Annotated in this window: 72 protein-coding genes, 2 tRNA genes, 1 pseudogene and 1 riboswitch; of the genes and pseudogenes, 41 read left to right on the plus strand and 34 right to left on the minus strand. The window is 72.0% G+C overall.

Going from position 1 to position 84,022, the window contains the following annotated elements; translation table 11 throughout:
• Positions 1-141: 141 nt before the first annotated feature.
• Together ACFZBB_RS15805 and ACFZBB_RS15810 are read right to left on the minus strand one after the other, a co-directional pair.
• Complete coding sequence (locus ACFZBB_RS15805; protein ID WP_391122295.1) at positions 142-681, minus strand: NUDIX domain-containing protein; 540 nt, start codon at positions 679-681, stop codon at positions 142-144.
• Entirely contained in the window at positions 678-2,120 is a 1,443-nt protein-coding gene (locus ACFZBB_RS15810; protein ID WP_391122298.1) for a zinc-dependent metalloprotease, read from the minus strand. The genes ACFZBB_RS15805 and ACFZBB_RS15810 overlap by 4 nt, the downstream gene beginning before the upstream one ends.
• A 167-nt stretch (positions 2,121-2,287) precedes the next feature.
• On the opposite strand from ACFZBB_RS15810, the gene ACFZBB_RS15815 reads away from it, so the two are divergent.
• The 4 genes from ACFZBB_RS15815 to ACFZBB_RS15830 all read left to right on the plus strand — a co-directional run bounded on the left by ACFZBB_RS15815 (position 2,288) and on the right by ACFZBB_RS15830 (position 5,473).
• On the plus strand, positions 2,288-3,391 hold the full coding sequence (locus ACFZBB_RS15815) for an NAD-dependent epimerase/dehydratase family protein (RefSeq protein WP_391122301.1): 1,104 nt from the start codon (positions 2,288-2,290) through the stop codon (positions 3,389-3,391).
• Between the two features lie 78 nt (positions 3,392-3,469).
• Positions 3,470-3,949 carry a molybdenum cofactor biosynthesis protein MoaE gene (locus ACFZBB_RS15820; RefSeq protein ID WP_391122304.1) on the plus strand — a complete coding sequence of 160 codons (480 nt, stop codon included), beginning with the start codon at positions 3,470-3,472 and terminating at the stop codon, positions 3,947-3,949.
• Between the two features lie 169 nt (positions 3,950-4,118).
• Positions 4,119-4,298, plus strand: coding sequence for a hypothetical protein (locus tag ACFZBB_RS15825; protein ID WP_355347386.1), 180 nt, complete (start codon positions 4,119-4,121; stop codon positions 4,296-4,298).
• A 101-nt stretch (positions 4,299-4,399) separates the two neighbouring features.
• Positions 4,400-5,473: a PDZ domain-containing protein gene (locus ACFZBB_RS15830; protein WP_391122306.1), complete on the plus strand. Its 1,074-nt coding sequence runs from the start codon at positions 4,400-4,402 to the stop codon at positions 5,471-5,473.
• 72 nt (positions 5,474-5,545) lie between these two features.
• Here ACFZBB_RS15830 and ACFZBB_RS15835 read toward each other — a convergent pair whose 3' ends face one another.
• Entirely contained in the window at positions 5,546-6,103 is a 558-nt protein-coding gene (locus ACFZBB_RS15835; RefSeq protein WP_355347380.1) for a PPA1309 family protein, read from the minus strand.
• Between the two features lie 132 nt (positions 6,104-6,235).
• Between ACFZBB_RS15835 and ACFZBB_RS15840 the strand changes: the two genes are divergently transcribed.
• From ACFZBB_RS15840 to ACFZBB_RS15860, 5 genes are all read left to right on the plus strand, one after another.
• On the plus strand, positions 6,236-9,127 hold the full coding sequence (locus ACFZBB_RS15840) for a UPF0182 family protein (protein WP_391123178.1): 2,892 nt from the start codon (positions 6,236-6,238) through the stop codon (positions 9,125-9,127).
• Positions 9,128-9,209: 82 nt separating this feature from the next.
• Positions 9,210-9,283: transfer RNA gene (locus ACFZBB_RS15845), tRNA-Met, on the plus strand.
• 249 nt (positions 9,284-9,532) lie between these two features.
• Positions 9,533-11,476 carry a tetratricopeptide repeat protein gene (locus tag ACFZBB_RS15850; RefSeq protein WP_391122309.1) on the plus strand — a complete coding sequence of 648 codons (1,944 nt, stop codon included), beginning with the start codon at positions 9,533-9,535 and terminating at the stop codon, positions 11,474-11,476.
• Positions 11,477-11,651: 175 nt separating this feature from the next.
• A tRNA-Met gene (locus tag ACFZBB_RS15855) sits at positions 11,652-11,725 on the plus strand.
• A gap of 309 nt (positions 11,726-12,034) precedes the next feature.
• Complete coding sequence (locus ACFZBB_RS15860) at positions 12,035-13,363, plus strand: HEAT repeat domain-containing protein (RefSeq protein WP_391122312.1); 1,329 nt, start codon at positions 12,035-12,037, stop codon at positions 13,361-13,363.
• On the opposite strand, the gene ACFZBB_RS15865 is transcribed toward ACFZBB_RS15860, so the two are convergent.
• A complete protein-coding gene (locus ACFZBB_RS15865) occupies positions 13,329-13,739 on the minus strand; it encodes a Fur family transcriptional regulator (RefSeq protein WP_355347371.1) in 411 nt (136 codons plus the stop codon). The genes ACFZBB_RS15860 and ACFZBB_RS15865 overlap by 35 nt on opposite strands.
• A 187-nt stretch (positions 13,740-13,926) precedes the next feature.
• Here ACFZBB_RS15865 and ACFZBB_RS15870 point away from each other — a divergent pair, with 187 nt between their 5' ends.
• Positions 13,927-15,378, plus strand: a complete 1,452-nt coding sequence (locus ACFZBB_RS15870) for a catalase (RefSeq protein ID WP_391123181.1) — start codon at positions 13,927-13,929, stop codon at positions 15,376-15,378.
• A 131-nt stretch (positions 15,379-15,509) separates the two neighbouring features.
• Here the strand turns inward: ACFZBB_RS15870 and ACFZBB_RS15875 are convergent, their stop codons facing one another.
• Both ACFZBB_RS15875 and hisN read right to left on the minus strand, forming a co-directional pair.
• Positions 15,510-15,923, minus strand: coding sequence for a CBS domain-containing protein (locus tag ACFZBB_RS15875; protein WP_391122315.1), 414 nt, complete (start codon positions 15,921-15,923; stop codon positions 15,510-15,512).
• Positions 15,924-16,129: 206 nt separating this feature from the next.
• Positions 16,130-16,939, minus strand: coding sequence for a histidinol-phosphatase (hisN, locus tag ACFZBB_RS15880; RefSeq protein WP_391122318.1), 810 nt, complete (start codon positions 16,937-16,939; stop codon positions 16,130-16,132).
• Between the two features lie 145 nt (positions 16,940-17,084).
• On the opposite strand from hisN, the gene ACFZBB_RS15885 reads away from it, so the two are divergent.
• Complete coding sequence (locus ACFZBB_RS15885; RefSeq protein ID WP_391122323.1) at positions 17,085-17,633, plus strand: TetR family transcriptional regulator; 549 nt, start codon at positions 17,085-17,087, stop codon at positions 17,631-17,633.
• A gap of 36 nt (positions 17,634-17,669) precedes the next feature.
• Here ACFZBB_RS15885 and ACFZBB_RS15890 read toward each other — a convergent pair whose 3' ends face one another.
• The 4 genes from ACFZBB_RS15890 to ACFZBB_RS15905 all read right to left on the minus strand — a co-directional run bounded on the left by ACFZBB_RS15890 (position 17,670) and on the right by ACFZBB_RS15905 (position 21,531).
• Positions 17,670-17,993, minus strand: a complete 324-nt coding sequence (locus ACFZBB_RS15890; protein ID WP_355347359.1) for a multidrug efflux SMR transporter — start codon at positions 17,991-17,993, stop codon at positions 17,670-17,672.
• Between the two features lie 99 nt (positions 17,994-18,092).
• Positions 18,093-19,094, minus strand: coding sequence for a ribosome small subunit-dependent GTPase A (gene rsgA, locus ACFZBB_RS15895; RefSeq protein ID WP_391122326.1), 1,002 nt, complete (start codon positions 19,092-19,094; stop codon positions 18,093-18,095).
• An 8-nt stretch (positions 19,095-19,102) separates the two neighbouring features.
• The gene (gene aroA / locus ACFZBB_RS15900; RefSeq protein ID WP_391122329.1) at positions 19,103-20,572 is read right to left on the minus strand and encodes a 3-phosphoshikimate 1-carboxyvinyltransferase; all 1,470 of its coding nucleotides are present in this window, start codon (positions 20,570-20,572) and stop codon (positions 19,103-19,105) included.
• Between the two features lie 245 nt (positions 20,573-20,817).
• Positions 20,818-21,531: a M50 family metallopeptidase gene (locus tag ACFZBB_RS15905; protein WP_391122332.1), complete on the minus strand. Its 714-nt coding sequence runs from the start codon at positions 21,529-21,531 to the stop codon at positions 20,818-20,820.
• Between the two features lie 108 nt (positions 21,532-21,639).
• Between ACFZBB_RS15905 and ACFZBB_RS15910 the strand changes: the two genes are divergently transcribed.
• Complete coding sequence (locus ACFZBB_RS15910; protein ID WP_391122335.1) at positions 21,640-22,455, plus strand: SOS response-associated peptidase family protein; 816 nt, start codon at positions 21,640-21,642, stop codon at positions 22,453-22,455.
• Entirely contained in the window at positions 22,455-23,162 is a 708-nt protein-coding gene (locus ACFZBB_RS15915) for an alpha/beta family hydrolase (RefSeq protein ID WP_391122338.1), read from the plus strand. The genes ACFZBB_RS15910 and ACFZBB_RS15915 overlap by 1 nt, the downstream gene beginning before the upstream one ends.
• Here the strand turns inward: ACFZBB_RS15915 and ACFZBB_RS15920 are convergent.
• Complete coding sequence (locus tag ACFZBB_RS15920; protein WP_391122341.1) at positions 23,101-23,700, minus strand: helix-turn-helix domain-containing protein; 600 nt, start codon at positions 23,698-23,700, stop codon at positions 23,101-23,103. The two genes, ACFZBB_RS15915 and ACFZBB_RS15920, sit on opposite strands and share 62 nt — an antisense overlap.
• 430 nt (positions 23,701-24,130) lie before the next feature.
• Between ACFZBB_RS15920 and ACFZBB_RS15925 the strand changes: the two genes are divergently transcribed.
• The 6 genes and pseudogenes from ACFZBB_RS15925 to def all read left to right on the plus strand — a co-directional run bounded on the left by ACFZBB_RS15925 (position 24,131) and on the right by def (position 30,610).
• The gene (locus tag ACFZBB_RS15925; RefSeq protein WP_391044361.1) at positions 24,131-24,796 is read left to right on the plus strand and encodes a sigma-70 family RNA polymerase sigma factor; all 666 of its coding nucleotides are present in this window, start codon (positions 24,131-24,133) and stop codon (positions 24,794-24,796) included.
• Positions 24,793-25,116 (plus strand): mycothiol system anti-sigma-R factor, encoded by a 324-nt coding sequence (rsrA, locus tag ACFZBB_RS15930; RefSeq protein ID WP_391122344.1) that lies wholly within the window; start codon positions 24,793-24,795, stop codon positions 25,114-25,116. Before ACFZBB_RS15925 ends, rsrA begins: the two co-directional genes overlap by 4 nt.
• A gap of 315 nt (positions 25,117-25,431) precedes the next feature.
• On the plus strand, positions 25,432-26,775 hold the full coding sequence (locus ACFZBB_RS15935; RefSeq protein ID WP_391122347.1) for an HD domain-containing phosphohydrolase: 1,344 nt from the start codon (positions 25,432-25,434) through the stop codon (positions 26,773-26,775).
• 902 nt (positions 26,776-27,677) lie between these two features.
• Positions 27,678-28,604 (plus strand): annotated as a pseudogene (locus ACFZBB_RS15940) (HD-GYP domain-containing protein); the annotation flags it as partial.
• Between the two features lie 192 nt (positions 28,605-28,796).
• Entirely contained in the window at positions 28,797-29,792 is a 996-nt protein-coding gene (locus tag ACFZBB_RS15945) for a hypothetical protein (protein ID WP_188283420.1), read from the plus strand.
• Positions 29,793-29,923: 131 nt separating this feature from the next.
• Positions 29,924-30,610: a peptide deformylase gene (def, locus tag ACFZBB_RS15950; protein WP_391122350.1), complete on the plus strand. Its 687-nt coding sequence runs from the start codon at positions 29,924-29,926 to the stop codon at positions 30,608-30,610.
• Between the two features lie 97 nt (positions 30,611-30,707).
• Here def and ACFZBB_RS15955 read toward each other — a convergent pair whose 3' ends face one another.
• The 3 genes from ACFZBB_RS15955 to ACFZBB_RS15965 form a co-directional block, all read right to left on the minus strand.
• A complete protein-coding gene (locus tag ACFZBB_RS15955; protein ID WP_355347326.1) occupies positions 30,708-31,721 on the minus strand; it encodes a ribonucleotide-diphosphate reductase subunit beta in 1,014 nt (337 codons plus the stop codon).
• Positions 31,721-34,126 carry a ribonucleoside-diphosphate reductase subunit alpha gene (locus ACFZBB_RS15960; protein WP_391123184.1) on the minus strand — a complete coding sequence of 802 codons (2,406 nt, stop codon included), beginning with the start codon at positions 34,124-34,126 and terminating at the stop codon, positions 31,721-31,723. Before ACFZBB_RS15960 ends, ACFZBB_RS15955 begins: the two co-directional genes overlap by 1 nt.
• Before the next feature lie 210 nt (positions 34,127-34,336).
• A riboswitch (cobalamin riboswitch) is annotated at positions 34,337-34,479 on the minus strand.
• Positions 34,480-34,559: 80 nt separating this feature from the next.
• Positions 34,560-34,790, minus strand: coding sequence for a hypothetical protein (locus tag ACFZBB_RS15965; protein WP_391122353.1), 231 nt, complete (start codon positions 34,788-34,790; stop codon positions 34,560-34,562).
• 89 nt (positions 34,791-34,879) lie between these two features.
• On the opposite strand from ACFZBB_RS15965, the gene ACFZBB_RS15970 reads away from it, so the two are divergent.
• Positions 34,880-35,833 carry a helix-turn-helix domain-containing protein gene (locus ACFZBB_RS15970; protein ID WP_391123187.1) on the plus strand — a complete coding sequence of 318 codons (954 nt, stop codon included), beginning with the start codon at positions 34,880-34,882 and terminating at the stop codon, positions 35,831-35,833.
• 78 nt (positions 35,834-35,911) lie between these two features.
• Here ACFZBB_RS15970 and mctP read toward each other — a convergent pair whose 3' ends face one another.
• The 3 genes from mctP to ACFZBB_RS15985 form a co-directional block, all read right to left on the minus strand.
• Positions 35,912-37,534, minus strand: a complete 1,623-nt coding sequence (mctP, locus tag ACFZBB_RS15975) for a monocarboxylate uptake permease MctP (RefSeq protein ID WP_391122356.1) — start codon at positions 37,532-37,534, stop codon at positions 35,912-35,914.
• A complete protein-coding gene (locus ACFZBB_RS15980) occupies positions 37,531-37,806 on the minus strand; it encodes a DUF3311 domain-containing protein (protein ID WP_391122359.1) in 276 nt (91 codons plus the stop codon). The genes mctP and ACFZBB_RS15980 overlap by 4 nt, the downstream gene beginning before the upstream one ends.
• Positions 37,807-37,924: 118 nt before the next feature.
• On the minus strand, positions 37,925-38,701 hold the full coding sequence (locus tag ACFZBB_RS15985; RefSeq protein ID WP_355347422.1) for a GntR family transcriptional regulator: 777 nt from the start codon (positions 38,699-38,701) through the stop codon (positions 37,925-37,927).
• Between the two features lie 319 nt (positions 38,702-39,020).
• On the opposite strand from ACFZBB_RS15985, the gene ACFZBB_RS15990 reads away from it, so the two are divergent.
• The 4 genes from ACFZBB_RS15990 (at position 39,021) to ACFZBB_RS16005 (ending at position 43,846) form a co-directional block, all read left to right on the plus strand.
• Positions 39,021-40,316: an extracellular solute-binding protein gene (locus ACFZBB_RS15990; RefSeq protein ID WP_391122361.1), complete on the plus strand. Its 1,296-nt coding sequence runs from the start codon at positions 39,021-39,023 to the stop codon at positions 40,314-40,316.
• Positions 40,317-40,407: 91 nt separating this feature from the next.
• Positions 40,408-41,415, plus strand: a complete 1,008-nt coding sequence (locus ACFZBB_RS15995; protein WP_391122364.1) for an ABC transporter permease subunit — start codon at positions 40,408-40,410, stop codon at positions 41,413-41,415.
• A complete protein-coding gene (locus ACFZBB_RS16000; RefSeq protein ID WP_391044377.1) occupies positions 41,412-42,299 on the plus strand; it encodes an ABC transporter permease subunit in 888 nt (295 codons plus the stop codon). Before ACFZBB_RS15995 ends, ACFZBB_RS16000 begins: the two co-directional genes overlap by 4 nt.
• The gene (locus ACFZBB_RS16005) at positions 42,296-43,846 is read left to right on the plus strand and encodes a glycoside hydrolase family 3 N-terminal domain-containing protein (protein ID WP_391122367.1); all 1,551 of its coding nucleotides are present in this window, start codon (positions 42,296-42,298) and stop codon (positions 43,844-43,846) included. Before ACFZBB_RS16000 ends, ACFZBB_RS16005 begins: the two co-directional genes overlap by 4 nt.
• Positions 43,847-43,901: 55 nt before the next feature.
• On the opposite strand, the gene nagB is transcribed toward ACFZBB_RS16005, so the two are convergent.
• A complete protein-coding gene (gene nagB, locus ACFZBB_RS16010; protein WP_391122370.1) occupies positions 43,902-44,687 on the minus strand; it encodes a glucosamine-6-phosphate deaminase in 786 nt (261 codons plus the stop codon).
• A gap of 133 nt (positions 44,688-44,820) precedes the next feature.
• On the opposite strand from nagB, the gene ACFZBB_RS16015 reads away from it, so the two are divergent.
• Both ACFZBB_RS16015 and ACFZBB_RS16020 read left to right on the plus strand, forming a co-directional pair.
• A complete protein-coding gene (locus tag ACFZBB_RS16015) occupies positions 44,821-45,897 on the plus strand; it encodes an SIS domain-containing protein (RefSeq protein WP_391122373.1) in 1,077 nt (358 codons plus the stop codon).
• A 1,196-nt stretch (positions 45,898-47,093) separates the two neighbouring features.
• Positions 47,094-48,542, plus strand: coding sequence for a histidine kinase N-terminal domain-containing protein (locus tag ACFZBB_RS16020; protein WP_355347416.1), 1,449 nt, complete (start codon positions 47,094-47,096; stop codon positions 48,540-48,542).
• Positions 48,543-48,676: 134 nt separating this feature from the next.
• On the opposite strand, the gene ACFZBB_RS16025 is transcribed toward ACFZBB_RS16020, so the two are convergent.
• Both ACFZBB_RS16025 and ACFZBB_RS16030 read right to left on the minus strand, forming a co-directional pair.
• Positions 48,677-48,934 carry a WhiB family transcriptional regulator gene (locus tag ACFZBB_RS16025; RefSeq protein WP_031520293.1) on the minus strand — a complete coding sequence of 86 codons (258 nt, stop codon included), beginning with the start codon at positions 48,932-48,934 and terminating at the stop codon, positions 48,677-48,679.
• Between the two features lie 319 nt (positions 48,935-49,253).
• Entirely contained in the window at positions 49,254-50,222 is a 969-nt protein-coding gene (locus ACFZBB_RS16030; RefSeq protein WP_391122376.1) for a diacylglycerol kinase family protein, read from the minus strand.
• A gap of 48 nt (positions 50,223-50,270) precedes the next feature.
• Between ACFZBB_RS16030 and ACFZBB_RS16035 the strand changes: the two genes are divergently transcribed.
• A complete protein-coding gene (locus tag ACFZBB_RS16035; RefSeq protein ID WP_391122379.1) occupies positions 50,271-50,792 on the plus strand; it encodes a hypothetical protein in 522 nt (173 codons plus the stop codon).
• A 99-nt stretch (positions 50,793-50,891) separates the two neighbouring features.
• Here ACFZBB_RS16035 and ACFZBB_RS16040 read toward each other — a convergent pair whose 3' ends face one another.
• The 5 genes from ACFZBB_RS16040 to ACFZBB_RS16060 form a co-directional block, all read right to left on the minus strand.
• On the minus strand, positions 50,892-51,890 hold the full coding sequence (locus ACFZBB_RS16040; RefSeq protein WP_391122382.1) for a SigB/SigF/SigG family RNA polymerase sigma factor: 999 nt from the start codon (positions 51,888-51,890) through the stop codon (positions 50,892-50,894).
• A 228-nt stretch (positions 51,891-52,118) separates the two neighbouring features.
• Positions 52,119-52,532: an anti-sigma regulatory factor gene (locus tag ACFZBB_RS16045; RefSeq protein WP_188283433.1), complete on the minus strand. Its 414-nt coding sequence runs from the start codon at positions 52,530-52,532 to the stop codon at positions 52,119-52,121.
• A gap of 196 nt (positions 52,533-52,728) precedes the next feature.
• Complete coding sequence (locus ACFZBB_RS16050; protein ID WP_391122385.1) at positions 52,729-53,277, minus strand: GNAT family N-acetyltransferase; 549 nt, start codon at positions 53,275-53,277, stop codon at positions 52,729-52,731.
• 9 nt (positions 53,278-53,286) lie between these two features.
• Positions 53,287-54,021: an AAA family ATPase gene (locus tag ACFZBB_RS16055; RefSeq protein ID WP_391122388.1), complete on the minus strand. Its 735-nt coding sequence runs from the start codon at positions 54,019-54,021 to the stop codon at positions 53,287-53,289.
• On the minus strand, positions 54,018-54,962 hold the full coding sequence (locus tag ACFZBB_RS16060; protein ID WP_391122391.1) for a pyridoxal-phosphate dependent enzyme: 945 nt from the start codon (positions 54,960-54,962) through the stop codon (positions 54,018-54,020). The genes ACFZBB_RS16055 and ACFZBB_RS16060 overlap by 4 nt, the downstream gene beginning before the upstream one ends.
• Positions 54,963-55,088: 126 nt before the next feature.
• On the opposite strand from ACFZBB_RS16060, the gene ACFZBB_RS16065 reads away from it, so the two are divergent.
• Positions 55,089-56,006 carry an SIS domain-containing protein gene (locus ACFZBB_RS16065; RefSeq protein WP_391122395.1) on the plus strand — a complete coding sequence of 306 codons (918 nt, stop codon included), beginning with the start codon at positions 55,089-55,091 and terminating at the stop codon, positions 56,004-56,006.
• A 301-nt stretch (positions 56,007-56,307) separates the two neighbouring features.
• Here ACFZBB_RS16065 and ACFZBB_RS16070 read toward each other — a convergent pair whose 3' ends face one another.
• Entirely contained in the window at positions 56,308-58,332 is a 2,025-nt protein-coding gene (locus ACFZBB_RS16070; protein ID WP_391122398.1) for an N-acetylmuramoyl-L-alanine amidase, read from the minus strand.
• A 231-nt stretch (positions 58,333-58,563) separates the two neighbouring features.
• On the opposite strand from ACFZBB_RS16070, the gene ACFZBB_RS16075 reads away from it, so the two are divergent.
• A complete protein-coding gene (locus tag ACFZBB_RS16075; RefSeq protein ID WP_391122401.1) occupies positions 58,564-58,983 on the plus strand; it encodes a MerR family transcriptional regulator in 420 nt (139 codons plus the stop codon).
• Positions 58,980-59,315: a thioredoxin gene (gene trxA / locus ACFZBB_RS16080; RefSeq protein WP_391122405.1), complete on the plus strand. Its 336-nt coding sequence runs from the start codon at positions 58,980-58,982 to the stop codon at positions 59,313-59,315. Before ACFZBB_RS16075 ends, trxA begins: the two co-directional genes overlap by 4 nt.
• A gap of 248 nt (positions 59,316-59,563) precedes the next feature.
• Here trxA and sodN read toward each other — a convergent pair whose 3' ends face one another.
• Entirely contained in the window at positions 59,564-59,959 is a 396-nt protein-coding gene (gene sodN / locus ACFZBB_RS16085; protein WP_355347273.1) for a superoxide dismutase, Ni, read from the minus strand.
• Between the two features lie 140 nt (positions 59,960-60,099).
• Here sodN and sodX point away from each other — a divergent pair, with 140 nt between their 5' ends.
• A complete protein-coding gene (gene sodX, locus ACFZBB_RS16090) occupies positions 60,100-60,525 on the plus strand; it encodes a nickel-type superoxide dismutase maturation protease (RefSeq protein ID WP_391122408.1) in 426 nt (141 codons plus the stop codon).
• Here the strand turns inward: sodX and ACFZBB_RS16095 are convergent.
• Positions 60,429-61,061 carry a CGNR zinc finger domain-containing protein gene (locus ACFZBB_RS16095; RefSeq protein ID WP_391122411.1) on the minus strand — a complete coding sequence of 211 codons (633 nt, stop codon included), beginning with the start codon at positions 61,059-61,061 and terminating at the stop codon, positions 60,429-60,431. The genes sodX and ACFZBB_RS16095 overlap by 97 nt on opposite strands.
• A gap of 78 nt (positions 61,062-61,139) precedes the next feature.
• Between ACFZBB_RS16095 and ACFZBB_RS16100 the strand changes: the two genes are divergently transcribed.
• Positions 61,140-61,898, plus strand: coding sequence for a methyltransferase domain-containing protein (locus tag ACFZBB_RS16100; RefSeq protein ID WP_391122414.1), 759 nt, complete (start codon positions 61,140-61,142; stop codon positions 61,896-61,898).
• A gap of 146 nt (positions 61,899-62,044) precedes the next feature.
• Here ACFZBB_RS16100 and ACFZBB_RS16105 read toward each other — a convergent pair whose 3' ends face one another.
• From ACFZBB_RS16105 to ACFZBB_RS16115, 3 genes are all read right to left on the minus strand, one after another.
• On the minus strand, positions 62,045-62,812 hold the full coding sequence (locus ACFZBB_RS16105) for an ATP-binding cassette domain-containing protein (protein WP_391122417.1): 768 nt from the start codon (positions 62,810-62,812) through the stop codon (positions 62,045-62,047).
• The gene (locus ACFZBB_RS16110) at positions 62,812-63,720 is read right to left on the minus strand and encodes an amino acid ABC transporter permease (RefSeq protein ID WP_355347404.1); all 909 of its coding nucleotides are present in this window, start codon (positions 63,718-63,720) and stop codon (positions 62,812-62,814) included. The genes ACFZBB_RS16105 and ACFZBB_RS16110 overlap by 1 nt, the downstream gene beginning before the upstream one ends.
• Positions 63,721-63,814: 94 nt before the next feature.
• On the minus strand, positions 63,815-64,786 hold the full coding sequence (locus ACFZBB_RS16115; protein ID WP_391122420.1) for a transporter substrate-binding domain-containing protein: 972 nt from the start codon (positions 64,784-64,786) through the stop codon (positions 63,815-63,817).
• Positions 64,787-65,269: 483 nt separating this feature from the next.
• On the opposite strand from ACFZBB_RS16115, the gene ACFZBB_RS16120 reads away from it, so the two are divergent.
• Positions 65,270-66,445, plus strand: coding sequence for a malic enzyme-like NAD(P)-binding protein (locus tag ACFZBB_RS16120; RefSeq protein WP_391123191.1), 1,176 nt, complete (start codon positions 65,270-65,272; stop codon positions 66,443-66,445).
• A gap of 78 nt (positions 66,446-66,523) precedes the next feature.
• The gene (locus ACFZBB_RS16125; RefSeq protein WP_391122423.1) at positions 66,524-67,486 is read left to right on the plus strand and encodes a zinc-binding dehydrogenase; all 963 of its coding nucleotides are present in this window, start codon (positions 66,524-66,526) and stop codon (positions 67,484-67,486) included.
• Positions 67,487-67,496: 10 nt separating this feature from the next.
• Here the strand turns inward: ACFZBB_RS16125 and ACFZBB_RS16130 are convergent, their stop codons facing one another.
• The 3 genes from ACFZBB_RS16130 to ACFZBB_RS16140 all read right to left on the minus strand — a co-directional run bounded on the left by ACFZBB_RS16130 (position 67,497) and on the right by ACFZBB_RS16140 (position 70,644).
• Positions 67,497-68,489 (minus strand): helix-turn-helix transcriptional regulator, encoded by a 993-nt coding sequence (locus tag ACFZBB_RS16130; RefSeq protein ID WP_391122426.1) that lies wholly within the window; start codon positions 68,487-68,489, stop codon positions 67,497-67,499.
• A 1-nt stretch (position 68,490) separates the two neighbouring features.
• Positions 68,491-69,339: a DUF4097 family beta strand repeat-containing protein gene (locus ACFZBB_RS16135; protein ID WP_391122429.1), complete on the minus strand. Its 849-nt coding sequence runs from the start codon at positions 69,337-69,339 to the stop codon at positions 68,491-68,493.
• 1,131 nt (positions 69,340-70,470) lie between these two features.
• Positions 70,471-70,644 (minus strand): DUF6104 family protein, encoded by a 174-nt coding sequence (locus ACFZBB_RS16140; RefSeq protein WP_391122432.1) that lies wholly within the window; start codon positions 70,642-70,644, stop codon positions 70,471-70,473.
• A gap of 210 nt (positions 70,645-70,854) precedes the next feature.
• On the opposite strand from ACFZBB_RS16140, the gene ACFZBB_RS16145 reads away from it, so the two are divergent.
• The 7 genes from ACFZBB_RS16145 to fxsT all read left to right on the plus strand — a co-directional run bounded on the left by ACFZBB_RS16145 (position 70,855) and on the right by fxsT (position 83,943).
• Positions 70,855-73,020 (plus strand): trypsin-like peptidase domain-containing protein, encoded by a 2,166-nt coding sequence (locus ACFZBB_RS16145; RefSeq protein ID WP_391122435.1) that lies wholly within the window; start codon positions 70,855-70,857, stop codon positions 73,018-73,020.
• Between the two features lie 24 nt (positions 73,021-73,044).
• Entirely contained in the window at positions 73,045-74,058 is a 1,014-nt protein-coding gene (locus ACFZBB_RS16150; RefSeq protein WP_188283451.1) for a MoxR family ATPase, read from the plus strand.
• Between the two features lie 7 nt (positions 74,059-74,065).
• Positions 74,066-77,446, plus strand: coding sequence for an SAV_2336 N-terminal domain-related protein (locus ACFZBB_RS16155; protein WP_391122438.1), 3,381 nt, complete (start codon positions 74,066-74,068; stop codon positions 77,444-77,446).
• Between the two features lie 122 nt (positions 77,447-77,568).
• Entirely contained in the window at positions 77,569-77,943 is a 375-nt protein-coding gene (gene fxsA / locus ACFZBB_RS16160) for an FxSxx-COOH cyclophane-containing RiPP peptide (protein ID WP_391122441.1), read from the plus strand.
• 206 nt (positions 77,944-78,149) lie between these two features.
• Positions 78,150-79,367 carry an FxsB family cyclophane-forming radical SAM/SPASM peptide maturase gene (locus ACFZBB_RS16165; protein ID WP_391123194.1) on the plus strand — a complete coding sequence of 406 codons (1,218 nt, stop codon included), beginning with the start codon at positions 78,150-78,152 and terminating at the stop codon, positions 79,365-79,367.
• Complete coding sequence (locus ACFZBB_RS16170; RefSeq protein ID WP_391122444.1) at positions 79,364-80,770, plus strand: aKG-HExxH-type peptide beta-hydroxylase; 1,407 nt, start codon at positions 79,364-79,366, stop codon at positions 80,768-80,770. The genes ACFZBB_RS16165 and ACFZBB_RS16170 overlap by 4 nt, the downstream gene beginning before the upstream one ends.
• A gap of 164 nt (positions 80,771-80,934) precedes the next feature.
• Positions 80,935-83,943, plus strand: a complete 3,009-nt coding sequence (gene fxsT, locus ACFZBB_RS16175; RefSeq protein ID WP_391122447.1) for an FxSxx-COOH system tetratricopeptide repeat protein — start codon at positions 80,935-80,937, stop codon at positions 83,941-83,943.
• Positions 83,944-84,022 lie beyond the last annotated feature (79 nt).

The raw sequence follows: 84,022 nt of genomic DNA on the forward strand, positions 1-84,022 counted from the left end.
ACCACCCGGCCAACCGGGGCCCCCACGGCCCCCCCCCCCACCCCCCCGGCGCCCCCCTCGCCGCCCCGCCTCCCCCCCCCCCCCCCCCCGGGGGGGGGCCCCCCCCCGGGGCCCCCCCCCCCACCTCTTTTCCAGCCAGTGTCAGGCGCTCCGCGTCAGCGCGCGTATCCGGCCCAGCAGCGCCTGTACGGAGCTGTCGGCGACCGCCGCGACCTCGTCGTAGCCGAACCAGCGCAGATCCAGCGACTCGTCGCTGATCGCCTCGATGGCGCCCTCGGGGGCGACGACCGCGTACTGCACGTCCAGATGCCACGCGCAGGGCGTACGGTGCCGGTCCAGAGCCACCGGCTCGGGCCGCAGCAGGCCGAGACCGGCGATCCCGGACTCCTCCGCGCTCTCCCGCAGCGCCGCCCCCGCCAGGGTGGTGTCCTGCGGCTCGCAGTGGCCGCCGGTCTGGAGCCACATGCGCAGCTTGGCGTGCAGCGTCAGCAGGGCGCGCTCGCGCGGCGGGTCGACCACCAGCGCGCTCGCCGTGATGTGCCCGTCGGCGCACGCCTTCCACATGCCGTCGGGATACGCCGCCAGGTGCGCCAGATACTCCTCGCGCAGCCGCTCCTGCCCCTCGTCGGGCGCACTCCACCGCTCAAGGACGCCGACCGCGTCCGCGTGCAGAAGGCTCACTTGCCGGAGTCGCCGTCGTCGTCGGGGGTCTCGCCCTTGTCGGCCGCGTCGCCGGGCGCCTCGGGCTTGCGGTCGCCGCCGCTCGCGGCCTCGCCGAGCATCTTGTCCAGCTCGGAGAAGTCGACGCCCTCGCTGTGCACGAAGCCGTCCGGGTCGTCCAGGTCGGCGGCGGTCGGCAGCATGTCGGGGTGCGCCCACAGGCCGTCGCGGCCGTCGACACCGCGGGCGTCGGTCAGCGAGGCCCACAGCCGGGAGGCGTCCCGCAGCCTGCGGGGCCGCAGCTCAAGGCCGATCAGGGTGGCGAAGGTCTGCTCGGCGGGACCGCCGGTGGCGCGGCGGCGGCGCAGCGTCTCGCGCAGCGCGCCCGCGGACGGCAGGTGCGGGGCGGCGGCCTCGTGCACGACCGCGTCCACCCAGCCCTCGACGAGCGCGAGGGCCGTCTCCAGCCGGGCCAGCGCCGCCTTCTGCGCCGGGGTGTCCTCGGGCTGGAACATGCCCTGCTGAAGCGCTTCCTGAAGCTGCTCGGGCTGCGAGGGGTCGAGCTGGCCCACCGCCTCCTCCAGCCGCGCGGTGTCGACCTTGATCCCGCGCGCGTAACCCTCCACGGCGCCGAACAGATGCGCGCGCAGCCACGGCACGTGCGCGAAGAGCCGCTGGTGGGCGCTCTCGCGCAGCGCCAGGTAGAGCCGCACCTCCTCCTGCGGGACGCCCAGGCCCTCGCCGAAGGCGGTCACATTCGCGGGGAGCAGCGCGGCCTTGCCCGCAGGGCCCAGGGGCAGGCCGACATCGGTGGAGCCGACGACCTCACCGGCCAGGGTGCCGAGCGCCTGCCCGATCTGGGAGCCGAACATCGCGCCGCCCATCGAGCGCATCATCCCGATCAGCGGGCCGGACATGGCCTGCATCTCCTCGGGCAGCACATCGCCCATCGCCCCGGCGACGCGCTCGGCGACCGGGTCGACCAGCTCCTTCCACACCGGAAGCGTCGCCTCGACCCACTCCGCGCGGCTCCAGGCCACCGCGGAGCCGGACCCGGACGGCAGCGACGTGGCGCTGTCCAGCCACAGATCCGCCAGCCGTACGGCCTCCTCGACCCACGAGCGGTCGGCGCGGCCGACGGTCGCGTCCTTGACGCCGTCCTGGGTGCCCTGGGCGACCGTCTGGCGGGCGATGTCCTTGGCCATGTCCCAGTTCACCGGGCCGCCGTCGTAGGACAGCATCTGGCCGAGCTGCTGGAAGGCCGCGCCCAGGTCGTTGGGGTTGAGCGAGCCGAACATCGCCGCGAACGGGTTGTCGCCGGCGGCGCCGCCGCCGACGCCACCGAAGCCGAACGGGTTCGGCGCTCCGCCCTGGCCCCCTTCGCCCTTGTTCTTCCGGCCGTCGTCCCCGTCCTCGGGCTCCTCGGGAGGGACGCCGAATCCGAATGGGTTGTCACTCACGGGATTCCTCGGCTCTGTGTTGTGATGGGCTGGGGTTGTGTTGGGCTCGGTGTACGGGCAGTACCTCCAGCCTAGACACGTGTCAGGCAGGATGGCTGCGTACCGACGTCACGCCGATGGCGTGCGCCAGCCGCACCCGTACTTGAAACAACCGTGGGAGACACCCGGTGAGTTCCCCAGAAGGACACGTTCGCCCAGAGCGGAGCGCGGGCAGGGCCGCGTCGGGACCGGTGGTCGCGATCACCGGCGCCGCGTCCGGCGTGGGCCGCCAGTTGGCGCTCAGGCTCGTGGAATCCGGCCAGGTCAAGAAGGTCGTGGCGATCGACGAGCGGCGCGGTGACGTGCCCGGTGCGACCTGGCGGGTGCTCGACGTGCGGGACCCGGCCATCGCCGACAAATTGCGCGGCGCGGACGTCGTCGTCCACCTCGCGCTCGACCTCGACCTGGAATCCGACGCCAAGGCGCGGTCCGCGTTCAATGTGCGCGGTACGCAGACCGTACTGACCGCCGCCGCTGCCGCGGGCGTGCACCGCGTGGTGCTGTGCACCTCGGCGATGGTCTACGGCGCCCAGGCCGACAACGACGTGCCGCTCGCCGAGGACGCCCCGCTGCGGGCCACCTCGGAGGCCAGCTTCGTGGACGACCTGCTGGAGATCGAACGGCTCGGCCGCCGTGCCCCGCGCGCCCACCCCGGCCTCAATGTGACGGTTCTGCGCCCTGCCGTCCTGGTCGGCGGGACGGACACCGCGCTGACCCGCTACTTCGAGTCGCCGCGGCTGCTGGTGGTGGCGGGCAGCAGGCCGTGCTGGCAGTTCTGCCACGTCGAGGACCTGGTGTCGGCGCTGGAGTACGCCGTCCTGGAGAAGGTCGACGGCGAGATGGCGGTGGGCTGCGACGGCTGGCTGGAGCAGGAGGAGATCGAGGAGCTGACCGGGATCCGGCGCATGGAGCTGCCCGCGGCCATCGCCTTCGGCGCCGCCGCCCGGCTGCACCGCCTCGGCCTGACCCCGTCGCCCGCGGGGGACCTCGCGTACACGATGCACCCGTGGGTGGTCAGCGGCAGCCGCCTGCACGAGGCGGGGTGGCGCCCGCAGTGGTCCAACGAGGAGGTGCTGGCCGAGTTGCTCGCCGAGGTCGAGGGTCGCAATTCGCTCGCGGGGCGCAGGCTCGGCCGCAAGGACGCCACGACGCTGGGCGCGGCGGGTGCCACGGTCGCCCTGGTCGGTACGGCGGCGCTGGTGCGCAGGGCCCGCAAGCGGCGCGGCCTCTAGATCCGGCGGCCCGCCCGTGGCCCAGCGGTGGTGGAAGCCGCTTTCCGTATCGCGGGCACATGAGGCAGCATGTGCCGCATGGCATCCACGCACGACGAACACGCCGCCCCCGCCGACCGCGCCCAGGCCGCCGACGGTCCGATCCGGCTGCTCGCGATCCGCGACACCCCGCTGTCGCTGGACGAGGTCTTCGCCTCGGTCGGCGACGACGCGGCCGGCGGCACGGCGCTGTTCGTCGGGACGGTGCGCGACCACGACGGCGGTTCGGCCGCCGAGGTCACCGGTCTGGCGTACTCGGCGCACCCCAGCGCGGAGGCCGAACTGCGCGGGATCGCCGAGAAGATCGCCGCCGACTACCCGGTACGCGCGCTGGCCGCCGTCCACCGGGTGGGTGAACTGCGGGTCGGTGACATCGCGGTGATCGTCGCCGTCTCCTGCCCGCACCGCGGCGAGGCGTTCGAGGCCAGCCGCCGCTTCATCGACGACCTCAAGAGCGAGGTCCCGATCTGGAAGCACCAGACGTTCACCGACGGCACCGAGGAATGGGTCGGCGCCTAGGGCCTGTCGTGCCCTGGGCCTGGTCCGCGAAGCCGCGTCCTGGCACCTGTCCGGCGGATCGTGAGCGACGCGCGGGTGCGTAACCCCGTACCCCACCGGGCCGTTGGTGCACAGAGCGGTTAATCTGCTCATACGTCCGTTTTGGTGTACATGGGGTCGGGAGTTCGACGTGGCAGCACTCGCTTGGTTGCTCATTCCGTTGGTCGCCGCGGTGTTCGCCGCGGTCTGGGCGCGCTGGGCGTCGCACACCCGCACCACCGGGGACGGCGCGTCGCTCGCCGGGTACGAGCGGTTCCGGCAGGCCATGCAGGCCGAGTCGGCGGAGAAGCCGGACACCGAGACGGTCTGAGGACTGGGCACCGGGACGGCAGAACAGGCGCCGCACGGCCGCGTACCCGTCCGGACTCACCCCGCGGGCCGGTTGTCGGGCGGTTCCCGTAGGGTCGTGCCATGCCACGCCGCACCGCGACGCTGCTCGCCTCGACACTGACGCTGATAGCGCTGCTGTGCATCGCGCTGCTGGCTCCCGCACCGTACTCGGAGATGTCGCCGGGACCGACGGTGAACACGCTCGGGAGCTACGACGGCGAAATGGTCATCCAGATCGGCGGCCACAAGACGTACGCGACGTCGGGTCACCTCAACATGACCACCGTGCGGGTCACCGGCGCCGACTACTCCATGAACCTGGTGGAGTCCCTGCTCGGCTGGGCGCGGCGGGACGACAAGGTCGTGGAGCACGACACGCTGTACCCGAAGGGGCAGACGGCCCAGGAGGCCGACCAGCAGAACGCCGAGGAGTTCAGCCAGTCCCAGGACAGCGCCAAGTACGCGGCGCTGACCTCGCTGAAGATCCCGGTGCCCTCTCGGGTGATCGTGGCGGCCGTCGTCAGCGGCGGGGCGTCCGAGGGCGAACTGCACGCGGGCGATGTGATCAAGGCCGTCGACGGCACCGCGATCACCAAGGCCGACCAGGTCGCGGGCCTGGTCACCAAGCACAAGCCGGGCGAGAAGGTGGTCTTCACGATCATCCCGGCCGCCGACGCGAAGAAGAAGCTGGACACCACGCAGAAGGTGACCATCACCACCCGCACCTCGGACGACGGCGGCCCGTCGCGCGCCGTGGTCGGCATCCAGGCGGGCGTCGAGCACCTGTACCCGTTCACCATCGACATCAAGCTCGCCGACGTCGGCGGACCCAGTGCGGGCATGATGTTCGCGCTCGGCATCATCGACAAGCTGAGGCCCGACGACCTGACCGGCGGCAAATTCGTCGCGGGCACCGGCACCATCGACGACAACGGCAAGGTCGGACCGATCGGCGGCATCAGCCTGAAGACGATCGGCGCGCGCAACAAGGGCGCGCAGTTCTTCCTCACCCCGGCCGACAACTGCGAAGAGGCCGCCAAGAGCATCCCCTCGGGCCTCACCCTGGTGAAGGTGAAGACCCTCGACGACGCCTTGGCGGCGCTGAAGGACATCAAGTCGGGCAACGACGCGGCGCTGCCGAGCTGCAAGAGCTGAGACCGGCTCAGTCCCGGTCCGCTCAGACCCGGTCAGCTCAGGTCAGCTCAGCCCGGCAGCGCCACCGGGCGCTCAGACCTCGAAGGTCGCCGACAGCGCCTCCGCCAGACCCGGCACCAGATCGGAACCGGTCAGCACCTCGGTCGGCGTGTCCTTGGCCCGCAGCCGTACGGCCGACTCCCGCGCGCCGTCCCGCAGCACCGCGACTGTCATCCGCACCTCCTGGCGCTGCGGGTGCGCCGCCACCCACGTGGCCAGCGACGCGTCGTCCAGGCCCTCGGGGATGGCCGCCTCGGCGGCGGGCGGCAGCATCAGCCGCTCCACGGTCAGCGCGCAGCCCGCGATCACCTCGGGCCACGCGATCGTCGCCAGGAACTCGTCGAGCGCCGTGCCGGACGGCAGCTCGTCCTGCTCGATCGGGGTCAGCGACCCCGTCTCGTTCGTCTCGGTCAGGCCGAGTTGATCGGCGAGGCCGGGTTCCTGCGTACGGAGCTGCGCGGTGTCGACAAGGGCGAACAGCCGTGCGGGCCGGTCCCAGCCGAGGCCGGACGCGTACTCGTCGATTTCCAGTACGGCACGGGTCAGCGGGCTCGCCGCGAGCGGTGCACCATCGGTCGCATTGTTGGACATGGTCAGTATCCTGCCTCTTCCCTTGCCGGAATCGGGAACCGGCCAAAGCGTAGGTAAGTTGCACCAGTGGGAGTCCGACCCGGGACACCCTAGAAATACGGACAATTCGAGGTGCGCACCTTGGTATTCGAGATGCCGGACCGCGGCGGAGGATCGTCGGGGCCACGGATCAGAGTCGGCCGCCCATCCCGGCGGACCCGGACGTTGCTCATCACGATCGGCGTGCTCGCCGGTCTGATGATCGCGTTCGTGATCTTCGCGGGATTCTGGACCGACTGGCTCTGGTACCGATCGGTTCACTACTCGTCGGTCTTCACCACCACGCTCTGGACCAAGGTCGGTCTGTTCTTCGTCTTCGGCCTGCTGATGGCCGGAGCGGTCGGCGTGAACATCTATCTGGCACACCGGCTCCGCCCGCCGCTCAGCGCGATGTCGCTGGAGCAGCAGAGCCTCGACCGCTACCGGATGGGTCTCGCGCCGTACAAGAAGTGGGTGCTCCTCGGGGTCTGCGCGGTGGTCGGGCTCATCGCCGGCGGATCGGCCTCGGGGCAGTGGCGCCTGTGGCTGCTGTGGACGAACGCCACGAAGTTCGACGTCAAGGACCCGCAGTTCCACAAGGACGTGTCCTTCTACGCCTTCGACCTGCCCTGGTACCGCTTCCTGCTGAGCTTCGGCTTCGCGGCCGTGGTGCTCTCGCTGGTCGCCGCCGCCCTGGTGCACTACCTGTACGGCGGGCTGCGGATCACCTCGCCCGGCGGCCGGGCCACGGCCGCCGCCACCGGCCATCTGTCGGTCCTGCTGGGCATCTTCATCTCGCTCAAGGCGGTCGCCTACTGGCTGGACCGCTACGGCCTCGCGGTGAAGTCCAGCGGCTTCAAGGCCACCGACAACTGGACCGGTCTGCGGTACGTGGACGCGAACGCGTATCTGCCCGCCAAAACGATCCTGTTCTGCATCGCGGTGATCTGCGCGCTGCTGTTCTTCGCGACGCTCTGGCGCCGCACCTGGTCGCTGCCGATGATCGGCTTCGGCCTGATGGTGCTCTCGGCGATCCTGATCGGCGGCCTCTACCCGGCCATCGTGCAGAAGTTCCAGGTGCAGCCGAACGAGGCGGCCAAGGAAGCGCCGTACATCCAGAAGAACATCGATGCCACGCGGGCCGCGTACGGCATCAAGGACAGCCAGGTGAAGCCGTACAGCGGCACCAGCGAGTCCAGTACGGAAAAGCTGCGGGCCGAGGCGGACACCACGGCGAGCGTGCGCGTGCTGGACCCGAACGTGGTCTCGCCCACGTACCAGCAGTTGCAGCAGACGCGCGGCTACTACGCCTTCCCTTCCACGCTCGACGTCGACCGCTACAGCGACGCCAAGGGCAAGGAGCAGGACACGGTCGTCGGCCTGCGCGAGCTGAACATCAACGGCATCCCCGAGAACAACTGGATCAACGACCACTTCAAGTACACCCACGGCTACGGCATCGTCGCAGGCAAGGGCACCGACGTGGCCAGTGACGGCTCACCGGACTTCACCGAGAAGGACCTGCCGACCACCGGCCAGCTCGGCACGTACGAGCAGCGGGTCTACTACGGCGAGCGGACGACGCAGTACTCGATCGTCGGCGGCCCGACCCAGGAGATCGACTACACCGACGCGGGCGGCGAGAAGCCGTTCACGTACACCGGCAAGAGCGGCGTGGACCTGTCCAACCCGCTGACGCGGGCGGCGTACGCGGTGCAGTTCGGCGAGCCGCAGATCCTGTACTCGGGGGCGATCGGCAAGGGCTCGAAGATCCTCTACAACCGCACTCCCAAGGAGCGGGTGGAGTCGGTCGCGCCCTGGCTGACCATCGACGGCGACCCGTACCCGGCCGTGGTCAACGGCCAGGTGGAGTGGATCGTCGACGCGTACACCACCACCAACGGCTATCCGTACGCGTCGCGCACCACGCTCGGCGACACCACGACCGACTCGCTCACCGACGACCAGCGGTCCGTCATCGCGCAGCAGAATCAGGTCAACTACATCCGCAACTCGGTCAAGGCGACCGTGAACGCGTACACCGGTGAGGTCACGCTCTACCAGTGGGACACCCAGGACCCGGTGCTCAAGACGTGGATGAAGGCGTTCCCGCACACGGTGCAGCCGAAGGACAAGATCAGCGCCGAGCTGATGGACCACCTGCGGTACCCGCAGGACCTGTTCAAGGTGCAGCGGCAACTGCTCACCAAGTACCACGTCACCAAGGCGTCCACCTTCTACACCGGCAGTGAGGTGTGGGAGGTCCCGGACGACCCGGCCGCCCAGACGGGCAAGGCGGTGCCGCCGTACTACCTGAGCCTGAAGATGCCCGACCAGTCGGAGCAGGCGTTCTCGCTGACGTCCACCTTCACGCCGAACGACCGCTCCAACCTGAGCGCGTTCATGGCGGTGAACGCCGACGCGTCCAGCAAGGACTACGGCACGATCAGAGTGCTGCAACTGCCACCGAACACCACGGTCGACGGGCCCAAACAGGTGCAGGCCAAGCTCAACTCCGACAACAAGGTCGCGCCACAGATCAACCAGCTCAAACGGGCGGGCGCGGACACCACCGTGGAGTACGGCAATCTGCTCACCGTGCCGATGGACGGCGGGCTGATGTACGTGGAGCCGGTGTACGTGCGCGGCGCGGGCAACAACTACCCGCTGATGAAGAGCGTGGTGGTGCTCTTCGGCGACCGGATCGGCTTCCAGCCCACGCTGAAGGCCGCGCTGGACGAGGTGTTCGGCCCCGACGGCGAGTCGACGACGAAGCCGCCGCCGGGCGACACCACGGAGCCTCCGACGACGACCAGCCCGCCGACCACCAGCCCACCGGGCGACGCGACGCTGGAGCAGGCCCTGACGGACGCTCAGAAGGCGTACGACGACGGTCAGGCGGCGCTGAAGAAGGGCGACTGGCAGGCGTACGGCGAGGCGCAGAAGAAGCTCTCCGAGGCGCTGAAGCAGGCGCGGGAGGCGGAGAAGGCGGCCAAGGGGACATAAGACGGGGCCGATCGACCTGATGGGTCGACAAGCGGGCTGATCGGGTGACACTCCGCGTCGTGGTACGGTGAGGACACAACGACGCGGGGTGGAGCAGCTCGGTAGCTCGCTGGGCTCATAACCCAGAGGTCGCAGGTTCAAATCCTGTCCCCGCTACTGTACGAAGAGGGCCAAAGTCAACTGACTTTGGCCCTCTTCACTTATATGGGGGATGTTCGGTGAACGGGGTTTCGCAAGCCGCCTTGTCGGGAAGTCGACAAAACGCTGAAGTGACCAATCGGGTTGCGGTATACCAGGTGTACGGCGGTAGCGGACGGTGCGACGATGGACCTCATGGGGGATGGTGCAAGACTGCTGAACACTCGTCAGATCCACGAACAGCGTGGTTCTACGGGCGATGTCGACATGTCGACCGAAGGGTTGGCCCAGGAGTCGGCTTCGACGCCCGTGACCGCGTCTGCGACCGTGCCCGTCACCGCGTCCGCGCTGCTGCCCGCACCGCGCCCGTCGGCTGAGCAGCCCGCGTCCGCCGAACTCACCGCGTCCACCGGGACGGTGGCCACCCGGTCCCTGGGTCCCGTCGCAGCCCCGGCCCCGGCCGCCGGGCTCAACGACCTGCCCGGGCTTCCCGAACTGACCGACGAGGACGGCCTCGCGCTCCGCGAGGAGGCCGAGATCGAGGCGCGCCACCGGCACGCCGCCGACCTCGGCGACCCGTACGCCATGAGCGCGCTCGGCACGCTGCTGCTGCGCCGCGGTGACCTCGACGGCGCGGAGCCGTACCTGCGCGCCGCCGTCACGCACGGGGACCGCGCCGCCGCCAACAACCTGGCCCTGCTGCTGCACCAGCGCGGTTACGCCGACGAGGCGGCCGACTGGTGGCGGACCGCCGCCGTGGCGGGCTCCGCGCCCGCCGCGCACGCGCTGGGCCGGCACTACCGCGAGCGCGGCGACGAGCCCGCGGCCGAGTACTGGCTGCGGCAGGCCGCCGAGTCCGGCCACACGCTGGGCGCGTACGCGCTGGCCGACCTGCTCGACCACCGGCGCGAGAGCGGCGCCGAGCGCTGGTTCCGCGCCGCGGCCGAGCACGGCCACCGCGAGGCCGCGTACCGCCTCGCCCGGATCTGCGCCGCGCGCGGCCAGAGCCACGAGGCCGAGCAGTGGTACCGGCAGGCCGCCGCGCGCCGCCACCGGCGGGCCGCGCTGCGTCTCGGCACGCTCCTGGAGGAGCGCGGCGAGCAGGCGGAGGCGGGCCGCTGGTATCTGACGGCCGCCAGGGACGGCGAGGCGCGGGCCGCCTGCGCGCTGGCGTTCCTGCTGCGCGACGCGGGCGACATCGACCAGGCCGCCACCTGGTGGCGGCGCGCCGCCCAGGCGGGCGACGGCCAGGCCGCCAACGCGCTCGGCGCGCTGCACGCCCAGGAGGGCGAGACGCAGACCGCCGAGCGCTGGTACCGCACGGCCCTGGACGCGGGCGACATCAACGGCGCCTACAACCTCGGCCTGCTCTGCGCGGGCCAGAGCCGCAACGCGCAGGCCGAGCAGTGGTACCGCAAGGCCGCGTACGCCGGACACCGCGAGGCCGCCAACGCGCTGGCCGTGCTGCTGCTCCAGCGCGGCGACGCGATGGGCGCCGAGCCGTGGTTCTCCAAGGCCGCGGAGGCGGGCAGCATCGACGCCGCCTTCAACCTCGGCATCCTGCACGCCGGGCGCGAGGAGGCCGACACCGCGCGCGCCTGGTACGAGCGGGCCGCCGCCGCCGGGCACGCCGAGGCCGCCCTCCAGGTGGCCATCGCGCTCCAGCGCGACGGCGACCACCACGCCGCCGAGCGGCATCTGCGGTGCGCCGCGGGCGGCGGCAGCCCGGAGGCCGCCTTCCGGCTCGGCGCGCTCCTGGAGCGCAGGCAGCGCGAGCGGGACGAGGGCGACGCGGGCGCGGAGGCCACGGGCAGCGTCGAGGCCGAGGAGTGGTACGAGCGGGCCGCCCGGCAGGGGCACCGCCGCGCCCAGGTGCGGCTCGGCATGTGCGCCGCCAAGCGCGGGGACGTGGTGGACGCGGCGCACTGGTACCGGCAGGCCGCCGAGGCCGGTTCCCGCAACGGGGCCTTCAACCTCGGGCTGCTGCTGGCCCGCGAGGGCGCCGAGCCCGAGGCCGCCATGTGGTGGACGCGGGCCGCGGACGCCGGGCACGGCCGCGCCGCCCTGCGGATGGCGCTGCTCTCCGCCCGGCGCGGCGAGCTGGCCGAGGCGCAGCGCTGGTGCTCCCGCGCGGTCACCTGCGGGCCCGCCGAGGTCGCCGAGCGCGCGGCCCGGCTGACCGCCGCGGTCAAGCACGAGCTGACCGCGTGAGCCGACGGTCGTCAGCGGCGGTTGACCAGGTCATCCGTACGGTTCCTGACCGTTTCCGGCTGAGGGGCGCCCTGCGCGGGGCGCCCCTCAGCCGGAATGGCCACCTGCTCCGACGGCCGCCCGCCTATGGATTTGCGCTGGTCAGGAACGCTGGTCTACAGTGAGGGCACAACGACGCGGGGTGGAGCAGCTCGGTAGCTCGCTGGGCTCATAACCCAGAGGTCGCAGGTTCAAATCCTGTCCCCGCTACGGAAAGAGAAGGTCCGGAAGCCACTGGCTTCCGGACCTTCTTCTTGTGCGACACCGGTCTTCGGCCGGGCTGCGACAAAGGTCGTCGGGCGGGCTCCGGGACGGGTCGCGGGGCGGCTCACGGGCCCCAGCCGCGCGGCAGCACCGCGCGCTTTCTCTTAGTCTCCTTGTGCGGGCTTCTTATTCGGGCAAAGACCCGCCGAACCGTCTTGGGCGCGGCACCTTCGCGCGCGATCCTGGTCGGGTACGACGGGCGAGGAGGCGGGATTGCTGCGCAGGCGGCGAGGGCGATCCGAGGCGGGTGTCACCGTGGTGGACACGGGACGCTGGCAGCGCTGGTGCGAGGCCGCGCTCGGCGGGCGTCGCGAGGACGTGGTGACCTTGCTCGCGGGCCTGCGCGCGGTCGTCGAGGACGGACCGCCGTACGACAGGGCCGCCGCTCTCGACGCGCTCGGCGACGCTCCCGCAGACCTCCTCCTGCTGCTCGACCGGCACGCCAGGCCCTGGCACGGCGGCGGCGCCCACCGCTGGGCCGCCGGTGGCCACGTCGGAGTCGATCCGCTGCGTCTGCTGCTGGCCTCGCTCGACGAGGACGGCCGGGCGCGGGCCGGGGCCGTCGAGAGCCTGGCCGGGTGCGGCGGGCCGCTGGCCGTGGCCGCGCTCGCCCTGCGGACGGTCGACTGGGTGCCGGAGGTGAGCGAGCGCGCCACCGCCGCCCTGGTGGCCCGCAACGCGCCGGACGAGGTGGCCGCGGCCGTCCGCGTGCTGCTCAGGCTCGGCGGCAGGCGCCGGGCGGGCGGGCTGCTCGCCTCGTACCGCGCGGTGCTGAGCGAGCCTCCGCACCGCCGTGCCGTGCGGGCGCTGGCCGCCGACTCCGACCCGCTGGCCCGCCGCTTCGGCGTCGAACTCGCCCTGGACCTCGGCAGTTACGTCCGCGGCGACCTGCTGCGGACCGCGCTGCACGACCGCGACCAGGTCTGCCGCAGGCTCTGCGCGCAGCGGCTGCTGGAGCTGGACCCCGACCAGGCGGGCCGGTTGATGTGCGCGCGCGGCGCGGGCGTACGGGAGCTGGCGGTGGCCGCGCTGCCCGGAGATGTCCCCGCCACGCGGCTGGTCGCGCCGCTGGCCGACCGGGCCAGGATGGTACGGGCGCAGGCCCGTTGGCAGTTGTACCGGCGCGGGGAGCCGCCCGCCGACGTCTATCGCAGGCAGCTCCGCAAGGTCAGCAGGACGACCGCGCCCCGGCTCGCCGCGGGACTTGCGGCCGGTCTCGGGGAGTGCGGGGACGCCTCCGACGCGGTGCTGCTGACGCGGCTGCTCGGGCCGCGCGAGCGCGACCAGGCCGAGAACTGGCCGCCGATGGTGCGCAGGGCCGCCGCCCGCGCGATCGGGCGGCTGGCCAAGCCCGCCGAACTGGTCGGCCTGCTCGGCCCGTTGGCGACCGACCCCGATCCGGGCGTGGCACGCGAGGTGTTCGAGGCGCTGGCCCGGGTGCCGGCCGATGTCCCGGTGGAGACCTTGTGGGTCGGCAGGACCCGTACGGAACCGGCCGTACGCAGGGCCGCCGAGCGGATCGGCGGCAGGGCCTGCGAGCGGACCGTGCCTACGAGCAGTCCGGGCACAGTCCCCGGTAGGTGACCTCGGCCGCCTGGACCGCGAAGCCGAAGCGTTCGGTCGGGGGGAGGGCCGCGAGCGGGTCGCCGTGCGGGTGGACGTCGCGGATGGTGCCGCAGCGGGAGCAGACCAGGTGCTGGTGCGGCCGGTGCGCGTTGGGGTCGTAGCGCTTGGCGCGGCCGTCGGTGGCGACCTCGATGATCTCGCCGATGCTCACCATCTCGCCCAGCGTGTTGTACACGGTGGCGCGGGAGATCTCCGGCAGCCGTGCGATGGCACGCGCGTGCACCTCGTCGGCGGTGAGATGGACATGGTCGCCGTCGAGGACCTCCGCCACCACGCGCCGCTGGGCGGTCAGCCGCCAGCCGCGTTCGCGCAGTCGTTCCAGCAGGTCGCTCATGCGAGCCAGGGTAACAGCGGGGCAACCTGGATCGAAAGGGTCTGTTCCTGACTCCTATCCTCTATTGGCTCTCTTCTTGACTTAGACATTGTCCAGAGTAGGATCGGCTCCGGCGCGAGCCGATGGGCATGCCGGGGGGCCGGACGATCTGGAGGAGAAGCACGTGACGGTTCAGGAGACGGGTCCGCTGACCACGAGTGCGCTGACCACGGAGGCCGGGGCGCCGGTCGCGGACAACCAGAACAGCGAGACGGCGGGCCTCGGCGGCCCGGTGCTCGTCCAGAGCCAGCACCTGCTGGAGAAGCTCGCGCACTTCAACCGCGAGCGCATCCCGGAGCGGGTCGTGCACGCGCGCGGCGCCGGTGCGTACGGCACCTTCACGCTGACCCGTGACGTCTCGCGCTGGACGCGGGCGAAGTTCCTGTCCGAGGTCGGCAAGCGGACCGAGACGTTCCTGCGCTTCTCCACCGTCGCGGGCAATCTCGGCTCGGCCGACGCCGTCCGCGACCCGCGCGGCTTCGCGCTGAAGTTCTACACCGAGGAGGGCAACTACGACCTCGTCGGCAACAACACCCCGGTGTTCTTCATCAAGGACGCCCTGAAGTTCCCCGACTTCATCCACACCCAGAAGCGCGACCCGTACACCGGCTCCCAGGAGGCGGACAACGTCTGGGACTTCTGGGGGCTCAGCCCGGAGTCGACACACCAGGTGACCTGGCTCTTCGGCGACCGCGGCATCCCGGCCGGCTACCGGCACATGAACGGCTACGGCTCGCACACCTACCAGTGGAACAACGAGGCCGGAGAGGTCTTCTGGGTCAAGTACCACTTCAAGACCGACCAGGGGATCAGGAACCTCGCCACCGGGGAGGCCGTGCGGGTCTCGGGCATGGACCCCGACTCCCACCAGCGCGACCTGCGCGAGGCGATCGAGCGCGGCGCGTTCCCGTCCTGGACCGTGCAGGTGCAGATCATGCCCGCGGCGGACGCGGCCACGTACCGCTTCAACCCGTTCGACCTCACCAAGGTGTGGCCGCACGCGGACTACCCGCCGGTCGAGATCGGCAGGCTGGAGCTGAACCGCAACCCTGAGAACGTCTTCGCCGAGGTCGAGCAGTCGGTCTTCAGCCCCGCGCACTTCGTGCCCGGCATCGGGCCGTCCCCGGACAAGATGCTCCAGGGCCGCCTGTTCGCATACGGCGACGCGCACCGCTACCGGGTCGGCGTCAACGCGGACCACCTGCCGGTCAACCGCCCGCACGCCACCGAGGCGCGGACGCACAGCAGGGACGGCGCCCTCTACGACGGCCGTCACCAGGGCGCCAAGAACTACGAGCCGAACAGCTTCGGCGGCCCGGCCGAGACCGGCCGCCCGCTGTGGGAGCCCGTCGATGTGTCCGGCGCGACCCAGTACTCCGCCGCGCCCGTGCACGCCGAGGACGACGACTTCGGGCAGGCGGGCACCCTGTACCGGCTCATGTCCGAGGACGAGAAGACCCGGCTGATCGACAACCTGGCGGGCTTCATCGCCAAGGTCTCCCGCGAGGACGTCGTCGAGCGCGCCGTCGACAACTTCCGCCGCGCGGACCCCGACTACGGCAAGCGACTGGAGGCAGCGGTCCAGGCCCTCCGCACCTGACCCGTCGCTCGCCGTTGGCCGAAGAGGCCGGACGCCAAAGGGCTCCGGCCTCTTCTGCGCGTCCGCGTGCGGAACGGTAGGCGGGTGTGCGCCGTTCGGAAGCCGAGCGTGCCGACCGTTCCGAAAAGCGGTTACGCGCTGGTGAGGGCGGTCGCGGACGGTGTCGCGGGCCGCTGCGCGGACCAGCAGCGGATGATGTCGCGGACGGAGACCACGCCGATCGGATCGCGGCCCTCAAGGACGACGAGGTGACGGAAACCGCCGTGCAGCATGGCGGCGGCGGCCTCGTCGAGGGTCCACTGCGGGGCGGCGAAGACGACATCGGTCGTGGTGTGGGCGTGGGCGAGTTCGCGGTCGGGGCTGAGGCCGTCCCCGATCGCGTCGAGGACGTCGCGCTCGGTGAGGATGCCGAGACCGCAGGTGTCGGTGTCGAGGACTATGGCCGCGCCGACTCGGCGGGCGGACATCAACTGGGCGGCCTGGCGGAGGGTGTGGGCGGGGCCGATGGTGAGTACCACCGTGCTCATCGCGTCGCGGACCAGCATGGGCGGGCACCTCCTTGTGTGAAGCCCTCACACGGGACCGCCGTCCGGCGAGCCGGGAGACGCTCGCGTGAACGGTTTCACAAGTTCACAAGCGGGGGCACCTTCATAGTCACACGCCCTTGGAGGACCGGCAAGGGGGCGCGCGAAGCTCCCGCCGCGAGGTGACCCGCCGCCGCGCGCGGCTCGCTCCGCTCCGCTCCGACCTGCTAGGCGACGCCGTCCGTACCGCCCACGTACCCCAGCAGCTCCTCGTGCAACAGACCGTTGGAGGCCGCCGCGTTCCCCCCGAAGGGGCCCGGCTCGCCGTCGAGCGAGGTGAAGCGGCCACCGGCCTCGCGCACGATCACGTCGTTGGCCGCCATGTCCCACGTGTTCAGCTCGGGCTCCGCGCAGATGTCCACCGAACCCTCGGCGACCATCATGTACGGCCAGAAGTCGCCGTAGCCGCGGGTGCGCCAGACGTTGCGCGACAGGTGCAGGAAGCCGTCGAGCCGCCCCCGCTCCTCCCAGCCGCTCAGCGAGGAGTACGCGAACGACGCGTCCTCCAGCCGGCTCACGCCCGAGACGTGCAGCCGGGTCGCCGACGACAGGCTGCGGCCGGTGTACGCGCCGTCGCCCTTCGCCGCCCACCAGCGGCGGCCGAGCGCGGGCGCGGAGACCACGCCGACCACGCTCTCGTCGCCCTGCTCGCCGCGGACCATCAGCGCGATCAGGGTCGCCCACACCGGAACGCCGCGCACGTAGTTCTTGGTGCCGTCGATCGGGTCGATCACCCAGCGGCGCGGCCCCGCGCCCTGGCTGCCGTACTCCTCGCCGAGCACCGCGTCACGCGGGCGCGCCCGTGCCAACTGGCCCCGGATCAGCTCCTCGGCCGCCTTGTCCGCCTCGCTCACCGGCGTCAGGTCGGGCTTGGTCTCGACCTTGAGGTCGAGCGCCTTGAAGCGGGCCATGGTCGCGGCGTCGGCGGCATCGGCCAGCACGTGGGCCAGGCGCAGATCGTCGTTGAATTCGGGCATGAGCCGAACAGTAGCGATCTCGCCTGGTCCCGGTCATCTCCGCCCTGCGCGGAACCTTGACAGACCAGGACAGCGCGTCAATTCTTTCCGCACGGCCGCTGTCCGCGCCATCGCGCGGACACCTCGTGGCGCCTTGGAGGCAATGATGCCTACAGCGCGGGAATCGCTCCTGGACGCGGCGTTCGCCGCGCTCGGCGACCGGCCCTGGGAAGCCGTACGGATGGTCGAGGTCGCGGCGGCGGCCGGGGTGTCGCGGCAGACCCTCTACAACGAGTTCAGCAGCAAGGAAGGGCTCGCGCGCGCCCTCGCCCGGCGCGAGACCGAGGGCTATCTGGCCGGTGTCGACCGCGAGTTGGCCGCCGCGGGCCGGGTCGGCGCCGACGCGGGGGAGTGCTTCGCGGGCGCCGCGGGCTGGACCCTGCGGTCCGCCCGGCGCAGCCCGGTGGTCGCCGCAGCCCTCACCGGCGCCGACGGCGGCCTGGTCGAATCGCTCAAGGCCCGTACGGTCGACGCGCTCGTCCGCGGCTACCCGCGGCTGCGGCCCCAGGACATCGGATGGGCCTGCGAGGCGGCGATCCGGCTCACCCTGTCGTACGTGATCGCGCCCGCCGCCAGTGACGAGGAGGCGTGTCTGCGGGTGGCGCAGCTCGTCCGCAGCCTGCTGTCGTGGCCCGCGACGGGGGAGGAGCCGTAGCGGCGTACGGTCTGCGCGGGCGCCGCCCGTGAACCGTCAGTGCGCCGAGCCGGAGATCTGGAGGCCGATGACGCCCGCGATCACCAACGAGATGGACACGATCTTCAGCGTGGAGACGACGTCGCCGAGGAAGATCATGCCGTAGATCGCGGTGCCCGCCGCGCCGATGCCGGTCCAGACGGCGTACGCCGGGCCGACGTCCAGCTTCTTCAGCGACAGCGTCAGCAGACCGAAGGAGCCCAGCGCGAACAGGGCGAAGGCGATGGTCGGCCAGATACGGGTGAAGCCGTGCGACAGCTTGAGGCAGACCGCGAACCCCGTCTCAAGGATGCCTGCGACCACCACGAGCAGCCAGGCCATCGGGTGCCTCCCGTTCCCACTCCGTCTCCGAAACCTGTGTGCGCTGTCGATCATCACACAGCCTGCCCGGAAACCGCCCCTCCGGTCGCCGAAAGGGCGTCAGTCTCCCTCGCGCCGCTCGCGGGTGGCCAGCAGCCGCCGCAGCGAGTCCAGCCGGGCGGGCTCGGCGTGCCCCGCCGCGACCCACGCGTCCAGCGCGCACTCCGGCTCGTCGTGCGAGCAGCCGCGCGGGCACTCCTCGGTGCCCGGCTCCAGGTCGGGGAAGGCGTGGATGACCCGCGACGGATCGATGTGGTGCAGGCCGAACGACCGTACGCCCGGGGTGTCGATCACCCATCCCGTGTCGCCCGGCAGCGGCAGCGCGAGCGCCGAGGTGGTGGTGTGCCGGCCGCGCCCGGTCACCGCGTTCACCGAGCCGGTGGTGCGCTGACGCTCCACCAGCGCGTTGACCAGCGTGGTCTTTCCGACGCCGCTGTGGCCGACGAAGGCCGTCACATGCCCGGCCAGCCGCTCGCGGATCTGGTCGACCCCGCCGGTCAGGAAGTCGTCCCTGTTGGTCACCACATACGCCAGGTCCAGCGCGCCGTACGTCTCCAACAGCGGCGCGGCCGGGGCCAGATCGGACTTGGTGAGCACCAGCAGCGGCTTCAGGTCCGCGTCGAAGGCCGCGACCAGGCAGCGGTCGATCATCCGGGGGCGCGGCTCGGGGTCGGCCAGCGCCGTGACGATCGCGAGCTGGTCGGCGTTGGCGACCACCACCCGCTCGAACGGGTCGTCGTCGTCGGCCGTCCGCCGCAGCACCGACTTGCGCGGCTCGATCCGTACGATCCGGGCCAGGGTGTCCTTCGCGCCCGACAGGTCGCCGACGACCGCGACCCGGTCGCCGACCACCATCGACTTGCGGCCCAATTCGCGGGCCTTCATCGCGACCACCTCGCGGTCGTCGACCAGCACGGTCAGCCGCCCGCGGTCCACGGTCAGCACCATGCCCTCGGCGGCGTCCTCGTGCTTGGGCCTGATCGTGCTGCGCGGCCGGTTGCCCTTGGCGTTGGGGCGGACTCTGACGTCGTCCTCGTCGGGGTTCTTTCCGTAGCGGCGCACGGCGGTCCTCAGCCCCGGCCCGGTGCGGTGGTGTCCGCTGTGTCTGTCGGGTCCGCTGTGTCGGTTGTCTCCGCTGTCTCCGCTGTCTCCGCTGCCTCCGCTGTCTCCGGCGCGGCGGCGCCCGGGGTGACGGCGCCCGGCGTGGAGATCCCCGGCGCGGGCGCGCGGCCCGCGAGCATCGCCGCCCACAGCTCGGGGAATTCGGGGAGGGTCTTCGCGGTCGTCGCCACGTTCTCCACCTGGACGCCGTCCACGGTCAGGCCCAGGACGGCCGCGGCGGTCGCCAGCCGGTGGTCCTCGTAGGTGTGGAAGACCCCGCCGTGCAGGGTGGTCGGCCGGATGCGCAGGCCGTCCTCGGTCTCGGTGACGTCACCGCCCAGCTCGTTGATCTCCTTGGCCAGCGCGGCCAGCCGGTCGGTCTCGTGCAGCCGCAGATGCGCGATGCCGGTCAGCACGCTCTCGCCCTCGGCCAGCGCCGCGACCGCCGCGATCACCGGGGTCAGCTCACCGACCTCGTGCAGATCGGCGGTGATGCCGAGCACCCGGCCGGTGCCGCTGAGGGTCAGCCCCTGCTCGGTCAGCTCGTACGAGCCGCCCATCGCGGTGAACAGCGTGCGCAGCGCGTCACCCGGCTGGGTGGTGCGGCGCGGCCAGTCCGGGATGGTCACCCGGCCGCCGGTGATCAGCGCGGCGGCCAGGAACGGTGCCGCGTTGGACAGGTCGGGCTCCACCGTCAGGTCCCGGCCGAGCAGCGCGCTCGGCGCCACCCGCCACACATTGCGCGCGCCGCCGTCCTGCGGGGCGTCCACCTTGGCGCCGGCCTTCCGCAGCATGTCCACGGTCATCCGGATGTGCGGCTGGGACGGCAGGGTGCGGCCGGTGTGCCGCAGTTCGAGGCCCCGGTTGAAGCGCGGCGCGGACAGCAGCAGCGCGCTGACGAACTGCGAGGACGACGACGCGTCCACGGACACGCTCCCGCCGGACAGCGAGCCCGCGCCGTTCACGGTCAGCGGCAGCGAGCCGCGGCCCTCGTCGTCGATCCTGGCCCCCAGGGCGCGCAGCGCGTCGATCACGCCGTGCAGCGGACGCTCGTACGCCCGCGCGTCGCCCTCGAAGCGGACCGGGCCGTCGGCGAGCGCGGCGACCGGCGGCAGGAAGCGCATCACGGTGCCCGCGTTGCCGACGTCGATCCGGGCGGGACCGTGCAGCCCGGCCGGGATGATCCGCCACGCCTCGCCGCCGGACGGGTTGACCGTCTCGTCGATCTGCACGCCCATGGCGCGCAGCGCGTCGGCCATCAGGACCGTGTCGCGGCTGCGCAGCGGACGGCGCACCCATCCGGGTTCCGTGGAGTGCGCGGCGAGCACCAGAGCGCGGTTGGTCACCGACTTCGAGCCGGGCACCGTGACGGTCGCGTCCACGGCGCGGGGCGCGGTCGGGGCCGGCCAGAGGGCGGTCTGCGCGGTGCTGTCGCTCATGGGGCCCAAGCGTAGTGGCTCAGGCACAGGGAGATAGGACGGCGAATGCGGCGAAATCTGCCGGAAACAGGTGCCGTCACTCTCGGCCACATGCGCCGGGGTCGTGCGCCGGGCTCATGTGCGGGGCCAGTGCCGTGGGTCTGTGCGCCGGTCTGCCCCCGTTGCTCCGGCCGTTCTCTCCGCCGGGGTCACCACGGCCATCACGGTGGGTGTTCCCCGTCACTCACGTCACCGCGGTCACCGCGCTATCGGAGGAGCAGCCACCGGGCGCCGCCCACCAGCGAGCAGATCGCGACCGCGTAGAAGAGGAGCAGCCACAGGGCCGCCGGAGTGTGCGTGAGCCGGGCGAGCTGGTCCGCGTCCGAGGTGCCGGAGCGCTCACGGCGCCGCGTACGTTGCAGCTCGGCGACCGGCCGCGCGCCGCCGACCAGCAGGAACCACACCACCAGATACGCGAACGCCGCCTGTACCTGCGCCTTGGTCAGCCAGGACACCAGCAGGAAGACCGCGCCGGTGACCACCACGGTCAGCGCCCCGTACGCGTTGCGGATCATCACGAGCATGACCAGCAGCAGCGCCGTCGCGCCCCACAGCAGCGCGGTGATGTGGCCGGATGCCAGCAGCCCCGCGCCCGCCAGGCCCAGCAGCGGCGGCGCGGTGTACCCGGCGGCGGCCGTCAGCACCATGCCCACCCCGTGCGGCTTGCCGCGCGAGACGGTCAGGCCCGAGGTGTCCGAGTGCAGGCGTATGCCCTCCAGACGTCGCCCGGTCAGCAGCGCGAGCAGCCCGTGACCGCCCTCGTGCGCGATCGTCACCGCGTTGCGCGTGACGTGCCACACCCGCCGCAGCAGTACGGCCGCCAGCGCGAGCAGCGCCGTCGCGCCGATCAGCCAGCGCGAGGGATCGGGCTGCGTCCCCGTCAGCCGGTCCCACATCTCGGTGACGCTCGCGACGTTCATGACGTGGCCAGTCCTTGCTACTAGGGGGCTGCGGAGGGGAGTGCCGGGGGCTTGCGAAAGGGCGGACTGTGGGCCGTTCGGGTCCACGGTCGTGGCAGTCTGGCACCTATGTGCGGTCGATATGCGGCGAGCCGGAAACCAGAGGATCTCGCAGGACTCTTCGAAGTCCGTCAGTGGGACCCCACCGAGACCATCGCCCCCGATTGGAACGTCGCGCCGACGAAGGACGTCTACGCGGTGCTTGACCGTCCCGTGCGCGACTCCGGTTCCCCCGAACCGGTCAGACAGTTGCGCGTGCTGCGCTGGGGCCTGGTCCCGTCGTGGGCCAAGTCGCCGGAAGGAGCCGCCAAGCTGATCAACGCGCGGGCCGAAACGGTGCACGAGAAGCCGTCCTTCCGCCGCGCGCTCACCGCCCGGCGCTGCCTGATACCCGCCGACGGCTATTACGAGTGGGTGACCGCGCCCGAGGAGCGCGCGCTGGAGGAGCAGGGCAGGAAGAAGCGGTCCCGCAAACAGCCGTATTTCGTGACGCCCGCCGACGGCTCGGTGATGGCGATGGCCGGGCTGTACGAGTTCTGGCGCGACCGGACGCTGCCCGACGACCACCCGATGGCCTGGTGGGCCACCTGCACGGTGATCACCACGGCGGCCGAGACCGACACCCTGGCCGGATACGCGGGCGAGGGCCCGCGCTCGCTCACCGACATCCATCCCCGGATGCCGCTGATGATGACCCCCGACCGCTGGAACGCCTGGCTCGACCCGGCCACCACCGACCCCGACACGCTCGGCGCCCTGCTCGCCCCGCCGCCCGGCGGCCTCATGCGCGCCTATCCGGTCGGCACCGGTGTGAGCAGTGTGAAGAACAACGGACCGGAGCTGCTGACGGAGCTGGAGGCACCCGAGGAGGAGACGCTGTTCTGATGACAGCACGCGCAGCACACACAGCGTCCCCGTCCCCCGAGCGGTCGGTGGAAACGGTCGGCACCCCCGCGGGCGAGGCCCGCGTCACCTGGCACCGCGCCCGCGCCGCCCGCGCGGTCCTCGCGCTCGGCCACGGCGCGGGCGGCGGCATCGAGGCCCGCGACCTGGCCGCGCTCGCGGCCGCGCTGCCCGCGCACGGCGTGACCGTGGCACTGGTCGAGCAGCCCTGGCGGGTGGCCGGCAAGAAGCTGGCGCCCGCGCCCAAGGCGCTGGACACCGGGTGGACGGCGGTGTGGCCCGCGCTGGCGGAGCCGGGGCTGCCGGTGGTCGCGGGCGGACGCAGCGCCGGCGCCCGGGTGGCCTGCCGTACGGCGAAGGGGCTGGGCGCCGCGGCCGTACTCGCGCTGTCCTTCCCGCTGCACCCGCCGGGGAAGCCGGAGAAGTCCCGCGCGGCCGAGCTGGACCTGGGCGCCGCGGCCGGGCCGCTGCTGATCGTGCAGGGCGGCAACGACACCTTCGGGCGGCCCGCGGAGTTCCCCGCCGGGTACGAACCGGTCGAGGTGCCGTACGGCGATCACTCGTTCGCCGTACCCAAGCGCGCGGAGCTGACGCAGGACGCGGCGCTGGCCGTGCTGACCGGGGCCGTCAGTGACTGGCTGGCCGGGCTCGGACATGCATCCGCTCGCCCTGGCGGCCGAAAAGGCTGAGCACCTCGACGGTCTCGTCCCCTGCGGGCCCGAACCAGTGCGGCAGCCGGGTGTCGAACTCGGCTGCCTCGCCCGCCCGCAGCTCCAGATCCTTGTCGGCGAGCAGCAGCCGCAGCCGCCCGGAGAGCACGTAGATCCACTCGTAGCCCTCGTGGGTGCGCTGCTCACAGGGCTTGTTCGGCTCGATGATCATCTTGTACGCCTGAAGCGCGCCCGGGTGCCGGGTCAGCGGCAGCACTGTCATGTGGTCCATCTTGCGCGGGACCGCACGCACCCGAGGGTCGCCGACCTCGGGCGCGCCCACCAGTTCGTCCAGTGGCATCTGGTGCGCGCGGGCCAGCGGCAGCAGCAGTTCGAGGGTGGCGCGCCGCTGCCCCGACTCCAGCCGCGACAAGGTGCTCACCGAGATCCCGGTCGCCTCCGCCAGCGCGGCCAGCGTCACCCCGCGCTCCAGCCGCGCAGCCCGCAACCGCGGCCCGACCTCGGCCAGAGTGCGCTCGACGCCGTCGTCCATGCCCTTGGGCGCTTTCTCCGCCATGCGTCGATTTTGCCATACCGGCAAGCACGTTTGCCGTACGACCCCGGCGCGGACTCCGGACGACCGCCGTGCGAGCTCCGGACGACCGCCGTGCGACTTCCGCGCGATCCGCCCGCGCGCCCTCTGTGCCACCGGGAATGAGCCGCGCGATACCGGTGTTGTGCGAATCGGCAGAACGATTCGATCCCGCATTGACGAAGCAATCCGTGAGATCTGTGAGAGAGGCAGCCGCATGGTTTCAGCCGCTTGCCGGTCCCGCGCAGAGGCCGCACAGGCCACCGCGCGACCGGACGCAGCCGCGCCCTACCTGAACTGGGCCGAATGGCCGGTCAAGGACGACGGCAAGGGCGCATCCGGCACGTCGATCTCCAGCGGGATATCCTCCGGAACAGGCGTGGCCGCTTTTGGGCGCGCTGACGTTTCTGAGGAGGTGGGTGCGGTCACCGGCACCGACGACAGCACGGCGGAAAACGCGAGTGCGTCCGGTGAGGCAGCACAGGAGAGCAGCGCGGAGCGCACCGAGCGCTTCGAGCGGGACGCCCTTGGCTTCCTCGACCAGATGTACTCGGCCGCGCTGCGGATGACCCGCAATCCGGCCGACGCGGAAGACCTCGTCCAGGAGACGTACGCGAAGGCGTACGCCTCCTTCCACCAGTTCCGTGAGGGCACCAACCTCAAGGCGTGGCTCTACCGCATTCTCACCAACAGCTTCATCAACTCCTACCGCAAGAAGCAGCGCGAACCGCTGCGCAGCGGCTCGGAGGAGATCGAGGACTGGCAGCTCGCACGAGCCGAATCCCATATGTCGACCGGCCTGCGCTCCGCGGAGTCCCAGGCGCTCGACCACCTGCCCGACTCCGACGTGAAGGCGGCGTTGCAGACGATCCCGGAGGAGTTCCGCATCGCGGTCTACCTCGCGGACGTCGAGGGCTTTGCCTACAAGGAGATCGCGGACATCATGGGAACACCCATCGGCACAGTGATGTCCCGGCTGCACCGCGGCCGTCGCCAGTTGCGTGAGCTGCTGGAGGACTACGCGCGGGACCGCGGTCTTGTACCCGCGGGCGCGGCGGATGAGAAGGGCGCGGATTCATGAGTTGCGGCGACGCACATGAGACGGACTGCTCGGAGGTGCTCGACCACCTCTACGAGTACCTCGACAACGAGATGCCCGATGAGAGCTGCGCCAAGTTCAAGGAGCACTTCGACGAGTGCCACCCGTGCCTGGAGAAGTACGGCCTCGAACAGGCCGTCAAGAAGCTCGTCAAGCGGTGCTGCGGCTCCGACGACGTGCCGACCGACCTGCGTTCGAAGGTCATGATGCGGATCGAGCTGATCCGCTCCGGTGAGGTCGCCCCGGTCCCGGACCAGGCGCCCGACATCCTCGCCACCCCGACCGAGGCCGAGGCCCGCTAGGGCGTGTCCCCACCGCCGGGCGCGCCAGGGCTTCCCCGCCGCCGCCGGTCACTGCCGGACATCCCTCGGCACCCCTCCGTCGCGGCTCGTATCCCGTTGCGCTTGTGGACGGGGTTCGGGCGTTCGGACGAGGGCGCATACGCCTCACGTCACCCGTGCGGGTGAGCTCGGGTCCCACTGACGGCCCAACGCCGGTAAACGCCTCTTCCACGACGGGCGCGGCCCTATCCTCCTGACTCTCAACGGGCCGGGAGCCGATCGGGCCGCGCCCGCCGCGCGTTCGCGCACGTTCGCGTACGGAGGAGGCCGCCTCTCGTGTCCGCCATGTCGACACCCGCACGGGTCACCGTGGCCGCCGTGTGCGCCGCCGGGACGCTGTGCGCCGCGCCCGCCCTGCGGCCCGCCACCGCGTGGGGGACCGTCGCCGTACTCGCCGCCCTGTACGCGCTGTGCGAGCCCGGGGTGCTCCCCACCCGCGCCGCGGGCCGCCACCCGCCCGCCGCCGTCGGCCCGTTCCTGCCCGTCCTGCTGGCCGCCGCCCTGCTGCTGCCCCCGGCCGCCGCCGCGCTGGTGGCCGTCCCCGGCTCGCTCGCGGGCCGCGTGGAACAGGAGCCGCGCCGCGTACGGCGGCTGTGGCGCGCCGCCCACCTGGCCGTCGCCGTCTGGGCCGCCGCGCTCGCCGCCCGGCTGCTCGACGGGCCGCGCGCGCTGGCCGCCGCAGACCTGCCGTACGCGCTGCTGCCCGCGACCGTCGCCGCGCTCGTCCTCTGCGTCACCGCCACCGTGCTCACCGGCGCCGTCCTGGTCACCGCCGAGGGCCGCACACCGCGCGCGGCCTGGGGCGCCCCGCTGCTCGGCGCCCTCGCCCCGCACCTGACCTACGGCCTCGTCGCTCTCATGACCGCCGTCCTGTGGCAGGCCCGCTACGGCGCCTTCGCCGCGGTGCTCGTACCGCTGCCGATGTACGTGGCCTGCTGGGGATTCGCCCGCGCCCGCCGGGAACGCGACGCCCACCGGGCGACCGTGCGCGCGCTCGTCCAGGCCGTCGAGATCAAGGACCACTACACGCGCGGGCACAGTGAACGCGTGGGCCGCGCCTCGGTGTTCATCGCCCGCGAGCTGGGCATGCCCGAACCCCGCGTCGACGCCCTGCGGTTCGCCGGAATCCTGCACGACATCGGCAAACTCGGCGTCCCCACCCGCCTGTTGCGCAAGAACGGGCCGCTGACCCCGGCCGAGCGGCGGGTGGTCGAGCTGCACCCGGAGTACGGGCACGAGATGGTCCGCGGCATCGCCTTCCTCGGGGAGGCGCGGGACGCGATCCTGCACCACCACGAACGCCTCGACGGCAGCGGCTACCCGCACGGGCTCGCGGGCGACCAGATCCCCGAATTCGCCCGCGTGGTCGCCGTCGCGGACGCCTTCGACGCCATGACGTCCACCCGCTCCTACCGGCGCGCCCGGCCGGTTCGCGCCGCGCTCGACGAACTCCACGCCTGCGCCGGTACGCACTTCGACCCGGCGATGGTCGCCGCCCTGACGCGTGCGCTGGCGCACCACTCCTGGCCGGTGGCCGCCTCGGGGCCGGTCGGCGCCACCACCGCCGGGCGGGGCCCGCTGCTTCTTCCGGCCGCCGTCTCCGCGCCGGTGCCGCGATGAGGGCCCGGCTCGTCCGGGGCGTGCACGGCGCCGCCCTCACCCTGACGGCCGTCGCCGTCGCCCGCACCGCCCTCACCGGCCTCTCCGCGCCCGGCACCGCCCTCGCCTTCGCCGCCGTCATCGCCGTGGGCGTCACCTTCCGCCTTCCCGCCCCCCTCGCCCCCCTCGCCTTCGGCGTCGACCGCGACACCGCGCCTCTCGCCACCGCGACGGCTCTCGCCTACGCCCTCCTGGCGCCGGGCCGCCACAGCCTCGCCCAAACCGTGGCCGTCTCCGCCCTCGCGGCCGCCGTCCCGCTGACCCTGAGCTGCCCCCGCCCCCGCCACGCAGCCGCCCCGGGCGTGGGGCCCTTGCGCAGGTGGGTGCGCCGTTGGGGCGCGGGGCTGCGTCTGATGTGCGGCTGCCGCCGGGTGGGCGCGGCCGGCCGTGAGGGGGCTGTGCCCTCCGGCGGTGCGGCGGGCGTGGGGCCCTTGCGCAGGTGGGTGCGCCGTTGGGGCGCGGGGCTGCGTCTGATGTGCGGCTGCCGCCGGGTGGGCGCGGCCGGCCGCGATGGGGCTGTGCCCTCCGGGGGTGCGGCGGGCGTGGGGCCCTTGCGCAGGTGGGTGCCCCGTAGGGGCGCGGGGAACTGCGCGCTCAGCCCCGATGCTCCCGCAGGTCACCACCCGCCCCAGCGGGGCAGATCGGTGGTCTCCGGACCACCGGCCGGTGGTGGCGGGCCGCGCAGTTTCCCGCGCCCCTTCGGGGCGCGCCTTCCTGGGCAGGCGCGCCCGCGCGGCGGCAGCCGCACATCAGACGCAGCCCCGCGCCCCTTCGGGGCGCGCCCTCCTGGGCAGGCGCGCCCTCCTGGGGAGGCGGACCCTTCTGGGCAGGGGCGCCCAGGCCCGGGGCGGCATGGGGGGCTGGGGGCCAAGGGGGACGGGGAGGTGCGGCGGGTCGCGGCAGCGACCTTCGCCGGGGTGTGCGCCCAACCCTTCGCGGGAGGCGAAGGCCCCGCGTACGCCGCCGCACTCCTGGCGGTCCTCGGCCTGACGGCGCTGTGCGACGCGGCGCTTGCGGCGGCCCTGGGGGCGGCCAGGACCGGCCACCCGTACGCCCCGGCGCTGCGCGACGAGGTCCGGGCGCTGGCGGGGATGGCCAGCGCGGTGTGCGCGGGCGGTGTGGTGATGGCGCTGGCGGTCGCGGCGGCCGGGCTGTGGGCGCTGCCGATGGCGGCGGCGCCGCTGCTGCTGGCGCAGATGTCGCTGCGGGGCCAGGCGGCGGTGCGGGCCACGTACCGGCAGACGATCGGGTCGCTGGCGCGGGCCACCGAGGTGGCCGGGTACACACCGGAGGGGCACGCGCGGCGGGTGAGCGAGCTGGCGACGGCGGTCGGCAGGGAGCTGGGCCTGCCCGCCCGCCACCTGATGCTGCTGGAGTACGCGGCGCTGATGCACGACATCGGCCAGCTCTCGCTGGTCGACCCGGTGCCGCGCGGGGCGACGGAGCCGCTGGACGGCGAGCGGCAGCGCGCCATCGCCGCGCTCGGCGGCGAGGTGGTGCGGCAGACCGGCGCCCCGGCCGAGGTGGCGCTGATCGTGGAGCGGCAGGCGCACCCGTACCGGGAGCAGCCGTTGGCGGGCCGGATCGTCCGGGCCGTCAACGCCTACGAGGACCTGACGGGGGAGCCGGGCGCGGCCCTCGACCACCGGCTCGCGGCGGTCGAGCGGCTGCGGTTGGCGACCGCACGTGAGTACGATCCGCAGGTGGTGGCGGCACTTACCAGGGTGCTCGCACGGCGCCCCACCTGGGCATGGTTGGATGCCCACGGGAGTGGCAAGGGTGTCGAGTGAGGAAGCGCGCTCACCGGGGAGCCGCGGACCGCACGGACCGGGTCGCCGGCCCCGGGGGACGGGGGCGACGGCCGGGCTGAGACAACGGCCAAAATGTGCAAGGTTGGAGTCGTACGGGGGGACGCGATCGTAGTGGTGCGGGAAGGCGACGTCCTGGCAGTGATCGGCTGAGCGGGCAGGCGGGTAACGACGTTGAACATCTTCGGAAGAGTGCGGCACCGGCCGTCGCCCACGTGGCGGCAGGCCACTGACCGGGCGTTCTCGCTGATCGGCGACGGCCGTTACGAGGACGCCGGAGCGCTGCTGACCCGAGCCGCCGATCTGGAGCCGTGGCTGTCGGAGTCCTGGTACAACCTCGCGCTGCTGCACAAGTTCCGGCACGACTGGGCGCAGGCCCGGATCGCCGGGCTGCGCGCGGTGGCCCTGCTCGACCGCCCGGTCGGCTCCCCCGACTGGTGGAACCTGGGCATCGCCGCCACCGCCGTGCAGGACTGGCCGCTGGCCCGCCGCGCCTGGCAGGCGTACGGCCTGCGGATGCCCGCGGGCACCGCGAGTCACAACGGCGAGGAGTCGGTACGGCTGCCGCTGGGCAGCGCCGCCGTACGGCTGTCGCCCGAGGGCGAGGCCGAGGTCGTGTGGGGCCGCAGGCTCGACCCGGCGCGGGTCGAGGTGCTCTCCATCCCGCTGCCGTCGTCCGGGCGCCGCTGGGGCGAGGTCGTGCTGCACGACGGCGTCCCGCACGGCGAGCGCGCCACCGCCGACACCGCGGGCGGCGCGGTCTACCCCGTCTTCGACGAGATCGAGCTGTGGGCGCCGTCCCCGGTGCCGACCTGGCTGGTGCTCCTCGAGGCGGACACGGCCGCCGACCGCGACGCGCTGGAACGGCTGGCGGCGGAGGCCGGATACGCGGCGGAGGACTGGTCGTCGTCCGTCCGGCTGCTGTGCCGCACCTGTTCGGAGAGCCGGATGCCCACCGACGACGGCTCGATGGCCACGCGCGACCCGCACGACCACGGTGAGCCCGGTCACCCCGGCCACCTCAGCCACCACAGCGCGGGTGTGCGCTGGTCGCCGGAGCGCGAGTGCGGGATCGCCGCCCCCGCGTCCCTGGTCCGGGGCCTGCTCGACGGCTGGGTCGCCGACAGCCCGGACACCCGGGACTGGCGGGACCTCGAAGAGGTCTGCTGAACGGCGCGCCCCGAACCGCGTGCCCCGAACGGCGAGGTGCGACGAACCACGAGGTGTGGGGAACACCGTCGTGCGCGGGCCCGTACCCTAGGGGGGTTCGTTTACGGGTTCGCGGAAGGCGTACGGCGCAGATGTCCCAGCAGCACACCGAGCACGGCCACGGTCACCAACACCACCACGGGCACGACCACGACCACGCGCACAGCCACGACGCGGCCACCGAAGGCTTCCTCGACGACGTGACCGACGCGCAGGCGCGCGAACTGGCGTACCGCGAGCGCGGCACCGTCCGCCCGATCACCGTGGTCGGCAACCCGGTGCTGCACCGGGAGTGCAAGGACGTCACGTCCTTCGACGACGACCTGGACGCGCTGATCGCCGACATGTTCGCCAGCCAGCGCGCCGCCGAGGGCGTGGGCCTGGCCGCCAACCAGATCGGCGTCGACCTCAAGGTCTTCGTCTACGACTGCCCGGACGACGACGACAACCGGCACGTCGGCGTCGTCTGCAACCCCGTACTGGACGAACTGCCCGCCGACCGGCGCCGCCTGGACGACTCCAACGAGGGCTGCCTGTCCGTCCCCGGCGCCTACATGGAACTGGCCCGCCCCGACTACGCGGTGGTGCGCGGCCAGAACGCCAAGGGCGAGCCGATCGTCGTCCACGGCAACGGCTACTTCGCCCGCTGCCTCCAGCACGAGACCGACCACCTCTACGGCCGCCTCTACATCGACCGTCTCTCCAAGCGCGACCGCAAAGACGTCATGAAGCAAATGGCCGAGGCCACCCCGAAGTTCGAAACGGTCCCCAACGACTGACCCGCCCCGCCCGCCCGCCCGCCCGAGGGGAAAGGGGCGGCGGAAGGCTCATCGCCTTCCGCCGCCCCTTTCGCCGTTGACCGTTCCCGCCGCTGGCCTAGAAGTCCTCGTCCAGGGCGAAGCTGCCCTCGACCGCGACCTGGTAGGCCGACGGGCGGCGCTCGAAGAAGTTCGTCAGCTCTTGGACGCCCTGCAACTCCATGAAGGAGAAGGGATTCTCCGAGCCGTAGACCGGGGGGAAGCCGAGGCGGGCGAGGCGCTGGTCGGCGACGCACTCCAGGTAGGCGCGCATGGACTCGGTGTTCATGCCGGGCAGACCGTCGCCGCACAGGTCGCGGCCGAACTGGAGCTCGGCCTCGACGGCTTCGCGCAGCATGTCGGTGACCTGCTGCCGCAACTGCTCGTCGAAGAGGTCCGGCTCCTCCTTGCGGACGGTGTCGACCACGTCGAAGGCGAAGCTCATGTGCATGGTCTCGTCGCGGAACACCCAGTTGGTGCCGGTCGCGAGCCCGTGCAGCAGGCCGCGCGAGCGGAACCAGTAGACGTACGCGAAGGCGCCGTAGAAGAACAGGCCCTCGATGCACGCGGCGAAGCAGATCAGGTTGAGCAGGAAGCGGCGGCGGTCGGCCTTGGACTCCAGGCGGTCGATCTTCTCGACCGAGTCCATCCAGCGGAAGCAGAACTGCGCCTTCTCGCGGATCGAGGGGATCTCCTCGACCGCGTCGAAGGCCGCCGCCCGGTCCTCGGGGTCGGGCAGGTAGGTGTCGAGCAGCGTCAGATAGAACTGGACGTGCACGGCCTCCTCGAAGAGCTGGCGGGACAGGTACAGCCGCGCCTCGGGGGAGTTGATGTGCTTGTAGAGCGTGAGCACCAGGTTGTTGGAGACGATCGAGTCACCGGTCGCGAAGAACGCGACCAGGCGGCCGATCATGTGCTGCTCGGCGGGGCTGAGCTTGGCGAGGTCGGACACGTCGGAGTGGAGGTCGACCTCCTCCACGGTCCAGGTGTTCTTGATCGCGTCGCGGTAGCGCTCGTAGAAGTCCGGGTAGCGCATCGGACGCAGGGTCAGCTCGAAGCCCGGGTCGAGCAGATTCTTGTCGGTGGACGTCATTACTGGCAGGCCTCGCAGGACTCGGGGTTCTCAAGGGAGCAGGCGATCGCGTCGGCGTCGGCGATCACCGGTACGGGGACGGGGGTGGCGGCCGTCTGCTGCTGGGCGCGGGCCGCGCGGGCGATCCGGGTCGCGGGCCGGGACCGCAGGTAGTACGTCGTCTTCAGGCCCTGCTTCCAGGCGTACGCGTACATCGAGCTGAGCTTGCCGATGGTGGGCGTCTCCAGGAACAGGTTCAGCGACTGGCTCTGGTCGAGGAACGGCGTACGCGCCGCCGCCATGTCGATCAGGCCGCGCTGCGGGATCTCCCACGCCGTGCGGTACAGCTCACGGATCTCGGCCGGAATCCAACTGAAGCCGTTCACCGAGCCGTTGGCCTCGCGCAGCGCCTCGCGGGACTGCGCGTCCCACACGCCGAGCCGCTTGAGATCGGCGACCAGGTACGAGTTGACCTGGAGGAATTCCCCCGACAGCGTCTCGCGCTTGAAGAGGTTGGAGACCTGCGGCTCGATGCACTCGTAGACACCGGCGATGGACGCGATGGTCGCGGTCGGCGCGATGGCCAGCAGCAGCGAATTGCGCATGCCGGTGGCCGCGATCCGGGCGCGCAGCGCCGTCCAGCGCTCCGGCCAGTTCAGCTCGGTCGCGTAGTGGTCGGGGTGCAGCACACCGCGGGCGGTACGGGTCTTGTCCCAGGCGGGCAGCGGGCCCTGCCGCTCGGCGAGGTCGCAGGACGCCTCGTACGCGGCGAGCATGATCCGCTCGGCGATCCGGGTGGACAGCTCGCGCGCCTCGGCCGAGTCGAAGGGCAGCCGCAGCTTGAAGAAGACGTCCTGAAGGCCCATCACGCCCAGGCCCACCGGGCGCCACTTGGCGTTGGAGCGGCCCGCCTGCTCGGTGGGGTAGAAGTTGATGTCCACGACCCGGTCGAGGAAGGTCACCGCGGTCCTGACGGTCTCGTCGAGCCGCTCCCAGTCCATCTCGCCGCCCGCGCCGCCCCCCGGGGTGGCGAAGGCGCCCAGGTTCACCGAACCCAGGTTGCAGACCGCGGTCTCGCCGTCGTCGGTGACCTCAAGGATCTCGGTGCACAGATTCGAGGAGTGCACGGTACGGCCGGACTCCGCCGTCTGGTTGGCCGTACGGTTCGAGGCGTCCTTGAAGGTGATCCAGCCGTTGCCGGTCTGCGCGAGGGTCCGCATCATCCGGCCGTACAGCTCGCGCGCCGGGATCGTGCGCTGCGCCAGGCCCTTGGCCTCCGCCCTGCGGTACGCGGCGTCGAAGTCGTCGCCCCACAGGTCGACCAGCTCCGGCACGTCGGACGGCGAGAACAGCGACCAGTCGGCGTCGGTCTCCACGCGGCGCATGAACTCGTCCGGGATCCAGTGCGCCAGGTTCAGATTGTGGGTGCGGCGCGCGTCCTCACCGGTGTTGTCGCGCAGTTCGAGGAACTCCTCGATGTCGGAGTGCCAGGTCTCCAGGTAGACCGCCGCGGCGCCCTTGCGACGGCCGCCCTGGTTGACCGCTGCCACCGACGCGTCCAGCGTCTTCAGGAACGGCACGATGCCGTTGGAGTGGCCGTTGGTGCCGCGGATCAGCGAACCGCGCGAGCGGACCCGGGAGTAGGACAGGCCGATCCCGCCCGCGTGCTTCGACAGCCGCGCCACCTGGTGGTAGCGGTCGTAGATCGAGTCCAGTTCGTCCAGCGGCGAGTCCAGCAGGTAGCAGGAGGACATCTGCGGGTGCCGGGTCCCGGAGTTGAACAGGGTGGGGGAGCTGGGCAGGTAGTCCAGCGCGCTCATCAGCCGGTAGAGCGAGGCGACTTCCTCGGCGGCGCGCACCGAGTCGTCCTCGGCGAGACCGCAGGCCACGCGGAGCATGAAGTGCTGCGGGGTCTCGATCACCTGACGGGTGATGGGGTGCCGCAGCAGGTAGCGGCTGTGCAGGGTGCGCAGACCGAAGTAGCCGAAGCGGTCGTCCGCGCCGGCGGCCAGCGCCTCGTCCACCAGCGCGTCGAGCCGGGGCTTGTGCAGGGCCACGAAGGCGGCCGTGCGGTCGGCGATCAGGCCCTCGCGGTGCCCGACCGAGACGGACGCGGAGAACGACACCGCGCCCTGGCCCGCGGCCTCTTCGGCGATGGTCGAGGTCAGCAGCCGGGCGGCCAGCCGCGAGTACGCCGGGTCCTCGGAGATCAGCCCGGCCGCCGCCTCGGTGGCCAGGCCGTGCATCTCGGCCGCGTCGGAGGCGGCGTTACGGCCGCGCAGCGCGGCGGCGGCGACCCGGCCGGGGTCGGTGTCGGTCAGGTCGGCGGTGAGCCGCACCAGCGTACGCAGCAGGTCCGCGCCCGGGCCCTCGTCGGGACGGGCGGGAGGTCCGGGGAGAGGTCCGGAGGGGGGAGCCGAAGGGATCCGGGGGGCGACGGTGCGGAGTTCGGCTGAAGCGGGGTCTGCGGGCGCGATGGTCACGGTGGTGCTCTCTCCCTCGAACGCGGCGACGGCCAGGCGGGAGGAGCGGGTACGCGTGCGGAGGCGCACCCCTGCTCAGGCATGGGCGTGCCGCGACGCGTCCGCCGGCCCAATCCGCGAGGCCCGGACACAACTGCGCCCGTCGCTTGTGGGCGCTACGGGCGCGCTGGCGGCAGGTCCTCGGGCTGTGCGGGCGTACGCCCGCTCACCGTTGCGGGGCAGCGCCGGATTCGCACCGGCTTCCCCTGCTCGACAGCGAAGTTGAGCATACATGTAGTGCCACGGTTCGCGTGGAAGCCCAGATGTTGTGTCGCGAGGGTGGGTCGCCGGGGTCGGCGCGCAAGCGCCGGAGGGGATTTTATTCCCTCCGGCGCCCTCAGATCTGCGGGGCCGCGACCGCTGTGCGGGCCGGTTCGCGGCCTGGTTCGCGGTCCGCGCGCGCGGCGCGTCTCGCGTGCGCCCGGCGTGTCGCCTCGGCCTCGCGGGCGGCGTCGGCCGCGCGGATCTGGCGGGTGATCCTGGCCTCGGCGCGCAGGCCCAGGACGGGGACGAAGGAGAGGATGAGGAGGAGGGCGGAGAGGGCTGCGATGTCCAGGAGAACGGTCATGGGTCAATCGTGCTCGCGCCGCTTACCCACGAACAGTGGCAGGACCGCCGTACTACCGCGACATCCTGCCAAGTGGCATCCTCGGGAGCATGCTGAAGAACGTGGCCGCGGTACTGCTCGACGGTGTCCACCCCTTCGAACTCGGGGTGATCTGCGAGGTGTTCGGCCTCGACCGCAGCGAGGACGGGCTGCCCGTGTACGACTTCGCGGTGATCTCCGGCGAGGGCCCGACGCTGCGCACGCACGCCGGGTTCGAGCTGTCGGCCTCCTGTGACATGGACCGGCTGGACGAGGCGGACCTGATCGCCGTACCGGCCGGGGACTCGTACATCCACCGGGACTTCCCGCCGCAGGTGCTCACGGCGCTCAACCGGGCCGTGGAGCGCGGCGCGACGGTGCTCAGCGTGTGCTCGGGCGTCTTCGTGCTGGCCGCCTCCGGCATGCTCGACGACCGCCGCTGCGCCACGCACTGGCGGCACGCGGAACGCCTCGCGCGCCGGTACCCGCAGATCAAGGTCGAGTCCGACGTGCTGTACGTGGACGACGCGGGGGTGATCACCTCGGCCGGTACGGCCTCCGGCATCGACGCCTGCCTGCACCTGGTGCGCAAGGAGCAGGGCAGCGCCGTCGCCAACGGCATCGCCCGCCGCATGGTGGTGCCGCCGCACCGCGAGGGCGGCCAGGCGCAGTACGTGGACCGGCCGCTGCCGCGCGGGCAGAGCGACACCGTGGCCGGGGTGCTGTCCTGGATGGAACGGCATCTGGACCGCGAGGTGACCATCGAGGAGCTGGCCGCCCGCGCCCACATGTCGCCGCGCACCTTCGCCCGCCGCTTCCAGCAGGAGACCGGCACCACCCCGTACCGCTGGCTGCTGGGTCAACGGGTGCTGCTGGCACGGGAGTTGCTGGAGGCCACCGACCACACCATGGACGCCGTCGCGCTCCGCGCGGGGTTCGGGAACGCGGCGACCATGCGGCATCACTTCGCCCGGTGGACGGGGACCACGCCGCAGGGGTACCGGCGCACTTTCGCCTCGCGCTGAGGCGCGGCCCCCCCGCCGGGGGCGCCGGCCGCACACCACAACGCGGCCTCGCGCCCCCGGGTCCCGCCCCCGCGCGCTCTACGCCGGTGCGGGAACCTCCTCTTTCGCCGCCTCCTCCGCCTCCACCACGTAGTCGCCCTTCGCCGTCTCGTCCACGCCGTCGGGGGCCTTGAGGGCGCGCAGGACCAGGGTGAGGACGACCGCGACCGCCGCGTTCAGGACGAAGGCGGTGAGGCCGATGTAGCCCAGCTCGCCGATGCCGGGGATCTTCGCGGAGTTGCCGCCGAAGTGCGACTGGCTGGCGCTGGTCTGCTCGTACGCCTTCCACGTGCCGTACGCCATGCCCGCCGCCCAGCCGGCCAGCAGCGCCCAGCGGTGGAACCAGCGGGTGAACAGGCCGCCGACGATGGCCGGGACGGTCTGGAGGATCCAGATGCCGCCCAGGAGCTGGAAGTTGATCGCGACCGTCTTGTCCATCGAGAGCACGAAGACGAGCGCGCCGACCTTGACCACCAGGGACGCGGCCTTGGAGACCTTGGTCTCCTGCGCCGGGGTGGCGTCCGGTTTGAACAGGTCCTTGTAGATGTTGCGGGTGAACAGGTTGGCCGCCGCGATCGACATGATCGCCGCCGGGACCAGCGCGCCGATGGCGATGGCGGCGAAGGCCACCCCGGCGAACCAGGAGGGGAACATGTCCTCGAAGAGCTGGGGGATGGCCAGTTGGGCGTTGTAGCCCTTGATGCCCTTTCCGACGCCCGCCGCCAGCGCCATGAAGCCGAGCATCGCCAGCAGGCCGAGCATCAGCGAATACAGCGGCAGGATCGTGGTGTTGCGGCGGATGGTGTTGCGGCTCTTGCCGGAGAGCACGGCCGTCACCGAGTGCGGGTACAGGAAGAGCGCCATCGCCGAGCCCATCGCGAGCGTGGCGTACGCCCATTGGGCCTGCGGCGCGGACACCAGCGAGCCGCGCGGCTTGCCGGTGGCGGGGTTGGTCACCTTGTAGGCCGCGTCCGCCTTGTCGAAGATGTCGCCGAACCCGCCCAGTTTGTACGGGATGTAGATGATCGCGACCACGATGACGATGTAGATCAGCGCGTCCTTGACGAAGGCGATCAGCGCGGGCGCGCGCAGCCCCGAGGAGTACGTGTACGCGGCCAGCACACCGAAGGCGATCAGCAGCGGCAGGTCCTTGACGAACCAGTTGGTGGAATCGCCGCCGCCCACGCCCATCACGTCCAGCACGGCCTGGATGCCGACGAGTTGGAGCGCGATGTACGGCATGGTCGCGACGATCCCGGTGAGCGCCATCGCGACCGACAGGCTCTTCGACCCGAACCTGCCGCGGATGAAGTCCGACGAGGTCACGTACCCGTGCTTGTGCGAGACCGACCACAGCCGCGGCAGGAAGAGGAACACCAGCGGGTAGGTGATGATCGTGTACGGGACCGCGAAGAATCCGGCGGCGCCCGCGGAGTAGATCGCGGCGGGCACGGCGACGAAGGTGTACGCGGTGTAGAGGTCGCCGCCGAGCAGGAACCAGGTCACCCAGGTGCCGAAACTCCGGCCGCCCAGGCCCCATTCGTCCAGGTGCAGGGCGTTCTCCGCGCGTCGCCAGCGGGCGGCGAGGAAGCCCATCACCGTGACCAGGAGGAAGAAGAAGACGCAGACGCCGAGCGCCACGCCGTTCACGTCGTTCGTCACTTGCCCGCACCCCCCTTGCGCGCCCGCTCCTCGCGGCGCACCAGGACGTACGCGGTGTACGTCAGCAGCGCCGCCGCCGGCACCCACGCCATCTGGTACCAGTAGAAGAACGGGATGCCGATGAACCTCGGGGTGAGCCGCGAGTACGAGCTGACCCAGAGCAGCGCCACGAAGGGCGCGACCAGGCATATCCCGGCGATCACGCGCGACGCGGTGACCACCGGTTGCCGCGCAGGCGCGGGGTGTTCCTCAAGTGATAGGTCGTCGGGCATACGTGCGGCTCCCGTCCCCTAGAGCTACGAGTGTGACTCGCGGGAATCTAGGGGAGGGGAGTAGCGCACGTCACCATGTGTGCGGCGATCTCACTCGTGAGAAGTCAAACCGGCGGTCTCAGTCGGTGGGGCGGCTCAGTCGTGCCACGAACTTGTAGCGGTCGCCGCGGTAGACCGAGCGCACCCACTCGACCGGTTCGCCGACGGTGTCGATCGAGTGCCGGGAGAGCATCAGCATCGGCAGGCCGACGTCGGTGCCGAGCAGTCCGGCCTCGCGCGGGGTGGCCAGCGAGGTCTCGATGGTCTCCTCCGCCTCGGCCAGCCGCACGTCGTAGACCTCGGCCAACGCCGTGTACAGGGACGTGTACTTGGCGAGGCTGCGGCGCAGCGCGGGGAAGCGCTTGGCCGACAGGTGCGTCGTCTCGATCGCCATCGGCTCGCTGTTGGCCAGCCGCAGCCGCTCGATCCGCAGCACCCGGCCGCCGGCCTTCATGTCGAGCAGCCCGGCGAGCCGGTCGTCGGCGGTGATGTAGCCGATGTCCAGGAGCTGGGACGTGGGTTCGAGACCCTGGGCGCGCATGTCCTCGGTGTACGAGGTCAGTTGGAGCGCCTGGGAGACCTTCGGCTTGGCGACGAAGGTGCCTTTGCCCTGGATGCGTTCGAGCCGGCCCTCGACCACGAGTTCCTGGAGCGCCTGGCGGACCGTGGTGCGCGAGGTGTCGAACTCGGTGGCCAGCGTGCGCTCCGGCGGTACGGGCGTGCCGGGGGGCATGGTCTGGGTGATGTCCAGAAGATGCCGCTTGAGCCGGTAGTACTTGGGCACGCGTGCGGTACGGCCCGCGGTGCTCGCGGTCCCCGCCGTACTCTCCGCGCCACTGCCCGCGTCGCTGTCCATGACGTCTACTCCCGACTGCTGTCGTGCTGCCGTCACCGGCTCCTCCGTTATATGCGGCTCACATCGTGGCACGGCCTGACCTGGAGCGGGGAGGCGGTAGTGGTCGCTTCCCCCTCAGGTGTCGGTCCGATAACAGAGCCGACATGGGTTCTTATACACCCTTGACACCCCCAAAGGTCTAGGCCAAGCTCCGGGTACTGGTCTAAACCATTAACGACCAAATCCCAGACCCACGAGCAGGACGCGGCTGCACACGTGTCTCGCGGTAGCCGACATTTCGGGTGGTGGGGGGAGTTTCGGGCATCCTGAGGAGGGTGGCGTGAAGCGCAAGCTCATCGCGGCGATCGGCGTCGCGACCATGATTGCTGGTATTGCGGCCTGTGGGTCGGACAAGAAGGACGACAAGGCCGCTGAGAAGCCGGCCGACCAGACCGGCACGGTGACCGTCTGGCTGATGGCCGAGGCGCAGACCGCCTGGCCCGAGCTGGTACAGAACACCACCGCCCAGTTCAAGGCGAAGTACCCGAAGGTCAACGTCAAGATCCAGTACCAGCAGTGGAGCGACAAGGTCCAGAAGCTGGACGCCGCGCTCTCCGGTTCCAGCGCCCCCGACGTGGTCGAGCTGGGCAACACCGAGACCCAGACGTACATCCTCAACGGCGCCCTCGCCGAGCTGGACAAGAAGACCTTCCAGAACTCGGACACCTGGATCAAGGGCCTCGAGGACACCTGCACCTACCAGGGCAAGCTCTACTGCGCGCCCTACTACGCCGGTGCCCGTGTCGCGATCTACAACACCGCCGACTTCAAGGCCGGTACGGGCTCCGACGCCTTCCCCGCCACCGAGGACGAGCTGACCGCCGCCCTGGACAAGATCGAGGCGAAGAAGGGCGGCGACAAGACGTACTCGCCGCTCTACCTCCCCGGCCAGTACTGGTACGCGGCCATGTCGTACGTGAAGGCGTACGGCGGCCAGATCGCCAAGACCGACGGCAGCAAGTGGACCGCCGACCTGGAGAGCCCGCAGGCGCAGCAGGGCATCCAGCACTTCATCGACCTGGTGAAGAAGTACAACCACGGCGACCAGACCAAGGACGAGGCGGACCACGCCAACGTCATGGCCCACGAGAAGGCCGGCGTCATCTACGGCAACGGCTGGGAGGCCGGCTCGGTCATCACGCCGCCGAACGGCAACGCCAAGCTCAAGGACGTCATCAAGACGGCCACGATGCCCGGCCCGAACGGCAAGGCGCTGCCGTCCTTCATCGGCGGCTCCGACCTCGCCGTGGTCAACAAGTCCAAGGTGAAGGACCTCGCCAAGGAGTGGATCGCGGACTTCACCGACGAGAAGAACGAAGCCGCGCTGGTCACCAAGGCGACGCTGCCGAACAACACCAAGCAGCTTGAGCCGATGAAGGCCGACCCGGCCACCGCCGCCGCGGCCAACGCCGTGCCGGACGCCTGGTTCACGCCGATCGCACCGGGCTGGGCCGCGATCGAGAAGCAGGGCATCCTCAAGACGATGCTGCTCGACATCCTCAAGGGCAAGTCCGTCGCCGACGCCGCCAAGGCCGCCGACGACAAGATCAACTCGCTGATCAACACCGCCTCCTGACACGGCGGTCGTCACCAGGGGAGGGCGGTCCGCGGTCGCGGGCCGCCCGCCCCGGTATCCCGGCATGGACACCGAAGAAAGGTCAGAGCGGATGAGTGCCGCCGACACGCATGCCACCGAGCCGGTGACGGGGGGCCGCCCGCAGATCCCGCCGCCGCGCTCGACCGGTCCGGTCGCCACGACAGCGGGCCGCGCCGCCGGTCGCAACCGGCAGAGCAGATCGCTGCCGTATCTGCTGATCACTCCGGCGCTGCTGATCATGATCGGCGTGCTGGGCTACCCGCTCGTCGACACCATCGTGCTGTCCTTCCAGGACGAGCGCCGCAACAACCTCTGGAACGGCGTCGCGGCGCCCTGGGTCGGCTTCGACCAGTACAGCTCGATCCTCGGCGACAGCGAGTTCTGGGCCGTGGTGCTGCGCACCGTGGTCTTCGTCGTCGTCTGCGTCGTCGCCACCATGTCGCTCGGCCTGCTGATCGCGCTGCTGATGCAGCGGGTCTCCAACTGGGTCCGGGTCACCATGAGCAGCGTGATGATCGCCGTGTGGGCGATGCCGCTGCTGGTCGCCACCTCGGTCTTCAAGTTCATGTTCGACTCCGACTACGGCCTGGTGAACCAGCTTCTCACCCGGCTGCCCGGCGTCGACTACACCCGGCACAACTGGTTCCTCAACCCGACCACCGGCATGGCGATCATCGCCGCCCTGGTCGTCTGGGGCGCCATCCCCTTCATCGCCATCAGCCTGCACGCGGCACTCACCCAGGTCCCCAAGGAACTGGAGGAGGCCGCGCGGATCGACGGCGCCAAGGGCTTCGGCATCTTCCGCTACGTCACCTTCCCGATCATCAAGCCGGTCTTCGTGATGACCAGCACCCTGTCGGTGATCTGGGACTTCGGCGTGCTCGGCCAGATCCTGCTGATGCGCGGCGGCCAGCCGGAGCAGGACTACCAGACGCTCGGCCTGTACGCGTACACCCAGGCGTTCATCTCCAACTCCTTCAGCCGGGGCGCGGCCATCTCCGTGGTCTCCGTCCTGCTGCTGTCGGGTGTCGCCGTCTACTACCTGCGCCAGCTTCTGAAGATCGGAGAGGTCGAGTGAGCACCGCTGTCAAGAGCGGCCCCGCGACCCAGGGCCCCACGGCCGGAGTCGTCTACCGCACTCCGAAGAAGAAGCGCAACGGCTGGAACGTGCTCGGCCTGATCGTCACCGTGATCATGGGCTTCCCGGTGTACTGGATGGTCATCACCGCGCTCCGCCCGAGCCAGGAGATCCTCAGCTACCACCAGAAGCTCTATCCCAGCTCCGTCACGTTCAACCAGTTCAAGCGCGCGATGGACATGCCCAACTTCTGGGACAACGTCAAGAGCAGCGTGATCATCTCGGCGTGCAGTGTCGTGATCGCCATCGGCATCGGCCTGCTCGCGGCGTACGCCATCGGCCGGTTCAAGTTCTGGGGCCGCCGCGGCCTGGTCATCGCGCTGCTGGTGATCCAGCTCATCCCGGCCACCTCGATGCTGATCCCGATCTACATCCAGCTCAACAAGATGGGCGGCCTCAACCAGTACTGGGGCGTCATCGTCGTCTACGCGGCGAGCACACTGCCCTTCGCCGTATGGATGCTGCGCGGCTTCATCGTCAACATTCCCAAGGAGCTTGAGGAGTCGGCGATGGTCGACGGGTGCAGCCAGATGGAGGCGTTCCGCCGCGTCGTCCTCCCGCTGCTCGCGCCCGGCCTGGTCGCCGCGTCGATCTACGCGCTGATGACCGCCTGGAACGAGTACCTGTTCGCCTACGTACTTCTCCAGGACAATGACAAGTACACGTTGAGCATCTGGCTGCTGAAGTTCACCGGACAGCGCGGTACGGACTACGGGGCCCTCATGGCGGGCTCGATCCTGATCGCCCTGCCCGTCGTGATCTTCTTCCTGTTCGTCCAGCGCAAGGTGGCCTCCGGCCTGACCGCAGGCGCGGTGAAGGGATGACCGTCATTACCGTCGACACGCCCGCGGACGTCCTGGCCCGCGACGCCCTCACCGTCCTCCAGCCCGGCTTCCGCGGCACCGAGGCCCCCGACTGGGTGCTGCGGCTGCTCGCCGAAGGGCTCGGCGCGGTCGCGCTGTTCTCCCGCAACATCGAGTCGCCCGAGCAAGTCGCCCGGCTCACCGCCCAGTTGCGCGCGGTACGGCCCGACGTGCTCGTTGCCGCCGACGAGGAGGGCGGCGACGTCACCCGCCTCGAAGCGCGCGGCGGCTCCTCCTTCCCCGGCAACCTCGCGCTCGGCGCCGTCGACGACGTCAAGCTCACCCGGGCCGTCGCCGCCGAACTCGGCCGCAGGCTCGCCGCGTGCGGCGTCAACCTCAACTGGGCGCCGTCCGCCGACGTCAACTCCGACCCCGGCAACCCGGTCATCGGCGTCCGCTCCTTCGGCGCCGAGCCCGAACTGGTCGCGCGCAACACCGCCGCCTACGTGGAGGGAATGCAGTCGGCGGGCGTCGCGACCAGCGTCAAGCACTTCCCCGGCCACGGCGACACCGGCGTCGACTCGCACCACGCGATGCCGCGCATCGACGTCGACCTCGACACCCTGCGCGACCGCGAACTCGTGCCGTTCAAGGCGGCCGTCGCCGCCGGCACCAAGGCCGTGATGAGCGCTCACATACTCGTCCCGGCCCTCGACCCCGACCTGCCGGGCACGCTCAGCTCCGCCGTCCTCACCGGCCTGCTGCGCGCCCCGCGCGAGCAGGGCGGCCTCGGCTACGACGGCCTCATCGTCACCGACGGCATCGAGATGCAGGCCATCTCCGCCGCCTACGGCATCGAGCGCGGCACCGTCATGGCGCTGGCCGCCGGGGCCGACGCGATCTGCGTCGGCGGCGGCCTGTCCGACGAGCAGACCGTGCTCGGCCTCCGCGACGCCATCGTGCGCGCGGTGCGCGAGGGCGACCTCCCCGCCGAGCGGCTGGCCGACGCCGCCGCCCGGGTGCGCGACCTCCAGGTGTGGGCCGCCGAGCGGGCGGGCGCAGCGGAGGGGACCGCGTCCGCCGCCCCGGCAGGGGAGTCCGACATCGGCCTGGAGGCGGCCCGCCGCGCCCTGCGGATCACCCGCCGCGCCGAGTTCACCCCGCTCACCGAGGCGCCCTACGTCGCCGCCCTCACGCCGGTCGCCAACATCGCGGTCGGCGACGTGACCCCCTGGGGCATCGCCGCCGACCTCGCCAGGCTCCTGCCCGGCACGGTCACGGGCACCTACCCCGGCCGCGAGGTGGAGGAGCTGGGCGCCGAGGCGTTCGCCGCCGGACTCCTCGACGAGGCCGGCGACCGTACGATCGTCGTCGTCGTCCGCGACGCCCACCGGCACCGCTGGATGTCCGAGGCGCTCGCGGCGGTCGTCTCCCGCCGCCCCGGCACGGTCGTCGTGGAGATGGGCGTGCCCCAGGCGCCCGCCACCGGCGCCCTCCACATCGCCACCCACGGCGCGGCCCGCGTCTGCGGCACGGCCGCCGCCGAGGCCATCGTGGGCTCCGTCTGACACGACAGAGCGCCGGACGGACTGATCGCAGTCCGTCCGGCGCTCTGTCGCGTTCCTAGATGCCCTGCCAGGCGGGCTTGGCCGCGAAGGTGGCGCGGAAGTACGGGGCCAGCTTCAGCTTGGAGGCGGCGGCCTCGTCCACGACCACGGTGGCGTGCGGGTGGAGCTGGAGCGCCGAGGCGGGAACGACGGCGGCGACGGGCCCCTCGACGGTCTGCGCGACGGCCTCCGCCTTGCCCTCGCCGGTGGCGAGCAGCACCAGGTGCCGGGCCTCCAGGATGGTGCCGATGCCCTGCGTGATCACGTGGTGCGGCACCTGCTCGATGTCGCCGTCGAAGAAGCGGGCGTTGTCGACCCTGGTCTGCTCGGTGAGCGTCTTGATCCGCGTCCTGGAGGCGAGCGACGAGCAGGGCTCGTTGAAGCCGATGTGCCCGTCGGTGCCGATCCCCAGGAGCTGGAGGTCGACGCCGCCGGCCGCGGCCAGCGCCGCGTCGTACGCCTCGCAGGCGGCCTGCACGTCGTCGGCGGCCCCGTCGGGCCCCATGAAGGACTTCTCCGACAGCCCCAGCGGCTCCACGACCTCCCGCAGCACGACCGAGCGGTACGACTCCGGGTGGCCGGTGGGCAGGCCGACGTACTCGTCGAGCTGGCAGACGCGGGCACGGGCCGCGTCGACGGCGCCCGAGCGGACCTTCGCCGCCAGCGCCTCGTAGATGGGCAGCGGGGTGGATCCGGTGGCCACGCCGAGCAGAGCGTCCGGCTTGCGGCGCAGCAGCGCGGCCATGGCCTCCGCGATCAGCTCGCCGCCTGCCGCGGCGTCCGGGACGATGACAACTTCCACGCTGGGCCTGCCGTTCTGGAGGGGACTGTGTGGTATAGACCAATCTAGCAGAGCAGGGCCCCGCCGGCGGTGCGCCGGGGCACCTCATGTGGTCGACTGTGAGGGTTCTGTCGGACGACGGGAGGCCCTGGAGATGTCAGGTTTCACAACATCCCCGGACCAGCGGCGCGGCCGTCCCGGCTGGATCATGTCCGGCGAGATGGCCGAGCAGCCCGCGGTACTGCGCCGCATCCTGGCCGACGGCGCCCCCGCCGTCCGCGCCACCGCCGAGGCCATCGCCGCCCGCCGCCCCCGCTTCGTCCTGCTCAGCGCCCGCGGCACCTCCGACAACGCGGCGCTCTACGCCAAGTACCTCATCGAGATCCGCCTCGGCCTGCCCTGCGGCCTCACCTCGATGTCCACCACGACCGCCTACGGCGCGAAGCCGCACTTCGACGACGTCCTGCTGATCACCGTCAGCCAGTCCGGCGGCTCGCCCGACCTCACCGCCTCCACCGCGGCCGCCCGCGCGGCCGGGGCGATCACCCTCGCCGTCACCAACAACGCCGACTCGCCGCTCGCCGAGGTCTCCGAATTCCACCTGGACCTCCTGGCGGGCCCCGAGAAGGCGCTGCCCGCCACCAAGACCTACACCGCGGAGCTGCTGGTCCTCTACCTCCTCGTGGAGGGCCTGCGCGGCGGCGACGGCGCCCCCGCCGCCGCCCTGCCCGACCTGGCCGAGCAGGTCCTCGCCCGCGGCGACGAGGTCCGCGACCTCGCGCACCGCTACCGCTTCGCCCAGCGCATGGTCCTCACCTCACGCGGCTACGGCTACCCGACCGCCAAAGAGGCCGCCCTCAAGATGATGGAGACCAGCTACATCCCCGCGCTCGCCTACTCCGGCGCCGACCTGCTGCACGGGCCCCTCGCCATGGTCGACAACATCTCGCCCGTCATCGCCATCGTCACCGAGGGCCGCGGCGGCCAGGCCCTCCAGCCCGTCCTCGACCGCCTCCGCGGCCGCGGCGCCGACCTCGTCGTCATCGGCCCCCACCCCCACGTCACCGCCGCCTCCGGCGGCTTCGCCCTCCCCACCGCCGGCCTCCCCGAAGAGCTCCAGCCCCTTCTCGAGATCCTCCCCCTCCAAAAACTCGCCCACGAGGTCACCCTCGCCCGCGGCCAAGACCCCGACGCCCCCCGCGCGATGTCCAAAATCACCCAAACCCACTAGCGCCCCTCCGGGGCAGGGTTCGCCGTCGAGCCGCGCCCGCACGTGGGGGCTGCGCCCCTACGGCACCGCTGCGCGTGCGGCTGCGCCGCCAGTTCACGGCTGCGCGGTGGGATATGCCGCTGGGGTGCACCTGCGCGAGGGACTGCGCCCCTGGGCCACGGCTGCGCGAGGTGGGTTCGCGCCGGGGCACGGCTGCGCTGGGGGCTGAGCCGCCGGGGTGCGTTTGCGCGAGGGACTGAGCCCCTGGGTCACGGCTGCGTGAGGTGGGTTCGCGCCGGGGCACGGCTGCGCTGGGGGCTGAGCCGCCGGGGTGCGTTTGCGCGAGGGACTGAGCCCCTGGGCCACGGCTGCGCGAGGTGGGTTCGCGCCGGGGCACGGCTGCGCTGGGGGCTGCGCCCCTGGGTCACGGCTGCGCGAGGTGGGTTCGCGCCGCGGCACGGCTGCGCTGGGGGCTGCGCCCCTGGGGTGCGTTTGCGCGTGGGGCTGCGCCCCTGGGTCACGGCTGCGCGAGGGACTGAGCCCCTGGGTCACGGCTGTGCGAGGTGGGTTCGCCGGTAGCCGGCGAGCCAAAGGGCGCGCCGGTGTTGAAAGGGAGAACGCGCACAGAGAGCGAGGAACGAGCGAACGAGCACGATCGACTGTCGACACCGGATCTAAGCGCCCGGAGGCGAGAGGGCGGCAATAAAAAGGGAATGACGGCGCCCCCACAAAAGACGGCTCCCACCCACGCCCCACAAAAGAGCCCCCCGCCCACAAAAGAGCCCCCCAAAAAAACCCACGGGCCGCGGTGCGCAGCGGGGACCCTCAACCCCGCCGGCACCGCAGCCCGGAGCAGCCGTCGGCGCCTGGCCGGCGGGGTGTGCGGTTCCCCCCGGCGCGATGGGCCGACCTTGAGGTCAGGGCGTAGTCAGGGCAGAGAACGCCTTGCCTCGGTCCGTCCTCCTGTGCGGGGAGGACGGAGGTCTGATGCCACGCGCGTACGCGACACACGAGGTGTCACGTTCGACGCGCGGTACGCGCCACGCGTGGTGTCACGCTTCATTGTGGACTAGACCATTCGGCCTTGTCTACGGTTCCCGGCGAGGCTTCCTCGCCAGGCCCCCGGCGGGTCGATGCACCCTCCAGCGAAATCATCTCCGAAAACGGCTCGTCCCGCACCCCCCTCCCCGGCCGGTACGCTCACAGGCGTGCCCTCCATGAACGACCTCGTACGCGAGCACACGGCCCTCGACGACTCCGACCTCGAATGGCTGCATCTGCTCGTCTCGGAGTGGCAGCTGCTCTCCGACCTGTCCTTCGCCGACCTCGTGCTGTGGGTCCCCACCCGCGACGGCACCCGGTATGTGTCCGTCGCGCAGATGCGGCCGAACACCGGGCCGACCTCGTACCAGGACGACATGGTCGGCCACCTGGTGCCGCGCGGGCGGCGTCCGCTGCTGGACATGGCGCTCGACGAGGGCCGTATCGTCCGCGAGGGCGACCCGGAGTGGCGCGAGGAGGTGCCCGTACGGGTCGAGTCGATCCCGGTACGCCGTGACGGCCGGGTCCTCGGGGTGATCGCGCGCAACACCAACCTGCTGACCGTACGCACCCCCAGCCGCCTCGAACTCACCTACTTGCAGAGCGCCAGCGACCTGGCCCAGATGATCGCCCAGGGCGCTTTCCCGTTCCCGGCCGAACAGGTCGACATGGACGCCTCGCCGCGCGCCGGTGACGGGCTGATCAGGCTGGACGCGGACGGACTCGTGCAGTACGCCAGCCCCAACGCCCTGTCGGCGTACCACCGGCTGGGCCTGGCGGCCGACCTGGTCGGCCACCACCTGGGCAAGGCCACCGCGGAACTGGCCCCGGCCCGCGGCCCGGTGGACGAGGCGCTGGTGAAGCTGGCCAGCGGCTGGGCGCCGCGCGAATTCGAGGTCGAGGGCGGCGACGGCGTCATCCAGCTGCGCGCGATCCCGCTCAAGCCCAAGGGCGTCCACACCGGTTCGCTGGTGCTGCTGCGGGACGTGACGGAACTGCGCCGCCGCGAGCGCGAGTTGATGACCAAGGACGCCACCATCCGGGAGATCCACCACCGGGTGAAGAACAACCTCCAGACGGTCGCCGCGCTGCTGCGCCTCCAGGCCCGCCGGATGGACTCCGACAACGCCCGTGAGGCGCTGGAGGAGGCGGTCCGCCGGGTCGGGTCGATCGCCATCGTGCACGAGACGCTCTCCCAGACCCTGGACGAGCGGGTCGAGTTCGACGAGATCGCCGACCGCGTGCTGTCGATGGTCGCGGAGATCTCACCCGGCCGGGTCACCCCGCGCCGTACCGGCCGGTTCGGCATCCTGACCGCCGAGATCGCCACTCCGCTGTCGATGGTCCTGACCGAACTGCTCCAGAACGCGCTCGAACACGGCTTCGGACCGGGGGAGTCGGGCACGGTGGACGTCACCGCCACCCGCGGCCGGGAGCGGATCACCATCTCGGTGCAGGACGACGGCCGGGGCCTGCCCGACGGCTTCGACGCCCAGGAAGCGGGCAACCTCGGCCTCCAGATCGTCCGCACCCTCGTGGTCGGCGAACTGGGCGGCACCTTCGACATGGTCCCCGCCGAGCCGCGCGGCACCCGCGTCGTCCTCGAACTGCCCCTGGAGAGCTGAGAGTTCGCCCTTCCTTCCGTGAGGGCACAGCAAAGGACCCCGACCTGGAAGGTCGGGGTCCTTCATGATGCTGTGTGCTGCGCGTGTTGGTGGGTGCTGCGCGCTGCGGCTCGGGGGGAAGGGGTAAGTGCGCGTCAGGCGCTGGCGTTGCGGGCCCGGTTGCGAGCGGCGCGGCGCTTCATCGCGCGGCGCTCGTCCTCGCTGAGGCCACCCCAGACACCGGCGTCCTGGCCACTCTCCAGCGCCCACTGCAGGCACTGCTCCATGACGGGGCAGCGGCGGCAGACGGCCTTGGCTTCCTCGATCTGCAGCAGCGCAGGACCGGTGTTGCCGATAGGGAAGAAGAGCTCGGGGTCTTCCTCGCGGCAAACGGCGCGGTGACGCCAGTCCATGGCTGCTCCAACTCCTTGTGTGACAAGCACGTTGCTTGTGAATGTGAACGCTTTCACGAATCCCTACGCAGGCAACGGGACGCCGCCCAGTCTTCACTGGTGCTGGTCCCGCTGAGTGAGGTAGAAGATTCGGGCTCTCAAGGGGGTCGTTGTCAGACCGTCCCGAGCGCCACCTAGAGACTCGCAAACCTCGGCTGGAGATACAACCCCTTCAGAGAAGTTTTTTTGGATTCCTCGGTGTCGCCTCAGTCACAGCCGTACTTCCATGGGGTGCAGGGCAGTCTAAACGTTCGAGTAAAAGGACTTTAGGCTCTTCGACTTACACAATCACACGCAGTGCACGGCGTACGCCTGTGAAGGTCGCGCTCGTTCGCAGCCCCAGGTGGTCACCGTCCACCTGGAAGGGCAGTGCCGCCTGCGATTGCAAGGTGAAGTCGGTCAGGTCGTGGAGCGCCAGCGCGTTCTTCCCGTGCGGTCCCCGCTCCGGAGTGGAACGGAGCAATTGCGCCGAGTAACGCGTGGCAGAGGCCATGGACATCTTTGTCACGCCCAGCAGATCGAGGGCGGTGTCGAAGGACGCGCCGGGGGAGGCGTACACCGGCCTGTTCCCGAGATAGGTCCACGGCGAGGTGTTGCAGATTATCGCCATCGCGAGCCCCGACACCGGTTCGCCGTCCGGGCGTTGCAACGAGATCGTGCCGTGCCTGCGGTGCGGATCGGCCAGAAACTGACGTGCGACCTGGCGCAAATACAGCGCGTGAGTGGAGCGCTTGCCCAACTCCCGCTGCTGTTCGACCCGTCCGACCACCCCGGCGTCGAACCCCAGACCCGCGCAGAAGGTGAACCAGCGCGGCGGCACCCCTTCGTCCTCGGTGCCCGGCGTCCCGCTCACCAGACCGAGCCCCACCGTCCGCGAGGCCCCCTCGCGCATCGCGTCCAGCAGCGCGCCGGTCGCCTCCACCGCGTCGTTGGGCAGCCCGAGCGCCCGCGCGAAGACATTGGTGGACCCGCCGGGCACCACCGCGAGCTGCGGCAGCGCCTCCGGGTCGGGGCCGTGGTGCAGCAGTCCGTTCACCACCTCGTTGACCGTGCCGTCGCCGCCGAGGGCGACCACCAGGCCCACCTCGCCGCCTTCCGCGGCCCGCCGCGCGAGGTCCCGCGCGTGCCCGCGGTACTCGGTCGTCGCGACGTCCAGCTTGAGGTCGCTCGCCAGTGCGGTACTGATCACATCACGCACCCGCGCGCTGGTGGTGGTGGCGGCAGGGTTGACCACGAGGAGAGCGCGCATGGTCGACAGCGTACCTACCGTCTGGTACAGCGGGCTACGCTGGCCGGTGTGAGCCAGCCCTCGAAGAAGACGCGGAAGCCGCCTCAGCGGGTGGCGGAGAAGATGCAGAAGTTCGTGCCGCCGATGCGCGAACAGCCCACCGAGCGCGAGCGGGAGGCAGCCGCCGCCGCGAAGGCCGCCGCGGACGCGGACGCGGGACCGCCGCCGCTGCGGCTGACCGCCGCTGCCGGCGTCGCCGCCGTGGAGGGCCTGGCCGTGGTCGCGTGGGGCGTCACGATGTTCTTCGGCGGCTCGGGCAAGGCCGTGCTCGCCGGGCTGCTCGTCCTCGTCCTCGCGGGCTTCCCGCTCGGCGCCGCGTACGGGCTGCGCAAGGCCCGCCGGTGGAGCCGCGGACCCGCGCTGATCATCCAGCTCCTGTCGCTGCCGATCGCCTGGACGCTGCTGCACAGCGACGGCGGCGGCTTCGTCGCGGGCGGCGCGGTCCTGGGCGCCCTCGCTCTGACCTGCCTCGTCCTCCTGGCCCACCCGGCCACCACGGACGCCCTGGGAATGAGCCGCACGTCGTCCTGACGGTCCGCGCGTCCTGACGGTCTGCGGCCCCCCTCTCGCGGACGTGCGGGTCCCGGTCGCCCGGGCGGGCCTGGTCGTCGGCCGCCCGGCCGGCGAGCGTTACTCCTCGATCAGCAGCTTGTCCCGGAGCTGGGCCAGGGTGCGGGCCAGCAGACGCGAGACGTGCATCTGCGAGATGCCGACCTCCTGGGCGATCTGCGACTGGGTCATGTTGCCGAAGAAGCGCAGCAGCAGAATCGTCTTCTCGCGCGGCGGGAGCTGTTCCAGCAGCGGCTTGAGGGATTCGCGGTACTCCACGCCCTCCAGCGCCTCGTCCTCGGAGCCGAGGGTGTCGGCGACGGCCGGCGACTCGTCGTCGGTGTCCGGGACGTCCAGGGACAGCGTGCTGTAGGCGTTGGCGGACTCCAGGCCCTCCAGCACCTCCTCCTCGGAGATCTTCAGGTGCTCGGCCAGTTCATGCACCGTCGGCGCCCGCCCGTGCCGCTGGGACAGCTCACCGGTCGCGGTCGTCAGCGCCAGCCGCAGCTCCTGGAGGCGGCGCGGCACCCGTACCGCCCAGCCCTTGTCCCTGAAGTGACGTTTGATCTCGCCGACCACGGTGGGGGTCGCGTACGTGGAGAACTCCACGCCGCGGTCCACGTCGAACCGGTCGACGGACTTGATCAGCCCGATCGTGGCCACCTGCGTCAGGTCGTCCAGCGGCTCACCGCGGTTGCGGAACCGCCGGGCCAGGTGCTCGACCAGCGGCAGATGCATCCGTACGAGCTGATTGCGCAGCTCCGCGCGCTCGTTGGAGCCCTCGGGGAGCTTGCTCAGCTCGACGAAAAGGGCGCGGGCACCCGCCCGGTCGTGCGGGTCGTGCGCCTCCCGCTGCTCCTCGCGGTCGGATTCCCGGTCGGCTTCCGCGTCGGACCGGGGCTCCGCCTCCTGGCGCGCGGAGGGCCCGGCCGGCTCCGCCTGCTGCTCCGGCGGCGCGTCCCGTCGCTCGGGCGGCTCGGGCTGTCCGGGCCGCTCCGGCTGCTCGCGCTGGTCCTGCTGCTCCATGGGGTCCGCCTGCTCCGCCTGCTCCGCCTGCTGCGCCGCGTCCATTCCGTCCATACGGTCGTCCGTGCGGGTCTCCCCGCCGGGTTCGGGGTGCTGCCTGGCCGTGTGCCGCCGCCCGGCCGGCCCCGCGGGATCCGGTTGGGCCGGTACGGAGGCGCGGCCGTGCACCGCGGGCGACCGACGCGCGTCGTGCGCGTCGTCGTGGCCCGTGGGCGTGCCGGGGTCTTCACCCCGGGATAGCTCAGCACTCATGGCGATTCCCCGTCTTCCCGCACGCGAGAGTCACGACAGCCCTGGACCGGCGCCGCGCTTCTTGTGGAGGCTGATGCTGACGGTCTTGTCCTCGGCGACGGTGGAGTCCACCTCGCCGGCCAGTGCCGACAGCACCGTCCACGCGAAGGTGTCCCGCTCCGGCGCCCTGCCGTCGGTGGTGGGCGCGGAGACGGTCACCCACAACGAGTCCCCGACGAGCCGGAAGACACAGCTCAGCACGGACCCGGGGACGGCTTGCTGCAACAGGATCGCGCACGCCTCGTCCACGGCGATCCGCAGATCCTCGATCTCGTCGAGGGTGAAGTCCAGCCGTGCCGCGAGTCCGGCCGTGGCCGTGCGCAGCACTGACAGATAGGCTCCCGCCGCGGGCAGCCGGACCTCGACGAAGTCCTTCGACCCGGGCTCGCCTGCGATCTGGGACACCCTCACCTCCACGGTGGCACACAGTGATTGCTCTGGTTCGCAGCGACGCTATCGCGATCCGTACCCCGCTGTCGCCCGGACGGCGCACGGTAGGGGAACGGTACGGTATCCGTATCTCTGTCACCCATGGTAAGCGCACGAGCACGGACTGTGGGTAGTGGTCTGCCGACTCAATTCGCATGAGAATCCGCCCGGTTCACCGAGCGTGCGCCAGCGCGGCCAGTTCGGCCAGCGCCGGGCCGGAAAGCCGCTGTACGGTCCACTCGTCCTGCGGGCGGGCGCCGATGGAGCGGTAGACGCCCAGCGCCTTCTCGTTCCAGTCGAGGACCGCCCACTCGAAGCGCTCGTAGCCGCGCTCCACGCAGACCGCCGCGAGCGCGGCCAGCAGCGCCTTGCCGTGCCCGCCGCCGCGCGCCTGCGGGCGTACATACAGATCCTCCAGGTAGAGGCCGGGGGTGCCGGTCCAGGTGGAGAAGTTCCGGAACCACAGTGCGAAACCGACCACGGTGCCCGCGCCCGAGTCCGAGCCCGCGCCCTCGCTTGAGTCCTCGCCCGCACCGTCCGCCACGGGCTCCACGGGCTCCTCGGCGATCAGCGCGTGCGCCACCGCGTCGGGACCGAACAGGGCCGCGTGCAACTGCTCCTCCGTGGCCCGCGCCTCCTCCAGCGCCCGCTCGTACTCGGCGAGTTCGCGGATCAGCGCGTGGATCACGGGGACGTCGTCCGGGGTCGCGGTGCGGATCATGCCACCAGGTTACGGCTCGATGATGTGACGCAGGTAAGCGCGGGGGTCGGCCAGATAGCGACGCCAGTGGTCGACGATCGCCAGGTCCTCCCAGGCCGTCTCGCGCACACCGCGCTCGCCCACCTCCAGGATGGCCGCCTCGGGTGTCGCGGTGAGCAGCGGGGAGTGGGTGGCGCAGATGATCTGCGCGCCGGAGCGGCCCAACTCGTGCATGAGGCCCACCAGGTGCAGACAGGCCGTGAACGACAGCGCGGACTCCGGCTCGTCCAGCACGTACAGGCCCACCGGGTGGCTGAAGCGCTCCCGGAAGGCGAGCAGGAAGCCCTCGCCGTGGCTCATGGACTCCACCGGCAGGAATTCGCGGCCGAGCGCGTCCATCGCGGTCTCGGCGCGCAGGAAGAAGCCGCGGCGGCCGATACGCGGGCCGCCGAGCATCCGGCCGCCCGCCGCCGTGGTGTCGAAGCGGATGCGCTCGCCGAGCGGGGAGCGGGGGCGGTCCGAGACGTAGCGGTAGCCCGCCCGGCCGCCGTGCGGGTCGAGGCCGAAGCCCTCGGCGATGGCCTCGACCAGCGTGGACTTGCCCGAGCCGTTCTCACCGACCAGGAAGGTGACGGGCGCGGTGAAGCGCAGCCCGTCGCGCAGCAGCCCGGCGACGGCAGGGACCGACCACGGCCAGCGGTCCCTGCGGAACTCGTCGTCGCCCTCGGCGGCGGGGATGTGCGCGTACGCCCTCTCGATGATCATCCGGTCCCTCCGGGGCCGGTGCCCGTGATCACCGCGGCCACCCGGGTGCCCGGCGGGAAGACGCCCTCCTCGGCCAGGGTGTGGACGCCGTGCAGCATCTTCGCCACGTAGACCGGCTCGGGGCGCAGACGGTGCCGGACGGCGAAGTCGGCGGTGAAGGCGTCGAGTTCGGGGGTGGTACGGGCGTATCCGCCGTGGTGGAAGCGGTCGTCGAGGCGCCACCGGCCGCGTCGCCCGCCGAACGCCTCCTCCTGGAGCCGCAGCACCTCGGCGGCGAGGAAGCCGCCGCCGCGCAGGACGGGGAAGCCGATCGCCTCCGCCCGGCCGAGCCCGGCCGCGAGCCCGGCCAGGGTGCCGCCGGTGCCGACGGCGACCGCCACCACGTCGGCTTCGCCGTCCAGCTCGCGCCCCAGCTCGGCGGCGCCGACGGCCGCCAGCGCGTTGCTGCCGCCCTCGGGCAGCACATAGGCGGGCCCGAACCGGTCGGTGAGGGCGGCCAGCGTCTCGGGCTCGGCCTTGCGGCGGTACGTGGCCCGGTCGACGAATTCCAGCCGCATCCCGTCGGCCGCGGCACGTGCCAGGGAGGGGTTGAGCGGCCGGTCGGCCAGTTCGTCGCCGCGCACGACGCCGACGGTGCGGAAACCGAGCAGGCGACCGGCCGCCGCCGTCGCCCGCAGGTGGTTGGAGTAGGCGCCGCCGAAGGTGAGCAGCGTGGTGTGCCCGGCCTCGGCCGCCGCGGCCAGATTCAGCCGCAGCTTGCGGTATTTGTTGCCCGGCAGGTCGGGGTGGATCAGGTCGTCCCGCTTGAGCGCGAGCCGCACCCCGCGGGCGGCCAGGCGCTCGTCCGCCACCTCGACGAGCGGCGACGGCAGTCGGGCGTCCAGCGGGTCGGCGGCACCGGAGCCGGCGGATTCCGGGGCGGCGGGCGGCGGAAGGGTCACGTCGACATTGTCACCCGGACGTGTGACATTCGCCGGGGCGGCCGGGTGCCGCGACGATCCCCTGACGGCACAAGAGAATCCTCCCGGCAGGTCCCACGCGGAGGATTCACGGTGCATTCTTTCCCCGTGCACGAAAAAGTCCCGGGACGACCGGCCACCAGAGCAGCCAGCGTCACTGCGGCCAGTGACGCCGGTGACGCGCTCACCGCCACGGTGCGGGGGCTGCTGCCCTCGCTCACCCCGGCCGCCGCCAGGATCGCCTCGCTGATCGTGGAGGATCCGGCGCAGGTCGCGCGCAGCACGATCTCCGAGCTGAGCGCCCTGGCGGGCACCAGTGAGTCGTCGATCGTCCGCACCGCGCGGGCGCTGGGCTTCGCCGGATACCCCGAGCTGCGGCTGGCACTGGCCGCGTCCGCCGCCCGGCAGGCGCCGCGCTCCACGCTGACCTCCGGGATCACCGAGGACGACTCGCCCGCCGAGGTGATCGCCAAGCTCGTGCACACCGAGTCGCAGGCGGTGCTGGAGACCGCCACGCAGCTCGATCCCGAGCAACTCGCGGGCGCAGTCAAGGCCGTCTGCGGCGGAGGGCAACTGCACATAGCCGGGGTCGGGGCGTCCGGCCTCGTCGCCCAGGACCTCCAGCAGAAGCTCGCGCGTATCGGGCGGCCCTGTCACGCCCACGGCGACTCCCAGTCGGCGCTCACCAGCGCCGTGCTCCTGGGGGCGGGGGACGTCTTCCTCGCCGTCTCGCACTCCGGCGAGAGCCGTGACGTCCTCGCGCCGCTGCGGCGCGCCGCCGCTGAGGGCGCGACGACCGTGGTGATCACCAACCACCCGCTGTCCACCGCCGCCCGGCTCGCCGATTTCATTCTCGTCTCGGCGGGCCGGGAGACGACGTTCCGCCCCGGCGCCATGGCCAGCCGCATCAGCCAACTGGTCGTCGTCGACTGCTTCTTCGTCTGCGTCGCCCAGCGCACCTTCGACACATCCAGCCACGCCCTGCGCGTCACACACGCCGCCCTGGAGGGCGACCGCACCGGCTGACGCCGGGGGTGCCACCCGCCCCGCCGGGCCAGTCCGGCGGTGTCCGGACCACCCGCCGGTGGTGGGTTGTCCGCGCAGTTCCTCCCCCAGCCTTCGGCCGGGAGGGGAACTGCGCGCTCAGCCGCGGCGCTCCCGCAGGTCACCACCCGCCCCGGCGGGGCAGTTCGGTGGTCTCCGGACCACCGGCCGGTGGGGGCTGGTGGCGCAGTTCTCCGCGCCCCTGAAAAGCCCGGCTTGCCCGGACGGGGAACTGCGCGCTCAGACACGGCGGGCTGCAAGCCCTGTGGCACCGGGCCGGAGGCTAAGAGGCTGGGATGACGTCGACGTCGGCCGCGTTCACGAAGGCGACGCGGTGGTTGTAGACGATCTCGTACACCTTGGTCGTGCCGACGAAATCGTGCTGGTCGTACGGGGCGGAGCCGTCGTAGTAGATGGCGAAGTAGGAGTCGGTGTACTCGGCGGGGCCGGCGGAGACGTAGGACTGACCGGCCGGGATGGTGTATTTGGCGCGGGCGAGCTGGGCGCGGGGGGCGACGCCGCCCTCGAAGGCCACGAAGTCCGGCGGGTAGACGGAGGCTTCGGGGTAGGCCGTGGTGTAGACGGGGATGGAGGTCTTCCCGGCCTTGGGGACGATGCGGGACGCCTTCACCGGGACGGTGGCCGGGTGCTGCGCGGAGTCCTGGAGCCAGGCCTCGGTGCCGCCCCACCAGATCGCGGTCCAGCCGGGCCTGCGCTGGGCGACGACGTACTGCTCACCGGCCGGTGCCTTGTCGCCCCAGTCGTTCATCGCGGTGGTGCCCGCGCTGCCGTCCGGGTGCAGATACGGGTCGGCGACCAGCGGCGCGCTCGTGCTGGGCGCGGTGTGGAGCGGTACGAAGCTCGACGGGACGTCGGTGGACGTCACCGGGCAGTCGAAGGCGCGGTACGGGCCGGGGAACTGCTTGTAGCCCTGCACGTCGTCGCAGTACGTGGTGGTCTGCTTGTTGCGCGCGTAGCCCGGCTTGATGGCGACGACGGCGCTGCCCGGCTTGGCGGTCGCATGGATCGGCGCGCCGAGCAGGTCGAAGAAGTGCTCCCAGTCCCAGCCGGGTCCGGGGTCCCAGTGCTGGGTGGCGACGCCGCCCTCGGTGCCGCCGGGGATGTTGTCGTGGCCGAGGATGTGCGCGCGGTCCAGCGGGATGTCGTACTTCGCCGCGAGGTAGCGCACGAGCTGGGCGGTGGAGCGGTACAGGTTCTCGCTGTACCAGCTCGCGCCGTGCGTCGCCCAGCCCTCCTGCTCGATGCCGATCGAGTGCTGGTAGAAGGAGCGGTTCGCGCTGTCCCACGCGATGTCCTTGGTGGGGATCATCTGCGTGACGTGGCCGTCCTGCGAGCGGACGACGTAGTGCGCGCCCGCCGCGTAGGTCGGGTCGCGGAAGAGGTCGAGCGTGCCGTCGTACGTCTCGTCGGTGCTGTGCAGCGTGATGTAGCGGACGTCGAGGTTGCCGTTGGGGCGGTCGGCGAGGTCGTGGCTGCCGTAGTCCCCCAGGTCCGACGGGTCGAGCAGGGTGTACGCGCCGGGTATGAAGTCGCAGTTCAGCGACGTGGGGCACTCCGGCTTGCGGGAGCTCTTGGGCGGAGTGACCTCCTTCAGGCCCAGCTTGCGCACGTCGTCGCGGTTCGGGCGCAGGTGCCCGGTCGGCGCGAGGGTGATGTGCTGGCCGTCCTGCGTGGTGCGGGTCGCGCCGGCGCGCATGGTGTCCCACACGCCGTCGGCGAAGGTCTGCGCGACCTTGTTCTCGGTCGACTGGCTGTAGCGGGCGGCGGCGGCGTACCAGCCGTCGATGTCACGCGGCAGCCTGCCGTGGCCGTAGCCCTTGGCGTACGAGGCGAGCAGCGCGGCGCCGCCGCGGATGTTCAGCGCCTCGTCGCTCTGCACGGCGGCGGTGTCGGTGCCGAGGAGTCCGGCCGCGACGGCCGCGGTGTGCTCGGCCGGGGCCTTCAACAGGTCGGCGTAGCGCGGCGACTGGGTGGTCAGGCCGTCGGCGTCGAGTTCCTTGGTGGTGAGGTTCGTCAGGTTCATCGGGCCGTATCCGGCCTCGGCGTTGGACTGCCCTGCATGTGCCTCCCACCGGGTCTCGTAGAACGACACGGCTTCCAGTACGGGCAGCGGTACGCCGAACTCGTGGGCCGCCGCGGTGAATTCCGCCTGCCGGGCGGTCTGTGGGTCGTCCGCCGTGGCGGAGGTCGTGGTGACGGCGGTCACCGAGAGGCCGGCCAGCAGGGAGAGCGCGGCGGCCACGGTGAGGGTTCTGCGGCTGCGCGGTTGTCTGAGCGGGCGGTGCATCCGTGCTCCTCGCGTGTGCGTGGGTCTGCGTGGTGGGGCTGTCGTCCGGGGGCGTTCGGGGGTGCGGGCATGGCAAAACTGTCGTGGGTACGTCAAGAAACTGCTCCGCGCAGCCTGTCGAGCCCGACTGGCAGTAAGCAACCACCTGGACGTAAATCTTGGAACTTTTTGCCAGCGCGGCCGGAAATCGTCCTGGCCTTGACGCGTACGTCAAGGTCTAACGTCGTCCGTATGCGCATCGGCGAACTCGCGGAACGGGCCGGCACCACCACCCGGACCCTCCGCTACTACGAGTCCCTGGGCCTGCTGCCGCCGGCCGACCGGTCGGGCAACGGGTACCGGTCGTACGACGAGGAGCATCTGCGGCTGCTGGAGCAGATCCGGGTGCTCCAGGACTTCGGCTTCGGCCTGGAGGAGACCCGGCCGTTCGTGGACTGCCTGCGCGCCGGGCACCCGGCGGGGGACACCTGCGCCGCCTCGCTTGAGGTCTACCGGCGCAAGCTCGCCGAGCTGGACGCGGTCGTCGACCGGCTCCAGGAGGTACGGGCCCAGGTCGCCGCCCAGCTCGCCCGCGCGGAGCTGGCGGCCGGGCTGGGGAACGCCGCCGAGCCGATGTGCGAACTGTCCGTCAGTGAAAGGGATTCACCATGACCAGTACCGCCACATCCGTCCCTGCCGTCACCGACGCGACCTTCGCCGCCGAGGTGCTCGGCTCCGAGCTGCCCGTCCTGGTCGACTTCACCGCCGACTGGTGCCCGCCGTGCCGGATGATCGCCCCGGTGCTGGCCGAGATCGCCGCCGAGGAGTCGCACCGGCTGCGGATCGTCCAGCTCGACATCGACACCAACCCGGCGACCCAGGCCGCGTACGGCGTGATGTCGATGCCCACGCTGATGCTTTTCCGCGCGGGCGAGCCGGTCAAGGTGCTGGTCGGCGCGCGCCCCAAGCGGCGGCTGCTCCAGGAGTTGGCCGACGTCCTGTGAGCAGGCGCCCCGAGACAAAAAGCCCCCGTCCGCCGGTACGGGGGACCTGACGGACGGGGACGTTCTGTGATCGTGCCGGTTTCCTCCGGCGCTACATAAGAGTGCGCCCGACGGGGAGATGTGACAGCCCATCACTGTGGCGCACGCCACATTCTTTGGTGATGCCGGGGACTAGAAAAAACGCCCGCGCTCGGCCGTATGGGTGACGGCCGGGCGCGGGCGGTTGACGCTCCGGGGTGAACCGGGGGTCAGGCCTGCTTGGTCTCCCAGAAGATCTTGTCGATCTGGGCGATGTAGTCCAGGGCCTTCTGCCCGGTCGCCGGGTCGTTCGACGCCTTCGCCGCGCTGAGCGCCTTGAGGGTGTCGTTGACGAGCTGGTGCAGCTCCGGGTACTTCTCGAAGTGCGGGGGCTTGAAGTAGTCGCTCCAGAGCACCGAGACGTGGTGCTTGGCCAGCTCCGCGCGCTGCTCCTTGATCAGAACGGCACGGGTGCGGAAGTCCGCGTCCTCGTTGGCCTGGTACTTCTCCTGGACCGCCTTGACGGACTCGGCCTCGATGCGGGCCTGGGCAGGGTCGTATACGCCGCAGGGCAGGTCGCAGTGGGCGCTGACCTTGACCTTGGGCGCGAACAGGCGAGTGAACATGGCTGTCCTTCCTCGTGATCGTCTTTCCACGTGGGAGATTACTCCCTGGGAGAGTCGTTTTCTCGGGTGCCCCAGGTGGCTTAGGACAAAAGTCTGGTGCCACTCTGGAGTCGGTGGAGGAACGAACCAGGAGGCGCAGGATGCGGGAGCAGGGGGCCAGGCTGTCGTGGCAGTTGGTCGAGGTCACTGGTCCGTCGATGGCACCCACGCTGCTGCACGGGGACTGGCTGCTGATCCAGCGGATCGCCAGTGGCGCCGAGCAGGTGCGTGAGGGCGACGTGGTGGTGCTGCGGCACCCGTTGCAGCAGGACCTGCTGATCGTCAAGCGTGCCGTGGAGCGGCGCGGGGGCGGCTGGTGGGTGCTGGGCGACAACACGTTCGTCGAGAACGACAGCCGGGAGTTCGGCGCGGTGCCCGACGAGCTGGTCATGGCGCGTGCGCGGGGCCGGTTCCGGCCACCGGGCGAGGTTCAGCGGTCGGTGGCGGGGGCGGCCTCCTGGGCGGCGTCCTGCGTGCGGCTGCTGCGGCCCGACCGGTCGTTCTCCAGGCGCTTGCGGGCCCGGTAGGCCGCGACGTTGGCGCGGGTGGCGCACCGGTCGGAGCAGTAGCGCCGGGAGCGGTTGGTCGACGTGTCCACGTACGCGTTGCGGCACGGCGCGGCCTCGCAGATGCCGAGCCGGTCGACGCCGAGCGTGGTGAGCTGGACGGCCAGGCCCATGCAGGCGGTGGCCGAGTACGACGCGCCGGCGTTCGCCGCGTGGTCGGCGAGGTGCATGTGCCAGTCGGGGCGTCCCGTGGCGTCGTCCGGATAGTCGTGCCCGGAGATCTGCGGGCTGACCGGGAACTCCAGCATCAGCGCGTTGAGCAGGTCCACCGCCCGGACCTCGTCGCCCTCGTCGGCGGCCTCGAAGATTCCGCGCAGCCGGACGCGGACCGCCCGCAGCCGGGTCACATCGGCGTCGACCGCCCGCGCGGCGGCCTGCGAACCGGCGCCGATCAACTCCCGTACGGCCTCGACCGAGGTCAGCGCGTCCGTGCCGCGCTTGGGCTCCTCGGTGTTCACGAGGCGCACGGCGTATTCCGAGTAATAAGCCAGTTCCACTTGTGGTCCTTACTGGGGGCGGTCTAGGCTCGGTAATGGCTGAACGGGCTATCAGGGTATTACGAAACGGAGGCTGGTGTGGCTGTGGCGACGGAGAGTGTCTGGCAGGACTGGCAGCGGAGCTGGGACCGCCAGCAGGAGTGGTACATGCCCGACCGCGAGGAACGCTTTCGGGTGATGCTGGACATGGTCGAGGCACTGGTCGGCACCGCGCCCAGGGTGCTGGACCTCGCGTGCGGTACCGGAAGTATCACGGACCGGCTGCTCCGGAGGTTCCCGGCGGCCGGCAGCACCGGCGTCGACCTGGACCCCGCGCTGCTCGCCATCGCGGCCGGTTCCTTCGCCGGGGACGACAGGGTCACCCTCGTCACCGCCGACCTCAAGGACCCGCGCTGGACCGAGAAGCTGCCGCACGACTCGTACGACGCCGTGCTCACCGCGACCGCGCTGCACTGGCTGCACAGCGACGCGCTCCAGGCGCTGTACGGGCAGCTCGCCGGACTCGTGCGCGAGGGCGGGGTCTTCCTCAACGCCGACCACATGCCGGACCCGGCGACCCCCGCCATCAACGCGGCCGACCGCGCGCAGCGGCACGCCCGGATGGACCGGGCCAAGGCCGAGGGCGCCCTGGACTGGAGCCAGTGGTGGCAGCTCGCCGCCGCCGACCCGGTGCTCGCCGAGCCCACCGCCAGGCGGTTCGAGATCTACGGCGAGCACGCCGACGGCGACACCCCGCCGCTCGAATGGCACGCGCGCACACTGCGCGAGGCGGGCTTCTCCGAGGCCCGGGGCGTGTGGAGTTCGCCCAGCGACGCCCTCGTGCTCGGCCTCAAGTAGCCCGGCGCCGGGTGGCCGGGCGCCGGGTGGCCGGGCCGCACGGAGGTCGGCGCCAAGTCGCCCTGATCGCGCGGGAGTTGACGCCGGGCGTACGACGGAGGGGGTACGGGCCCGAGGCCCGTACCCCCTTGTGATCCCGCGTCGCGTCACAGTACCTTTGATAGAAAGGCCCTCGTGCGCTCGTGCTGCGGATTGCCCAGCACCTCCCGGGGATGACCCGACTCGACGACGACACCGTCGTCCATGAAGACCAGAGCGTCGCCCACCTCACGGGCGAACCCCATCTCGTGCGTGACCACGATCATCGTCATGCCGTCCTCGGCCAGCCCCCGCATCACGTCGAGGACGTCGCCGACCAGCTCCGGGTCGAGCGCCGACGTCGGCTCGTCGAACAGCATCAGCTTCGGCTCCATGGCCAGCGCCCGCGCGATGGCCACCCGCTGCTGCTGCCCGCCGGAGAGCTGCGACGGGTAGTTCGCCGCCTTGTCGGCGAGGCCGACCCGGTCGAGCAGCCGTACGGCGCGCTCCCGCGCCACCGCCTTGGGCTCGCGCTTGACCTGGACCGGACCCTCCATGACGTTCTCGATCGCCGTCATGTGCGGGAAGAGATTGAACCGCTGGAAGACCATCCCGATGTCCCGGCGCTTGGCCGCGACCTCGCGGTCCCGCAACTCGTGCAGCCGGTCGCCCTGCTGCCGGTAGCCGACCAGCTCGCCGTCGACCCACAGCCGCCCGGCGTTGATCTGCTCCAGGTGGTTGATGCACCGCAGGAAGGTGGACTTGCCGGAACCGGAGGGACCGATCAGACAGAACACCTCGCGGGGCGCGACCTCCAGGTCGATGCCCTTGAGAATGTGCGCGGCGCCGAACGACTTGTGGACGGCCTCCGACTTCACCATCGGCTGGACGCTCATCAGGCCACCTTCGGTCGGCGCAGGGTGGACAGGTTGGACATGACCTTCTGCCACGGCGTGAGCGGCAGACTCCGCAGCGAGCCACGCGCGTAACGCCGTTCCAGATAGAACTGGCCGACGCTGAACACGCTGGTCAGCACCAGGTACCAGACGGAGGCCACGAACAGCATCTCCATCACGGCGCCGGAGTCGGACCCGATGTCGGAAGTGGCGCGCAGCACTTCGGTGTACTGCACCACCGACACCAGCGAGGAGGTCTTCAGCATGTTGATGAACTCGTTGCCGGTCGGCGGGATGATCACGCGCATCGCCTGCGGCAGCACGATCCGCCGCATGGTCCTGCCGCCGGTCATGCCGAGCGCGTGCGCCGCCTCGGTCTGGCCCTCGTCCACCGACTGGATGCCGGCCCGCACGATCTCCGCCATGTACGCGCCCTCGTTGAGGCCGAGTCCCAGCAGGGCTGCCACGAAGGGGGTCATGACGGCGACGGTGTCGTTCTTGTAGATCGGCCCGAGGTTGATCACCGGGAAGATCAGCGACAGGTTGAACCACATCAGGAGCTGCACGTACACCGGGGTGCCCCGGAAGAACCAGATGTACAGCCAGGACACCGCCCCCGTCACCGGGTTCTTCGACAGCCGCATGACCGCGAAGAGCACGCCCAGCACCAGGCCGAGCGCCATCGAGCACACACTGATCAGGACGGTGTGCCACAGACCCTTGAGCACCTGCTGGTCGAAGACCTTGTCCCCGACCGTGCCCCAGATGACATCACCCTGCGAGAACGCGTAGACCAGCCACCCCAGCAGCACGACCACCACGACGGCGCTGACCCAGCGCCCGTAGTGCCGTACCGGGACCGCGCGGATGGCCTCGTACGGCGTGGCCGGCCGTGTGTCCTTCCGCAGCGGGTCCCGCGGCGCCCCGTCCTGCGGCGGGGCGTCCTGCGGCGGGGTGTCGCCCGATGGCTTCTCGAAGGGGGCCGGTGTGCCCGATGCCACGTCAGGAACCGCCGTTGATCGCGGCCGACGCGATGGCGCCGCTGCTCGCGTTCCACTTCTGCAGCACCTGCGCGTAGGTGCCGTCCGCGATGATCGCGTCCATGGCCGCCTTCAGCGCGTCCCTGAGCTGCGTGTTGTCCTTGCTGACCGCGATGCCGAACGGACCGGCGTCCGCGGGGGAGCCCGCGACCTCGAAGTCGTTGCCGTTGCCGGACTTCTGCGCGATGTACGCGGCCACCGGCGTGTCATTGAGGTCGGCGACCGCGCCGCCCGCCTTCACCCGGGTCTGCGCCTCGGAGTCGGTGTCGAACTTCTGGATCTTCAGGCCCTTGGAGCCGCACTCCTTCTTCTGGGCCTCGAACGCGTCGTCGTAGATCGTGCCGCGCTGGACGGCCACGGTCTGCCCGCACACGTCGGCCAGGGACTTGACGCCCTTCGGGTTGCCCTTCTTCACCAGCAGGGAGGAACCGGAGGTGTAGTAGTCGACGAAGTCGACGCCCTTGCCGATCTTCTTGCCCTTGTCGTCCAGACCGCCCTGGCGGGCCTTCGTGTCGCTCATAGCGGACATCACGATGTCCGAGCGGCCGGTGTAGATGGAGGTGATCAGGCCGTCGAACTTGCCGTTGGTGAACTTGAAGGTGACGCCGAGCTGCTTGGCCAGCGCGTCCGCGATGTCCGGGTCGATGCCGACGATCTTGCCGTTCTCGGTCTGCTCCATCGGCGCGTACGAGGCGTCCGTGCCGACCTGGATCGTCTTGGAGTCCTGGTACTTCTGGGGCAGCTTCGAGAAGAGCGGGGCGACCGCCGAGGTCGCCGAGGACCCCGTCCCACTAGGGGCGACGGTGTTCGCGGGCTTGTCCTTCTTGGTCTGGTCGCCGCATCCGGTCAGTACCAGAGTGCCGGCGACCGCTATGGCGGCGACCGCGGTGAGACGAGTGAGAGCGGCCGAACGCCGGGTCGTACATGCGGTCATCGCTGTGTCCTCCTGCGGAAGTGAGGGGGTCGTGCAGTGGACATGGCACACGCCATCGAGTACCGCCACCGTGTGTGATCTGTGCATCTTGCCATCCGGACACCCCCGGGCAGGGTTCTCGTTGTGTCAAAATCGGATAACGGGCGATCCCCGGGCCTCCACCAGGCCGGCACACCAAGGCCGGACCACGCGGAGGCCGTGCCGATCAATTCCCACTCGTCCCCGGAACCGACTTCCGGTAGAACGGGTCCTCACCCCTCATCCGGGGCCCATGGCGTGCGTGCGGCGCGCCTGGCGTCGGCCGTCACCTTGCTCACTCGTACCTGGTGACGCGGACGCCGAGCCCACCTCCACCCCCTTCGGGCGGAGTACCCTCATTCATCATTCAGACAAAGGGGTCAAAAAGTGGCAGCGGAGATCGTCAATCCCCGGACCGATGCGGACAGTACGGACAGTGCGGACGGCGCCGACCGTGCGGACGGCATGAGCGGTACGGACGACGCGTTCCCCATCGATCCGGTCTTCGCCCTGCACCGCGGCGGCAAGATGGAGGTCACCTCGACCGTGCCGATCCGTGACGCCGACGACTTGTCGCTCGCGTACACACCCGGTGTCGCCGAGGTCTGCACCGCCATCGCGAACAAGCCGGAGCTGGTGCACGACTACACCTGGAAGTCCCAGGTCGTCGCGGTCGTCACCGACGGCACCGCGGTGCTGGGTCTGGGCGACATCGGCCCCGAGGCGTCCCTGCCGGTCATGGAGGGCAAGGCCATCCTCTTCAAGCAGTTCGGCGGCGTCGACGCCGTGCCGATCGCGCTGGCCTGCACCGACGTGGACGAGATCGTGGAGACCGTGGTCCGGCTCGCCCCGTCCTTCGGCGGCGTCAACCTGGAGGACATCTCCGCCCCCCGCTGCTTCGAGATCGAGCGCAAGCTCCAGGAGCGGCTGGACATCCCCGTCTTCCACGACGACCAGCACGGCACCGCCGTCGTCACCCTCGCCGCGCTGCGCAACTCCTGCACGCTCACCGGCCGTACCCTCGGCGACCTGCGCGCCGTCATCTCCGGCGCGGGCGCGGCCGGGGTCGCCATCGCCAAGATCCTCGTCGAGGCGGGCATCGGCGACGTCGCCGTCACCGACCGCAAGGGCATCGTGCACGCCGGACGCGACGACCTGAACCCGGTCAAGCGCGAGCTGGCCTCGTATACGAACAAGGCGGGTCTCACCGGGCCGTTGGAGGCCGCGCTGGACGGCGCCGACGTCTTCATCGGGGTCTCCGGCGGTACGGTCCCGGAGTCCGCGGTCGCCACGATGGCCCGTGGCGCGTTCGTCTTCGCGATGGCCAACCCCACGCCGGAGATCCACCCGGACGTCGCGCGCAAGTACGCGGCCGTCGTGGCGACCGGGCGCAGCGACTTCCCGAACCAGATCAACAATGTGCTCGCCTTCCCCGGGATCTTCGCGGGCGCCCTCCAGGTGCGGGCCTCGGCCATCACCGAGGGGATGAAGATCGCCGCCGCCGAGGCGCTGGCCGCCGTCGTCGCCGACGAGCTCTCGCCGCAGTGCGTCATCCCGTCGCCCTTCGACCCGCGGGTCGCCCCCGCCGTGACCGCGGCCGTCGCCGCCGCCGCGCGGGCGGAAGGGGTGGCGCGCCGCTGACCGCGGCCCCGGGGTGCGCGGAGGGTCACATGCCGTGGCGGTTCCTCGGGCGCCGGGACCGACCGTAGGGTCGACGGCATGTATGCCGCATACGCCGCACGTATTGACGCCGACAAGCCGTTGAGCGGGTTGGAGTTGGGGGAGCGGCCGGAGCCGTCGGAGCGCCCCGGCTGGACCACCGTCACGGTCAAGGCCGCCTCGCTCAACCACCACGACCTGTGGTCGCTGCGCGGGGTGGGCCTCGGCCGGGAGAGCCTGCCGATGATCCTCGGCTGCGACGCCGCCGGGATCGACGAGGACGGCAACGAGGTGGTGCTGCACTCCGTGATCGGCCAGACCGGTCACGGGGTCGGTCCCACCGAGCGCCGCTCCATCCTCACCGAGCACTACCAGGGCACCTTCGCCGAACGGGTCTCCGTACCGGCCTGGAATGTGCTGCCCAAGCCGAAGGAACTCTCCTTCGAGGAGGCGGCCTGCCTGCCGACCGCATGGCTGACCGCGTACCGCATGCTCTTCACCAACGCCGGGGTACGGCCGGGCGACGCGGTCCTCGTGCAGGGCGCGGGCGGGGGTGTCGCCACCGCCGCGATCGTGCTGGCCCGCGCCGCCGGGCTGCGGGTGCACGCCACCAGCCGGGACGCGGCCAAGCGGGAGCGCGCGCTCGAACTGGGCGCGCACGCGGTGTACGAATCGGGCGCGCGGCTGCCGGAGCGGGTGGACGCCGTCATCGAGACGGTCGGGGCGGCGACCTGGTCGCACTCGGTCAAGTCGCTGCGGCCCGGCGGCACGCTCGTCATCTCCGGCGCCACCAGCGGGCAGAATCCGCCCGCCGCCGAGCTGAACCGGATCTTCTTCCTGGAGCTGAAGGTGGTCGGTTCGACCATGGGCTCCAAGGAGGAGCTGCGGGATCTGCTGGCCTTCTGCGCGGCCAGCGGCGTACGGCCGGTGATCGACTCCGTACTGCCGCTGGACCGCGCCCGCGAGGGCTTCGAACGGCTCGCCGCCGGGGAGCTGTTCGGGAAGGTCGTGCTGACCGTGTAAGCGGCCCGCGCTACGTGGGCGGGAGGTGCAGGGCCGCCACGATGTGCGCCGCCGCGGCGGACAAGTGGCGCCTCACCTCGCGCAGTTGGGTGTCGTTGACGCCCAGGTCGCGGGCGGCGTCGCGGATGTCGTCGCGGAAGCGGTCCAGCAGGCGTTCGAGGTCGCGGAAGGGGTCGGCGGACGGCGGGGTGTCGTCGTCCGCGGGCTCGGGCGCTTCCGTGTCCGCGTCCGACTTCGCCGACGTGTCCCCTTCCCTCTCCGTCTCCTCCTCCGTCTCCTTCTCCGTCTCCTGGGCGGGCTCGGCCGTGGCGTCGGCCCAGACCGGGGGCGTACCGGCGGGCGCGCCCCAGGGCGTGGTCGGTACGTCCATGCCCTTGCCGAACCGGCTCAGCTCCTTGGTGAGTTCGGCGAGACCGTCGCGCAGCCCGGCCTGCCAGTCGCCGGAGCGTACGTGCGACTGCACCTGCTCCTGGACCTGGCGGGCGATCCGCTCGACCTCCTCGCGCGCGGCCTTGGCCTGGCGGCGGGCGTCGCGCGCCTCCTCCTTGGCCCGGCGGCTCTCCTCCTTGGCGCGCGCGGCCTGCTCGCGCCACTCGTGCTTGGGCGACGGGGGTGTACGCGCCTCCTGCGCGGCGGCGCGCACCTCGCGGCGCAGGTCACCGGCGGCGCCCCGGACGTCCTCGCGGATCTCCGCGGCCAGCGTGGAGACGGACTCGCGGATCTCCGCCTCCAGGCCCGCGATCTCGTCGGCGCGGTCGGCCAGCTCGCCGCGGCCCGCGTCGGTGAGGGCGTAGACCTTGCGGCCGCCCTCGGTGGAGTGCGTGACCAGGCCCTCCTTCTCCAGTTTCGCCAGCCGCGGGTAGACGGTGCCCGCGGAGGGCGCGTACAGCCCCTGGAAACGCTCTTCCAGCAGCCGGATCACCTCGTAGCCGTGCCGGGGCGACTCGTCCAGCAGCTTGAGCAGGTAGAGCCGGAGTCGGCCGTGGGCGAAGACGGGCGCCATGTCAGATGTCCTTCCGGAACGAGGGCGCGTCCTCCAGCGGCGGCCTGCGCAGCAGGGCGATGGCGCCGGAGACGGTGGTGGCTCTCAGGCGCGCCCCGCCGGAGCCGATCCGGCCGGTGATGCGCTTGGCCCCCCACTGCCCGGTGACGCGCAATTCGTCGAAGGCGCAGGAGACATGGCCGCTGGTGGTGTTGGCGTCGACCTCCGCGTCGCCCGGTTCCGGGATACGGATGGCGATCTCGCCCGAGACGCTGGTGAGCCGGACGTCCGCCCCCGCGGACGGATCGAGGTCGAGCACCATGTTGCCGCTCACGGAGTCCGCTTTGACCTCGGCGCCGCTGCCCTCGACCACGGTGAGGTCACCGGAGACGGTGTTGATCCGCAGGCTGCCGGAGACGGACTGGGCCTCGACGCTGCCCGCGACGGTGTTGGCCCGCACCGGGCCGCTGAGGCCGACGAGTGTGGTGTCCCCGTTGACCCCCTGCACGCTGGTCTCCCCGGCGATCCCGGAGATCACGGCGCCGGCGCCGACGACTCCCACTTCGACCTTGGTGCGCTGCGGGACGGCGAGCGTCACGACCGCGTGACGCTGCCAGCCCTTGGGGTCGAGCCACTTCAGGAAGCCCTTCCACGGCAGGTCGTCGTAGGTCACGGTGAGGGTGCCGCCGCGGTGGTACACCTTCAGCGGTGGGCCGTCGATCTCGGTGACCTCGACCCGTGCGGGGCCGTCCTCGGTGCCGACGACGTTCACGGCGCCGTTGACGATGCGCACGCAGAGGGTGTCGACGGGCTCCTCGAACACGAACTTTTCCGGCTCCGCCACGGTCCGGTCCGACGACATGCCGCTCATCGTGCCCCTCCTCGGGTGCGCCTTGGGACGCAACATATCGCGTCTCGTGCATTCACGATATATCGCGTGGCTCACAAGTCAAGTGGTGTCTTGTCTTTCCCGCCCGCCCACCCGTGCGGGTGTTTTTTCGTCTGCGGGTGCCGCTTGTGCCTGGGTCGGTGCCGGTCCGGGGCACCTCCTCGAAATGCGGCTACCTGGTCCCGTGCATCCGGCACCCTTCTTGTCACCGCATTTCTGCGGGGGCACCCCGGCCCGTCCCCTTCCGGTACGTCGGCGTCCGCCCGCCGGTGGGGGTGGCCGGGAGGGGGGTGGGTGGACTCGGGTACGTCGGCGTCCGACGGTCTGGTGGGGGTGGCCGGGAGGGGGGTGGGTGGACTCGGGTACGTCGGCGTCCGACGGTCTGGTGGGGTGGCGGAGGGGGGTGGGTGGGCTCGGGTACGTCGGCGTCCGACGGTCTGGTGGGGTGGCGGAGGGGGGTGGGTGGGCTCGGGTACGTCGGCGTCCGACGGTCCGGTGGGGTGGCGGAGGGGGGTGGGTGGGAGCCCGGGCCCTGCGTCACCCGACCTTCCGGCGGGGCGGGCGAAAGGGAGTGGGTGGCGGACGGAAGGCGGTGGGTGGGGGCCGGGCCCTGCGCCAACCGACGTCCAGCCGGGTGGACGAAAGGGGTGGGTGGGTGAGGTGCGGGATCTGGCCGCCTGGCCGTCCGGCGGGGTGGGTGAAGGGGGGCCGGGGTCTGGGCGAGGCGACGGTCTGGAGGGGGGTGGGTGGGAGTGCGGGTGCTGGGGGTGGCAGGGGGGGTGTTGGGCGCTTGGGGGAGGGCCCGAGGTCTGCGGGCCGCCGGGAGGGGCACCGGCGCAGGGCGGTTCGCCGGAAGGACCCCTCTCCCCCTCAGCTATCCACGGACAGGCGGACGCCGACGTACCGGGAGGGGACGGGCCGGGGTGCCCCCGCAGAAATGCGGTGACAGGAACGGCACCGGATGCACGGGACCAGGCAGCCGCATTTCGAGGAGGTGCCCCGGACCGGCACCGACCAGGCACAAGCGGCACCCGCAGACGACAAAGCACCCGCACGGGTGGGCGGGCGGGCGGGAAAGACGAAAGACCAAAGACCCAAGGACCGAGCCGGAGGCTAGTCCTCGTCGTCGAGCCGCGCCAGCCACGTCGCCAACCGCTCGATCGGAATCTCGAATTCGGGGTTGAGGTCCACGAATTCGCGCAAGCGCTCGGCCAGCCAGTCGAAAGAGACTTCCTCCTCGCCGCGCCGGGTGGCGAGCTCCTCGATGCCGCGGTCGGTGAAGTACAAGATCTGCTCCGGAACGGGGTGGGACGGTGGTGGACGGGGAAGAACGGGAGGGACGAGACGGGACGTACACCGCAAGGATAGGGAGTATGTCCGAAGGTCCTCGCGCCGGTCCTGGCCGCGGGCTAGCCTTCGGAGACGATCAGTCACTGGGGGTGGGATGGGGGCGCAGACGGCTGCCGCCGCGGCACCGCGATTAGGGCGGGGCGCGCGATGACGGCGTTCGGCGGTCCCGGAGGGCTCGACGAGCCCGCCGACCCCGCCGAGATCCTGACCCCGCTGGTCAGCGAGGCGACCGTACGCGTTCACGGCCGGGAACCCGGCTACCCGCTGCGGGGCAGCGGCTTCTTCGTGGCGCCGAACTGGGTGCTCACCTGCGCGCACGTCGCGCTCGCCCAGAGCGGCGGCGGCGGCGGTGACGGCGGCCCGGCCGGCCGCAAGGTCTCCGTGGGATACGGCGACCGCATGCTCAGCGGCGTCGTGGAGTGGGCGGAACCGGCGGGCCACACCGGCACCGGCCGCTGGCCGTCCCCCGACCTGGCGCTGATCCGGCTGCTGGACAGCGTCGACCACCCCTGCGTCTGGCTCACCGAGCGCACCGCGAAGGGCTATACCACCAACCAGGTCGCGTACTTCGGCCACATCCCGATGGACGGCGAGGTCGTCGCGTACAACGGCCGCTGTTCCATCAGCGGCCAGCTCGGCAGCGGCGGACTGCTCAAGCTCGGCAACGAGGACGAGATGCCCAACGGCGTCTCGGGCGGCCCGGTCGTGGACCTCGTGCGCGGCGAGGTGATCGGGGTGCTGAAGGCGCGCCGTACCGGCCAGGACGGCGGACTCGCCATCGGCGTCCAGGAGTTGCGCAGGCTGCCCGCCACCGGCACCGCCGCCGACCTGTACCACCGCGTGATGACGGCGCACGACCTCTACCACGCCGACCGTTACGCCTTCGTCGGCGGCCAGGAGGTCACCTGGACCGACGCGCACGGCGAGATCGGCGCCGCCGCGGGCCGCGCCCTGACCCCGGGCCAGCGCACCGCACTGCTCGGGATGCTCGCCCAACTACCGCCGCCCGCCAGCGCGAAGAGCCTCCAGGACATCGTCGGAGCGGTCCGCGGCAGCCCCGCGCAGGGCCTGCCGACCGCGCCGCGCGCCTGGCGGGACGGCCTGGGCCTGCTGTACGACCTGCGGCGCGGCACCAGCGAGTTGGAGGCGGTGCTGCGGTTCGCGGTGCAGGCCGCGACCGCCGACAGGACCCGCGCGGCGGACGAGGCGGCGGAACGCGTTCTGTGGCACTGGGCGCAGGACACCGCCGCCGACGCGATCGGTCTGACCCGGCTGTTCCGCAACACCCTGGTCACCGAGCGCAAGGCCCGGCTGCGCGCCCGCGGCACGCTGGTCACCGGCCTGACCGGCGATCTCGGCGCGGACCCGGACGTCGGCCTCGGCGCCGACTTCGGCACCGGCTTCGGTGACCCGGGCACGGACCTCGACGATCAGGGATCGGACAGCGGTACGACCGCGGACGCGGCCACCGCGACCGCCGCCGACGCGGGCCCCGGCGGCCGGCCGGACCGCCGGATCCGCCCCGAGGCCCTGCTGGAGATCATCCCGCGCGGCTGGGAGCCGGGCCGCCTCGACTGGCGGGTCTGCGTCGTCCCGGAGAACGGCGAAGTGGAGTGCGTCGAGGAGGACTTCCGCGGCACCGCGCTCGACGACCTGCCGGGCCGGCTGCGCGAGCCGCTGGACGAGGTGTTCCGCCGCTGCGACCAGCCCGGCTACCCGGCGCCGCTGCAACTGGCCGTCCCCGGCGCCCTGGTGGGCTTCCCCGTCGAGACCTGGCCGCTCGGTCCCGGCGGGCGCGCGCTCGGCGCCGTACGCCCGGTCGTGGTGCGCCGCACCGACGCGCCGCCCGACGACGACCCGGCGGTGACCGAGGCCAGGCACGGCCGCTGGCACACCCTGCACCAACAGCGGCCGCGCGCCGACCTGTTCGACTGCGACGACGGCACGCCGGGCCCGCTCCCGGCCGACGACGAACTGCGCGACCGCTCGCGCGACACGCTGCCGGTGCTCTGCCGCAGCGCCGCGACCGCCCCCGAGGAGCTGCACCACCTGGTGACCTCCGGCTACCCGGTCGCGATGTGGCGCAGGGAACCGGTCGCCCCCGAGACGGCCTGCGGCGACTTCCACCGCGGCGTGAACCGTACGGTGCGCGCCGCGCGCACGGCCGCACGGCTGCCCCGCGCCCTCGCCGTCCTGCGCGCGGCGGTGGACGCGGGAGTGCCCGAGGCGTTCTGGTCGGTGGGAATCACCCTGCTCTACGACGATCCGACTCGCCCCCTACCGGGGACCGACGAGCTGTTGGAGACTCCATGAGGACGAGGTATCGAGGTGAGTGAGATGACCGACGCCAGCCCCGCCGGCGAGTGGCTCATCTACCGGGGCACGGGAGAACCGCACACCGGCATCGACGGACTGCCAGAACCCCCGCCCTGGCGGGACTTCGACGGCGGCCCACTGGTCCAGCAGGGCCCTGGACCCGACAGTTCCTCCGCCCGCAGGCTCGGCGCGTACCGGCACATGGCCGAGATGCACCGGCCCAGCCCGGAGGAGTTGGAGATGGTCAACGCGGCGCTGTACCTGCGCCGTCCGCTGCTGGTCACCGGGAGCCCCGGCACCGGCAAGAGCACCCTCGCGCACGCGGTGGCGTACGAACTGGGCCTCGGCCGCGTGCTGCACTGGCCGATCGTCAGCCGCAGCGCGCTCCAGGACGGGCTCTACCGCTACGACGCGATCGCCCGCCTCCAGGACACCCAGATCGCGGCGAATTCCGGCACCGCCCCGCCCGGCGGCATCGGCAGCTACATCAGGCTCGGCCCGCTGGGCACCGCCCTGCTGCCGACCGCCAAGCCCCGGGTGCTGCTCATCGACGAGCTGGACAAGAGCGACATCGACCTGCCCAACGACCTGCTGAACGTGATGGAGGAGGGCGAGTTCGGCATCCCCGAGCTGGAGCGGCTGGCCGAACGCGAGCCGCAGGTCGAGGTGTTGACGGACGACGGTGCCAAGGTCTCGCTCCGCGAGGGCCGCATCCGCTGCCGGGCCTTCCCGTTCGTGATCCTCACCAGCAACGGCGAGCGCGACTTCCCGCCGCCGCTGCTGCGCCGCTGCATCCACCTGGAGCTGGGCCGCCCGGACCACAAGCGGCTGTCCACCGTGGTCCGCGCCCACCTCGGCGACGAGGCGGCGACCGTCGGCGACGACCTGGTGACCCGCTTCCTGGAACGGTCGCGCAGCGAACTCCTCGCCACCGACCAGCTGTTGAACGCGATCTTCCTCACCCATCACGCCGCGCCCCCCACCCGCAGCCGGTTGGCGGACATGCTCATCCAACGGCTCGACCGGCCCAGGTGAACCGGCCATGGCCACCCGGAGACCCGACCCGCAGGCCCCCGACCCGAGGACACCACCCTCCGCCGACACCGGCACCGACACCGAGCGGCCCGACCCGCTCGCGTCCGTCGTCGGCGCCCTGACCGAGGCCGGACTCGACCCGGGACCCACCGAGTTGGCCGACGCGCTGTGGCTGGCCCGCTGGTCCCGCCCGACCTCCCCCGCGAGCACCGCGGGGGAGGCCCGCGACCCCGGCGGCGCCGGTACCGGCAGCGGCGCGCACCGCCCGGGACTGTCCGGCGTCACCGACCCCACCCCGCCCGGCGGCACCGTACTGCCGCGCAGCCTCACCGACCCGGACGACGACCGCCTCGTCCAGCTCTATCCAGGCGTCAGCGCCCCCGGCCGGGCGCGTACCGGACCGGCCGCCGCCGCGCTGTCGGTCGCCGTGCCCGAAGCGGCCACGCTGCCCCGGCTGCTCGAACTCCAGTCGGCGCTGCGGCCGTTGCAGCGCTACCGCAGCCCCGCGCGGCCGTTGCGCGAAGTGCTCGACGAGTCCGCCACCGCGGAGAACAGCGCGCGCGCCGCCGGACTTCTGCTGCCGGTCTTCCGGCCGGTGCTGCGCGGCGACGCCTCGATGCAGCTGCTCATGGACGCCTCGTCCTCGATGTACGTGTGGGAGAGGATGCTCCGCGAGCTGAGCCAGGTCTTCGAACGGCTCGGCGCCTTCCACGAGGTGCAGGTCCGCTATCTGCACGCCACTCCGGACGGCGACCCCGCGGTCAGCGGGCGCTTCGACCCCGAGGCGGTCGGGATGCGCTCCGCCGAGCAGTTGAGCGACCCCACGGGCCGCCGGGTGACCCTGCTGGTCAGCGACTGCGCGGGGCCGCTGTGGCGGTCGGGGCAGGCGCACCGGCTGCTGCACCGGCTGGCCAGACACGGCCCGGTCGCCGTACTCCAGCCGCTCCCGGCCCGGTTGTGGGCCCGGACCCGGCTGCCCGTCTCGTACGGCGTGCTGCACCGCGGCGAAGGGCTGCTGCCCGCCTCGCCGCTGCGCTTCTCCTCGGGCACCGGCGGCTCCTCCCACTACGTGCCGGCCACACCCGTGGGCGACGCGCTGCCGGTGCCCGTACTGCCGCCCACCGCCGAGGCGTTGGGCGCGTGGGCGCGGCTGCTGGCGGGCACGGGCGCGGCCCGCGTGCCCGCCGCCGTCGGCTGGGTGCGCTCCGACCAGCCCGCGACCCCGGCGCCCGCGCGGCAGTCCCCGGTGCCGCCGGTGGCCCTGGTCGGCCGATTCCGCTCGGCCGCCTCGCCCGCCGCCGCCCAGCTCGCCGTCTACCTCGCCGCCGCCCCGCTCTTCCTGCCCGTCATGCAGCTCGTCCAGCGCACGATGCTGCCCGACTCGGGGCCCGCCGAATTGTCGGAGGTGCTGCTCAGCGGCCTGCTCAAGCGGATATCGGGCGACGACGCGCGCGACCACCGCTGGTACGAATTCGCCGACGGTGTACGGGACGTGCTGCTCGGCCCGCTCGGCAGGGACGAGGCGCTGCTGGTGCTCAAGCACTGCTCGGAGTACGTCGAGCAGCGTTTCGGCAAGAGCGGCCCCAACTTCCCCGCGCTGGCCATCACGCAGCTCACCGAGGGGCCGGGGGACCGGCTCGCGGACGCCGCCGTCGCCACCGCGGCCCGCGCCACCGCGCTCGCCGAGCAGGCGTCGACCGTCGTCGCCGAGTCCCCGCAGCCCTTCGCGGAGGTCGCCGCCCGGGTGCTGGAGCGCTTCATGCCGCTGCCGGGGAACACCGGCCACGACCGGCTGGCCGTCGGGGCCGGTACGGGACAGCCGTCGTCCGCGGTGCAGCGGGCCCGGCAGTTGGTGGCGCGCTTCACCGAGGAGGGCATGGTCCAGAATCTGCTGGACGCGGTGCAGTTGCTGCGCCGCGCGGCGGACGAGGAGCGGGTGCGCGGCTCCGACCCCGACCTGTGGAGCGAGCTGGCGCAGAATCTGATCACGCTGTGGCGGCTGCGCGGCGGGGCCGCGCTGCTGCGCGAGGCCCAGGACGCGGCGGCGACGGCCGCGGCGCACCCGGGCTCGGTACCGGCCCGCGCGGTGCGCGCCCGCGTGTTCCAGGCCGCCGCGGACGAGCGGGCGGCGAACGGGGACACGCGGGGCGCGTTGGAGCTTCTGCGGCGCGCGGACCGGGAGTTCAGCGCGGTCTGCGCCGCCCCGGGACTCGACCCGCAGGACGTGCTCGGCGCCACCCTGGAGCGGGTCAGGGTGCTGGAGGACCAGTGGCAGCTCAGCGGCGACGCCGGGCTGCTCCAGGAGACCGTGGGGATGCTGGAGGCGTTCGCGGACTCCTGGCCGCTGTCCGACGCCCGCCCCAGCGCGCTGTCGCTCGCCCACGGCCGCGCCCTGCTGCGGCTGGCGGGCACGGCGGGGGAGCGGGAGCGCGAGCAGGTCTACGCGCTCCAGGCCGCCGAGTACTTCGCCGCGGGACTGGACGCGCTGGAACGCGAGGAGGCGGCCCTCGAAGCGCGGACCGCCGCGCTGCTGTCGCTGGTCGACGCCCATCTGCTGGTCGGCGGACGGCTGCCGGAGGCACAGCGGCTGGTCGACCGGGCGCTGGGTGAGACCCGCGACCGGCTGGCGCGGGCCTCGATCCTGCTGCGTGCGGGCCGGATCAGGGCCGCCCGGCACACCGAGGGCGGCCCGGCCGGTGAACTGGAGGCGGCGGCGGGGCGGTTCGCCGAGGCGTGCCGTCTGACCCCGCGCGACCGCCCCGAGTACAGCGAGATCGTCGCCGAATGGGGCAACGCGCTGCTCGGCCGCTCCGCGCTCCCCGGTGGTGAACTCTTCGTCAACCGGGCCGTGCAGGTGCTGCGGGACTGCCGGATGGAGACCCCGGAGAGCGACCCGCGGCTGTCCGGCAGGCTGCTGATGCTCGGCCGGGCCCTGGTGCTGCGCTACCGGGCGGAACAGGACCTGGTGGACCTGCGCGAGGCCGAGCACGTCCTGGGCCTGGCCGTGCAGCCCGCCGTGGATCCGGCGCAAGTGGCGCGGATCTGGTACGAGTTGGGCGAGTCGCACCGGCTGGGCTACGCGCACACCCAGCGCGGTGAGCGCCTCGACCAGGCGGCCGACGCCTACCGCCGCGCCGCGGAGGCCGCGGGCACGGCGGCCGACCGGTCGGCGGAACCCGGCCCCATGGTGCGGCTGTCGGCGCTGGCGCATCATTGGCGTGGCGTGGTCTACGAATTCGCCCGGCGCCCGCGGGCCGCCGCCGACGCCTACCGGGCCGCGCAGGCCGAATGGCGGCGGCTGCCGGACGACGGAGGGGACGGCGCCGCGGACGAGGAGGCACGGCAGCGGACCGCCGAACGGCTGGCGGCGCTGACACGGACGAACTGAGCCCGGGGCGAGCGGCCCCGGTCCGGCCGCCTCGGACCGACCGGCCCGGACCCCGCGCGAATCCGGGCCGCGACAACTGCATCCCCCCACGAGCCACCACGGGACGAGAGCTGAGGCCGACGATGGACGACCGAGCGTACGGCGGGGCCGAGCGGCCCCCGGACGAACCCGCTCACCACGACGAGGCGTTACCCGAACGCGCCGTTCACGAAAGGGCTGTTGACGAAAGAGCGGTCGCCGAGCGGGCGGTCCCCGAGCGGGCACCTTCCGAACGGGACCTTCCCGAGGCGGTGTCGCCCGAGCACGCCCCCGCCCACCGGATTCCGGCGGACGCCGACATCGACCTGCTCGGCCTCGACCTGGAATCGCTGCGCACCGTCGAACACCCGGTGCTGTCCGCCCTGGTGAGCGATCTGCGGGCCCGCGCGGCCGGTCCCGGCGGCGAGGCGCTGTGGGGCTTCGAGAGCGACCCCAGCGCGCCGGAGGCCACCGGCTGACGCCGCCCGGCGCACCGGGCACCGGCGCGCGCGACCACCGCCCACGTACCCCCGTATCGCGTGATCTCCTGACGGAACGCCGCTTTTGGCCGTGCTCCAGGGCGAATACGGCCAATTCCTTGCCCAGGTGTTTACTTCCGGCCGCCCAGCGGGAACAACCGCTGGGGCCGACGGGGCGGCCTGAGGTACACGGGGGAGGTGATGTGGTGCGTCATCCGGCCGACAACAGGCCGCGGACCGGCAGTAAGGCGACCGAAGGGGCCTTCCCCCTGCGGCAGTTCATCCTCAAGACGCACAGCCGCTGCAATCTGGCCTGCACCTACTGCTACCTCTACGCGGGCCCCGACCACGGCTGGCGGGACCGCCCCCGCGCCGCCCCCGACGCGGTGACCCGGCGCACCGCCGAACGCATCGCGGAACACGCCGCGACCCACCGCCTGCGCGATGTCGCCGTGGTGCTGCACGGCGGCGAACCGTTGCTCAACGGCGCCGACGCGCTCGCCGCCGACGTCGACCTGATCCGCCGCACCGTCCCCGCCGACTGCGCCGTGCACGCCAGCGTGCAGACCAACGGCACCCTGCTCACCGCCGACCGGCTGCGCGTCCTGCGTGACGCGCGTATACGCGTCGGCGTCAGCCTCGACGGCGGCCTGCCCGCCCACAACGCCGCGCGCGTCGACCACGCGGGCCGCCCGTCCTGGGCCGCCGCCTCCGCCGGGGTACGGCTGCTCGCCGAGACCGCGCCCGAGGCGTACGGCGGACTGCTGTGCGTCGTCGACCTCGCCCACGACCCGGTCGAGGTGTACGAGTCGCTGCTGGCCTTCCGGCCGCCGCGGATGGACCTGCTGCTGCCGCACGGCAACTGGACCGCGCCGCCGCCGGGACTGCCCGCATCCGCCGACGACCCCGCGCCGTACGGGAGTTGGCTCTCCGCCGTCTTCGACCGCTGGTGGGGCGCGGAGCGGCGGGAGACCAGGATTCGGCTGTTCGAGGAGTGCGTGGCCCTGCTGCTCGGCCTGCGGTCGCCCGTCGAACGGCTCGGGCTCCAGCCCTTCACCGCCGTCGTGATCGAGACCGACGGCGGCATCGAGCAGGTCGACTCGCTCAAGTCCGCGTACGAGGGCGCCGCCGCCACCGGGCTCGACGTCTTCCGCAACAGCTTCGACGACGCGCTCGCCCACCCCGGCGTCGCCGCCCGCCAGGCCGGGCTCGCCGCCCTCGCCGCCACCTGCCGCGCCTGCCCGCTGGTCACCGTCTGCGGCGGCGGCCACTACGTCCACCGCTACCGGGAGGGCTCCGGCTTCCGCAACCCGTCGGTCTACTGCGCCGACATGGCGCTGCTCATCCGGCACATCGCGCGCCGCCTCGCCGAGGCGGCGGCCCCGGCTCCCGCCGCGTCCCGCGTACGGCGGGAGGCGCCGTGACCACCGCCGCGGCGCCCGTGCTCGACGCGGTGCTGCCGGTGCTCGGCAGCACCGGCAGCGGGCCGGACTCGCTGGAGCTGCTGGTCAGCCACCAGCGCGGGCGGCGGCTGCTGGTGCTGCGCGCGCTGCTCGACGCCGTGCGGACCGCGCCCGCCGGATCGCTGCCCGAGGGGACCGCCGAGCGCGTGCTGGGCGACTGGCGGCTGCTGGAGCGGGCCGAGCGCGCGGACCCGGCAGCCGCCCGCCGCGTCGTGCACTACCCGCTGACCGGCGCGTGGGCCGAGCGCAGCCTACGGGCGCTCACCGTGGCGGGCCAGGCGCCGCGGGCCGCGGAGGCGCTGCCGCACCTGGGCGCGCTCGCCGCGTCCGCCGCCGCCCGCGCGGGCCTGCGCTTCAGCGCCGACGTACCGGTACGCGACGGCCTGTTGACGCTGCCGACGCTCGGCGGCTACCGGCTGCCGGCCGCGGGCCCCCCGCGCAAGCCCGGCGCCGCCGCGCCCCGGATGCGGGTGGACGGCGACGGCAACCGGCTCTGGCTGCGCCCCGAGGAGCGCACCCGCCACGCGGTCGAGGTGCGCAGGGGAACCGACGGCGTGTGGCGCTCGGCCGCCCCCGGCTGGCGCCCGATCCAGGCGCTGTGGCCGCAGGAGGACCGCCCAGACGGTCACCCGGTGCTGATCGACGACGCCGACCCGTACCGCGCGGAGGGCCGCCGCGCCAATCCGTACGGGCTGTCCGCCGCCGACCGGCTCGCCGACGAGGACCGGGCCAGATGGCGTACCGCCTGGCGCGAGGCCCAGCCCTGGCTGCGGCTCGGCGACGGCACCCGGGCCCGCGAAGTGGCCGCGCTGCTCGACTGCTTCGTGCCGCTGGACGGCGCCGCGTCCGCGCAGTACAGCGCCACCTTGGGCGACGCCTTCGGCGCGCTGCTCAGCAGTACGCCGATGGGCGGCCTGAAGATGGCCGCCGCGCTCGTCCACGAGTTGCAGCACACCAAGCTGCTCGCCCTGGCCAGCGTCACCGCGCTGCACACCGCGGACGACACCGCCCGCTACTGGGCCCCCTGGCGGCAGGACCCGCGCCCCTTCGACGGCGTCTTCCAGGGCGCGTACGCCCACCTCGCGCTCGCCGACTTCCACCTCGGCGTCGCGCTGGCCGCCGCGGACCCCGCACAGCGCGACGCCGCGTGGGCCGCGCACTGCCGCTGCCGCCTCCAGGTCGAGGCCGTCCTGCCGCAGCTGCTCGGCTCCAACCGGCTGACCCCGCAGGGCCGCACCCTGGTCAACTCCATGGCGGCGTACCACACTCGGCTGGGACGGCACACGCCGCCGGAAGGCCATCTCGCGCGCGCCACGGCGTACGTCGAGACGGCTCGGGTGATCTGGCGGCGAAAGCGGGTCTGAACGGGCGTCTTTGGGCGCGCGAAACGGCATGACCGTACGTCAACGGGGGAGTAAAGCAGTGTAGTTTCTGGCGAAAGTCACCTGTGCCCTCGGGCGCACCTGGCTCACTGTCGATCCACTGACCCGCCAGAGCACTACGCGCGTATCACGAGGGAGTCGCACGCATGGCCGGAGGGCGTAACGCCGCCTCAGCAGCACGGGGGCCGGGAATCGTCACGATCAGTTACGCGGGCTACAACAGGGCCTGGGCGGCGTGGATCGCGAGCAGACTCGAACGGCACGGCCAGCAGGTGGCGCTGCAGCGCTGGGACGCCGACCCCACGGACTCCATCGAGCGGATGTTACGTGACCTGCTGCTGTCCGAGGGCCGCGTGCTGATCGTGCTCAGCGAGTGGTACTTCCGGCTCGGCCCGCGCACCCACGAGGAGTGGAACGTCGCGCTGCGCGCGGTCGTCCCCGCCCACAGTGAACGCTTCGCCGCGGTCTCCGTCACCCCGGCCGCGCTGCCCAGCGCCGTCGCCTCGCTCGGCGCCGCCGACCTGTGGGGCCTGGGCGCGGCCGAGGCCGAGCGGCGACTGCTCGGCAGGCTCGGCATCGCCCCCTCCCGTGCCTCCTCCAGCGACACCCTCAGCGGCTCCGGCGGCCCGCGCTTCCCGCTGGAACAGCCCGACGTGTGGGGCGGTGTCCCGCGCCGCAACACCCGCTTCACCGGCCGCGAGGAGCTCCTCGGCGACCTGCACAATCACTTCACCCAGGCCGAGCCCGGCGCGGGGGTCGCCACCCTGCACGGCCTGTCCGGGGTCGGCAAGACCCATATCGCGACCGAGTACGTCTACCGCTTCGGCCCGGAGTACGACGTCGTGTGGTGGGTGCGCGCCAGCGAGCGCGGCACCCTGCGCGAGAAGCTGGCGGGCCTGGCGCCCGCGCTCGGCCTGGTCACCGGCCGCGAGTACGGCGAACGGCTGCGCGCGGTACGCGACGCGCTGCGCCGCGGCGAGCCCTACTTCCGCTGGCTGGTGGTCCTCGACGGCGCCGACCAGCCCGAGGACATCCACGACCTGGTGCCCACCGGGCCCGGCCACGTACTGATCACCTCGCAGAACCGCGAGTGGGCCGAGCACAACAGCGCCCTGATCGAAGTGCCCGTCTACAGCAGGGCGGAGAGCGTCGCCTTCGTACGGCGGCGCGCGCCGCGGCTGGACGACGCCGACGCCGACAAGCTGGCCGACGCCCTCGGCGACCTCGCGCTGGCCCTGGACCAGAACGCGGGCGCGCTCAACGACTCGGCCATGCCGGTGGACGACTACATCGAGCTGCTGCGGCACGGCGCGGACGTCGAACCCGGCCTCAAGGTCGCCGCCGACTTCCAGATGACGTACTACACCGCCTTCTCGATACTGCTCAACCGGCTCCGCGAGGACAAGCCGGAGGCCGTCGACCTGCTGCGGCTGTGCGTCTTCTTCGCGCCGGGGCCGATCCCGGTCCGGCTGCTGCGCGACCTGCCCGTGCGCGACCTGCCGGAACAGCTCACCGGGCTGATGGAAGACCCGCTGCTGTGGAACTCGGCGATCAGCAAGCTCGCCCAGTGGGCCGTCGTGCAGTCCGACCCCCCGGAGGCCGAGGACGACGAGGCCGCCGGCACCGCCGAGGTCGTCCAGATGCACCGGCTGGTCTACCAGGCGGTGCGGGCCGACATGCCCGCCGCCGAGCAGAACCTGTACTCCCAGGTGGTCCGCAAGATCCTGGCCGCCGCCGACCCCGGCCGCCCCACCGACACCCGGCTGTGGCCGCGCTACGCCGAGATCGTCCCGCACCTGGAGGCGTCCGGCGCGCTGCGCAGCACCAACCCCGACATCCAGCTCATGATCGTCAACTGCCTGCGCTACCTGCACCTGTCGGGCGAGTACCGGGCCGGACTGCGGCTCGCCGAGGCCACGGCCAAGCACTGGCCCGACCTGCTGGAGCCCGGTCACCCGCGGCTGTGGGACCTGGTGAACAACCGGGCCAACATGATGCGCGCCATGGGCGACTACGTCGCCACCGAGGCCCTGGACCGCGACGCCTTCGAGACCCTGCGCGCCGACCGCGGCGAACAGGACCTGCTGACGCTGCGCGCCGCCAACGGTCTCGCCGCGGACCTGCGCAACCTCGGCCGCTACGACGAGGGCCTGGAAACGGCCCGGTTCGTCGAGCGCGGCTACGCCCGACTCGTCGGCGAGCAGGACTCCCGCACCCTGCTCGCCAAGAACAACCTGGCCGTCACCTACCGGCTGCTCGGCCGCTACCAGGAAGCCCTCGACCTCGACGGCGAGATCCTGGAGGCGCGCCGCGAACTGCTGCGCGCCCGTAACATCGTCACGCTCTCCTCGGAGAACTCCTACGCGTACGACCTGCGGCTGCTCGGCCGCTACGACCAGGCCACGTCGGTGCAGGAGCGCAACGCCGAGACCCACCGCACCGTGCTGGGCGCCGACAACCCCCAGACGCTGCGCGCCGAGCACAATCTGGCGCAGTGCTACTACCGGGCGGGCGACCGGCCGCGTGCCGCCCATCTGATGGGCCGGCTGCTGGAGCGCTGCGAGCGGGTGCTGGGCAGCACCGACCCGCTGTCGCTGCGGGTCGCGGTCACGTACTCCAGTTTCGAGCGGGAGCACGGCGACCTCGACCGGGCCAGGGAGCTGTCGGAGTTCGTACTGCGGCACTACCGCTGGCAGTTCAACGCCCGGCACGCGTTCGTCTCCGGCGCGCTCGCCAACCACGGCCTGCTGCTGCGGGCGGCCGGCGAGCGGCAGCAGTCGCAGATCGAGATCGAGGACGCGCTGATCGGCATGACCCGCGCGGTCGGCGACGACCACCCGTGGACGCTGGGCTGCGCGCTCAACGCCAGCGGCGCCCGCAACTTCGCGGGCGACCCGGAGAGCGCGGCCGAACTCAGCCGCGCCACCGCGGAGCGGGCCACCGCCCGGCTCGGCAAGGACCACCCGCTGACGCTGTCCTGCCGGATCGCGCTCGCCACCGACCTGCGCAACATGCGCAAGCGGCAGGAGGCCGACAAGATCGAGGAGGAGGCGCTGGCCGCGCTCTCGGCCACCCTCGGCCCGCAGCACCCGCACACGGTGACGGCCCGCTCCCGCACCCGCCCCTACTGGGACTTCGAGCCCATCAGCTCGTAGCACGCGCCCCGCCGCGGGGACGGGCCGGGGGGCCCCCCCCCGGGGGGGGGGGGGGGGCCCCCCCCGGTGGGCCCGGGGC

This window comes from Streptomyces sp. NPDC008139 (genome assembly GCF_042957025.1).
Lineage (GTDB): Bacteria > Actinomycetota > Actinomycetes > Streptomycetales > Streptomycetaceae > Actinacidiphila.

Bases quoted from the DNA above. Each gene is read 5' to 3' on its own strand.
- ACFZBB_RS16155 (WP_391122438.1), top strand. From the start codon at position 74,066: ATGGCCACCCGGAGACCCGACCCGCAGGCCCCCGACCCGAGGACACCA.
- ACFZBB_RS15840 (WP_391123178.1), top strand. From the start codon at position 6,236: ATGCCGGACCGCGGCGGAGGATCGTCGGGGCCACGGATCAGAGTCGGC.
- ACFZBB_RS15955 (WP_355347326.1), bottom strand. From the start codon at position 31,721: ATGACGTCCACCGACAAGAATCTGCTCGACCCGGGCTTCGAGCTGACC.
- ACFZBB_RS15980 (WP_391122359.1), bottom strand. From the start codon at position 37,806: ATGCCCGACGACCTATCACTTGAGGAACACCCCGCGCCTGCGCGGCAA.
- sodN (WP_355347273.1), bottom strand. From the start codon at position 59,959: ATGTTCACTCGCCTGTTCGCGCCCAAGGTCAAGGTCAGCGCCCACTGC.
- ACFZBB_RS16025 (WP_031520293.1), bottom strand. From the start codon at position 48,934: ATGGACTGGCGTCACCGCGCCGTTTGCCGCGAGGAAGACCCCGAGCTC.
- ACFZBB_RS16020 (WP_355347416.1), top strand. From the start codon at position 47,094: ATGAACGACCTCGTACGCGAGCACACGGCCCTCGACGACTCCGACCTC.
- ACFZBB_RS16055 (WP_391122388.1), bottom strand. From the start codon at position 54,021: ATGATCATCGAGAGGGCGTACGCGCACATCCCCGCCGCCGAGGGCGAC.
- trxA (WP_391122405.1), top strand. From the start codon at position 58,980: ATGACCAGTACCGCCACATCCGTCCCTGCCGTCACCGACGCGACCTTC.
- ACFZBB_RS15890 (WP_355347359.1), bottom strand. From the start codon at position 17,993: ATGGCCTGGCTGCTCGTGGTGGTCGCAGGCATCCTTGAGACGGGGTTC.
- ACFZBB_RS15830 (WP_391122306.1), top strand. From the start codon at position 4,400: ATGCCACGCCGCACCGCGACGCTGCTCGCCTCGACACTGACGCTGATA.
- ACFZBB_RS16005 (WP_391122367.1), top strand. From the start codon at position 42,296: ATGACCGTCATTACCGTCGACACGCCCGCGGACGTCCTGGCCCGCGAC.
- sodX (WP_391122408.1), top strand. From the start codon at position 60,100: ATGCGGGAGCAGGGGGCCAGGCTGTCGTGGCAGTTGGTCGAGGTCACT.
- ACFZBB_RS16135 (WP_391122429.1), bottom strand. From the start codon at position 69,339: ATGAGCGGCATGTCGTCGGACCGGACCGTGGCGGAGCCGGAAAAGTTC.
- ACFZBB_RS15910 (WP_391122335.1), top strand. From the start codon at position 21,640: ATGTGCGGTCGATATGCGGCGAGCCGGAAACCAGAGGATCTCGCAGGA.
- ACFZBB_RS16075 (WP_391122401.1), top strand. From the start codon at position 58,564: ATGCGCATCGGCGAACTCGCGGAACGGGCCGGCACCACCACCCGGACC.
- rsrA (WP_391122344.1), top strand. From the start codon at position 24,793: ATGAGTTGCGGCGACGCACATGAGACGGACTGCTCGGAGGTGCTCGAC.
- def (WP_391122350.1), top strand. From the start codon at position 29,924: ATGTCCCAGCAGCACACCGAGCACGGCCACGGTCACCAACACCACCAC.
- ACFZBB_RS16015 (WP_391122373.1), top strand. From the start codon at position 44,821: ATGTCAGGTTTCACAACATCCCCGGACCAGCGGCGCGGCCGTCCCGGC.
- ACFZBB_RS16125 (WP_391122423.1), top strand. From the start codon at position 66,524: ATGTATGCCGCATACGCCGCACGTATTGACGCCGACAAGCCGTTGAGC.
- aroA (WP_391122329.1), bottom strand. From the start codon at position 20,572: ATGAGCGACAGCACCGCGCAGACCGCCCTCTGGCCGGCCCCGACCGCG.
- ACFZBB_RS16050 (WP_391122385.1), bottom strand. From the start codon at position 53,277: ATGATCCGCACCGCGACCCCGGACGACGTCCCCGTGATCCACGCGCTG.
- ACFZBB_RS15850 (WP_391122309.1), top strand. From the start codon at position 9,533: ATGTCGACCGAAGGGTTGGCCCAGGAGTCGGCTTCGACGCCCGTGACC.
- ACFZBB_RS16030 (WP_391122376.1), bottom strand. From the start codon at position 50,222: ATGCGCGCTCTCCTCGTGGTCAACCCTGCCGCCACCACCACCAGCGCG.
- ACFZBB_RS15820 (WP_391122304.1), top strand. From the start codon at position 3,470: ATGGCATCCACGCACGACGAACACGCCGCCCCCGCCGACCGCGCCCAG.
- ACFZBB_RS15865 (WP_355347371.1), bottom strand. From the start codon at position 13,739: ATGAGCGACCTGCTGGAACGACTGCGCGAACGCGGCTGGCGGCTGACC.
- ACFZBB_RS15985 (WP_355347422.1), bottom strand. From the start codon at position 38,701: ATGGACAGCGACGCGGGCAGTGGCGCGGAGAGTACGGCGGGGACCGCG.
- ACFZBB_RS15835 (WP_355347380.1), bottom strand. From the start codon at position 6,103: ATGTCCAACAATGCGACCGATGGTGCACCGCTCGCGGCGAGCCCGCTG.
- ACFZBB_RS16070 (WP_391122398.1), bottom strand. From the start codon at position 58,332: ATGCACCGCCCGCTCAGACAACCGCGCAGCCGCAGAACCCTCACCGTG.
- ACFZBB_RS16150 (WP_188283451.1), top strand. From the start codon at position 73,045: ATGACCGACGCCAGCCCCGCCGGCGAGTGGCTCATCTACCGGGGCACG.
- ACFZBB_RS15905 (WP_391122332.1), bottom strand. From the start codon at position 21,531: ATGAACGTCGCGAGCGTCACCGAGATGTGGGACCGGCTGACGGGGACG.
- ACFZBB_RS15920 (WP_391122341.1), bottom strand. From the start codon at position 23,700: ATGGCGGAGAAAGCGCCCAAGGGCATGGACGACGGCGTCGAGCGCACT.
- hisN (WP_391122318.1), bottom strand. From the start codon at position 16,939: ATGCCCGAATTCAACGACGATCTGCGCCTGGCCCACGTGCTGGCCGAT.
- fxsA (WP_391122441.1), top strand. From the start codon at position 77,569: ATGGACGACCGAGCGTACGGCGGGGCCGAGCGGCCCCCGGACGAACCC.
- ACFZBB_RS16105 (WP_391122417.1), bottom strand. From the start codon at position 62,812: ATGAGCGTCCAGCCGATGGTGAAGTCGGAGGCCGTCCACAAGTCGTTC.
- fxsT (WP_391122447.1), top strand. From the start codon at position 80,935: ATGGCCGGAGGGCGTAACGCCGCCTCAGCAGCACGGGGGCCGGGAATC.
- ACFZBB_RS15915 (WP_391122338.1), top strand. From the start codon at position 22,455: ATGACAGCACGCGCAGCACACACAGCGTCCCCGTCCCCCGAGCGGTCG.
- ACFZBB_RS16130 (WP_391122426.1), bottom strand. From the start codon at position 68,489: ATGGCGCCCGTCTTCGCCCACGGCCGACTCCGGCTCTACCTGCTCAAG.
- ACFZBB_RS15875 (WP_391122315.1), bottom strand. From the start codon at position 15,923: ATGCTGGTCCGCGACGCGATGAGCACGGTGGTACTCACCATCGGCCCC.
- ACFZBB_RS16145 (WP_391122435.1), top strand. From the start codon at position 70,855: ATGACGGCGTTCGGCGGTCCCGGAGGGCTCGACGAGCCCGCCGACCCC.
- ACFZBB_RS15995 (WP_391122364.1), top strand. From the start codon at position 40,408: ATGAGTGCCGCCGACACGCATGCCACCGAGCCGGTGACGGGGGGCCGC.
- ACFZBB_RS16040 (WP_391122382.1), bottom strand. From the start codon at position 51,890: ATGGACGGAATGGACGCGGCGCAGCAGGCGGAGCAGGCGGAGCAGGCG.
- ACFZBB_RS15885 (WP_391122323.1), top strand. From the start codon at position 17,085: ATGCCTACAGCGCGGGAATCGCTCCTGGACGCGGCGTTCGCCGCGCTC.
- ACFZBB_RS15970 (WP_391123187.1), top strand. From the start codon at position 34,880: ATGCTGAAGAACGTGGCCGCGGTACTGCTCGACGGTGTCCACCCCTTC.
- ACFZBB_RS16120 (WP_391123191.1), top strand. From the start codon at position 65,270: ATGAGCGGTACGGACGACGCGTTCCCCATCGATCCGGTCTTCGCCCTG.
- ACFZBB_RS15965 (WP_391122353.1), bottom strand. From the start codon at position 34,790: ATGACCGTTCTCCTGGACATCGCAGCCCTCTCCGCCCTCCTCCTCATC.
- ACFZBB_RS16115 (WP_391122420.1), bottom strand. From the start codon at position 64,786: ATGACCGCATGTACGACCCGGCGTTCGGCCGCTCTCACTCGTCTCACC.